This is a genomic window from Pseudomonas sp. Nvir (assembly GCF_963778085.1).
In the GTDB taxonomy this organism is placed as follows: Bacteria; Pseudomonadota; Gammaproteobacteria; order Pseudomonadales; family Pseudomonadaceae; genus Aquipseudomonas; species Aquipseudomonas juntendi.
Window position 1 is genome coordinate 4,093,536 of record NZ_OY970405.1, and the last position, 115,343, is coordinate 4,208,878.

General features: G+C 64.3%; 95 protein-coding genes, 11 tRNA genes and 3 pseudogenes (1 of these 109 only partly in view). 26 read left to right on the forward strand and 83 right to left on the reverse strand.

All coding sequences use genetic code 11. From position 1 onward, the window contains the following. Positions 1–1,256, reverse strand: partial view of a phospholipase effector Tle1 domain-containing protein gene (locus AACG97_RS19740; protein WP_115294499.1) — the 5' portion only. The gene continues 43 nt to the left of window position 1, outside the view; only the first 1,256 of its 1,299 coding nucleotides appear in the window; it begins with the start codon at positions 1,254–1,256; its stop codon lies beyond the left edge, outside the window. A 229-nt stretch (positions 1,257–1,485) separates the two neighbouring features. Here AACG97_RS19740 and AACG97_RS19745 point away from each other — a divergent pair, with 229 nt between their 5' ends. The 9 genes from AACG97_RS19745 (at position 1,486) to AACG97_RS19785 (ending at position 14,012) form a co-directional block, all read left to right on the forward strand. Continuing rightward, positions 1,486–2,445 (forward strand): AAA family ATPase, encoded by a 960-nt coding sequence (locus AACG97_RS19745; RefSeq protein WP_009683481.1) that lies wholly within the window; start codon positions 1,486–1,488, stop codon positions 2,443–2,445. A gap of 4 nt (positions 2,446–2,449) precedes the next feature. After that, the gene (locus tag AACG97_RS19750; protein WP_009683482.1) at positions 2,450–3,394 is read left to right on the forward strand and encodes a DUF58 domain-containing protein; all 945 of its coding nucleotides are present in this window, start codon (positions 2,450–2,452) and stop codon (positions 3,392–3,394) included. Then, a complete protein-coding gene (locus tag AACG97_RS19755) occupies positions 3,391–3,885 on the forward strand; it encodes a DUF4381 domain-containing protein (RefSeq protein ID WP_009683483.1) in 495 nt (164 codons plus the stop codon). The genes AACG97_RS19750 and AACG97_RS19755 overlap by 4 nt, the downstream gene beginning before the upstream one ends. After that, complete coding sequence (locus AACG97_RS19760) at positions 3,878–4,954, forward strand: vWA domain-containing protein (RefSeq protein WP_225786014.1); 1,077 nt, start codon at positions 3,878–3,880, stop codon at positions 4,952–4,954. Before AACG97_RS19755 ends, AACG97_RS19760 begins: the two co-directional genes overlap by 8 nt. Then, positions 4,951–6,669: a tetratricopeptide repeat protein gene (locus AACG97_RS19765; protein ID WP_009683485.1), complete on the forward strand. Its 1,719-nt coding sequence runs from the start codon at positions 4,951–4,953 to the stop codon at positions 6,667–6,669. Before AACG97_RS19760 ends, AACG97_RS19765 begins: the two co-directional genes overlap by 4 nt. Next, the gene (locus tag AACG97_RS19770) at positions 6,666–8,297 is read left to right on the forward strand and encodes a BatD family protein (RefSeq protein ID WP_047149560.1); all 1,632 of its coding nucleotides are present in this window, start codon (positions 6,666–6,668) and stop codon (positions 8,295–8,297) included. Before AACG97_RS19765 ends, AACG97_RS19770 begins: the two co-directional genes overlap by 4 nt. Before the next feature lie 245 nt (positions 8,298–8,542). Then, on the forward strand, positions 8,543–9,781 hold the full coding sequence (locus AACG97_RS19775; RefSeq protein WP_125854871.1) for an exonuclease SbcCD subunit D C-terminal domain-containing protein: 1,239 nt from the start codon (positions 8,543–8,545) through the stop codon (positions 9,779–9,781). Continuing rightward, positions 9,778–13,422, forward strand: a complete 3,645-nt coding sequence (locus AACG97_RS19780; RefSeq protein ID WP_225786012.1) for an AAA family ATPase — start codon at positions 9,778–9,780, stop codon at positions 13,420–13,422. The genes AACG97_RS19775 and AACG97_RS19780 overlap by 4 nt, the downstream gene beginning before the upstream one ends. Then, on the forward strand, positions 13,419–14,012 hold the full coding sequence (locus tag AACG97_RS19785; protein ID WP_009683738.1) for a glutathione S-transferase: 594 nt from the start codon (positions 13,419–13,421) through the stop codon (positions 14,010–14,012). The genes AACG97_RS19780 and AACG97_RS19785 overlap by 4 nt, the downstream gene beginning before the upstream one ends. A 147-nt stretch (positions 14,013–14,159) precedes the next feature. On the opposite strand, the gene AACG97_RS19790 is transcribed toward AACG97_RS19785, so the two are convergent. The 10 genes from AACG97_RS19790 to AACG97_RS19835 form a co-directional block, all read right to left on the reverse strand. Beyond that, positions 14,160–15,278: a lactonase family protein gene (locus tag AACG97_RS19790; RefSeq protein ID WP_197886641.1), complete on the reverse strand. Its 1,119-nt coding sequence runs from the start codon at positions 15,276–15,278 to the stop codon at positions 14,160–14,162. Then, complete coding sequence (locus AACG97_RS19795) at positions 15,244–15,534, reverse strand: DUF5629 family protein (RefSeq protein WP_054882247.1); 291 nt, start codon at positions 15,532–15,534, stop codon at positions 15,244–15,246. Before AACG97_RS19795 ends, AACG97_RS19790 begins: the two co-directional genes overlap by 35 nt. Before the next feature lie 253 nt (positions 15,535–15,787). Beyond that, the gene (locus tag AACG97_RS19800; protein ID WP_033690558.1) at positions 15,788–18,163 is read right to left on the reverse strand and encodes an efflux RND transporter permease subunit; all 2,376 of its coding nucleotides are present in this window, start codon (positions 18,161–18,163) and stop codon (positions 15,788–15,790) included. A 20-nt stretch (positions 18,164–18,183) separates the two neighbouring features. Next, positions 18,184–19,206 (reverse strand): WD40/YVTN/BNR-like repeat-containing protein, encoded by a 1,023-nt coding sequence (locus AACG97_RS19805; RefSeq protein ID WP_009683742.1) that lies wholly within the window; start codon positions 19,204–19,206, stop codon positions 18,184–18,186. Positions 19,207–19,473: 267 nt separating this feature from the next. Next, entirely contained in the window at positions 19,474–22,143 is a 2,670-nt protein-coding gene (gene pepN / locus AACG97_RS19810; protein WP_110679557.1) for an aminopeptidase N, read from the reverse strand. A 13-nt stretch (positions 22,144–22,156) separates the two neighbouring features. After that, a complete protein-coding gene (locus AACG97_RS19815) occupies positions 22,157–22,987 on the reverse strand; it encodes a DUF2797 domain-containing protein (protein WP_144188964.1) in 831 nt (276 codons plus the stop codon). Further along, positions 22,984–23,244, reverse strand: a complete 261-nt coding sequence (locus AACG97_RS19820; RefSeq protein ID WP_003260154.1) for a YeaC family protein — start codon at positions 23,242–23,244, stop codon at positions 22,984–22,986. The genes AACG97_RS19815 and AACG97_RS19820 overlap by 4 nt, the downstream gene beginning before the upstream one ends. A gap of 13 nt (positions 23,245–23,257) precedes the next feature. Beyond that, on the reverse strand, positions 23,258–24,136 hold the full coding sequence (locus AACG97_RS19825) for a rhomboid family intramembrane serine protease (RefSeq protein WP_009683747.1): 879 nt from the start codon (positions 24,134–24,136) through the stop codon (positions 23,258–23,260). Next, positions 24,133–25,104, reverse strand: a complete 972-nt coding sequence (locus AACG97_RS19830; RefSeq protein ID WP_009683748.1) for a metallophosphoesterase — start codon at positions 25,102–25,104, stop codon at positions 24,133–24,135. The genes AACG97_RS19825 and AACG97_RS19830 overlap by 4 nt, the downstream gene beginning before the upstream one ends. Further along, complete coding sequence (locus tag AACG97_RS19835; protein WP_009683749.1) at positions 25,104–25,994, reverse strand: NAD(+) kinase; 891 nt, start codon at positions 25,992–25,994, stop codon at positions 25,104–25,106. Before AACG97_RS19835 ends, AACG97_RS19830 begins: the two co-directional genes overlap by 1 nt. On the opposite strand from AACG97_RS19835, the gene AACG97_RS19840 reads away from it, so the two are divergent. Then, positions 25,993–27,015, forward strand: a complete 1,023-nt coding sequence (locus AACG97_RS19840; protein WP_125854877.1) for a DUF1853 family protein — start codon at positions 25,993–25,995, stop codon at positions 27,013–27,015. The two genes, AACG97_RS19835 and AACG97_RS19840, sit on opposite strands and share 2 nt — an antisense overlap. Positions 27,016–27,172: 157 nt before the next feature. Beyond that, positions 27,173–27,718, forward strand: a complete 546-nt coding sequence (locus AACG97_RS19845) for a cytochrome b (RefSeq protein WP_009683752.1) — start codon at positions 27,173–27,175, stop codon at positions 27,716–27,718. Here the strand turns inward: AACG97_RS19845 and AACG97_RS19850 are convergent. Both AACG97_RS19850 and AACG97_RS19855 read right to left on the reverse strand, forming a co-directional pair. Continuing rightward, positions 27,709–28,607, reverse strand: a pseudogene (locus tag AACG97_RS19850) (1-aminocyclopropane-1-carboxylate deaminase/D-cysteine desulfhydrase). The gene AACG97_RS19845 and the pseudogene AACG97_RS19850 sit on opposite strands and share 10 nt — an antisense overlap. Positions 28,608–28,665: 58 nt before the next feature. Then, positions 28,666–30,702, reverse strand: coding sequence for an NADPH-dependent 2,4-dienoyl-CoA reductase (locus AACG97_RS19855; RefSeq protein WP_225786010.1), 2,037 nt, complete (start codon positions 30,700–30,702; stop codon positions 28,666–28,668). Between the two features lie 194 nt (positions 30,703–30,896). Between AACG97_RS19855 and AACG97_RS19860 the strand changes: the two genes are divergently transcribed. Both AACG97_RS19860 and AACG97_RS19865 read left to right on the forward strand, forming a co-directional pair. Next, positions 30,897–32,015 (forward strand): carbon-nitrogen hydrolase family protein, encoded by a 1,119-nt coding sequence (locus tag AACG97_RS19860; protein WP_110679551.1) that lies wholly within the window; start codon positions 30,897–30,899, stop codon positions 32,013–32,015. A 4-nt stretch (positions 32,016–32,019) separates the two neighbouring features. Continuing rightward, positions 32,020–33,105 (forward strand): AraC family transcriptional regulator, encoded by a 1,086-nt coding sequence (locus tag AACG97_RS19865; protein WP_029886340.1) that lies wholly within the window; start codon positions 32,020–32,022, stop codon positions 33,103–33,105. Between the two features lie 211 nt (positions 33,106–33,316). Here AACG97_RS19865 and AACG97_RS19870 read toward each other — a convergent pair whose 3' ends face one another. Next, the gene (locus AACG97_RS19870; RefSeq protein ID WP_009683758.1) at positions 33,317–33,709 is read right to left on the reverse strand and encodes a MerR family transcriptional regulator; all 393 of its coding nucleotides are present in this window, start codon (positions 33,707–33,709) and stop codon (positions 33,317–33,319) included. Between the two features lie 74 nt (positions 33,710–33,783). On the opposite strand from AACG97_RS19870, the gene AACG97_RS19875 reads away from it, so the two are divergent. Next, on the forward strand, positions 33,784–34,884 hold the full coding sequence (locus AACG97_RS19875; RefSeq protein ID WP_197885324.1) for an SDR family oxidoreductase: 1,101 nt from the start codon (positions 33,784–33,786) through the stop codon (positions 34,882–34,884). Positions 34,885–34,976: 92 nt separating this feature from the next. Here AACG97_RS19875 and AACG97_RS19880 read toward each other — a convergent pair whose 3' ends face one another. The 4 genes from AACG97_RS19880 to AACG97_RS19895 all read right to left on the reverse strand — a co-directional run bounded on the left by AACG97_RS19880 (position 34,977) and on the right by AACG97_RS19895 (position 40,182). Continuing rightward, the gene (locus tag AACG97_RS19880) at positions 34,977–36,230 is read right to left on the reverse strand and encodes an OprD family porin (RefSeq protein WP_225786009.1); all 1,254 of its coding nucleotides are present in this window, start codon (positions 36,228–36,230) and stop codon (positions 34,977–34,979) included. A 59-nt stretch (positions 36,231–36,289) separates the two neighbouring features. Then, positions 36,290–37,594, reverse strand: coding sequence for a CitMHS family transporter (locus tag AACG97_RS19885; protein ID WP_197885326.1), 1,305 nt, complete (start codon positions 37,592–37,594; stop codon positions 36,290–36,292). 122 nt (positions 37,595–37,716) lie between these two features. Then, positions 37,717–39,030: a dicarboxylate/amino acid:cation symporter gene (locus AACG97_RS19890; RefSeq protein WP_029886337.1), complete on the reverse strand. Its 1,314-nt coding sequence runs from the start codon at positions 39,028–39,030 to the stop codon at positions 37,717–37,719. Positions 39,031–39,102: 72 nt separating this feature from the next. After that, on the reverse strand, positions 39,103–40,182 hold the full coding sequence (locus AACG97_RS19895; RefSeq protein ID WP_197885327.1) for a 4-oxalomesaconate tautomerase: 1,080 nt from the start codon (positions 40,180–40,182) through the stop codon (positions 39,103–39,105). 147 nt (positions 40,183–40,329) lie between these two features. On the opposite strand from AACG97_RS19895, the gene AACG97_RS19900 reads away from it, so the two are divergent. Beyond that, positions 40,330–41,223: a LysR family transcriptional regulator gene (locus AACG97_RS19900; protein ID WP_009683764.1), complete on the forward strand. Its 894-nt coding sequence runs from the start codon at positions 40,330–40,332 to the stop codon at positions 41,221–41,223. A gap of 59 nt (positions 41,224–41,282) precedes the next feature. Here the strand turns inward: AACG97_RS19900 and tcuB are convergent, their stop codons facing one another. The 4 genes from tcuB to AACG97_RS19920 form a co-directional block, all read right to left on the reverse strand. After that, positions 41,283–42,464, reverse strand: a complete 1,182-nt coding sequence (gene tcuB, locus AACG97_RS19905; protein WP_009683765.1) for a tricarballylate utilization 4Fe-4S protein TcuB — start codon at positions 42,462–42,464, stop codon at positions 41,283–41,285. Further along, on the reverse strand, positions 42,445–43,899 hold the full coding sequence (gene tcuA / locus AACG97_RS19910; RefSeq protein WP_009683766.1) for an FAD-dependent tricarballylate dehydrogenase TcuA: 1,455 nt from the start codon (positions 43,897–43,899) through the stop codon (positions 42,445–42,447). The genes tcuB and tcuA overlap by 20 nt, the downstream gene beginning before the upstream one ends. A gap of 142 nt (positions 43,900–44,041) precedes the next feature. After that, on the reverse strand, positions 44,042–44,962 hold the full coding sequence (locus AACG97_RS19915; RefSeq protein WP_054905328.1) for a LysR family transcriptional regulator: 921 nt from the start codon (positions 44,960–44,962) through the stop codon (positions 44,042–44,044). Positions 44,963–45,040: 78 nt separating this feature from the next. Continuing rightward, positions 45,041–45,835 (reverse strand): substrate-binding domain-containing protein, encoded by a 795-nt coding sequence (locus tag AACG97_RS19920; RefSeq protein WP_033690564.1) that lies wholly within the window; start codon positions 45,833–45,835, stop codon positions 45,041–45,043. Between the two features lie 232 nt (positions 45,836–46,067). On the opposite strand from AACG97_RS19920, the gene AACG97_RS19925 reads away from it, so the two are divergent. Both AACG97_RS19925 and AACG97_RS19930 read left to right on the forward strand, forming a co-directional pair. Then, positions 46,068–47,312: an MFS transporter gene (locus tag AACG97_RS19925; RefSeq protein WP_125854886.1), complete on the forward strand. Its 1,245-nt coding sequence runs from the start codon at positions 46,068–46,070 to the stop codon at positions 47,310–47,312. Between the two features lie 7 nt (positions 47,313–47,319). Continuing rightward, positions 47,320–48,573, forward strand: coding sequence for an arsenic transporter (locus AACG97_RS19930; RefSeq protein WP_144188978.1), 1,254 nt, complete (start codon positions 47,320–47,322; stop codon positions 48,571–48,573). Positions 48,574–48,606: 33 nt separating this feature from the next. Here AACG97_RS19930 and AACG97_RS19935 read toward each other — a convergent pair whose 3' ends face one another. The 21 genes and pseudogenes from AACG97_RS19935 to leuC all read right to left on the reverse strand — a co-directional run bounded on the left by AACG97_RS19935 (position 48,607) and on the right by leuC (position 69,151). Then, a complete protein-coding gene (locus tag AACG97_RS19935; protein ID WP_009683772.1) occupies positions 48,607–49,470 on the reverse strand; it encodes a DUF2242 domain-containing protein in 864 nt (287 codons plus the stop codon). 200 nt (positions 49,471–49,670) lie between these two features. Continuing rightward, positions 49,671–49,747, reverse strand: a tRNA-Asp gene (locus AACG97_RS19940). A 139-nt stretch (positions 49,748–49,886) separates the two neighbouring features. Further along, positions 49,887–49,963, reverse strand: a tRNA-Asp gene (locus tag AACG97_RS19945). A gap of 99 nt (positions 49,964–50,062) precedes the next feature. Continuing rightward, positions 50,063–50,139 (reverse strand) — tRNA-Asp (locus AACG97_RS19950). 66 nt (positions 50,140–50,205) lie between these two features. Continuing rightward, positions 50,206–50,281, reverse strand: a tRNA-Val gene (locus AACG97_RS19955). Positions 50,282–50,580: 299 nt separating this feature from the next. Next, positions 50,581–51,351: an SDR family oxidoreductase gene (locus AACG97_RS19960; RefSeq protein WP_161893395.1), complete on the reverse strand. Its 771-nt coding sequence runs from the start codon at positions 51,349–51,351 to the stop codon at positions 50,581–50,583. After that, positions 51,351–52,562, reverse strand: a complete 1,212-nt coding sequence (locus AACG97_RS19965) for an O-succinylhomoserine sulfhydrylase (protein ID WP_009683774.1) — start codon at positions 52,560–52,562, stop codon at positions 51,351–51,353. The genes AACG97_RS19960 and AACG97_RS19965 overlap by 1 nt, the downstream gene beginning before the upstream one ends. A 16-nt stretch (positions 52,563–52,578) precedes the next feature. Next, a complete protein-coding gene (gene purF / locus AACG97_RS19970; RefSeq protein ID WP_009683775.1) occupies positions 52,579–54,084 on the reverse strand; it encodes an amidophosphoribosyltransferase in 1,506 nt (501 codons plus the stop codon). Positions 54,085–54,126: 42 nt separating this feature from the next. After that, complete coding sequence (locus AACG97_RS19975; RefSeq protein ID WP_029886425.1) at positions 54,127–54,684, reverse strand: CvpA family protein; 558 nt, start codon at positions 54,682–54,684, stop codon at positions 54,127–54,129. A 496-nt stretch (positions 54,685–55,180) separates the two neighbouring features. Next, positions 55,181–55,831: an SPOR domain-containing protein gene (locus AACG97_RS19980; RefSeq protein WP_009686027.1), complete on the reverse strand. Its 651-nt coding sequence runs from the start codon at positions 55,829–55,831 to the stop codon at positions 55,181–55,183. A gap of 4 nt (positions 55,832–55,835) precedes the next feature. Continuing rightward, positions 55,836–57,122: a bifunctional tetrahydrofolate synthase/dihydrofolate synthase gene (gene folC / locus AACG97_RS19985; protein ID WP_225786008.1), complete on the reverse strand. Its 1,287-nt coding sequence runs from the start codon at positions 57,120–57,122 to the stop codon at positions 55,836–55,838. Then, positions 57,122–58,015, reverse strand: a complete 894-nt coding sequence (accD, locus tag AACG97_RS19990) for an acetyl-CoA carboxylase, carboxyltransferase subunit beta (protein WP_009686024.1) — start codon at positions 58,013–58,015, stop codon at positions 57,122–57,124. Before accD ends, folC begins: the two co-directional genes overlap by 1 nt. Positions 58,016–58,234: 219 nt before the next feature. Beyond that, positions 58,235–58,855, reverse strand: a complete 621-nt coding sequence (locus tag AACG97_RS19995; RefSeq protein WP_029887583.1) for a phosphoribosylanthranilate isomerase — start codon at positions 58,853–58,855, stop codon at positions 58,235–58,237. 61 nt (positions 58,856–58,916) lie between these two features. Continuing rightward, positions 58,917–59,777 carry a tRNA pseudouridine(38-40) synthase TruA gene (truA, locus tag AACG97_RS20000; protein WP_009686022.1) on the reverse strand — a complete coding sequence of 287 codons (861 nt, stop codon included), beginning with the start codon at positions 59,775–59,777 and terminating at the stop codon, positions 58,917–58,919. Between the two features lie 103 nt (positions 59,778–59,880). Then, a pseudogene (locus AACG97_RS20005) lies at positions 59,881–62,650 on the reverse strand (FimV/HubP family polar landmark protein). A gap of 71 nt (positions 62,651–62,721) precedes the next feature. After that, entirely contained in the window at positions 62,722–63,726 is a 1,005-nt protein-coding gene (locus tag AACG97_RS20010; protein ID WP_225786006.1) for an aspartate-semialdehyde dehydrogenase, read from the reverse strand. 207 nt (positions 63,727–63,933) lie between these two features. Then, a complete protein-coding gene (gene asd / locus AACG97_RS20015; RefSeq protein WP_029887368.1) occupies positions 63,934–65,046 on the reverse strand; it encodes an aspartate-semialdehyde dehydrogenase in 1,113 nt (370 codons plus the stop codon). A 63-nt stretch (positions 65,047–65,109) separates the two neighbouring features. Further along, positions 65,110–66,192 (reverse strand): 3-isopropylmalate dehydrogenase, encoded by a 1,083-nt coding sequence (gene leuB / locus AACG97_RS20020; protein ID WP_009681662.1) that lies wholly within the window; start codon positions 66,190–66,192, stop codon positions 65,110–65,112. Positions 66,193–66,246: 54 nt separating this feature from the next. Beyond that, positions 66,247–67,011 (reverse strand): class I SAM-dependent methyltransferase, encoded by a 765-nt coding sequence (locus AACG97_RS20025; RefSeq protein WP_009681663.1) that lies wholly within the window; start codon positions 67,009–67,011, stop codon positions 66,247–66,249. 65 nt (positions 67,012–67,076) lie between these two features. Then, complete coding sequence (gene leuD, locus AACG97_RS20030; RefSeq protein ID WP_009681664.1) at positions 67,077–67,721, reverse strand: 3-isopropylmalate dehydratase small subunit; 645 nt, start codon at positions 67,719–67,721, stop codon at positions 67,077–67,079. Next, positions 67,718–69,151, reverse strand: coding sequence for a 3-isopropylmalate dehydratase large subunit (leuC, locus tag AACG97_RS20035; protein WP_009681665.1), 1,434 nt, complete (start codon positions 69,149–69,151; stop codon positions 67,718–67,720). The genes leuD and leuC overlap by 4 nt, the downstream gene beginning before the upstream one ends. Positions 69,152–69,282: 131 nt before the next feature. Here leuC and AACG97_RS20040 point away from each other — a divergent pair, with 131 nt between their 5' ends. Both AACG97_RS20040 and AACG97_RS20045 read left to right on the forward strand, forming a co-directional pair. Further along, complete coding sequence (locus tag AACG97_RS20040) at positions 69,283–70,161, forward strand: LysR family transcriptional regulator (RefSeq protein WP_125855449.1); 879 nt, start codon at positions 69,283–69,285, stop codon at positions 70,159–70,161. A gap of 62 nt (positions 70,162–70,223) precedes the next feature. Then, positions 70,224–73,520, forward strand: a complete 3,297-nt coding sequence (locus tag AACG97_RS20045) for a sensor domain-containing protein (RefSeq protein WP_225786005.1) — start codon at positions 70,224–70,226, stop codon at positions 73,518–73,520. A gap of 235 nt (positions 73,521–73,755) precedes the next feature. Here the strand turns inward: AACG97_RS20045 and AACG97_RS20050 are convergent, their stop codons facing one another. The 10 genes from AACG97_RS20050 to gltX all read right to left on the reverse strand — a co-directional run bounded on the left by AACG97_RS20050 (position 73,756) and on the right by gltX (position 78,522). Beyond that, the gene (locus tag AACG97_RS20050; protein WP_009685045.1) at positions 73,756–74,199 is read right to left on the reverse strand and encodes an Hsp20 family protein; all 444 of its coding nucleotides are present in this window, start codon (positions 74,197–74,199) and stop codon (positions 73,756–73,758) included. A gap of 142 nt (positions 74,200–74,341) precedes the next feature. Next, the gene (locus AACG97_RS20055) at positions 74,342–75,310 is read right to left on the reverse strand and encodes a tRNA dihydrouridine synthase (RefSeq protein WP_197886036.1); all 969 of its coding nucleotides are present in this window, start codon (positions 75,308–75,310) and stop codon (positions 74,342–74,344) included. Between the two features lie 51 nt (positions 75,311–75,361). Next, on the reverse strand, positions 75,362–75,796 hold the full coding sequence (locus AACG97_RS20060) for an acyl-CoA thioesterase (RefSeq protein WP_197886035.1): 435 nt from the start codon (positions 75,794–75,796) through the stop codon (positions 75,362–75,364). A 239-nt stretch (positions 75,797–76,035) separates the two neighbouring features. Continuing rightward, positions 76,036–76,111: transfer RNA gene (locus tag AACG97_RS20065), tRNA-Glu, on the reverse strand. A gap of 42 nt (positions 76,112–76,153) precedes the next feature. Then, a tRNA-Ala gene (locus tag AACG97_RS20070) sits at positions 76,154–76,229 on the reverse strand. Between the two features lie 61 nt (positions 76,230–76,290). Then, a tRNA-Glu gene (locus AACG97_RS20075) sits at positions 76,291–76,366 on the reverse strand. A 42-nt stretch (positions 76,367–76,408) separates the two neighbouring features. Next, positions 76,409–76,484: transfer RNA gene (locus AACG97_RS20080), tRNA-Ala, on the reverse strand. A gap of 52 nt (positions 76,485–76,536) precedes the next feature. Next, positions 76,537–76,612, reverse strand: a tRNA-Glu gene (locus tag AACG97_RS20085). 72 nt (positions 76,613–76,684) lie between these two features. Beyond that, positions 76,685–76,760, reverse strand: a tRNA-Ala gene (locus tag AACG97_RS20090). Positions 76,761–77,040: 280 nt separating this feature from the next. Then, complete coding sequence (gene gltX / locus AACG97_RS20095) at positions 77,041–78,522, reverse strand: glutamate--tRNA ligase (RefSeq protein ID WP_029887104.1); 1,482 nt, start codon at positions 78,520–78,522, stop codon at positions 77,041–77,043. Positions 78,523–78,666: 144 nt separating this feature from the next. On the opposite strand from gltX, the gene AACG97_RS20100 reads away from it, so the two are divergent. Together AACG97_RS20100 and AACG97_RS20105 are read left to right on the forward strand one after the other, a co-directional pair. After that, a complete protein-coding gene (locus AACG97_RS20100; RefSeq protein ID WP_009685049.1) occupies positions 78,667–79,722 on the forward strand; it encodes an HlyD family secretion protein in 1,056 nt (351 codons plus the stop codon). A gap of 49 nt (positions 79,723–79,771) precedes the next feature. Then, a complete protein-coding gene (locus AACG97_RS20105) occupies positions 79,772–81,262 on the forward strand; it encodes an MDR family MFS transporter (RefSeq protein WP_172828417.1) in 1,491 nt (496 codons plus the stop codon). Positions 81,263–81,299: 37 nt separating this feature from the next. Here the strand turns inward: AACG97_RS20105 and uvrB are convergent, their stop codons facing one another. Then, a complete protein-coding gene (uvrB, locus tag AACG97_RS20110; RefSeq protein WP_197886034.1) occupies positions 81,300–83,315 on the reverse strand; it encodes an excinuclease ABC subunit UvrB in 2,016 nt (671 codons plus the stop codon). A gap of 287 nt (positions 83,316–83,602) precedes the next feature. Here uvrB and AACG97_RS20115 point away from each other — a divergent pair, with 287 nt between their 5' ends. After that, positions 83,603–84,799, forward strand: coding sequence for an amino acid aminotransferase (locus AACG97_RS20115; protein ID WP_029887102.1), 1,197 nt, complete (start codon positions 83,603–83,605; stop codon positions 84,797–84,799). Between the two features lie 62 nt (positions 84,800–84,861). After that, positions 84,862–84,937: transfer RNA gene (locus AACG97_RS20120), tRNA-Asn, on the forward strand. Positions 84,938–85,019: 82 nt separating this feature from the next. Here the strand turns inward: AACG97_RS20120 and AACG97_RS20125 are convergent. From AACG97_RS20125 to AACG97_RS20200, 16 genes are all read right to left on the reverse strand, one after another. Next, on the reverse strand, positions 85,020–85,580 hold the full coding sequence (locus tag AACG97_RS20125; protein ID WP_115294523.1) for a DUF1285 domain-containing protein: 561 nt from the start codon (positions 85,578–85,580) through the stop codon (positions 85,020–85,022). 10 nt (positions 85,581–85,590) lie between these two features. Continuing rightward, the gene (locus AACG97_RS20130; RefSeq protein WP_225786004.1) at positions 85,591–86,196 is read right to left on the reverse strand and encodes a DUF4823 domain-containing protein; all 606 of its coding nucleotides are present in this window, start codon (positions 86,194–86,196) and stop codon (positions 85,591–85,593) included. A gap of 66 nt (positions 86,197–86,262) precedes the next feature. Next, positions 86,263–87,231 (reverse strand): GTP 3',8-cyclase MoaA, encoded by a 969-nt coding sequence (locus tag AACG97_RS20135; protein ID WP_054913556.1) that lies wholly within the window; start codon positions 87,229–87,231, stop codon positions 86,263–86,265. 92 nt (positions 87,232–87,323) lie between these two features. Then, a complete protein-coding gene (locus AACG97_RS20140; protein ID WP_144188990.1) occupies positions 87,324–87,959 on the reverse strand; it encodes a TetR/AcrR family transcriptional regulator in 636 nt (211 codons plus the stop codon). A 455-nt stretch (positions 87,960–88,414) separates the two neighbouring features. Next, positions 88,415–89,197, reverse strand: a complete 783-nt coding sequence (locus AACG97_RS20145) for a TatD family hydrolase (protein WP_009685057.1) — start codon at positions 89,195–89,197, stop codon at positions 88,415–88,417. A gap of 30 nt (positions 89,198–89,227) precedes the next feature. Next, the gene (locus tag AACG97_RS20150; protein WP_029887100.1) at positions 89,228–90,214 is read right to left on the reverse strand and encodes a DNA polymerase III subunit delta'; all 987 of its coding nucleotides are present in this window, start codon (positions 90,212–90,214) and stop codon (positions 89,228–89,230) included. After that, the gene (gene tmk, locus AACG97_RS20155; RefSeq protein WP_009685060.1) at positions 90,207–90,839 is read right to left on the reverse strand and encodes a dTMP kinase; all 633 of its coding nucleotides are present in this window, start codon (positions 90,837–90,839) and stop codon (positions 90,207–90,209) included. The genes AACG97_RS20150 and tmk overlap by 8 nt, the downstream gene beginning before the upstream one ends. Before the next feature lie 9 nt (positions 90,840–90,848). Beyond that, complete coding sequence (gene mltG / locus AACG97_RS20160; protein ID WP_047149967.1) at positions 90,849–92,033, reverse strand: endolytic transglycosylase MltG; 1,185 nt, start codon at positions 92,031–92,033, stop codon at positions 90,849–90,851. A gap of 4 nt (positions 92,034–92,037) precedes the next feature. Then, complete coding sequence (gene pabC, locus AACG97_RS20165) at positions 92,038–92,853, reverse strand: aminodeoxychorismate lyase (RefSeq protein ID WP_115294527.1); 816 nt, start codon at positions 92,851–92,853, stop codon at positions 92,038–92,040. After that, positions 92,853–94,097: a beta-ketoacyl-ACP synthase II gene (gene fabF / locus AACG97_RS20170; RefSeq protein WP_009685064.1), complete on the reverse strand. Its 1,245-nt coding sequence runs from the start codon at positions 94,095–94,097 to the stop codon at positions 92,853–92,855. Before fabF ends, pabC begins: the two co-directional genes overlap by 1 nt. Positions 94,098–94,284: 187 nt before the next feature. Further along, positions 94,285–94,521, reverse strand: coding sequence for an acyl carrier protein (gene acpP, locus AACG97_RS20175; RefSeq protein WP_009685065.1), 237 nt, complete (start codon positions 94,519–94,521; stop codon positions 94,285–94,287). 202 nt (positions 94,522–94,723) lie between these two features. Further along, complete coding sequence (gene fabG / locus AACG97_RS20180) at positions 94,724–95,464, reverse strand: 3-oxoacyl-ACP reductase FabG (protein WP_009685066.1); 741 nt, start codon at positions 95,462–95,464, stop codon at positions 94,724–94,726. A 15-nt stretch (positions 95,465–95,479) separates the two neighbouring features. Then, positions 95,480–96,418, reverse strand: coding sequence for an ACP S-malonyltransferase (fabD, locus tag AACG97_RS20185; protein ID WP_029887081.1), 939 nt, complete (start codon positions 96,416–96,418; stop codon positions 95,480–95,482). 165 nt (positions 96,419–96,583) lie between these two features. Beyond that, on the reverse strand, positions 96,584–97,594 hold the full coding sequence (plsX, locus tag AACG97_RS20190) for a phosphate acyltransferase PlsX (RefSeq protein ID WP_082416259.1): 1,011 nt from the start codon (positions 97,592–97,594) through the stop codon (positions 96,584–96,586). 3 nt (positions 97,595–97,597) lie between these two features. Next, positions 97,598–97,780 (reverse strand): 50S ribosomal protein L32, encoded by a 183-nt coding sequence (gene rpmF, locus AACG97_RS20195; protein ID WP_029887079.1) that lies wholly within the window; start codon positions 97,778–97,780, stop codon positions 97,598–97,600. Positions 97,781–97,793: 13 nt separating this feature from the next. Beyond that, positions 97,794–98,321 (reverse strand): YceD family protein, encoded by a 528-nt coding sequence (locus AACG97_RS20200; protein WP_080709253.1) that lies wholly within the window; start codon positions 98,319–98,321, stop codon positions 97,794–97,796. A 96-nt stretch (positions 98,322–98,417) separates the two neighbouring features. On the opposite strand from AACG97_RS20200, the gene AACG97_RS20205 reads away from it, so the two are divergent. Further along, the gene (locus AACG97_RS20205; protein WP_009685072.1) at positions 98,418–98,996 is read left to right on the forward strand and encodes a Maf family protein; all 579 of its coding nucleotides are present in this window, start codon (positions 98,418–98,420) and stop codon (positions 98,994–98,996) included. Between the two features lie 61 nt (positions 98,997–99,057). On the opposite strand, the gene AACG97_RS20210 is transcribed toward AACG97_RS20205, so the two are convergent. Genes AACG97_RS20210 through rluC form a run of 3 tightly spaced genes read right to left on the reverse strand, consistent with a single transcriptional unit; the run spans position 99,058 to position 101,688 of the window. Beyond that, on the reverse strand, positions 99,058–100,047 hold the full coding sequence (locus AACG97_RS20210) for a S49 family peptidase (protein ID WP_009685073.1): 990 nt from the start codon (positions 100,045–100,047) through the stop codon (positions 99,058–99,060). Positions 100,048–100,053: 6 nt separating this feature from the next. After that, positions 100,054–100,728, reverse strand: coding sequence for an HAD family hydrolase (locus AACG97_RS20215; RefSeq protein ID WP_115294529.1), 675 nt, complete (start codon positions 100,726–100,728; stop codon positions 100,054–100,056). A 3-nt stretch (positions 100,729–100,731) separates the two neighbouring features. Then, positions 100,732–101,688 carry a 23S rRNA pseudouridine(955/2504/2580) synthase RluC gene (rluC, locus tag AACG97_RS20220; protein WP_009685075.1) on the reverse strand — a complete coding sequence of 319 codons (957 nt, stop codon included), beginning with the start codon at positions 101,686–101,688 and terminating at the stop codon, positions 100,732–100,734. Positions 101,689–102,487: 799 nt separating this feature from the next. Between rluC and rne the strand changes: the two genes are divergently transcribed. Then, the gene (gene rne / locus AACG97_RS20225; protein ID WP_177433806.1) at positions 102,488–105,733 is read left to right on the forward strand and encodes a ribonuclease E; all 3,246 of its coding nucleotides are present in this window, start codon (positions 102,488–102,490) and stop codon (positions 105,731–105,733) included. A 226-nt stretch (positions 105,734–105,959) separates the two neighbouring features. On the opposite strand, the gene murB is transcribed toward rne, so the two are convergent. The 8 genes from murB to AACG97_RS20265 all read right to left on the reverse strand — a co-directional run bounded on the left by murB (position 105,960) and on the right by AACG97_RS20265 (position 112,904). After that, positions 105,960–106,979, reverse strand: a complete 1,020-nt coding sequence (murB, locus tag AACG97_RS20230) for a UDP-N-acetylmuramate dehydrogenase (protein ID WP_197885125.1) — start codon at positions 106,977–106,979, stop codon at positions 105,960–105,962. Continuing rightward, positions 106,976–107,440 (reverse strand): low molecular weight protein-tyrosine-phosphatase, encoded by a 465-nt coding sequence (locus AACG97_RS20235; RefSeq protein ID WP_009685205.1) that lies wholly within the window; start codon positions 107,438–107,440, stop codon positions 106,976–106,978. The genes murB and AACG97_RS20235 overlap by 4 nt, the downstream gene beginning before the upstream one ends. Beyond that, a complete protein-coding gene (kdsB, locus tag AACG97_RS20240) occupies positions 107,440–108,204 on the reverse strand; it encodes a 3-deoxy-manno-octulosonate cytidylyltransferase (RefSeq protein ID WP_009685206.1) in 765 nt (254 codons plus the stop codon). Before kdsB ends, AACG97_RS20235 begins: the two co-directional genes overlap by 1 nt. Then, complete coding sequence (locus tag AACG97_RS20245; protein WP_003247142.1) at positions 108,201–108,386, reverse strand: Trm112 family protein; 186 nt, start codon at positions 108,384–108,386, stop codon at positions 108,201–108,203. Before AACG97_RS20245 ends, kdsB begins: the two co-directional genes overlap by 4 nt. Before the next feature lie 43 nt (positions 108,387–108,429). Continuing rightward, a complete protein-coding gene (lpxK, locus tag AACG97_RS20250) occupies positions 108,430–109,431 on the reverse strand; it encodes a tetraacyldisaccharide 4'-kinase (RefSeq protein ID WP_125855469.1) in 1,002 nt (333 codons plus the stop codon). Further along, positions 109,431–109,865, reverse strand: a complete 435-nt coding sequence (locus tag AACG97_RS20255) for an ExbD/TolR family protein (RefSeq protein WP_012271149.1) — start codon at positions 109,863–109,865, stop codon at positions 109,431–109,433. Before AACG97_RS20255 ends, lpxK begins: the two co-directional genes overlap by 1 nt. Then, a complete protein-coding gene (locus AACG97_RS20260) occupies positions 109,862–110,497 on the reverse strand; it encodes a MotA/TolQ/ExbB proton channel family protein (RefSeq protein WP_009685211.1) in 636 nt (211 codons plus the stop codon). The genes AACG97_RS20255 and AACG97_RS20260 overlap by 4 nt, the downstream gene beginning before the upstream one ends. Before the next feature lie 193 nt (positions 110,498–110,690). Beyond that, positions 110,691–112,904, reverse strand: a complete 2,214-nt coding sequence (locus tag AACG97_RS20265; protein WP_197885124.1) for a DNA internalization-related competence protein ComEC/Rec2 — start codon at positions 112,902–112,904, stop codon at positions 110,691–110,693. A gap of 142 nt (positions 112,905–113,046) precedes the next feature. Between AACG97_RS20265 and AACG97_RS20270 the strand changes: the two are divergent. Next, positions 113,047–113,553: pseudogene (locus AACG97_RS20270) on the forward strand (DUF2062 domain-containing protein); the annotation flags it as partial. Between the two features lie 9 nt (positions 113,554–113,562). Here AACG97_RS20270 and AACG97_RS20275 read toward each other — a convergent pair. Next, positions 113,563–114,342, reverse strand: coding sequence for an ABC transporter permease (locus AACG97_RS20275; RefSeq protein ID WP_009681883.1), 780 nt, complete (start codon positions 114,340–114,342; stop codon positions 113,563–113,565). Beyond that, a complete protein-coding gene (locus AACG97_RS20280) occupies positions 114,339–115,271 on the reverse strand; it encodes an ABC transporter ATP-binding protein (RefSeq protein ID WP_009681882.1) in 933 nt (310 codons plus the stop codon). Before AACG97_RS20280 ends, AACG97_RS20275 begins: the two co-directional genes overlap by 4 nt. Between the last annotated feature and the right edge of the window lie 72 nt (positions 115,272–115,343).

A 115,343-nucleotide genomic window follows, 5' to 3' on the forward strand; every position in this document is an offset into this window, starting at 1 on the left:
GGCCGGTTGACAAACAACACATCCAGCACGCTGTTACGCAACCCTTTCAGCGCGTTCCAGTTCGCCGAAGCGTGCACATACTTGTCGCGCAATAAGCGCTGCTCTTGCTCGCTCAGCGCCAATTGCCCGGTTTCGCCCAAGGCGAAGCCATGCAATTTTGCGCTGATCACCTGCAATTCAGCAGGCAAACGGTGCTCCGCCTGGCCGCCCAACGGCGCAAACGGCACACCAGCCCGTACCGCCAGCTCGCGCATCACGCTCAGGTAGACACGCGACAGGTGCCCGGCCACCTCCCGCTCGCGGGCTACCGCTGCGTAGACTTGCTTCTCTGCTTCACGCGGGTGGCCGCCAGCGATCGGCTCCTCCCAGGTGATCACCCGTGGCCGGGGTTCCCCCATGTCGGCAAAATCCGTCGCCAGCAGGCCCTGCATCACGGCATGCACGCGGCACTGCCCGGCAGGGGTCGCCACCGGCACGCGCTGGGATTGCGGTTTGCACAACAGCACCTGTTCCCATGTGGTTTCCGGGTAGCCGCCACCGATATTCGAGTGCACACCCGGCAGCACTATGTCGTGCCCACTGCTCACCAGCGGGAAGTTATGCCGCCGCTCATCCCGCGCGACCAGTTGTACCACCTGCCGGGCAATACCCGCCTCCAGGCCCAGGCGCAAGCCACCGTGGCGCTCATCGGCGGGGTCGAAGTCGCCCTGCAACGGCGCGATGATCGCGGCCACCGTGTCGAACAAGCCCATGAAGTTGATCGCGATGTCACACGCCACCGGCAACAATCCCCCGGCACCGTCGTGCAACAGGTTGGCCAGGTGGCGTACCGCCGCCGCGCCACGGCTGAAGCCGAACAAGTCGAACTCCAGGCGTGCCGGCACCCACTGCGGGTGCGCCTGGCACCAACCCTGCAGTTGCCCGGCAATCGCCTGCAACGCCTCGGCCACCCGGGCTTCCACGCCCGTGCGGCCACGCCCGGTGGCAGAGGCATACACCGGGTCGGTTTCACCGGCCAAGGTGCCGATGCCTTCCATGTAGCATTTGAAAAAGACCTGGCGCGCCTCGCCATCGGCCGCTTGCGCCGGGTACAACGCATGCAGCAGGGCTACGTTGCTCAGCGCATTGGCATAACTGCCGCCGTGCCCCGCCAATGCCGTGGCGTTGTGCTGATTGTTACCGGTGCCATCGAAGAACACCCCAAAACGCAGGGTTACCCGTCGAGGGGTCGGCGTACCGCCGTTGCTCGCTACCATCTTCGTGCCTTGTGCTTGACCCAAAAGCACAAGCAGGCGCCAGTACGCCGTCAGGCAACATCAGGCAATCGCCAAGCCTTCGTGAGAGTTTTCCATACCCAGGCCCGCTGCAGCGATAAATTTAACCCCGTGCCATTAGTCGCCGCCCCCCCGGATGGATTAAAGTATCAGCCCTTGCCAGGGCAGCTGCCGTCAGCCGCCTCCGGCCCCCTACCAGGAACCGTCGCCGATGGAACACCGTGAAGCGCTGATCGCGCTGCGCACCTTTCTTTCAACCCAGATCCTAGGCCAGGAGAAACTGGTCGAGCGGCTGTTGATCGTGCTGCTGGCAGACGGCCACATGTTGGTCGAAGGGGCGCCCGGGCTGGCCAAGACCAAGGCCATCAAGGAGTTGGCCGAGGGCATCGAAGCGCAGTTCCACCGCATCCAGTTCACCCCCGACCTGCTTCCGGCCGACATCACCGGCACGGAAATCTACCGCCCGGAAACCGGCAGTTTCGTGTTCCAGCAGGGGCCGATCTTCCATAACCTGGTGCTGGCCGACGAAATCAACCGTGCACCGGCCAAGGTCCAGTCGGCACTGCTCGAGGCCATGGCCGAACGCCAGGTCAGTGTGGGCCGCAGCACCTACGACCTGTCGCCCCTGTTCCTGGTCATGGCCACGCAGAACCCGATCGAGCAGGAAGGCACCTACCCGCTGCCCGAAGCCCAGCTCGACCGCTTCCTGATGCACGTGAAAATCGGCTTCCCGGACGCCGCGGTCGAGCGGCGTATCCTGGCACAGGCCCGCGGCGAAGCGCTGGGCGGCGAAGTGAAACCCGAACGGCGGGTCAGCCAGCAGGCGATCTTTGCCGCGCGCAAGGAAATCCTCAACCTGTACATGGCCGATGCCGTCGAGGAGTACCTGGTGCAGCTGGTCATGGCCACCCGCACCCCGGCCAAATTCGATACCGAGCTGGCCGACTGGATCGCCTACGGCGCCAGCCCGCGCGGTTCCATTTCGCTGGACCGCTGCGCACGTGCCCACGCCTGGCTGGCCGGGCGCGACTTCGTCAGCCCCGAAGACATCCAGGCGGTGCTGTTCGACGTACTGCGCCACCGCATCATCCTCTCCTTCGAAGCCGAGGCCGCGGGGATCGACCAGGACCGCGTGGTCCAGCGCATCCTCGACGTCGTCGCCGTTGCCTGACCCCATGCCCAATGCGCACCTGGCCGAACCTGGCATCCGCATCGGCCTCGCCGAGCTGATCGACATGCGCCACCGCGTGCGCGAAATCCAGCTGTTTTCCAAGCCCGGCCAACGCAGCCCGCTGGTCGGCCTGCACCATTCCAAGCTGCGCGGGCGCGGTGTGGACTTCGACCAGGTGCGCGTGTACCAGGCCGGCGACGACGTGCGCAACATCGACTGGCGGGTGACCGCACGCACCCAGGAGCCCCACACCAAGCTGTTCCACGAAGAACGCGAACGGCCTATCTTCATCCTGGTCGAGCAGAGCCAGCGGCTGTTCTTCGGCTCGGGCCTGATGTTCAAGTCGGTGCTCGCGGCCCAGGCCGCCGCCTTGTTCGGCTGGGCCGCGCTGGCCCATAACGACCGCATCGGCGGCCTGGTGTTCGGCGACAACGAGCACCACGAAATCAAGCCCCGGCGCAGCAAACAGAGCCTGCTGCAGTTGCTCAACCGCATGGCCAAGGTCAACCAGGCACTGCACACCGAGGCGGTTGCCGGGGCCGACAGCCTTGGCCTGGCCCTGCGCCGCGCCCGCGAAGTGCTGCGCCCGGGCAGCCTGGCCATCGTGATCTGCGACGAGCGTTCGCTCAGCGCACAAGTGGAGCAGCACCTGGCCATGCTGTCACGGCATTGCGACCTGCTGCTGCTGCCGGTGTCCGACCCGCTCGACCATGCCCTGCCGGCCGCTGGCCTGCTGCGTTTTGCCCAACGCAGCGCGCAGCTGGAGCTCGACACCCTCGACGCCAACCTGCGCCAGGCCTACCGCCAGCAGGCCGAAGCCCGCATCGAGCGGTGGGAGCTGCTGGCGCAAAAGCTGCGGGTGCTGCTGATGCCGCTGAGCACGCAAAGTGAAATGATCGAGCAATTGCGCGAATACCTGAGCGCACAGCGCCCGCGGAGCGCGTCATGAACCCGCTCGATCAGTTGCAACCGCTGATCGAACCGGCGCCCATCGGCCTGTGGCCGCCAGCACCCGGCTGGTGGGCATTGCTGGTCATCCTGCCAGTGCTGGGCTGGGGCCTGTGGCGGCTGCGGCACTGGCGCCCGCGCAAGCGCCGTGTCGTACGCGCCGAGCAACCGCTGGACCCGGTGCGGGTAGAAGCGCTGGCCGAGCTGGCACGCCTGCCACGCCCCTACGACGGCGCCCCCGCCGGCGCCTGGCTGCAACAGATCAACGCCCTGCTCAAGCGCCTGTGCCGCAGCCACTACCCGGGCGCCAACAGCCATACCCTCAACGGCCGCCAGTGGCTGGCATTTCTCGACAACCGCTGCCCCGCAGCCGGCCTCACACGCTGGATGGTGCTGGTCGAAGGCGCCTATAAACCCGAGTGCAAACTCGACGACAAGGCCATCGCCGGGCTGAGCCAAGCCGTCGAAACCTGGATCCGCAAGCATGTTTGAACTGGCCTGGCCGTGGGTCTTTGCCCTGTTGCCGCTGCCGTGGCTGGCGCGCCTGCTGCTGCCCGCCGCCGACAGCGGCGAACCGGTACTCAAGGTTGGCTTCCTCAACGAACTGGAAGGCCTGGCCGGGCGGCGCGCGCGGCTGAACCTGCCCACCTGGCGCCAGCAAGGGCCATTCGTGGTCATCTGGCTGTTGCTGCTGTGCGCTGCCGCGCGCCCGCAATGGCTCGGTGACCCGGTGCCGGTGGCGGCCAGCGGCCGCGACCTGCTGGTGGCGGTGGACGTGTCCGGGTCGATGGACTTCCCGGACATGCAGTGGAAAAACGAAGACATCAGCCGCCTCGACCTGATCAAGGCCCTGCTCGGCGATTTCCTGCAGGACCGAGAAGGCGATCGCGTGGGCCTGATCCTGTTCGGCAGCCAGGCCTACCTGCAGGCCCCGCTCACGTTCGACCGGCGTACCGTGCGCACCTTCCTCGACGAAGCGCAAATCGGCATCGCCGGCAAGAACACGGCCATCGGCGACGCCATTGGCCTGGCGGTGAAACGCCTGCGCCAGCGCCCGGCGCAAAGCCGGGTACTGGTGCTGATTACCGACGGTGCCAACAACGGCGGGCAGATCCACCCGCTGACGGCAGCCCGCCTGGCAGCCCAGGAAGGCGTGCGCATCTACACCATCGGCATTGGCGCGAACCCCGAAGCCAGTGGCACCCCAGGCCTGCTCGGCCTCAACCCGAGCCTGGACCTGGACGAAGCCGCACTCAGGGAAATCGGCGAAATCACCCACGGTGCCTACTTCCGCGCGCATGACGGTGCCGAACTGGACGCTATTGGCGACACCCTCGACCAACTCGAACCGGTGGCCCAGCAACCGACCCAGGCCCGCACCGCCCAAGCCCTGTACGCCTGGCCGTTGGCCCTGGCGCTGCTGCTGAGCGTGCTGCTGGTGGTGGCCGTGCAATGGCCCGACAACCTGATGCAGCGCCTGCTGCGCAAGCCGCGCTTCTTGCAGCCACACCCGGAATGGCGCCAACGCCTGAAGCGCTTGCGCTTGAGGAGGCGGCGATGATCGACCTGTGGCCGCAATGGTTGCGCCCGCTGTGGCTGCTGGCCGTGCCCTTGCTTGGCTGGCTGCTGTACAAGCTGTGGCATCGGCGCAAACGCGCCGGGCGCTGGCAGCTGATCCTGCCGCCGGCATTCCACGCTGTGCTGCTGGGCGGCGGCAACGGCAACACCAGCAAACTGCCGTGGGTGGCGCTGGGGTTGGCCTGGCTATTGGTGATCCTGGCCCTGCTCGGGCCCAGTTGGCAGCGGGTGGAAGAAAACCGCCAGCGCCCGGCCGACCCGCTGGTGATATTGCTGGAGCTGACCCCGCAGATGCTCGCCGAGGACAGCCCGCCCAATCGCCTGGAACAGGCCCGGCGCAAAATCCTCGACCTGCTGGAGCACCGCCGCGACAGCCAGACGGCGCTGGTGGTCTATGCCGGCTCCGCACACACCCTGGTGCCGCTGTCCGATGACCTGGCCACCACGCGCAACCTGCTGGAGGCCATCGACCCGTCGATCATGCCCAAGCCCGGCCAGCGCGCCGACCTGGCCGTGCAGAAGGGCCTGGCCCTGCTGGCCCAGAGCGGGCTCGGCCAGGGCCGCCTGCTGCTGATCGGGTCGTCGCTCAGCGCCCCGGAGCGCCAGGGCATCGCCCAGGCCCTTGGCCGGCAGGGCCCAAGCCTGCTGATGCTGGGTATCGGTAGCCGTGACGGTGCCCCGGTGCGCCAGGCCAATGGCGAATACCTCAAGGATGACCAAGGCGGCATTCTGGTGCCCCGCCTGGACAACGCCAGCCTCAAGGGTTTCATCAACGGCACCGGCGGGCGCTACCGGCATGCGCGTATCGACGACCTGGACCTGCGCGGCCTGGGCCTGTTCGACCAGCCGCGGGCCGGGCGCAACGACGGCCAGACCCTGCAGCTGGACAGCTGGGCCGACCAGGGCTACTGGTTGCTGATTCCGCTGCTGCTGCTGGCCGCGTGTGCCGGCCGGCGCGGTTGGCTGTTCTGCCTGCCGTTGCTGCTGGCCCTGCCCCAGCCCAGCCAGGCTTTCGAGCTCGATGACCTGTGGCTGCGCCCCGACCAGCAAGGCCAACGCCTGCTCGAGCTGAACCGCCCAGCCAGCGCGGCTCGGCACTTCCAGGACACGCAGTGGCGCGGCCTGGCGCTGTACCAGGCGGGCGACTACGCGGGTGCGGCCGAGGCATTTTCCCAAGGCGACACGGCCGCCGACCACTACAATCGAGGCAATGCACTGGCCCGTGCCGGTGAGCTGGAAGCGGCCCTGGACGCCTACGAGCAGGCGCTGGAGCGCCAACCCGATCTGCAAGTGGCACTGGACAACCAGGCATTGGTGCAACAGCTGCTGCAACAGCGCCAGGCCAAGGCCGAGGAACAACCGCCCGGTAACGATGCCCAAGGCACGCCCGGCAGCGACACCGAAGGCAACAGCAGTTCGGCCAGCAGCGCCGCCCAGGGCACCCCCAGCGGTGATGAACAAGCCAGCGCCGAGCAGCCAGGCGAAAGCAGCAGCAACAGCCAGGGCGCACCGGGTAACCAGCCGGGTGCCGATGAGGGCGTCATCCAGCCGCCCCAGCGCCCGGTGTCGACCAGCCTCGACGCCGAACAGCGCCAAGCCCTGGAACAATGGCTGCGGGAGATCCCCGATAACCCGGCGGAGCTGCTGCGGCGCAAATTCTGGTACGAACAGCAACTGCAACAGGAAACCCCACGATGAGTCGCTTCGGCGTCTTGCTCCTCTCCCTGCTGTGGGCCACCCTGGCCCAGGCTGAACCCCTGCTGCAGGCCAGCGTCGACCGCACCCGCCTGCAGGCTGGCGAAAGCCTGGAACTGACCCTGGAAAGCCAGGACGTCACCCAGTTCGGCAAGCCCGACCTGCGCGCCCTGGAAGGCGACTTCGAGGTGCGCGGCACGCGCCAGCTGAACAGCCTGCATACCCTCGACGGTGAAACCCGCGCCAGCACCCGCTGGATCATCACCTTGCTGCCGCGGCGCAGCGGCAGCCTGCGTATCCCCGAGCTGCAGCTGGGTCAGTCACGCAGTCAGGCCATCGACCTGCAAGTGCTGCAGGCCGATGCCAGCCGCCAGGACACTTCACAGGTGTTCATCGAGGCCACCCTCGACAGCCCCGACGTCTACGTGCAGGCGCAGGCTGTGCTCACCTTGCGCATCTATCACTCGGTGGCGCTCTATGACGACAGCAGCCTGAGCCCGCTGCAGCTGGAAGGCGCCAAGGTCGAACCGCTCGGCGAATCGCGCACCTATGAAAAGGAAATCAATGGCGTGCGCCACGGCGTGATCGAAACCCGCTATGCCGTGTACCCCCAGCAAAGTGGCACGCTCGAGATCCCGCCACTGACGTTCAGCGCCACCGCCGCAGCCAGCAGCGACGAAACCCCGCAAGCCAATGGCACGGCCCGTGCCGGGCACCAGGTACAGGTCAGCTCGCTGCCGCTGCGGCTGGCGGTACGCCCGATTCCCGCCGCCTGGCCTGCGGGTGTGCCGTGGTTGCCGGCGCGTAGCCTGACACTGGAAGAGCACTGGAACCCCGACCCCGGCAACCAGCAGGTACAGATTGGCGACTCGCTGACGCGCAACATCACCTTGCGCGCCGAAGGCCTTTCCAGCACCCAGTTGCCGCCGTTACCCGCCACCGAGATCACCGGCCTGCGCCGCTACCCCGACCAGCCGCTGCTGCGCAACGAAATCAACGAACGCGGCATGACCGCCAACCGCGAGGAACGCGAAGCACTGGTGCCCACACATGCCGGCACGTTGGCCCTGCCGGCGCTGGAAGTGGCGTGGTGGAACACCCGTGAAGATCACCTGGAGCACAGCAGCCTGCCGGCGCGTACGCTGAACGTGCAAGACAACCCGGCATTGAGTGCCGACAGCCCGGTGGGCGATAACAGCAGCGCCAGCAGCGCGCTGTGGCCTTGGCAATTGGCGACTCTGCTGTTCGCCCTTTCCACCGTACTGGGCTTCGCCCTGTGGTGGCGCGCCCGCTCGCAACCGGCGGTGCTGCGTGCGGCGCAGAACGGGCCGAGCCCGCGCACCTTGCTGGATGACCTCAAGCGCGCTTGCCTGGCGAACGACCCCCAGGCCACCCGCCAGGCGCTGGACGCCTGGGCCCGGCAGCAACCGGAGACCCTGGCCGAGATGGCGGCGCGCTTCGTGCCGTTGTCGGATGCGCTGGATGGGTTGAATGGCGCGTTGTACAGCGAGAGTGGGCAGTATTGGCAGGGTGAGGATTTGTGGCGGGCGATCGGCACGATACCGCCGGCCGAGCAGGTGTTGTTGCCGGCTGGGGAGAACGGCAGCTTGCCGCCGCTTTATCCCAAGTAGCCGGCTGCCTGCCAGGGCCTCTTCGCGGGCATGCCCGCTCCCACAGGTACGACGTATGCCTGAGCGTTACGCGGTACCTGTAGGAGCGGGCGCGCCCGCGAACACCGGCGCAGCCGGTGCCAGCCCTCCCCCATTCCCCGCCCTGCCCCCCACCCCCCTGCTTGGGTTACCATACCGCCCTCGCGCAACGCCCATCCCCAAAGCCAAGCCCTCTGGCTTGCTCGACTCGACACCACAGGTCATCCATGCGTCTGTTTCATACCTCCGACTGGCACCTGGGCCAAAGCCTGCACGGCCAGGAACGCGATTTCGAACACGCCTGCTTCCTCGACTGGCTGCTCGGCCAGCTTCGCCTGCGCCAGCCGGATGCGCTGCTGATCGCCGGCGATATCTTCGACACGGTCAACCCCCCGGTCAAAGCCCAGGAGCGTCTGTACGACTTCATCGTCCAGGCGCATGAGCAGCAGCCCAAGCTGGACATCGTGATGATCGCCGGCAACCACGATTCCGGCTCGCGCATCGAGCTGCCTGCCGCACTCATGCGCCGCCTGCGCACCCACGCCCTGGGCCGTGTGCACTGGCTGGACGAGGGCCAACTGGATGCCGAGCGGCTGCTGATTCCGCTGACCAATGGCCGTGGCAAGGTCGCAGCCTGGTGCCTGGCGCTGCCGTTCCTGCGGCCGGCCGAAGTCACCGGCCCCCACCTGGGCGACGACTACCTGCAAGGCATCACCCAGGTGCACCAGCAACTGATCGCCGCAGCACTGCAAAAACGCAAGAAAGACCAGGCGCTGATTGCCATCAGCCATGCGCACATGGCCGGGGGCGCAGTGTCGGAAGACTCCGAGCGCAGCCTGATCATCGGCAACGCCGAGGCGCTGCCGGCCAAGCTGTTCGACAAGGCCATCAGCTATGTCGCCCTCGGCCACCTGCACAAACCACAGAAGGTCAACCGCGAAGAACGCATCCGCTACAGCGGCTCACCGATCCCACTGTCGTTCGCCGAAATCAACTACCCGCACCAGGTGCTGGAGGTGGAACTGGACGGCAGCGGCCTGGTCAGCGTCGAGCCGCGCCCGGTACCGCGCGCCGTGGCCCTGCAACGCATCGGCCCGGCACCGCTGGGTGAGCTGTTACAGCAAATGGCAGACCTGCCGGTAATCGACCTGCTGGAAGACCCCAATCGCCAACCCTGGCTGGAGGTGCGGGTCATTCTCGACGAGCCGCAACCGGACCTGCGCCAGCAGATCGAGACCGCGCTGGCGGGCAAGGCAGTGCGGCTGGTGCGCATCAGTGCCGAGTATGCTGGGCGCAACAGTACCGAAGAGGATGACCTGGCCTTTGTCGAACTGGCCCAGATGACCCCGCAAGACCTGTTCAGCCGGGCCTGGGAGCAAACCTACGGCAGCGCTGTCGACGAGCAGGCGCTGGCCGACTTTGCCCTGCTGTTGCAGGACTTGCAGCAGGATGAGGAGCAGCCATGAAGATTCTTGCCATCCGCCTGAAGAACCTGGCATCGCTGGCCGGCCCCGTCGACATCGACTTCACTGCCGAGCCCCTGGCCAGCGCCGGCCTGTTCGCCATTACCGGGCCCACCGGCGCCGGCAAGAGTACCCTGCTCGACGCCCTGTGCCTGGCCCTGTTCGGCACCGTTCCGCGGCTCAATGACATCGGTCGGGAAGCCAAGGTGCCGGATGCCGACGGCGACATCCCCACATCCGACCCGCGCAACCTGCTACGCCGTGGCACCGGCAGCGGCTTTGCCGAAGTCGATTTCGTCGGCGTCGACGGCCGCCGCTACCGTGCCCGCTGGGTATCCAACCGCGCCCGCGACAAGGCCAACGGCAAGTTGCAGCACAGCCGCCAGAGCTTTTACGACCTGGACAGCGAGCAGGTCCTGGCCAGCGGCAAGAACGAATACAAACAGTTGGTCGAAGCCCGCCTGGGCCTGAACTTCGAGCAGTTCACCCGCGCGGTGATGCTGGCCCAGAGCGAGTTTGGCGCGTTTCTCAAGGCCGACGACAGAGAGCGCAGCGAGCTGCTGGAAAAACTGACCAACACCGCCATCTACACCCGCTTGGGCCAGCGTGCGTTCAGCAAGGCCCGCGAGGCCGGTGAGGTGCACAACGACCTGCTCGCGCGCGCCAGCCACCTGCTGCCGATGGATGCCGAAGCCCGCGCCCAGCTCGACCAGCAACTGGAGCAGGCGCAGCAGCACCTGAAGGCTGACCAGGCCGGTGAGCGCCAGCTGGAACAGCAACGCAACTGGCTGCACGAGCAAAACCGGCTGCAAGCCCAGCACGCCGAGGCGGCCCGCGCGCTGCAGGCCGCCGAGCAGGACTGGCAGCAGTTGGCCGAACCGCGCCTGGACCTGCTGCGCCTGGAGCGCCTGGCACCTCAGCGCCACCAGTTCCACCGCCAGCAGGCGCTGAACGCACAACTGGCCCCACTGGCGGCAAGAATTGCGCAGCAGCAACAGCGGCAGGACGAACTCCAGGCACGCGCAAATACCCTGGAGCAAGCACTGAACGCCGCACGCCAGGCGCTCGCCGACAGCCAGGCGCAACACGGCGAGAATGCCCCACGCCTGCGCCAGGCCTTCGCCGCCCAGGACAACCTGGCGCGCCTGGACGAAGCGCTGGCCGCGCAACGCAGCAGCAGCCAACAGGCTGAACAACACGTCGCCGATGGCCAGCAGCAGTTGCAACAGCTGGAGGCCAACCAGCAGCGCAGCCTGCAGCAATTGGCGCAGATCGACAGTGCCCTTGCCGACAGCGAGCACCTGGCAGGCCTGGCCAGTGCGTGGCACGCCTACCTGCCGCAACTCAAACAGGTGATGCTGATTGGCGGCCGCCTGGCCAAGGGCCGCGAAGAGCTGCCCGGCCTGCAGGCCCAGGCCAGCCAGGCCAATGTGCAGCTGCAGGCCGAGCGCGATGCCTACGAGCTGCTGTTCCGCGAAGCCAAGGCCGAACCCCAGGCCCTGGCCGAGCAGATCGACCTGCTCGGTGGCATGCTGCAGGACAACCGCAAGCAGCAGCGCGCCGTTGAAGAAATGTCGCGCCTGCACGGCCGCGAACTGGAACTGCGCCAGCAACTGGACAGCGTTCGTGAACGCCAGCAACAGGCCATGCAGCAACGCCAGCAGTTGATCAGCGAAGGCACCGCGGCGAAGGCCGAGCTGGAGGCGGCCGAACAGGCGCTCAACCTCACCCGCCAGTTGCTGGAGCGGCAACGCCTGGCGCGCACCACCAGCGTGGAGGCACTGCGCGACCAATTGCGCGATGGCGAACCTTGCCCAGTCTGCGGCAGTGCCGAACACCCGTTCCACCAGCCTGACGCACTGCTGCACAGCCTGGGCCGGCATGACCAGGCTGAAGAAGCTGCCGCGCAGCGACAGGTCGACACCCTCAACGCCAAGCTGGTCGAGCTGCGCACCCAATTGGGCGTGGTCAACGCCCAGCTCAAGGACTTCCAGCAGCAACAGCAGCAACTGGGCGATCAGTTGCAACCGCTGGTGGCGCAAGTGCAGGCGCACAGCCTGTGGCCGGCCCTGGCCCCGCAGGATGACAAGGCCCGTAGCACCTGGCTGGCCAGCCAGCTGCAGCGCCTGGAGGCGGAAATTGCGCAGGACGAGAAGCGCCAGAGCGCGCTGCTCACGCTGCAACGCGATGCTGCCCGCCTCAACCAGCAACTGCAGGCCGCCCAAGACGCCCAACAGCAGGCCCAGCGCCACCTCGAACAACAGCACCAGGCCCTGGCCAATGACGAGCAGCAGTTGCAGCAAGGCTTGCACGACCTGGCCGGGGTGCTGCCCGAGCAGGCCCTGAAGGCACTCGACGAAGACCCGGCCAATGCTTTCCTGGCCCTGGACCAGCAGATCGCCCAGCGCTTGCAGCAACTGGAACAGCGCAAGGACGAACTGGAAGAACAGCAGGCCCGGCAAACCCAACTCGACAAGCTGCGCGACCAGCACCAGGCCCGCGTGCAAGGCCTGCAGCAGTTGCAGCAACAACTTGCCGCCCTGAACGAGCAGCGCCAGCAGGCCCAGGCCGCCCTCGGCGAACTGCTCGGTGAACACGCCACTGCCGAAGCCTGGCAACAGCACATGGACGCCGCGCTGGACCAAGCCCGCGCCCTGGACGCCGACACCGCCCAGCGCCTGCAGGAACTGCGCACGCAAGCCGTGCAACTGGCCAGCGAGCTGAAGGCCGACGGCCAGCAGCAACAGGCGCTGGTTGCCGAATGCCAGCAGTTGCAGGGCCAGATCGCGCAGTGGCGCAGCCAGCACCCGGAGCTGGATGACGCCGGGCTGGATCGCCTGCTGGCCATGGAGGATGCGCAGGTCACAGCATTGCGCCAGCGCTTGCAAGGCGCGGAAAAAGCCATCGAACAAAGCCGCGTGTTGCTGCAGGAACGCGAACAGCGCCTGCAACAGCACGTGGCCGACATGACCGTGGACACCCCGGCCGAAGCCCTCGAGCAAGCTCTGCTGGAACTGCGCGAGCGCATGGCCAGCCACGAGCAGCAATGCGCCGAACTGCGGGCGCAGCAGGCCGATGACCAGCGTCGCCAGCAGGCGCATCAGGCACTGGCAGCCGAGATTGAGCAAGCCCGCCAGCAGTGGCAGCGCTGGGCCCGCCTGAATGCTCTGATCGGCTCGGCCTCGGGCGATGTGTTCCGCAAGATCGCCCAGGGTTACAACCTTGACCTGCTGTTGCACCATGCCAACAGCCAACTGCGCCAACTGGCCCGCCGCTACCGCCTCAAGCGGGGCGGCAGTGCCCTGGGCCTGTTGGTCCTGGACACCGAAATGGGCGACGAGCTGCGCTCGGTGCACTCGCTGTCCGGCGGCGAAACCTTCCTGGTGTCGCTGGCGTTGGCCCTTGGCCTGGCCTCGATGGCTTCCAGCACCCTGCGCATCGAATCGCTGTTCATCGACGAAGGTTTCGGCAGTCTGGACCCCGAGTCGCTGCAGCTGGCCATGGATGCCCTTGACGGCTTGCAGGCCCAGGGGCGCAAGGTGGCAGTGATTTCCCACGTGCAGGAAATGCACGAGCGCATCCCGGTGCAAATTCAGGTGCGCCGCCAAGGCAATGGCCTGAGCGAAGTGCAGGTGTGCGGGTGATCCTGTACTCGTTCCGTCGCTGCCCCTGGGCCATGCGCGCGCGCCTGGCCCTGCGCTATGCCGGCTGTGAGGTCGAGGTGTGCGAAGTGGCGCTGAAGAACAAGCCGGCAGAACTGCTGGCCTTGTCCCCCAAGGGCACGGTGCCGGTGCTGGACACCGGCAGCCAGGTGCTGGAAGAGAGCCTGGATATCATGCGCTGGGCGCTGGCGCAGAACGACCCGCAGGATTGGCAACTGCGCGCGAATCCCGCGGCGGCGCAGCAGGCGCATGCCCTGATCGCGCGTAATGACAGCACGTTCAAGGCGCAGGTGAACCTGTACAAGTATGCCGAGCGCTACCCGCAGCACCCTCGCGCCTACTACCGCCAGCAGGCCGAGGCCTGGCTGGCGGAGCTCGAAGGGTTGCTGGAGAGCCGGCCGTACCTGTTGGCTGACCAGCCGAGCATCGCCGACGCCGCCTTGCTGCCCCTGATGCGCCAGTTTGCCGGGGTGGAACCGCAGTGGTTCGCCGAGGCCGCTTATCCGCGGCTGCGGAGCTGGCTAGAGGGGTGGTTGGCATCAGACCTGTTCCGCTCGATCATGGCCAGGTAGCTTCACCCGGCTCCCTGTAGGAGCGGCCTTGTGTCGCGAAAGGGTCGCGCAGCGGCCCCGGGTTCTTGCGTTACCGCCGACATTGCCGGGGCCGCGCTGCGGCCCTTTCGCGACACAAGGCCGCTCCTACAAGGCCTGGTGTTGATATCAGTCGATGAACTTCAAGTCCGAGGGTGCGTCCTGGGCCAGGACCTGCACCGTCTCGCCCAGCTTGCCAGTCTTGGCGTCACGGCGCATGACCACGATCTGGTTGCTCTTCTGGTTCGCCACCAGCAGGAAGCGGTTGCTGGGGTCCAGGGCAAACTCGCGGGGGTGGTCGCCTTCCACGGCGCGGCGCTGCACAAACGTCAGCTGGCCGTCGCCCTCAACCGCGAACACCACGATTTCATTCGCTGTACCGCGGTTGCTCACGTACAGGAAGTGCCCGTCGGCCGACAGGTGCAACCCGCCCGCCGCCTTGGCCGTCGACGCCGAGGCTTCGGTCAGTGCCAGGCGCTGGCCCACGCGCAGGTCCGCACCGCTCACATTGAACATCACCACTTCCCCGCTCATTTCCAACGTGAGGTAGGCATGCTGCCCCGTGGCATCGAACAGCAGGTGGCGTGGTCCGCTGCCTGGCGGCAACGCCACCGACGGCGGCGTGGCAGGGCTCAACGGCTGGTCCGGGCTGGCGCCGTCGTAGCGGTAGATGAATACCTTGTCGGCGCCGAGGTCGCTGGCGTACAGATATTGCCCATTGGGTGACGACACCAGTGAATGCACATGCCCCCCCGCCTGGCGCTCGCGGTTGACGCCACTGGGCCGGTGTCGCAATTGCTGCACGACCGGCTTGAGCTGACCGTCCCTGGCTATCGGCATCACTGCCAGGCTGCCGCCGGGGTCAGGGTTGACCGCGTAGTTGGCCACGAACAGGTAGCGCTGGTCATGGCTGAGGCTGGCGTGGGTTGGCTCGTCGCCTTGGCTGGCCACCTGGTTAAGCGGCTTGATGTCGCCCTTTGCACTGACACTGAAACTGCTGGCATTGCCGCCCGGGGTTTCATTGACAGCGAACAGCAGGCGGCGGTCGGCCGACAGCACCAGCCACGACGGGCTGACACTTTTCACCACTTGCTGCGGGGTAGGGTCGATGTGGCCCCGTTGTTCGTCGAACTGGTAGCGGTAGATACCCTGGCTGGCACCATCGGTATAGCTGCCCACCAGCAGGGTCGCGGCGTGGCTCGGGATAGTCAGGCTAGCGGTCAGCAGGGTCGTCCAGGTGCGGTTCATCTTGGGCTTCATCCGGGGCGCGAAAGGCACTCATGCAGACTAGCCGATGCGCGCCGTTGGCATCGTCCAGTTGCCACTCGTCACCCATGGCGGTCGCCGCCGCGACCTGCTCGGGAGTAAACGACCAGCGGCGCAGTTGGCGGCCGTCCATGCACTCGACGCGCAGGCCAGTGGTATCGGCGGTGAACTCGAAGGCGTGCAGGCCGTCGATCAGGAGCATGTCGCAGGACTGCAGGGCGTGGCTGAGGGAGGACATTGGGTTACCTGTCAGGGAAGTGCTGCCAGTATAACCCTGTGACATCCCTGTGGGAGATTCTATGGTTCCTGGCAAGGGTAGCCAGAGCATCTTCAGCGCCTGTGAGATCGAGCGCCGCCCGCGCGGCGCAATCGCGAGCTGCGCTCGCTCTAACAGGCGCTGCCATACCTTGTGGCAAACACCTGTCAGCCCTAAGGCGATCCCTGTGGGAGCTGGCTTGCCGGCGATTGGGCCGCAACGCGGCCCCCTGCCTTCAATGGGCGAAAATCGACCCCCCTTGCTTGCCCACCATTTTCTCCGGCTTGATCAGGAACCGCGCCAGGGCCGGCAGCAGCCACAACGCCCCGAACATGTTCCAGAGCAACATGAAGGTCAGCATCAGGCCCATGTCGGCCTGGAATTTGATCGCCGAGAAGATCCAGGTGCACACACCAATGGCCAGGCACAGCCCGGTGAACAGCACTGCCTTGCCGGTCGAGCGCAGGGTCTGGTAATACGCCTCCTGCAACGGCAACCCGGCGCGCAGGAAACTTTCCAGGCGGCTGTAGATGTAGATGCCGTAGTCAACGCCAATGCCCACGCCCAGCGCCACCACCGGCAAGGTGGCCACCTTCACACCGATGCCCATGTAGGCCATCAGCGCGTTACCCAGCACCGAGGTCAGCACCAGCGGCAGAACGATGCACAGGGTGGCGGCCAACGAGCGGAAGGTGATCAGGCACATTACTGCCACACAGATGTACACCAGGATCAGGATGGTCAGTTCGGCCGACTTGATCACCTCGTTGGTCGCGGCCTCGATCCCGGCATTGCCTGCTGCCAGCAGGAACTGCAGGCCCTCCTTGTTGTGGCTGTCGGCAAACGCCTGGGCTACCGCCGTGACCCGCTCCAGGGTTTCGGCCTTGTGGTCGTTGAGGAACACCAGTACCGGCGCCAGCGAGCAGTCACCGTTGTACAGCCCATCGGCACGGGCGATGGAGTTGTTGAGGATGTCGGGGTTGCGCGACAGGGTTTCCCATTTCAGGCTGCCCTCGTTCATGCCCTTGATCACCTGCTTGGACACAGTGACGAGGGAGATCGCCGACTGGACCCCCGGGGTGTTTTCCATGGTCCACATCAGCTCGTCGATCGGGGTCATGGTCGAGTGGATGGAACACTGCTCGGCCGGCGTCTTGACCATGATCACCAGCACATCGGAACTGGTCGAGTAGTTGCTGATGACGAAGTTGTTGTCCTGGTTGTAGCGCGAGTCGGGGCGCAGTTCCGGCGCGCCCTGGTCGAGGTCGCCGATTTTCAGGTTCTGGCTGTACCACAGCCCCCCGCCGAAGGCGAGCAGCGCCAGCGCCACCGACACCGGCGCCACCCTGGCGCTGGCAAAGTTCGACAGCAGGCGCCAGAACGGGTGTTCGCGGGTGGCGTCCTTCTTGCTGCGTTCGATGGCCTTCTTGCTGATACCGACATAGGAGATGGCGACCGGCAGCAGGATCAGGTTGGTGAACACGATCACCGCCACCCCGATGGACGCGCCGATGGCCAGCTCGCGAATCACCCCGATGTCGATGATCAGCAGGGTGATGAAGCCCACCGCATCGGCCAGGATGGCGATCATGCCCGGCAGGAACAACTGCCGGAACGTTCGCCGTGCAGCGGTGAGCGCATTGTCGGCGTCACTCGACTGCAAGGCGATGCCGTTGATTTTCTGCACCCCGTGGGAAATGCCAATGGCGAAGATCAGGAACGGCACCAGCATCGAGTATGGGTCCAGGCCGAAACCCACCGCGTGCATCAGCCCCAGTTGCCAGACCACCGCCACCAGGGTGGTGATAAGCACGGCGATGGTGCTGCGGATACACCAGGTGAACCAGTACAACAGCACCCAGGTGATCACCAGGGCGACGCCGAAGAACATCGCCACCATCACCAGGCCGTCGATCAGGTCACCGACCTTCTTGGCAAAGCCGACAATGTGCACTTTCACATTGGGGTTCTGCGCCTGGAACTTGTCACGCACCTTCTCTTCCAGCAGGTGCGAGAACTGCTGGTAATCCAGTTTCAGCAGCCGGCTGGGGTCCTGCGGGTCAGGGTAGCTTTCCAGCAGTGGCACATCGATGATACTGGACTTGAAGTTGTTGCCGACCAGCCGCCCGACCTGGCCGGACTTGAGCACATTGTCGCGCAGGGTATCGAGGCTGTCCTGGGAGCCGTTGTAGGTGTTGGGGATCACCTCGCCACCGGAAAAGCCCTCTTCCGTGACCTCGCTCCAGCGCACGCTGGGGCTCCACAGCGACTTCAGCCCGGCACGGTCGACGCCAGGCAGGTAAAACACCTCGTCATGGATCTGGCGCAGGGTCTCCATGTAATCCTTGTCGAAAATGTCACCCTTGACCGCCTCCACCGAGATGCGCACGGTGTTGCCGAGGTTGGCCAGGTCGTTGCGGTGCTCCATCATCTGCTCGATGAACGGGTGCTGCAGCGGGATCATCTTCTCGAAACTGGTGGAGGGGCGAATCTGCGTCGCCTGCCAGAACAGGAAAATACTGATCAGCACGCACAGGGCGATGACCACGGGGCGGTTGTTGAAGATCAGCCGTTCGAGCAGCGTAGGCTTGTCCTGGTGATGCGGATGCATGGTGATGCTCTCCCGGCTGTTCATTGGCGCGGCTCCTCGGCAATGCGATCGGCACCTTGCGCGGTTGCCAGGTGCACACCGCCCTGGCCCACCAGCAGCAGGCCGCCATCGGCCAGACCACTGACGCCGGCCAGGGCGATGCGGTCGCCACGGTTGTACACGCTGAAGGTCTGGCCATCGTCGGTACTGCGCAGCACGCTGCCGCCGTTGCCGACCAGCACCAGGGCGCCATCAGCCAGCAGCGCAGCGCCAGCCAGGCCGAATTCCAGGCTGCCGCGCGCAGCCTCCAGTTCGACCTGCTGCCAACTGTCACCGAAGTCGGCTGAACGGAACAGGTTGCCGCGCAGGCCGTAGGCCAGCAGGGTGCGGGGTGAACGGGTGCCGATCACGCCAAACAGCGAGCCCTCGTAGGGGCCTTGCAGCTTGGCCCAGGTCTGGCCGTTGTCTGCAGAGCGGAACATGCCGCCCTGCTCGCCAACGATGAACAGGCCGGCATCGCGCACCTGGGTGATGCCGTTGAGGTGCAACTGGTCGGGGTTGTCCAGGCGCTCGGCCACGTCCTGCCAGTGCTGGCCGCCGTCAGTGGTTTCCAGGAAGGCCCCGTAGGCGCCCACGGCAAAGCCATGCCGGGCATCCAGGAAGGTGACATCCAGCAACGGCGCTTCACGGGCAAGGTCTTCGAACTGCTTGGTCCAGGTGGCGCCGCCGTCGCTGCTGGTGAGCACCTGGGCGTCATGGCCGACGGCCCAGCCGCGCTTGTCGTCGATGAAGAACACCGCCGTGAGCAACTGCCGGGTAGGTACCCGGGCCTGGGTCCAGGTGTTGCCCTGGTCGTCGGAGAACAGGATATGGCCGCGATCACCGACCACCACCAGGCGCTTGCCGGCGTGGGTGGCGCCGATCAACAGGCTCTGGCTGGCCTTGGCCGATTCGGTGGAGTACTGGTCGGCACTGGCGGCTTGCACGCTGCCGGCCCACGCGCCCAGTGCCAGCGCCAATGCCGCTGCCAATGGCCAGGCGCGGCGCCTGTTGTGTTCCCTCATGACTGTCCCCTTGGTGTTTTTATTCGGCGGGTCAATGCATTGCAGGCACTGCGAAAAGCCTGATCTAGAGGCCTGCAACAGCTTGAAGGGATCGTAGCGGGGATGTTCGCGGGATTACAACGGGCGGGGTGTTATGTTTTGTTGTCGGCCTGAAAAAGCCAAGGCCGCGGTGCGGCCCATCGCGACACAAGGCCGCTCCTACAATCGCACCTCACCCTGTAGGAGCGGCCTTGTGTCGCGATGGGCTGCAAAGCAGCCCGATTGCCCTCAAGCCAGGCTCTTGCTCACCACTTCATACACATCACTGGACAGCTCACCCGAAGCCAGAATCCGTTCGAGCTCGCCCTTCATCAGCGCCTGGCGCGCCTCGTCATACTTGCGCCAGCGGGTCAGCGGCGCCAGCTGACGCGAAGCGATCTGCGGGTTCAGCGCATTCAGTTCGATCACAAGGTCAGCCAGGAAACGGTAGCCAGAACCATCGGCGGCATGGAAGTTGACCAGGTTCTGCCCGGCAAACGCACCGATCAGCGCACGCACCTTGTTGGGGTTCTTCAGGGTGAACGCCGGGTGCTGCATCAACGCCTTGACCCGCGCCAGCCCGCCCGGCAAGGTGCTGGCCGCCTGCACGCTGAACCACTGGTCCATCACCAGCGGGTTGTCCTTGAAGTGCTCGGCGAACGCCTCCAGCGCTTTCGCCCGCTCGGCCTGGAATGGCGAGTTGACCAGCACCGCCAGCGCGGTCAGGCGCTCGGTCATGTTGTCGCAGTGCTCGAACTGCTCCAGGGTCGCTTCCAGCACGTGCGGCTTGCCGCTCAGCATCAGGTACGACAGGGCGATGTTCTGCAGGCTGCGGCGGGCGAAGTGCTCGGCCGAGGCCACATAGGCAGTGCTGCGCGACGCTTCGCGGTGGGCCTGGTAGCGCGCCCACAACGCGTCGAACAGTTGCTCGGCGATCTGCTGGCGGGCGAACTCGCGGGCGGCATGGATGGCGTCCACGTCGGCCACCTGGCTGATTTCGGTGAGGTAGGCCTCACCCGGCAGCGAGAGCATTTCGGCAACCATGGCCGGGTCCAGCGACGGGTTGCCCAGTACCGTGCCCAAGGCCGTGATCAGGCGCTGGTCCAGTTTCAGGGCTTCGCCACGCTGGTGCTGGCCGATCAGTTCCTGCAATACCTGGACCGCCAGCTGCTGGCCCGCTTCCCAGCGGTTGAAACCATCGCTGTCATGTTGCATCAGGAACATCAACTGGTCGCGGTCGTACGGGAAACTGAGCTTGACCGGGGCGCTGAAGCCACGCAGCAGCGACGGCAGCGGCTTGGCCTGGATACCCTGGAAGGTGAAGGTCTGCTCGGCCTCGGTCACCGACAGCACCCGACTGGTGGCTGGTTCGGCCGCCGTGGCGGCGCCTTCACCTGCCAGTTGCAGCGGCAGGTCGTTGCCGGCAGCATCCAGCAGGCCCAACTCCACCGGGATCACGAACGGCAGCTTCTCGGCCTTGTCCGGGGTGGGCGGGCAGCTTTGGCGGAACGTCAGGCTGTAGGTCTGGGCGGCGGCGTCGTACGCTTCGCTGACTTCCAGGCGCGGGGTGCCTGCCTGACTGTACCAGCGCTTGAACTGGGTAAAGTCCACGCCGTTGGCGTCTTCCATGGCCTTGATGAAGTCGTCGGTGGTCACCGCCTGGCCATCGTGGCGCTCGAAATACAGGTCGCTGCCTTTGCGGAAACCATCGGCACCCAGCAAGGTGCGGACCATGCGCACCACTTCGGCGCCCTTCTCGTACACTGTCAGGGTGTAGAAGTTGGAAATCTCGATGAAGCTGTCCGGGCGCACGGGGTGGGCCATGGGGCCGGCATCTTCGGCAAACTGGTGAGTACGCAGGTAGGCCACGTCCTCGATGCGTTTGACCGTGCGCGAGTTCATGTCGGCACTGAACTCGGCATCGCGGAACACCGTGAACCCTTCCTTCAGCGACAGCTGGAACCAGTCGCGGCACGTGACGCGGTTGCCCGACCAGTTGTGGAAATACTCGTGGGCGACCACACCTTCGACACGCTGGTGCGCGGCATCGGTGGCCGTTTCGGCGCGGGCAAGCACACAGCTGGAGTTGAAGATGTTCAGGCCCTTGTTTTCCATGGCGCCCATGTTGAAGTCGTTGACGGCAACGATCATGAAGATGTCCAGGTCGTATTCACGGCCGTAGACTTCCTCGTCCCAACGCATCGACTTCTTCAGGCTGACCATGGCGTGGTCGCACTTGTCCAGGTTCTCGGGCTCGACATAGATGCGCAGCAGCACATCACGGCCCGACTGGCGCGTGAAGGTGTCTTCGACGCACCACAGGTCACCGGCCACCAAGGCGAACAGGTAGGCTGGCTTCTTGAACGGGTCTTCCCAGGTGGCCCAGTGGCGGCCGTCCTCGGCCGGCCCGCTGCCGGTGGGGTTACCGTTGGACAGCAGCACCGGGTAGCGATGCTGCTCGGCGATCACCGTGGTGGTGAAACTGCTCATCACGTCCGGGCGGTCGAGGTAGTAGGTGATCTTGCGGAACCCCTCGGCCTCGCACTGGGTGCAGAACATCTTGCCGGATTTGTACAAACCTTCGAGCGCAGTGTTGCTTTCCGGGTGGATCTTCACGCTGGTGTCGAGGGTGAAGTGCTCGGCTTGCGGCTGCACGGTCAGGCTGTCACCGTCCAGCTGGTAATCGGCGGCCTGCAATTCCCGGTCATCCAGCGCGGCACGCAGCAACTCCAGCTGCTGGCCATCGAGCACCAGCGGCGGCAAGCCGGCACCGCGTGCCGGGTTGCGACGCATCACCAGCTGCGCGTGAACCAGGGTGTGGTCCTCGAACAGCTCGAAGGTCAGGTGCGTCTCGTCAATCAGGTACTCGGGCGCCTGGTAATCCTTCAGGTAGATCACTTGCGGTTGTTCGGTGCGCATGTGCAGGTCCTTTTTACTGGAGCACGGCCAACTGGTAGGCCGTGTACTTGCGAATATTGATCACACCGGTGTCGAAGATCAGGTACTGGCCCTTGATGCCCAGCAGCGTGCCTTCGGCGACCGGGTCCTTGTCCAGGTTGAAGCTGACGATCTTTTGCGGGTAGGCCTGGACCGGGTAGTTGATCTGCACCACTTCGGCGTCCGGCAGCGGCTGGATCGCCTGCAGCCCGAAACGCCCCTGCAGCTCGTCCAGGCGCTCGGCGCACGCGTCGAATACCTGCTCACGAATGGCCGCCAGGTCGAGCACCTCGGCATCGCCCTTGAGCAGTGCACGCCAGTTGGTGCGGTCGGGCACCTGGCTGCGCAGCACGTCTTCGACCAGGCCAGACTGCTGACGGGTAGCCACGCGCATGATCGGCAGGGCCTGGCTGGCCCCTTGGTCGAGCCACCGGGTGGGCAGTTGGCTGGCGCGGGTGATGCCGACCTTGATCCCTGACGAGTTGGCCAGGTAGACCACGTGGTCGGTCATGCAGAACTGTTCGCCCCAGGCCGGTTCACGGCAGGTGCCGGCCTCGTAATGGCATTTTTCCGGGGCCATGATGCACACATCGCACTGGGCCAGCCGGGTCATGCACGGGTAGCAGTAACCTTGGCTGAAGCTGGTCTTGGTGCGCTTGCCGCAATGGCTGCAGTGAATGGCGCCAAGGTATTCCAGGCGCAGGCGCTGGCCGATCAGCGGGTTGACCGGCACCTGCGTGTCACCCAGGCGGAAGCTGTACTGCACCACCGGCGCCTGCAGGCTTACCGCCATTTTGCTCAACGAGCCACGAGCGAGTTCGATCAATGTACCGAGTCCGACTTGAACAGAATGTTGGCGATCGGCGCGGACTTCGACGCGCATTCCTGCGGGCCCATGTAACCGGTGCGCTGGTCTTCTGGCAGGTTTTTCATCTCCCAGGCGATCACGGCCTGCAGCGACAGCTCTTTCTGCTCGGCGGTGAGCTTGCGGCCATCCGACCATTTGCCGATTTCCACGGCCAGTTTCAGGCTTTCGTAGATTTCCGGGGTGATGTTTTCAATCATTTGCGCGAAAGTGGACATACAGTCTCCTGATTCAAGCCGACAGTTTACGCCGGGCCAGCGCCCCACCCAAGAGCCCGGTCAGGCATCCGATGAGCAGCCCGCCAACGTGGGCGGCGTTGGCGATCTGGCCAAGGCCGAGGCTGCCGACCACACCGGTCAGGCACACCACCAGCCAGATCAGCATCATCACCAGCACACCCTTGGGCAGGTTGAAGTAACGGTTCGGTGCCAGCCACTGGAACAGCCATACATGCCCCAGCAGGCCGTACAGTACGCCAGACAGCCCGCCGAACAGGCTCGGCCCGCTGGTGTAGTGCTGCGCCAGGTTGGAGACCAGGCTGTACAGCAGGGTCAGGCCCAGCAGCATCCAGGGGCCCTGGCGCAGCTCGATGCGCTTGCCCAGCTCCCAGTACCACAGGCTGTTCATGGCCAGATGCAGCACGCCGAAGTGCAGCAGCATGGGTGATACCAACCGCCACCATTGCCCTTGGTCGAGGGTTTCTGCCAGCGGGGTGAAATACAGGTAGTCGCCCTGCACCCGGAAGTCGAGGAAGGTAAACCAGCTGATGGTGGTGAAGTTGTCGCCCAGGCTGGTCAGGCCGGCGACGATGAAGCACGCCAGCAGGGTGAGCGTGGTGACCTTGCAGGCCCGGGCCTGTTCTGCCAGGGACGGCACTTTCGCGGCCATGCCCGCTGCCACCGGCTCGGGGGCAGCCGACAGCTCGGCGTTGCCTTGCGGGTAGCGCTGGTAAAGTTCGCGGACGTCTTCGGCCAGGGTGTCGGGCGCCCAGAGTACCTGCACGTCCCCCTCTTCGCTGACCCGGTGCGGCACCTGCAGGCGCTGCAGCATGTGAATGAAGCCGCTGAGGTCGACCGACAGCGGCAGGCGCATCACTTCGATTATGTTCATTGGTTGGCCTGTGGGCGGTCTACGTCGACCCACACGAACTTGTGCGGGTCGATGCGGGTTTCGTCATCCAGCCGGTAGGCCGCCAGCTTGCCGTACAGCACCGCGCTGTAGTCCAGGCAGGCCAGGTTGGGGCGAATCGGCGCGGGGTGGCCGCTGCGCCAGTAGTGGCCGACGAACAGCATCGGCTCGTCTTCGGCATAACGCAGCAAGGCATTTTTCTGGCTGTGGCTGAGCGGCGCATTGGCCACCTCGGCCGGCAGGGCATCAGGCTGGAACACGATGTCGCCGTAGGTTTGCGGGTCTTCCTCCCAGAACTTGGTGCGGAAGAAGGCGCGCGTCAGGCCGTCGCCGCCGGTCAAGGTCAGGCCGTCGGGCAGGCGCATGTCGGTACCGCGCAACAGGCGGTTGCACACGGTGGCGGCGAAGCTGTTGCTCACGGCTGAAGCCTGGATGAAGTGCTCATCGATGCGCCCGTCGGGGTACTGCTGGCGCAGCGGCTCGATCAGTTGCCGGTCCCAGCAGGCGTGTACCAGGCGGAAACGCCCGGCATCGATGAACAACGGCAGTTGGTAGAACCAGTTGACGAAGTCGTGCCAGTCAGCGGGGTGCTGGGCGAACTGGGCCAGGGTTTCGTCGATCAGCCGGGCGTGCCGCGGGGTGTGCTCGCGGACGAAGGCCTTGCCGCTGCCGGGCAGCGCCGGCGTGACCCAGCCCAAGGCGTTGTACTCGTGGTTGCCCATGATGCAGAACGCCTGGCCAGCCTCGACCATGTCGTGGACGATGTGCAGGGCCTCGCGGATGCGTGGCCCACGGTCGACGATGTCGCCGAGGAACAGCGCCTGGCGCCGCGGGTGGCGCCACACGCCGGCCACGCGCTTGTAGCCGAGGGTATCGAGCAGGCGTTCAAGGGTATGCGCACAACCGTGCACGTCGCCGATGATGTCGAAACTGCGCGCCGGGTCGAGCATCAGTCGTCACTGCTCCCCAGGCGGCTGCCCCAACCAAGCTTGGTGCGGCAGACCTCGTAGTAATTGTGGTCGAGCGGGTGGATCAGGCGCAGCTTCTGCGGTTTTTTGCTGACCGTGATGGTGTCGCCGGGGGCGCAGGTGAAGTGGTTCTGGCCATCACAGGAAACCTGCGGGTAGATCTGCAGGTCCTTGGACACCACGATCTTCAGCTCGCTGTTGCCGTCGACCACGATCGGCCGCCCCGACAGGGTGTGCGGGTACATCGGCACGATGACGATGGCGTCCAGCTTGGGGTGCATGATCGGGCCGCCAGCCGACAACGCGTAGGCGGTGGAGCCGGTGGGGGTGGCAACGATCAGGCCGTCGGCCTTCTGGCTGCAGACGAACTGGCCGTCGATATAGATTTCGAACTCGATCATGCGCGTGGACTTGCCTGGGTGCAGCACCACGTCGTTCAGCGCATCGCCCTGGCCAATGGCTTCGTGATGGCGGCGGACCTCGGCCTGCAGCAGGAAGCGGTTTTCCACCAGGTAGTGGCCGTCGAGCACCTCGGCGACCTTCTCTTCCAGCTCGTCGGGGCGGATGTCGGTGAGAAAGCCCAGGTTGCCCCGGTTGATGCCCAGCACCGGAATGTTGTGACGGGCCAGGGCCCGGGCGGCGCCGAGCAGGCTGCCGTCGCCGCCCACCACGATGACCAGGTCGCAGACTTCGCCCAGCAGCTTGCGCGTGGAGGTCTGCAAGCCATGCCCGGGCAGCACTTCGGCAATGGTGTCCTCGAGAATCACGTGCAGGTGGCGGTCGAGGAGGAATTTTTTCAGTCGGCGGATGGTGTCGAGCACCTGCGAGCTACCGAGGCGACCGATGATACCGATATTGCGAAATTGCTCCATGGGGCTCCTGCAAGGCTCTGCGGCGGGTGACGATGCGCCGATTATGGGCGAAACCACCGGGCAGCGGCAAACCGGCTATGCTCGCAGGATGACACCCTTCAGCCAACTCCACGATCTGCCCCGGCAACTGCAGCGCCCGGCCGTACGCGACCTGGCCTGGGCAGTGCTGTCGCCGCCCTTGCTCGCTGGCACGCCCTGCCCTCAGCGCCACCCGCTGGCGGGCAGCCTGTGGGCACAGCAGCCGCACCGCCTGGAGCAGTGGCTGCGGGCGCTGGATAAGGATGACCATCCGCTGCGCGACTGGCTGGCGAAACTGGGCAGCCGGCGCCTGGGGCTTTACTACGAACGCCTGTGGCAATTCGCCCTGCGCCACGCACCGGGCATTGAACTGCTGGCCGCCAACCTGGCCATTCGCGAGGGCGGCCTGACCTTGGGCGAGCTGGATGTACTGCTGCGTGATGCAGACGGGGTCCACCACCTGGAATTGGCGATCAAGCTGTACCTGGGCCCGCCCGGTGGCGGGCACGATACCCAGGCCTGGCTGGGGCCAGGCTGTCATGACCGGCTAGGGGCCAAGCTGGCCCACCTGGCGCAGCACCAGTTGCCGATGTCGCGGGGGGCGCACAGCCAGCAGGCGCTGGCCCGGCTTGGGGCGCAGCAGGTGCAGGCGCATATGTGGCTGGGGGGCTATCTGTTCTATCCGCGGCCTGGGCATGCCGAGGAACCGGAAGGCGCCAACCCGCAGCACCTGCGCGGGCGCTGGGTCAGGCGGCGGGATTGGGCCATGGCGGTTGGCGAGCGCTGGCAACCGCTGCCGCGCAGCGCGTGGCTGGCGCCAGCGCGGGTCGAAGCGGCGCAATGCTGGCAGGCAGAGCAGTTTGCAGCGTGGCTGCATGTGCTGGACCCGCAGGCCCCGGCGCAACTGCTGGTAAGGCTTGAGCAGGAGGCCGATGGCGCCTGGCAGGAAGCCGAACGGGTGTTTCTGGTGGCTGACAATTGGCCGCAGCTACGCAGTGATTGATGCAGGCCTGACGCAGGTCAAGGCTGGTCCGCACAAAAGCCCGTGCAGGCAACACAATTTTCACAGGCCTGGCGCAACTATCTGCTGCCGGTAGCCATTAAAGTGACACCTGAGCGCCAACAAGAGCGCTATTCAAACCTGATGACGAGGACTGATCATGGTTTCATCCACCCCAGCACCGCATTACGCACGCCTGTCCATCGCCCTGCACTGGCTGATGCTAGTGCTGCTGGCCGCTGTCTACGCCCTTATCGAACTGCGTGGCCTGTTCCCCAAGGACAGCGCCGAGCGCAACCTGATGAAAGACCTGCACTTCATGCTTGGCCTCAGTGTCTTCGTGCTGGTCTGGTTGCGCCTGGCGATGCGCCTGAGCCGGCCTACCCCGCCGATCCTGCCCAAGCCGCCCGCCTGGCAGACCGGCCTTGCCCACCTGATGCACCTGGCACTGTACCTGCTGATGATCGGCATGCCGCTGGCCGGCTGGCTGATCCTCAGCGCCGCCGACAAACCGGTACCGTTCTTCGGCCTGGAGCTGCCGCACCTGATCGGCCCGAACCCGGACCAGGCCAAGTTCATCAAGGGCTGGCATGAGCGCGTCGGCAGTTGGGGCTACTGGCTGATCGGCCTGCATGCGCTGGCCGGGCTTTACCACCACTATGTGGTGCGCGACAACACGCTGTTGCGCATGCTGCCCTACAAATAACCACGTCGGCCTTGCAGGCCGCCGGTATGCACGAAGATCATGCGGCTGCCGGGCGCCAACAGCCCGGCGGCGACATGATCGCGCAGGGCCAACAGGGCCTTGCCGGTGTAGAGCGCTTCCAGCGGCACCCCCGTGTGCTGCTCGCAGTCGGCGATGAAGGCCAGCAGTTCGTCGTCGAACCGGGCAAACCCACCTCGGCAGGCCTCGTGTAGCTGGTAGCCATGTGCGCCCGCCAGTGCTGCCACCCCTTGCGCCACACCGTGGTCTGCAGGTACCGCCAAGGCGCCATGCACGGTACGCGCACCCGCCTCGGCCATGGCCAGGCCAGGCCAGCCACGGTAGTGCCTGTTCCGGCAGCCAACCACCAGCCATCGTAGTCCGGCCAGCCCAGGGCCGAGATCTGCGCCTGCGCCTGCTGCACGATCAGCGCGCAGCCCTGCGCGCCAGCCAGCCCACCGCCGCCTTCGGGAATGCACTGCCAGCCCGGATAGCGCGCTTGCCAAGGTTTCCAGAAGCCGGGCTGGTGGCGTGCGCGGTAGCCGCCATAACCCAGCCAGTGCAGGTGCATGCCCATCGCTTGCAGGTCACGTACGGTGGGCGTGTCCTGGGCATGGCCGCGTAGCAGGCCGGCAGTGGCGAAGCCAAACCGCTTGCCGGCCGCAGCCAGCGCATGCAGGTGGTTGGAGTGGTTGCCACCCAGGCTGATCAGCCCAGGGGCATTGCCTGTGGCGGCCTGCTGCAGGTGGTGGCGGAGCTTGAACCACTTGTTGCCGCTGATCAGCGGATCGATCAGGTCCAGGCGCAGAATGGCAACCTGCACCTGGGCGTGTTGCAACCACGGCAGGTTCAAGCGTTGCAGTGGGGCTTGAGGAAGGTCGAATGCATGCATGGATCGCAGTTTACAGGCAAAGCCCGGGGCAGCGCCCGTGGGCTGCCCCGGGCCGATCTCAGAGCTGCGCCGCCAGCCGCGACCCTTGGTTGATCGCCCGCTTGGCATCCAGCTCGGCCGCCACGTCGGCGCCGCCGATCAAATGCACCGATTGCCCCGCAGCCACCAACCCATCCTGCAGTTCGCGCAGCGGCTCCTGCCCGGCGCAGATCACGACGTTGTCCACGGCCAACACCTGCGGCTCACCGCCCGCCACGCGAATGTGCAAACCGGCATCGTCTATGCCCAGGTACTCGACACTGTTGAGCATCTGCACGCGCTTGTTCTTCAAGCCGGTGCGATGGATCCAGCCGGTGGTCTTGCCCAACCCGTCCCCCACCTTCGATGCCTTGCGCTGCAGCAGGAACACCTGACGCGCCGGCGCATGCGGCTCGGCCTTGATGCCGGCAACGCCGCCGCGTGCCTCAAGCCGGGTATCGATGCCCCACTCCTTCCAGAACGCATCACGGTCCAGGCTGCTGGCCCGCCCTTCCTGCACCAGGTATTCGGATACATCAAAACCGATACCGCCGGCCCCGATCACGGCGACCGCCTTGCCCACCGGCTTGCGCTCAAGCAGTACATCCAGGTAGCTGAGCACCTTGGCATGCTCGACCCCGGGGATGGCCGGGGTACGCGGGGCAATGCCGGTGGCCAGGATGATCTCGTCATAGCCGCCCTGCACCAGCGCCTGCACATCCACGCGGGTATTGAGGTGCAGGTCGACGCCAGTGCTTTGCAACTTGTTGCGGAAGTAGCGCAGCGTTTCGAAGAACTCTTCCTTGCCCGGGACGCGCTTGGCGACATTGAACTGGCCGCCAATTTCGCTGGCAGCGTCGAACAGCGTCACGTGATGCCCGCGCTCGGCGGCAACGGTGGCGGCGGCCAGGCCCGCCGGGCCGGCGCCGACCACGGCAATGCGCTTCGGCGCTGGCGCAGGCAGGTAGTTGAGCTCGGTTTCGTGGCAGGCCCGCGGGTTGACCAGGCAACTGGTCAGCTTGCCGCCGAAGGTGTGGTCCAGGCAGGCCTGGTTGCAACCGATGCAGGTATTGATTTCGTCGGCACGACCGGCAGCAGCCTTGTTGACGAAATCCGGGTCGGCCAGGAACGGCCGAGCCATCGAAACCATGTCGGCATCACCTTCGGCCAGCACCGCCTCGGCCACTTCCGGGGTGTTGATGCGGTTGGTGGTAATCAGCGGAATGCTCACCACACCCCGCAGCTTGGCCGTGACCTTGCTGAACGCCGCACGCGGGACCTTGGTGGCGATGGTCGGGATCCGCGCCTCATGCCAGCCGATCCCGGTGTTGATCAGGGTAGCGCCGGCCTGCTCGATGGCCTTGGCCAACTGCTCGATTTCCGCCCAGTCGCTGCCGCCCTCGACCAGGTCAAGCATCGACAGGCGGAAGATGATGATGAAGTTCGGCCCTACTGCCGCGCGTACCCGGCTGACGATTTCCACCGCCAGGCGCATGCGGTTTTCGTAGCTGCCGCCCCAACGGTCGGTGCGCTGGTTGGTGTGGGCGGCGAGAAACTGGTTGATGAAGTAACCTTCCGAACCCATGATTTCGACGCCGTCGTAACCGGCACGCTGGGCCAGCACCGCGCAATTGACGAAGTCGGCGATCTGCTTCTCGATGCCTTGCTCGTCCAGCTCCTTGGGCTTGAACGGGTTGATCGGCGCCTGTATCGCGCTGGGTGCCACCTGCCGTGGGCTATAGGCATAGCGCCCGGCATGCAGGATTTGCAGGCAGATCTTGCCACCGGCGGCGTGCACCGCCTCGGTGACGATGCGGTGCTGGTCGGCCTCCGCCTCGGTGCTGAGTTTGGCCGCGCCGGCATACACCCCGCCTTCATCATTGGGCGCAATACCGCCCGTGACCATCAGGCCGACGCCGCCCCGGGCACGCTCGGCAAAGTAGGCCGCCATGCGCTCGAAACCCCCGGGGCGCTCCTCGAGGCCGGTGTGCATCGAGCCCATCAGGGTGCGGTTGCGCAAGGTGGTGAAGCCAAGGTCCAGCGGGGCAAGCAGGTGCGGGTAACGTTCGGCGGCCATGGAAAGGTCCCCAGGTGGCGTGATTCACGGTATGCGGGCGCCTCACCGAATGGCGGGCCTCCGTCGTTTGTCTGTCAGCGACATTAAACAGCCGTTTGAATTGGCTCAATGATCGAAACTGACAAGTTATTGATCCTGGCAAACAGGGCGCTTACCCTAGAGAGCCTTCGTCAGCCAATGTGCCGTCCTGTTTCATGCGAAAACTTCTGGCAAGCGCCCTGGCGCTGGTAATGATCGCCGCGCTCTGCGGCTACGGTTTCTGGAGCCAGCAGCGCCCGGAAGGCCACTACCTGTCCGACCTGCGCATCGAACTGGCGCTGAACCATGGCGTGCCGGGGGACCGCGGCAACCTGCTGGGTATCGAGCCGTTGCTGTTCCCCAGCGACTACCAGAACCTGCAACGCCTGCACCGCAAGCTGGCCGCCTACCTGGAGCAGGCGCGCGCCCAAGGCCTGGTCGGCCCGCGCACCGTGGTTGTGCTGCCGGAACACATCGGTACCTGGCTGTGGGCACGCGGCGAAAAGAACGAGCTGTACCAGGTCACCCAGAGCCGCGAGGCCCAGCAATGGCTGGAACTGAGCAACCCGCTGCGCTACGCGCTGGCCATGGTAGCGGCCGAGGGCGACGACCGGCGTGCCGACGCCCACCTGCGCATGAAGGCCGAGCAGATGGCTGCCGACTATCAACAGCTGTTCGGTGGCCTGGCCAAGGAATTTGGCGTGACCCTGGTGGCCGGCTCCATCGTGCTGCCCGCCCCCTATGTGCAACAAGGCGTGCTGCATGCCGGGCGTGGCGCACTGTTCAACAGCAGCGTGGTGTTCGCCGGTGACGGTTCCCTGCTCGGCCAACCGCAACGCCAGCAATACCCCGACAGTGACATGCGCCGTTATGTGCAGGAGGGCCGCGATTATCCGCTGCAGGTCGTGCAAACCCCCGCCGGGCGCCTGGGCGTGCTGGTGGGCAGTGACAGCTGGTACCCGCAGAACCATCAGCAACTGGCCAGCCAGGGCGTGCAGCTGGTAGCCAACCCGGTGTTTCTCAGCGGCAAAGGCAGCTGGCAAGCCCCCTGGCGTGGCAACCGCCACCAGGCGGCCAGTGCCGGGCTGGCCGTGCAGCGCGGCCAGGTCAGTGAACAAACGGCCTGGCAACGCCTGACCGAGGCGGCCGGGGCCAGGGTCAGCAGCATGAGCGTATTCATGCGGGGGCAGTTCTGGGAACACGGCAGTGACGGCCAAGGCTTCGCCCGCCAGGCCGGTGAGTTGCTGGCAGGCACGCCGAGCCCCGGCGCCCGCTTGCTGAACCTGTGGTTGTAAGGCCATGGCCCGCCCCCGCGTACGCCTGGGCGAGCTGTCGGTCGGCTTTGTTCAGCCGCTGACCGAAGCCCTGCGCGAACTGGGCCACGCCCCCGAACCGCTGCTGCGCCGCTATGGGCTGGAGGCACCGCGCCTGAGCGAAGCCAATGCGCGCCTTTCAATCCCGCGCTACATGCACCTGGGCCATGCGGCCATCGAGCAATGTGGCGAAGCCGCGCTGGGCTTGCACATGGGCCGCCTGAGCCGACTGGCCCAGGCGGGCCTGGCGGGAGTCACTGCGGCCCAGGCGCCTACCGTGGGGGAAGCCGCGCGCACCTTGCTGCGCTTCGAACCGCTGTACGCCGCCAACTACCGCGGCCAGTCCAGCTTTCATGAAGACGCCGAAGGTGCCTGGCTGCGTTTCTACTCCATCAGCCCCTACAACGCCTACAACCGCTTTGTGGTGGACTCGGTGCTGGCAGGCTGGCTGGCTCAACTGGCCGACCTGGCGGGCGTTGCGCTGCAGGCCGAGCGCCTCGAAATCGAATTTGCCGCACCCGCCTACGCCGCGCAGTACCAGGCGCTGTGCAGCACCCCGGTGCAGTTCGCTGCCGACGGTAATCAATTGCGCCTGAGCCGCGCCACCTTGCAGTTGGCCAACCCCAGGCACTGCCCCAGCACCTGGCAGCACCTGCTGCAGTTGTGTGAAGCAGACATGCTGCAGCGCACGCGGGTGCGCAGCCTGGGTGAGCGCATCACCCACCTGCTTGGCCCATTACTCAACGGTGGCCGCGAACCGGACCTGGTCGAGGTAGCCCTGCACTTGCAGTTGCCCACCTGGACACTGCGGCGCAAGCTGGCCGAAGAAGGCACGCGGTTTCGTGACCTGCTCAATGAAACACGACGCGACCTGGCCGAGACCTACATCCGTGATACGGAACTGGCGTTCGGCGAGATTGCTTATTTATTGGGGTTCGCTTCGGCCGAGGCCTTCCAGCGCGCGTTCAAGCGCTGGACGGGCCTTACGCCGGGAGAGTTTCGCCGCAGCCAGCGGCGGGCAGGTCAAAGCTCGGTGGCGTCGTCGGCCGGTTCCGGGGTGTCCAGCTCGTAGGCTTGGGATTCGAGTAGTTCTTCCTGGTATTCATCCATGGTCCTGCTCCCTCTTTACTCATTTCATCTTCGTAGTTATCGCCGTCATGCTAAGCCAGTGGCATGACGCAATGATGACAAGCTTATGATCGGGCAACGCGGCCATCGTTCCAGTGAAAACGCGATGCAACACCGATCGAGTACCACAAGGTCCTTTTTAGGAGAACAGGCGTTCAGGCGCCAGCGGAAATGTTTTCAGGAATTGTCAGCCCAGTCGCAACAGCACTGGCGACGAGCTTGGCACGCTCGCTATCAAGCACCTCATATGCGGCCTGCAGCGTCTGAATCTTGGCCTGGATTTCAGCCATTTTGCCACTGACCAGCAGTGCTCCCTGCACGCAATCGAGGGTATTGCCGCGCCTGGCAGCCAGTATCTCCCCTATTTCGGCAAGCGTGAAACCGCCCCGCTGGGCAGTTTGCACGAAGTTCAGGTCAGCGACGGCCTGCTCGCTGTAGCTGCGATAATTGTTGGCTTGCCGCTGGGCCACGATCAGCCCGAGCTGCTCGTAATAGCGCAACGCATGGCGGCCGACGCCGCTGCGGCGCTCCAGCTCCCCGATGTTCATGGCACAAAATCCCTTGACCTTAGAGTGCGCTCTACACCCTAACCTGCGCCCATCTTGCAGACAAGGAAACTGACATGAGCGTGGAATGCTTCGTTACCGGCGGCAGTGGTTTTATCGGCCAGCATCTCCTGGCGCGCCTCACCGCCACCGGGCACACCGTGCGGGTGCTGATGCGCCACCCGGAAAACCTCGCCCGGCTCCGTGAACAGGTAGGCCGCCTGGGGGGCAAGCCTAAATGCGTACAGGCAGTTGCCGGCGATATCGGCACAGAAGGCCTTGGGCTCAGCGAAGCCGACCGCCAACGCGTGTCGGCTGCCGCAGTGGTGTTCCACCTCGCGGCGCACTTCACCTGGGGGCTTTCCCTGGAACATGCCCGTGCCGTGAACGTGCAAGGTGCGCTGCGGGTCGCGCAGCTGGCGGCTAGCCAGGGCACCCGCCTGCTGATGGTGGGCGGCTACATGCTGCAGAATTTCAGCCACCTGGCCAGCATCGGGGTGGATCACGAGCACCCGGAACATACCGACTGGCCCGCGGTTTACCGCCGCGTAGGCGGTTATGAGGCGAGCAAGCTGGAAGCGCATTTCGCCGTCATCCGCTACATGCAAGGTGCGGGCGCAGCGTACTCGATCGTTCACCCTGCCACGGTCTGCGGCGACAGTGAGCGCGGGCACATCCTCGACGGGCAGCCGTTGGCAGCATTGATTAGCGGCCTGGCGTTGGGCCGGTTCAAGGCCATTCCGGGTTCGCCCAGCCATTGGCTGCCACTGGTCAGCGTCGACTACTTGGTTACCCTGATGGCTTGCGTGGCATTCGACCCTTCAATGGCCAACCGCCAGGTGCTTGCACTCGACCCGCACACCCCTAGCCTGCAAGGCTTGCTGGAGGACATCGCCGCCACCCTGCAGGTAAAAGCCCCGCGCCACCATGTGCCGATAGGCGTGCTGAAGTGGTTGTTGGCAATTCCCGGAGTAGCGACCCGCCTGGCAATCAGCCCCGAGTCGCTGAACTTCATCCAGCCGCAGCGCTTCGACCTGAGTTTCAGCGAACAACTGGAACGCAGGTATCAGCTCACTCACCCGGACATCAAACACACATTGGCAAAAACCGTGCGCCACGTCGAACGCAACCTGGGCCACGGCAGCATGCCTGGGGCAAACATACCGACCAACACCTGAACCCACATGGCCGCCCGCAAGCGCCTGCACGTCGCCCCGGCGCGGCCGGCCACTCAGGCTGAGCCGCCAGGGCTGACTGCGGCGCTCAGCCCTTACCAGAGGGCGATGTCGTAGGTCAGGTAGATGCGGTTGCTGTCACGCCCGCGGGAGAAGTCGGAGCGGTACACGTAGTTGCGCAGCTTCACCCCAAGGCCCTTGACCGGCCCGGATTGCACCACGTAGGCAAGCTCCATGTCGCGCTCCCACTCGCTCAGCCCGGCGTCAGCCGAGCGCCCGTTATCCCCGCTGAGGTAGCGGGTCATGAAGGTAAGCCCTGGGATGCCCGCCGCAGCGAAGTTGTAGGCATAGCTGGCCATCCAGGTTTTCTCTTCTTCCTCGATGAACTTGCCGATACCCACGTTACTGAACGAGTACACCGTGGCGCCGCTGATGTAGGGCAGCCCGGCCTTGCCGTCGAGCACCTGGTAGCCACCCCCGAATGTGTGCCCGGAATGGGTGTACGACAGTTGCCCGCTGAACATGTCATTGTCGATTTCGCCGCCCCGGGCAGCGCCGCTGTCGCGGCTGTTGAAATAGCGCAAGTCGGTGGTGAGCACGCCGCCGGCCAAAGGCAGGTCGTAAATCAGGCCGGCAAAGTCCTGGCGGTAGAAGTGTTCCAGCTGGCCGTGGAAATAGCTCAACTTCAACTGCTTGTTGACGGCGTAATCGGCGCCGGCAAAGTTGAAATCGCCAGACTCGTCACCGCTGTAGCCGTCCATGTACAGGCCCGTGCTGTCAGAGGAATCGCGCAGCTTGAAGCGGTTCAGGTGCCCGGCAGTCAGGGTCAGGTTGTCGATGTCGGTGCTGGTCAGCTGGGTGCCCTGGTAGGTTTGCGGCAACAAGCGTGCATCGTTGTAGATCAGCACCGGGGTTTTCGGCAGCAAGGTGCCATGCTTGACCACGGTCTGCCCCAGGCGCGCCTTGGCCGTCACGCCGGCACTGGCAAACTCGTCAGCGGCGCGGCCATCGTCATGCGTCGGCAGCAAACCGGTACCGCTGCGGCCGCGGCCCGAATCGAGCCGCACGCCGAGCAGCCCCATGGCGTCGAGCCCCAGCCCCAGCGGGCCCTGGGTGAAGCCGGACTGATAGTCGAGCAGGAAGCCCTGCGCCCATTCCACCCGCTCGCTCTTGGCGGTGGCGGCGGCGCGCGGGCTCATGCCCTGTTCGTCGCGGAAGTTTTCGTTGAAGTACACATTGCGCAGTTGCAGCTTCAGCTTGCTATCGTCGACGAAACCGGCGGCGCCGGCCACAGGCAGCCAGCCGCACAGCAGGCCACAGGTGGCCCCACGGAAAACAGCTCGGGACATGATTGATACTCTATTGTTGTTTTTGGGTGAGCGGGGCGCCGCTCGGCGCCCGAAGCAGTTCAGACGAAGAAGGACAAGGCACCGGTGGCCAGCGCCAGCGCAGTGATCACCAACGATGTGAGCACCGCCCATTTCACCGTGGCTTTCTGGAAATCACCGATGTCGCGGTCGACCATCCCCACCAACAGCAGGGTCGAGGCCACCAGTGGGCTCATCAGGTGCACCGGCTGGCCCAGCACCGAGGCGCGGGCGATTTCAATCGGGTCGATGCCATAGGCGGTCGCGGCATTGGCCAGGATCGGTACCACGCCAAAGTAGTAGGCGTCGTTCGACAGCACGAAGGTCAATGGCATGCTGGTCAGGGCCACCACCAGTGGGAACCAGTGGCTCCAGGCGGCAGGAATCCAGTCGACCAGGGTCTGCGCCAGGGCGTCGACCATCTTGGTGCCCGAGAAGATACCGGCGAAGATGCCCGCGGCAAATACCAGCAATACCACGGTCATGGCATTGCCCGAATGGGCGAGGATGCGTTCTTTCTGCAAGTCGAGTTGCGGGTAGTTGATCATCAGCGCGGCGACGAAGCCGATCATGAAGAGGATCGCCGCGTGCATTACCCCGAAGACCAACGCGGTCATCACGGCGATCACCAGGGCCAGGTTTACATAGGCCAGGCGTGGGCGCTTGTAGGGAGCGTCGCCAAGGATTTCCTTGATGTAGCAATTGCCACCACCCGACTCCAGGGCGGTGTTCCCGATGCGGCGACGCTCGGCACGGCCCAGCAGGAAGGCGGTGAATACCACCCAGGCAGCGCCACCGATCACGGTCGGCAACATCGGGATGAAGTATTCGGTGGCGTCCAGGCCCAACGCGGCGATGGCTCGGGTCGCCGGCCCGCCCCAGGGGCTCATGCCACTCATGATGCTCAGCGACAGCATCGACACCGTGGCCAGGATCATCGGGTTCATGCCGATGCGCTTGTACAACGGCAGCATGGCCGCGCAGGTGATCATGTACGTGGTGGTGCCGTCACCGTCCAGCGCTACCACCAGCGACAGCAGCGCGGTGCCGATGGCGATCTTGACCGGGTCGCCATTGACGCGCTTGAGGATCTTGCGGATCAGCGGGTCGAACAGGCCGGCATCGATCATCAGGCCGAAGAACAGGATGGCGAACAACAGCAGTGCGGCTGACGGTGCCACCATTTTCAAGCCATCGAGCATCATCTTGCCCAGGTCGGGGGCAAAGCCACCGATCACTGCGAAGACAATCGGTACGGCGGTGAGCGCCACGATGGGGGACAGGCGTTTACTCATGATCAGGTAGGTGAAGGTCACCACCATGATCAGGCCCAGGAGTGCGAGCATGGTTTTTTCTCTTGTTTTTATTGTGTTGCGGCCGCCAGCAGGGCAGACGGCCCCCTACCCCACCCGCACCGTCAGGGTGCTGGGTGGGATTTCAAGTCAGCGAGGACAGATGGAAAAGGTGTTCAGCCGTGGTGCCGAGGCTCCGCAGCCCAGTCGGCCTGTGCCGTATCGGCTTCGTCTGCAGCGGCCGGGATTCCGTTCAGGCGGCGCAGCAGCGTTTTCCGGTCACAGGCATTCTCCGACAAGGAGATGACCACGGTCGCGACGGCGTTGCTGGCCAGGCTGGTCAGGGCGCGCGCTTCGGACATGAAGCGATCGATACCGATCAGCAAGGCAAGCCCGGCCAGCGGGATGTCGTGGATCACGGTGAGGGTCGAGGCCAGGGCCACGAAACCACTGCCGGTCACGCCTGCTGCCCCTTTGGACGACAGCAGCATGATCGCCAGCATGGTCACCGTCTGGCCGAGGGTCAGGTCGATGTTGCAGGCCTGGGCGATGAACACCGCGGCCAGCGACAGGTAGATGGCCGTGCCGTCGAGGTTGAAGGAATAGCCAGTCGGCAGCACCAGCCCGACCACGCCCTTCTTGCAGCCCAGTTTCTCCAGCTTCTCCAGCATGCGCGGCAGCACCGGCTCGGTGGAGGACGTGCCGAGTACTACCAGGAATTCCTCGCGGAAGTAGCGCAGCAGCTTCCACAGGCTGAAGCCATACGCACGGCAGATGCCGCCGAGCACCACCAGCACGAAGAACGCACAGGCGATGTACAGCGTACCGACCAGCTTGGCCAAGGCACCCAGCGAGGTCACGCCGTACTGGCCGACCGTGAACGCCAGTGCACCGAAGGCGCCGATGGGGGCGAAGCGCATCAGGTAGCCGAAGATGCGGAACACCATGGTCGAGGCCGATTCCAGCACATTCAGTACCGGCTTGCCCTTCTCGCCCATGGACGACAGGGCAAAACCGCTGAGCACGGCGATGAACAGCACCGGCAGCACCTCACCCTTGTTGAACGCACCGATGAAGGTGTCCGGGATGATGTGCATGAAGAAGTCGACCACGCTGAGCTTGGCCGCCGACGCAGCGTACTGGCTCAGCCCGGCAGTGCTGAGGGTCGCAGGGTCGATGTTCATGCCGACGCCCGGGCGGAACAGGTACACCGCCGCCAGGCCGATCATCAGGCTGACCACGGTCAGGCCCAGGAACAACAGCAATGTCTTGCTCATCAAGCGCCCCAGGGAGCGCTTGTCGGTCATGCCGGCGATGCCGGTGACGATGGTGCAGAACACCACGGGGGCAATCATCATCTTGATCAGCTTGATGAAAGCATCACCCAGCGGCTTGAGCGCAACAGCCTGTTGCGCCCAGAAGTGGCCGACCACTACGCCCAGCAGGACGGCGCAGAGGATCTGAAAGTACAGCGATTTGGCGAGTCTCATGAGGCATCACCCATTGTTGAAATTGTGCGGATGCGCTTGTTGCAATTGTTTGGAGCTGAACGGCTGCCAGAGCTACCCGGCCAATCTGCGGAATGTAGGGGCGTAAACGAAACCTGAGAACAACCGTCGGGCAGTTCGCACCACCGAGGCCTGGATGGTCTTGCCATCGGCGCCGGTGCGCGACAATGCCACATCGATGCCACCGCTTGGGTGTTCCAGGCGCACTTCGGTCAATTGCTCGGCGCCCTCGCCCAGCACTTCACCGATCACGGTGCCAGGGCTGACACAGGCAGTGGCCAACCCGATCGAACCTGTAATGGCCAGCGCGCGGTGGCAGCTGTGCGGCATGAAGTAGCGAACCTGCAGGGTGCCGTCATAGCGCGGTTTGGAAACCAACACCGGCTTGGGGATGACCATCCCGCTGACATCGCCCAGGCCCATGGCCTTGCCGGCCTTCAGGCGCAGCGCTTCCAGGCGCTTGAGCAGGTCTTCGTTGGCATCGAGTTCGGCAGGCGTTTCCGAACCGGTGACACCGAGCTGGCTGGCCTCGACCACCATCATCGGCATGGCCATGTCGATGCAGGTGACCGGTACGCCGTCGATCACGTCGGTGGCCTGGCCGGTCGGGAACAGCTTGCCGGTCTTGCTGCCAACCGCATCGAGGAACGTCAGCTGCACCGGGGCGGCAGTGCCCGGAACGCCATCGATCGCCGTGCGGCCTTCGTAACGCACGATCCCGCCGGGGGTTTCCACCAGCGAGTTGACGAACGTTCCGGTGTTGAGGTTGCGGATGCGCACCAGGGTCTTGCCTTCCTGGCCCTTGACCAACCCTTGCTCGATGGCGAACGGGCCAACGGCGCACAGCATGTTGCCGCAGTTAGGGGCGGTGTCGACCCTGCGCTGCGCGACCATGACCTGCACGAACAGGTAATCTACGTCAGCGTCGGCATGCAGCGAAGGGCTTACAATCGCCACCTTGCTGGTCTGCGGGCTACCGCCACCGATCCCGTCGATCTCCAGTTCATGCCCGGAGCCCATCAGGTTGATCAGTAATTCGTCGCGCTCGACCACGTTGGCAGGCAGGTCCCAGGCGTGGAAAAACGGCCCCTTGGAGGTGCCACCGCGCATGAGTACGCAAGGAATTCGTTGCATGATTTCGCACTCTTGTTGATCAATGGACATCATTGATGTTGTGGACACAAGATTGACAGGGATGGATAAATCAATCCAATGCAAATATCGTAGTTATTATTCCGATCCAGGCATCAATTAAACACCGGGGCCAGAGAGCGATTCGAGATGGAATATGAACTCCAAGACATCCGATCTTTCGTGAAAATCGCCGAACTCGGCAGTTTCCACGAGGCTGCGGAAGCGCTGCATTTGTCCCAGCCGGCGCTCAGCCGGCGGATCAAGAAGCTGGAAGAAGGGTTGGGGACGTCCCTGCTTGAGCGCACCACCCGTCGCGTCAGCCTGACCAGTGTCGGGCGCGACTTCCTGCCCAAGGCCAGGCGCCTGCTGGATGACTTCGAAGACTCGATCCTGAGCATTCGCGAGCTGGCCGAGCGCCAGACCGGCCAGGTGACCCTGGCCTGCATCCCCACCGCCGCGTTCTATTTCCTGCCGTCGGTGATTCGCGACTACAACGAGCAATACCCGAAGATCCGTATCCGCCTGCTTGACCTCAGTGCCAACGACGGGCTTGAAGCCGTGCTGCGCGGTGAAGCCGACTTCGGCATCAACATGATGAGCGGCCAGCACCCGGACATCGAGTTCGTCTCGCTGGTACAGGAGCATTTCGTGCTGGCTTGCCGTCGCGACCACAAGCTGGCAAACCGGGAATGCGTGACCTGGACGGAACTGGCCGACTACCGCCTGATTGGCGTGGGCCGGCTGAGCGGCAACCGAATGCTGCTGGACCACGCCCTGTCCGGGCTCAACCTGCGGCCCAAGTGGTTTTATGAAGTGCAGCACCTGTCCACCTCGCTGGGCATGGTCGAAGCCGGGCTGGGCGTGTCGGCCATGCCCAGCCTGGCCATGCCCAACGCCGACCACCCGACGCTGGTCAGCGTGCCGCTGACCGAACCCGAGGTCACGCGCACCCTGGGCCTGGTCTACCGGCGTGGCGCCTCGCTGTCGCCGGCGGCGGAAAAATTCGTCTCGATCCTGCTGGAGAAGTGGCCCAACCGCTGACCGGTCAGCCTCTCGTTGGCCTGGGTGCAGCGAGGGGTGCAGGGCGGCAGCACTCATCGTCATTCCCCGCCCAGGCCGAGGGTGTTGGGGCGGCGCTTCTCGATGGCGAACTTGAGCAGGGCCGCCGAGCGGAACAGCCCATGGGCGAACTTGCCATAGGGCAACGTGATGAACAGCGCCATGACCGTACCCAGGTGCAGCGCCAGCACGATCGCCATTGCTGCGGTATCACGCAGGCCCAGCAAGGCAAGGCCACTGGCGCTGACCAGCAGCAGGAGCAGAATGAAGGCACGGTCCATGGGGCGCTGGGCGACGTCGCCCTGCTCCGGGGCCCGGCGCAGGTTCAGCGCCAGCAACCCGAGCGGGCCGACGATCAGGCCGATACCCCCCAAGGTACCAAGCAGCACCGGCGCGCTGAGCAGCGGGTATGGCGCCTGCTGGCCCAGCAGGTAGTGGTAACCGGTAGCGACGACCGTGGCGGCAAAGCACAGCATGAAGCCGTAGAAGGTCATGTGATGGAAGCGCCGGCGCCACAGCGTGTAGCGGTCATCGGCATTGTTGCAGCCCTGGCCGTGGCCACCGTCCAGGTACTTCAAGGTCAACACCGCGCTGGTTGCCTCCAGCACAGCGCCTTGGGCGGGTTGCGCCTGGGCGTTTGCAGGCGTTACAGCACGCCAGAAGCGACGTACCGCCACCCCAAGCGCCAGGCCCGCCGCCGCGAATACCCCACCGAACATCAATGCCAGGGTATTGTGCGGGAAAACCGCGTAGAAGTTTCCGGCCAGCCGCCCCGGCAACAACGTGCCGTTGAGCCACAAGGTCAGCAGCAGGAACAGCGATAGGGCCAGCGACAGGGCAACGGCGACGTAGGTGCCGTTGTGCTGATACAGCCGGCCGAAGCGGGCCGGCCAGGCATACTCGGCGTAGGTCTGGCCACGCACCTTGGCCATGGCCTGGGGCACGTTCACGGCAAATTCGTGGGGGTCGGCGTACTGGCAGGCATGCAGGCAGGCCCCACAGTTGTGGCACAGGTTGGCCAGGTAGTGGATGTCGGCCTTGCCGAACTCAAGCCGACGGGTCATTGCCGGGAATACGGCACAAAAGCCCTCGCAGTAGCGGCAGGCATTGCAGATACGCATTTGCCGGTCGACTTCCTGCTCTTCCAGGTTCAGCGCAGGTATCAGTTCGAGTGCTGCGGGTTGGGCGACGGGCTGGCGTGCTTCAGGCAGTTGCGCGGTCATGGTCGTTCTCGTGTTCTGGATGGTCGTGGCCGGTTGCGGCAGCGGCGCTGGTGCCGGCGATGCGGCCGAAGGCAGTGCCGATGGACATGCCGACACCTGCCGTGTAGCCCTTGCCCAGCACATTGCCCGCCATCATTTCGCCGGCGACGAACAGGTTGGGACTGGGCCGACCGGCAAAATGCACGGCCGCCGTTTCATCGGTGCGCAGCCCCAGGTAGGTGAAGGTCACGCCGGGGCGCAGCGGGTAGCCGTAGTAAGGCGGCGTGTCGAGCGGCCGAGCCCAGTGGCTTTTCACCGGTTGCAGGCCTTGGGTGTGGCAGTCGTCCAGGCGGGTGTGATCGAAGCTGCCGACCCGGCAGGCGCGGTTGTAGGCCTGCACCGTCTCGACGAAGGCCGGCACGGGCAAACCGAGCAACGCCGCCAGCCCCTCCAGGGTGTCGGCGCGCGCGCCCGGGAACACTGGCGGCATGAAACGACCTAGGGCTTTCTGGTCAATGATCGAGAAGCCCACCTGCCCTGGCTGCTGAGCCACCAGCCGGCCCCAGATGGCATAGCGCTTGGGCCAGAAATCCTCGCCTTCATCGTAAAAGCGCTGGCCGTCGCGGTTGACCACCACCCCCAGCGACACACAGTCGATACGCGTGCAGATGCCGCCGTCGTAAAGCGGCGCCCGGGCGTCGATCGCCACCATGTGCGCTTGCGTGGGGTCGCCGATGGTGTCGGCACCCTGTTCGATCATGCGGCGCAACAGCACCCCTTCGTTGAACCGCGTACCACGAATCAGGAAGTTGTCCGCAGGCCATTCACCCCGCTCGTTCTGCCCCCAGGCATCGCGCAACCACTGGCGGTTGGACTCGAAGCCACCGGCCGCCAACACACAACTGCGCGCCTCGATACGTTCGCCCGGCAAGGTGCGCCCCTGAACCTGGCGCGCCGGCACATGGGCGGCAACGAAGCGGCCGTTGTCCAGCTCGATGTCGGCCACAGGCGTGTCGTAGCGTATCTGCACGCCCAGCGCTTCGGCGCTGCGGAAATAGGCATTGACCAGCGCCTTGCCACCCCCCATGAAAAACGCGTTGGTGCGGGCAGTGTGCAGCGCACCGGACAAGGAAGGCTGAAAATGCACGCCATGCCGGCGCATCCAGCCCCGGCAACTGGCAGAGGCACGGATCACCAGGCGCGCGAGCTTTTCGTCGGTCTGGCCCCCGGTGACCTTGAGCAGGTCCTGCCAGAACTCCTCTTCCGGGTATGCCTCGACCAGCACATCCTGCGGGGCGTCATGCATGCAGCGCAGGTTGCGCGTGTGTTGGGAATTGCCACCACGCCAGGCGCGGGGTGCGGCTTCGAGCAGCAGCACGCTGGCTCCGGCCTCGCGCGCCATCAGCGCGGCACAGAGGGCGGCATTACCCCCTCCGATGACTAGCACATCGATCATTTCGCCTCCAGATCACGAAGCGCCGAATGGTCGGCTGCTCCTCGTGGCCAGGGACTTTAATCAGTGCCCGGGCGGGGCGAAACGCGATGACACCGGGGGGGCCTTCAGTTTTTCTAAAGGGTGGGCAAGCGGCGTGCCGCCGTCAGAGCAGCCGGGCGCCAGGCCACCGCCCCTGCTCCACCAGCGCCCGCGCCACTTCCTGCAGCACGATCCGGGTCGCCAGTGCAGCCGGTGACAGTTCGTCGTCGGCCAGGCTGACCATGACGTTGCGGCGCTGCGCCTGGGCATCATCAATAGCATAGACCCGCAACCCCGCCTGGTGCGCCCGAGCCACCGTGGCGCCCGGCTGCAGGGTGGCAGCATGGCCCGCACAAACGCAATCCATCAGCAGCGACAGGCCATCGACTTCCATGACAATGTTGGCCTCCAGCCCGGCACGCTCGAAGATCGCGCGCAGGGTCGCGCGCAAGCCGTGCTGTGTGCTGGGCATCACCAAGGGCAGCGTGGCGATCTGCTGCAACGTCAGCGATTCACCCCATTCGGGGCGCACCAGCGCGGCGGGGATGAGTGCAAACAGCCGCTCGGTCAGCAGCGGCCGCACATCCAGCCGCGGCCCCGCTTCTGCCTGGAACAACACCGCAAGGTCAAGGTGCCTGGCGTTGAGCTGGTTCACCAGGTAGCCCGACAGCATCTCCACCAGGTGCAGGCGGATGTCGGGGTAGCGTTCACGCATCTTGTCGATCAGCGCCAGGCCCAGCACCGACGCTGTAGTCGGCGCCAGGCCCACGCTGACATAGCCGCTCATGCGGCCGCTTTGCGCGGCCAACACTGCGTGCTCTGCCTGGCGCAGGGCCAGGCGCGCGTGGTACTCGAAGGCCAGGCCCGCAGCAGTCGGCGACACGCCGGTGCTCGAGCGCGTCAGCAACCGGGTACAGACCTCGCTTTCCAGCTTTGACAATTGCTGGCTCAGTGCCGAAGCACCGACGCCAAGCTCGACCGCAGCCCTGCCAAGGCTGCCGTGCTCCAGGACACTCAGGAAATAGCGAAGTTGACGTAACTCCATACAGCTCTCTTTCAACGATAGGGGGCTATCCTTGCGCATCTTAGCCTTTAGCAGGCCCGATGGCGCCGCCCCCTGCCGCTAACCGCGCGAATGGGGCAGTGGCTTCAGGCCGCTGTCCTCGATCGCTGCGTCGGCTTGTGGCGATGCCAGGTAGTCGAGCAGCGCCTGCGCGGCGGCATGGTGCTGGCTGTTGCTGACCACCGCGCCCGAATACAGGGTCATTTTCTGGGCTTCGGCCGGGATCAGGCCAACGATATCGATGCCCTTGACGGGTTTGAGCTCGCTCAACTGCTGGAAGCCGATTTCAGCCTGGCCGCGAGCGATCACAGCGCCTACCGGCTCGGCAGGAATCATGTGGGCCTTGGCCGCGAAGCCAGCACCCAGGTGCATGCCGGGGAATAGGGTCTTGGACAGGTAGACGCCGCTGGCGCTGTCGGAGTACGCCACGGATTTGCTGTTGAGCAGTACGGCGCGCAAGCCCTGCAAGGTGCTGATATCCGGCTTGGGCTGGCCTTGGCGCACGGCCATGGCGATGAATGATTGGCCCAGGTCGACCCGGCTGCTCTTGTCAGCCTGGCCACCCGCCACCAGCTTGTCCAGGGCAGCACCCACCATCAGCACAACGTCCGCCGGCTCGGCACGGGCAAGCCTGTTGGGAATGGCCTGTGGCGTTTCGCCCATGGAAGGCGCGGCCAGCACCTGCAGCTTGACCCCGAATTTCTTCTCGTAGGCAGGCGCCACTTCCCGGATTGCGCCCATGATGCCACCGGAGCTCAGGACCGTGAGGGTTGGCGGTTCGGCAGGCGCAGCCTGGGCGAGCGAGCAGGCCAATGAAGACGCTAATACAGCAGCACAGGACAACATTCGAAACACTGGAGTTTTCTCCGCAGTAAAAGCACGGCATGCTAGCGAAGCGGGAAGCGCCTGCGGCGTGAAGCAGCCATTAAGAATGTTTCACGTTCGGTATTCGGAGCGCTTTTCAACACCCAGTTGTCAATTGAATAACGACCACCGAGCATGGCCTGGGCAAAGCCGTGTGCCTGTCCGTTACGGCCGGCGCACACCGCGGGTGCGCTCCCCCCATGATCCCTTTCGAGATTGCATCTTGGCCAAACCACGCTCTCCCGCTTCCCCCGACGGCGCCCTCGACTGGCTGAACTTCTTTTTGGCAGATGTGCGCGACGGGCTTGGGCCATACCTGGCCATCTATCTGCTGGCGGTGCATCAATGGCAACCGGCAAGCATCGGCCTGGTAATGAGCCTGGCAGGCATTGCTGCACTGTTGGCGCAAACCCCGGCAGGGGCATTGATCGACCGTACCAAAGCCAAGCGTGCCGTGGTGGTGATCGCTGCGCTGCTGGTGACTGGCAGCTGCCTGCTGTTGCCGTGGATTTCCTCGTTCAGCGGGGTAGCCCTGACCCAGACCATCAGTGCCCTGGCGGGCTCGATCTTTGCGCCAGCGATTGCCGCCATATCCTTGGGCATCAGCGGCCCCAAGGCCTTTACCCGCCGGGTAGGCCGCAACGAAACCTTCAACCATGCTGGCAACGCCTGTTCGGCGCTGCTGGCCGGCGGCCTGGCCTACCTGTTCGGCCCGGTGGTGGTGTTCTACCTTATGGCCGTCTTGACCGTGGCCAGTGTGGTGGCGGTGAGCTGCGTGCCTGCCACGGCCATCGATCACCAAGTGGCTCGCGGCCTGGCGCATGGCCCTGGCGGTGATGACGCCCCTGCAGGGCTACGGGTACTGCTGCACAACCGGACCCTGCTGGTATTCGCCGCATGTTGCGCGCTGTTTCACCTGGCCAACGCGGCCATGCTGCCACTGGTCAGCCAGAAGCTCTCGCAGGTCGACCTGCAGCTGGCCACCCCGCTGACCTCCGCCTGCATCGTTGCCGCGCAACTGGTGATGGTGCCCATGGCGCTGCTGGTAGGCGCCAAGGCCGAACACTGGGGCCGCAAGCCGTTCCTGCTGATCGGTTTCCTGATACTGCCGCTTCGCGGGGCGCTCTATGTGGTGTCTGACAACCCGTTCTGGCTGGTGGGCGTGCAACTGCTCGATGGCATCGGCGCCGGAATCTTCGGTGCGCTGTTCCCGATTGTGGTCAAGGACCTGACCGAAGGTACCGGCCGATTCAATGTGAGCCTTGGCGCGCTGACCGCGGTGTTCGGGCTGGGCGCCGCGCTCAGCCCTGGCATCGCCGGGCTGGTGGTGCAGGCTGCAGGCTACGATGCGGCGTTCCTGACCCTGGCCGGTATCGCCGGGGTCGCCTTCATCCTGGTAGTGCTGGCGCTGCCAGAAACGCACCCGCGCAGCCTGCCAGCGCCACTGCCCACCCCGGTCGGAAACTGAGCGCCTTATGCCTGTCAGTGAAAGTGCATTGATCATCTGGGCGGTCGCCGCACTGGCGACCTGCGGCGTCATTTTGCGCCCATGGCGCGTTCCGGAGTACGTCTGGGCCATGGGCGGGGCGGTGCTGCTGGTCGGCCTTGGCCTGATGACGCCTCGGCGGGCCCTGGCCGCGGTGGCCGAAGGCGGTGACGTCTACCTGTTTCTGGTCGGCATGATGGTACTGGCCGAACTCGCTCGTCAGGAAGGCCTGTTCGACTGGCTGGCACGGTATGCCGTGCAGCATGCGCGGGGTTCCGGGCAACGGCTGTTCGACCTGGTATTCCTGGTGGGCACGCTGGTTACGGTGTTCCTGTCCAACGACGCCACGGCCGTGGTCCTGACCCCGGCAGTCTATGCCGCGTGCAAGGCCGCCAAGGCCGACCCACTGCCCTACCTGTTCATCTGCGCCTTCATCGCCAACGCCGCGAGTTTCGTACTGCCTATCTCCAACCCTGCCAACCTGGTGGTATTCGGCAGCCATATGCCGCCACTGCTGGACTGGCTACGCCAGTTCAGCCTGCCTTCCCTGGCCGCAATCTGCCTGACCTATGGGGTGCTGCGGGTGACTCAGCGCCGGCAGATCCGCCAACCGCTGGCGCTGAGCGTGAGCGGCGCGCCCCTGACGACTGGCGCCCGCCTGTGTGCAATGGGCATCGTGGTCACCGGCGCGTTGCTGCTGGGCGCCTCGGCACTGGACCGGGCGCTGGGGCTGCCAACATTCTGTGCCGGGGTGGCGACCACGGCACTGATCCACCTGTGGCAGCGGCGCAGCCCACTGCCGGTGCTGCGCCACGTGGCCTGGGGCGTGCTGCCCTTGGTGGCAGGCCTGTTCATACTGGTCGAAGCCGTTGCACAGACCGGGCTGATCGAACGCCTCGCCCAGGCACTGGCCAGCCTGTCCGCACAAACACCGGTTACCGCCAGCTGGGTCGGCGGCGTGGGTGTAGCGATCGCCAGCAACCTGATGAACAACCTGCCCACCGGGTTGATCGCCGGGTCCATGGGCTCGCTGATGGCGCTGCCCCAGCAAACCACTGCAGCCTTGCTGATCGGCGTCGACCTGGGGCCGAACCTGTCGATTACCGGCTCCCTGGCCACTCTGTTGTGGCTGGTGGCGATCCGCAGGGAGGGGGAGCATGTCAGCGCATGGCGTTTTCTGTGCCTGGGTGCGCTGGTGATGCCACCTGCGTTGGCCGCCGCGCTGCTGGCCTTGTGGGTATGACAGGGCCCGCCAGCGGCCAGCACTGCTAAAGCATCAAGGCGTGGCCGTGGCTGCCTCGGCCGGCTGCGCTTCCTGCTGCACCTGAATCGGCGCTGCTTCGGGCGGCGGTGCCAGCGGCTGCGAACCTTGGCTGTCATCCACCACGGGTGCCACTGGCGCCTCCGTGGCTGGGGCAGCCGCTGCTGGCGCGGGCTGCGTTTCGGTGACAGGCGCGGCCTGCGCGGCGGGCGTAGTTTCAGCAGCGGGTGCCGGCGCTGCTGCCGCCGGGGTCGGTGCCAGCGGGTTCGCCGCCGCTTGCTCCGGCAGCCCCAGGGTAACCGCCGGCTTTTCCACTTTTGGCGCTTCGACCTTGGCTTTGCTGACCTTCTTCGGCTTGGGCAGGTAACTTTCCACCAAGGCAAAATAGCGATCGTAGAATTGCGCCGCCGTTACCGTCTCGCTCGCGACCTTGACCATCGAGTCGTCGCTGGAGCCAATCGGCATCGACACCGACCCCAGCACACCCACGCCCAGGCTGGCCGAGGTGTTGGATTTTTTCAGCGCGTAGCGGTCCTGCAGGGCGTTGGCGAACATGGTCGAGTGCTGGTCGTCACTCGCGTCTGGCGCGCAGGTAACGTTGAAGCTGATCTGCAGGTGGTTTTCGCTGTTCTGCTGGAAGCTCTTGTTGCCCACTACCTGGTTGGCACCGCTGCTGGTGATGATGTAGCCCTGGCTGAGCAAGGCGCGCCGCGCCGCCTCGCAAGAGCCGGCATCGCTTACCGGGAAACTGCGCGAGAACGTACCCGAGTCAGCGAAGTTCTCGTGCTCGTAGACGGCCGCTTTTTTCGAAGAACAACCGCTCACGCCCGCCAGCACCAGGGCCAGCCCGAGCGCACCAAAGACGGAAGATCTGGTCATTGCGTATTCCGGGTATGTCGAGAGGGTGCCTATTGTGCAACACAGCAGGCAAGCACACCAACCACTGGTCGGTGAAGAACCTGTAAGGTTGGTGTAAATGTGGGCCCAGGCCAATAACAGCCAGGTACCAGAACGAAAAAAGCGACCCGAAGGTCGCTTTGACGTTGCCTCAAGGCGTTCATGGGGCCTTGGGGCGAAGATGGCGCAGCGGACGGGACTCGAACCCGCGACCCCCGGCGTGACAGGCCGGTATTCTAACCGACTGAACTACCGCTGCGTATCATTCAGGCTTGCGCCCGATTGAAACTGGGTCTGACCTTGGGCACGAGGGCCGCGAGGCAGGCACAAAAAAAGCGATTGGATCATCGCTTCTCTCGTGTTTGTTTCAAGGCGTTCTAGGGACCTTGAAACGAAGATGGCGCAGCGGACGGGACTCGAACCCGCGACCCCCGGCGTGACAGGCCGGTATTCTAACCGACTGAACTACCGCTGCGTATCGTTCAGGCTTGCGCCCGATTGAAACTGGGATCAGCCCAAGGCGTTGGCCTTGTGGCTTCAGACCGGTGCCAGGCACCCATCTGTTACTGAAAAATGGCGCAGCGGACGGGACTCGAACCCGCGACCCCCGGCGTGACAGGCCGGTATTCTAACCGACTGAACTACCGCTGCGCAGTGCGTTCCTCTCTGGCTTTGGGCTTCTTGCGAAACCTGAAGCGGCAGGAACATCTCAGGAAGTGGTGGGTGATGACGGGATCGAACCGCCGACCCTCTGCTTGTAAGGCAGATGCTCTCCCGGCTGAGCTAATCACCCTCGCGATGTTACTTGTTGCGTTTGCTTCGCTGAGGCCGCGAAATTTACGCAGGTGGCGAAGCTAAGTCAATAGCCCCGTTGGATTTTTTTCGAAGAAGTGGCAAGTGGCAAGTGGCAAGTGGCAAGTGGCAAGTGGCAAGTGGCAAGTGGCAAGTGGCAAGAAGAAGCATGGGGTCGCTTGATGAATTTCTGAACCCTACAAATGACGAAGGAACCTTGCGGTCCCCTCTTGCAGCTTGAAGCTTGAAGCTTGAAGCTTGAAGCTTGCAGCTTGCAGCTTGCAGCTTGCAGCTTGCAGCTCAGGTATAGATCATCTTGCGTGTCATGCCGCCATCGACCACGAACTCCTGGCCAGTGACGAACGCCGCCTGCCGTGACAGCAACCAGGCAACCATGGCAGCCACATCCTCCACGGTCCCTACCCTGCCCGTCGGGTGCTGGGCGTGGTCGGCTTCGCTCAATGGCTCGGCACGGCGCTGCGCCGGGTCACGGGCATCGATCCAGCCAGGGCTCACCGCGTTGACGCGGATCTCCGGGCCCAAACTTATCGCCAGCGCATGGGTCAAGGCCACCAGGCCGCCCTTGCTCGCCGCGTAGGCCTCGGTATCAGGCTCGGACTGCCGCGCCCGGGTGGAGGTGAGGTTGACGATCGCCCCGTTGTGCGCACGCAGGTACGGCGCACAATGCTTGGCCAGCAGCATCGGGCCATTCAGGTTCACCGCCAGCACCCGGTTCCACTGCGCCAGGCTCAGGCTTTCCAGGGTCTGGTTGTGCGGGTTGGCGATCGCTGCATTGCACACCAGTGCATCCAGGCGGCCAAATTGCCCGAGCACCTCGGACACCCCGGCACTGACCTGGGCTTCGTCGGCAACGTCCATGGTGATGAACCAGGCATTGTCACCCAGGGCCTTGGCCACCTTGGCCCCCCGCTGCCGGTCTAGGTCGCTGAGCACCACCTGCCAACCCTCGCAGATCAACCAGGCGGCAATGCCCAGGCCGATGCCGCGCGCGGCACCGGTCACCAGTGCTACCCGGCCGTTGTGGCCCGGGGTGCTGCCGCCAATCTGCATCACAGCGCGGCCAACCCACGCGCCAGGTCGGCCTGCAGGTCTGCCACGTCTTCCAGGCCCACCGCAACGCGGATCAGGCTGTCGCGAATACCTGCAGCCTCACGCTCCTGCGGCGACAGGCGGCCGTGGGACGTGGTGGCCGGGTGGGCGATGGTGGTCTTGCTGTCGCCCAGGTTGGTGGTGATGGAAATCACCCGAGTGGCGTCGATGAAGCGCCAGGCGCCCTCTTTGCCGCCCTTGACCTCGAAGCTGACCACTGCACCAAAGCCACTCATCTGGCGCTTGGCCAGGGCGTGCTGGGGGTGGCTTGGCAAGCCGGCGTAATGCACCTTCTCCACGCCGTCCTGTCGCTCCAGCCACTCAGCCAGGGCCTGGGCACTTTCGCAATGCGCACGCATGCGCAACCGCAAGGTTTCCAGGCCCTTGGTGAAGATCCAGGCATTGAACGGGCTGAGGGTCGGGCCTGCGGTACGCAGGAAGCCCACCACCTCTTTCATCTGCTCGGCTCGGCCGGCCACTGCGCCGCCCATGCAACGCCCCTGGCCGTCGATGAACTTGGTCGCCGAGTGGAACACGATATCGGCACCCAGCTTCAACGGTTGCTGCAGTGCCGGGGTGCTGAAGCAGTTGTCGACGACCAGCATGGCGCCATGGGCATGGGCGATTTCACTGAGGGCAGTGATATCGACCAGTTCGGCCAGCGGGTTGGACGGCGATTCGACGATCAGCAGCTTGGTATTGGCCTTGATGGCCTTTTCCCAGCCCGCGAGGTCGGCCAGCGGCACGTAGTCCACCTGCAGGCCGAAGCGCTTGAAGTACTTCTCGAACAGGCTGATGGTCGAGCCAAATACGCTCTGCGACACCAGCACATGGTCACCGCCACTGCACAACGACATGACCACCGCAAGCAGCGCCGCCATGCCGGTGGAGGTGCCCACGGCCTGCTCGGCGCCTTCCATCGCTGCCAGCCGCTCTTCGAAGACACGCACCGACGGGTTGGTGTAACGCGAATAGACGTTGCCTGGCGTTTCGCCGGCGAAACGCGCAGCGGCGTCTGCCGCCGTGCGGAACACATAGCTGGAGGTCAGGAACAGCGCTTCGCTGTGCTCGCCTTCCGGTGTACGGCTTTGGCCAGCGCGCACCGCCAGGGTGTCGAAACCGACACCCTCGAGGTCGCTGTCCAGTCGCCCGGCATCCCATTGATCCGTCATGCCGTCGCTCCCTGAATCAGTTGTTGTAGAGGTCGATGATCGCGCTGACCGCCTGGTTCTTGACCTTGGCCAGGTCGTTACGGGCCTGCTCGATGCGGTCGAGGTAGGCTTCGTCGATATCGCCGGTGACATACTCACCGTTGAACACCGCGCAGTCGAAGTGCTCGATCTTGATCTTGCCGCCGCCGACCGAGTCGATCAGGTCCGGCAGGTCCTGATAGACCAGCCAGTCGGCGCCAATCAACTCACCCACCTGTTCGGTGGTGCGGTTGTGGGCGATCAGTTCGTGCACGCTCGGCATGTCGATGCCGTAGACGTTGGGGAAGCGCACTGCCGGGGCTGCCGAGCAGAAGTAGACATTCTTGGCGCCGGCTTCGCGGGCCATCTGGATGATCTGCTTGCACGTGGTACCGCGCACGATCGAATCGTCCACCAGCATCACGTTCTTGCCACGGAATTCCAGTTCGATGGCGTTGAGCTTCTGGCGCACCGACTTCTTGCGCGCCGCCTGGCCAGGCATGATGAAGGTACGGCCGATGTAACGGTTCTTGACGAAGCCTTCGCGGAACTTGACACCCAGGCGGTTGGCCAGCTCCAGGGCGGCGGTGCGGCTGGTGTCCGGAATCGGGATGACCACGTCGATGTCGTGATCGGGGCGCTCGCGCATGATCTTGTCGGCGAGCTTTTCACCCATGCGCAGGCGCGCCTTGTACACCGACACACCGTCGATGATCGAGTCTGGGCGGGCCAGGTAGACATGCTCGAAGATGCATGGCTGCAGCTTCGGCGCTTCGGCGCACTGCTTGGTGAACAGCTGGCCTTCTTCGGTGATGTACACCGCTTCGCCAGGTGCCAGGTCGCGGATCAGGGTGAAACCGAGCACGTCCAGGGCGACGCTTTCGGAGGCGATCATGTATTCCACGCCTTCGTCGGTGTGACGCTGGCCGAACACCACCGGGCGAATGCCGTGCGGGTCACGGAAGCCGACGATACCGTAGCCGGTGATCATTGCCACCACGGCGTAGCCACCCACACAGCGGCTGTGCACATGGGAAACGGCAGCGAACACGTCTTCTTCGGTCGGCTGCAGCTTGCCGCGCACCGCCAGCTCGTGGGCGAACACGTTGAGCAGCACTTCCGAGTCGGAGTTGGTGTTGACGTGGCGCAGGTCGGACTCGTAGATCTCCTTGGCCAACTGTTCTACGTTGGTCAGGTTGCCGTTATGCGCCAGGGTGATGCCATACGGGGAGTTGACGTAGAACGGCTGGGCCTCGGCCGAGGTCGAGCTGCCCGCGGTCGGGTAGCGCACATGGCCGATGCCGATGTTGCCCACCAGGCGCTGCATGTGGCGCTGCTGGAACACGTCGCGCACCAGGCCATTATCCTTGCGCAGGAACAACCGGCCGTCATGGCTGGTCACGATACCGGCAGCGTCCTGGCCGCGGTGCTGGAGGACCGTAAGCGCGTCATACAGCGCCTGATTGACGTTCGACTTACCGACGATACCGACGATGCCACACATGCGACGCAACCCCTACTTTGATGAAACTTGAGTGAATAGCGCTCAGGGCTTAGCTGGCCCGAGCAACTGTTCCTTGAACGGAAGATCAGCCGGAGCGCTGATCAGACCACCGGGCGACCACTGGCCGGCGAAACCCAGAATCAGGTTTTTCGACCAGTCGGCGACCAGAAGAAATTGTGGTATCAGGCGCGATTCCTGCCACCAGGTGTCCTGTTGAACCGGCCCCAGGCTGATCAGGCCGATGGCCACCACTACCAGCAAGGCCCCGCGCGCGGCGCCGAAGGCCATGCCCAGGAAGCGATCGGTGCCGGACAGCCCGGTCACGCGGATCAGCTCGCCGACCAGGAAGTTGACCATGGCCCCCACCAGCAAGGTGGCGACGAAAAGAATGGCGCAGCCTGCGATGACGCGCATCGATGGCGTCTGGATGTAGCTTTCAAGATACACCGAGAGCGAACCGCCGAACATCCAGGCAACCGCACCGGCAATGATCCAGATGAGCAAGGACAAGGCTTCCTTGACGAAGCCGCGCTTGAGACTGATCAGTGTGGAGACGGCGATGATCGCGATGATCGCCCAATCAACCAGGGTAAATGCCACGGTGCTGCCTGCAGACGTTTGAGGCGGCGCATTTTACCAGAGCGGTGGGGGCTTGGGTAAGCGGAATGTCAGGTGGATTGGTGTTTGCTTCATCGCCAGCGAGCCAGCTCCCACAGGGATCGCCTTTAGGGCTGACAGGTGTTTGCCGCAAGGTATGGCAGCGCCTGTTAGAGCGAGCGCCGCCCGCGCGGCGCAATCGCGAGCTGCGCTCGCTCCTACGTTTGTTTCGGGCCAATTATTCCTGTGCGATTCGCGCGCGAACCCCTTGGTGCATGCCTCAATATCGCGCCGTACAAACAAGGCGGCCGCGCGCGCCTGTCACAGGCGTTACTGGCCCTAAACAAACGTAGGAGCGAGCGCAGCTCGCGATTGCGCCGCGCGGGCGGCGCTCGATCTCACAGGCGCTGCATATCTTCTGACAAACACCTGCCAGCCCTGATGCGATCTCTGTGTGTGTGGCTTGCCGGCGATGGGCGGCAAAGCCGCCCCGGCGATATCAGCCGCGCTCAGGCTGGAAGCGCACCACAAAGCCCTTCAGGCTGTTCTGGCGGTTGACCGCATCGCGCACGCGCTCGGCCTCGGCGCGCTCGATCAATGGACCCACATACACCCGGTTCATGCCGCCGGCCGAACGGATATAGGCGTTGTAACCCTGGCTACGCAAGGTTTGCTGCAGCTTCTCGGCACCGGCGCGGTTGGACAGGCTGGCCAGCTGGATCGACCAGCTGACCGGCAGCCCGTTGACGTCGATCTTCGATGGCGCAGCCTGGGCCGGCGTCGCTGCAGGTTTGGTTTCGACCTTGGCCGCCGGTGCGGCGGCCTGCGGCTTGGCCGGCTGGGCCTGTGCCTGGGTCTGTGGCGAGGCCGTGATCGGCTGGCTGGGCGTGCTGGCAGGGGCAGTCGACTCGTCGACCACCACCGGCGCCGACTGCGGTGCTTCAGGAACTTCCTGCGGCTGCGGCACGGTCACCGGGTCTACCTTCACTTCCGGCAGGCTGGGCATGGCAGGTGCCTGCGGGGCTTCGACGCGCACCTGGCGCATCTCGTCCTCGCGGGTGAACAGCATCGGCAGGAAGATCACCGCCAGTGCCACCAGCACCAGCGCACCGACCATGCGCTGTTTCATCCCTTTATCCAGCACTGCCATCTACTCAACCCTCCTGGGCATGCCGCTCCAGCCACGCCAGGGCCTGGGCGACACAGAAAAACGAACCGAACAGCACGATCTGGTCATCTGCCGTTGCCTGCGCGCATTGCCCTTCGAGGGCCGCGTCGACTCCGGCATAAGACTTCACCGCCGCGCCAAGGTTCGCCAAGGCGTCGGCCAACTCGGCAGCCGGCCGGCTGCGCGGGGTGTCCAGCGGGGCCACGGCCCAGTCATCGATCAGCCCGTGCAGCGGCGCGACCACGCCTGCCAAGTCCTTGTCGGCGAGCAGGCCGAATACCGCCAGCCGGCGCCCCTTCAGCGGCCGGCTCGCCAGGCGACGGGCCAGGTACTGCGCCGCATGCGGGTTGTGCCCGACATCCAGCAGCAGCTCCACCGGCCGGCCCTGCCAGACCAGCTGGCGACGGTCTAGACGCCCGGTAATCCGGGTATCCAGCAACGCCTGGCGCACCTGCGCGGCATCCCACGGCAGGCCCATCAACAGGTACGCCTGCAGGGCCAGCGCGGCGTTTTCCATCGGCAGGTCGAGCAACGGCAGGCCGTTCAGCTCAACGGGCGCGCCATCGGCTGCAGTGCCACGCCAGTTCCAGCCGTTTTCGGCGCTTGCCAGGTCAAAGTCACGGCCGCGCAGGAACAATGGCGCTGCCAGTTCGGCGGCTTTGTCCAGCAGCGGTTGTGGCGGGTCGAGATCGCCGCACAGGGCCGGTTTGCCAGGGCGGAAGATACCGGCCTTTTCAAAGGCCACCTGCTCGCGGGTGTCGCCCAGGTAATCGACATGGTCGACGCCGATACTGGTCACCAGGGCCAGGTCGGCGTCCACCACGTTCACGGTGTCCAGGCGCCCGCCAAGACCCACTTCCAGCACCACGGCATCGAGCTGCGACTGGTGGAACAACCAGAACGCAGCCAGCGTGCCCATCTCGAAGTAGGTCAGGGAAGTATCGCCCCGCGCCGCCTCCACGGCGGCGAAGGCTTCGCACAGGCGCTCATCGCTGGCCTCTAGGCCATCGATCAGCACCCGCTCGTTGTAGCGCAACAGGTGCGGCGAGCTGTACACGCCGACCTTGAGCCCCTGGGCGCGCAGCAACGAGGCCACGAAGGCGCAGGTCGAACCCTTGCCGTTGGTGCCGGTCACGGTCACCACGCGTGGCGCCAGCTTACCCAGCGCCAGCCGGGCAAGTACCTGCTGCGACCGCTCCAGGCCCATGTCGATGGCCGAGGGGTGCAACTGCTCGAGGTAGGCGAGCCATTCGCCCAGGGATCGTTGTTTCATCACGCGACGGCAGCCGCCTCACGCGCTTGCTCGGGGGTTTCCTGGCCAGTCATCTGCGCCAGCAGGCGAGCCAGGCGCGGGCGCAGTTCGCCACGGGAGATGATCAGGTCGATGGCGCCGTGCTCCAGCAGGAACTCGCTACGCTGGAAGCCTTCCGGCAGCTTTTCGCGTACGGTCTGTTCGATCACGCGCGGGCCGGCGAAGCCGATCAGCGCCTTCGGTTCGCCGACGATGACGTCGCCGAGCATGGCCAGGCTGGCGGACACACCGCCGTAGACCGGGTCGGTCAGCACCGAGATGAACGGAATGCCTTCTTCGCGCAGGCGCGCCAGCACCGCCGAGGTCTTGGCCATCTGCATCAGCGAGATCAGCGCCTCTTGCATGCGCGCACCGCCGGAAGCGGAGAAGCAGACCATTGGGCAACGGTGCTCCAGGGCGTAGTTGGCAGCGCGGACGAAGCGCTCACCGACGATGGCGCCCATGGAACCGCCCATGAACGAGAACTCGAAGGCACTGACCACGATCGGCATGCCCATCAGGGTACCGCTCATGGAGATCAGCGCGTCTTTTTCGCCGGTCTGCTTCTGCGCGCCGGTGAGGCGGTCCTTGTACTTCTTGCCATCGCGGAATTTCAGGCGGTCGACCGGCTCGAGGTCGGCACCCAGTTCGGCACGGCCTTCGGCGTCGAGGAAGATGTCGATGCGCGCGCGTGCGCCGATGCGCATGTGATGGTTGCACTTGGGGCAGACATCGAGGGTTTTTTCCAGCTCCGGGCGATACAGCACGGCCTCGCAGGACGGGCACTTGTGCCACAGGCCTTCAGGCACCGAGCTCTTTTTCACCTCGGAACGCATGATCGAAGGGATCAGTTTGTCGACTAACCAGTTGCTCATGCTTTTTTTCTCCAGTATTGGCAGGCGCGGCCGTTATCATCGGCCTGCCCTGCCCTTGAGCTCAAAATCTGTTACGAAACGATGATGGACCGGCCGCCGGGGCTTCCAGCGCGCCACTCCACCGCTAATGCGTTGTGTTGCCGCCACCATGGGTGCGGCTGCCCGGCAGGGCTGCGAATGCTATGGACGATGGCGCGCAGCCAGCCGTCACATCTGCCATCACGCCTGCCTCACCGCCTGCATGAAGGCTTCGATCTTCGCGGCGTCCTTGATGCCCTTGGCCTGCTCCACCCCACCGCTGACATCCACCGCATAGGGCCGTACCTGGGCGATGGCCTGGCCGACGTTGGCCGCCGAAAGCCCACCGGCAAGAATGATCGGTTTGCTCAGCCGCGCCGGTACCAGGGACCAGTCGAACGCCTCGCCGGTTCCCCCAGGCACACCCGCCACATAGGTATCGAGCAGGATGCCGCGAGCGCCTGCATAGCGCTGGCAGGCTGCCTCGAGGTCATCGCCCGGGCGCACCCGCAGGGCTTTGATCCAGGGGCGGTGGTAGCCCTCGCAGTCCTCCGGGGCTTCATCGCCGTGGAACTGTAGCAGGTCCAGTGGAACCACTTCGAGGATCTCGTTCAATTCGCACCGCGAGGCATTGACGAACAGCCCTACCGTGGTCACGAACGGCGGCAGTTCAGCAATGATTGCCCGCGCCTGGCGCACGTCCACTGCGCGTGGGCTTTTGGCATAAAAGACGAAACCGATGGCATCGGCCCCGGCCTCGACAGCAGCCAACGCGTCTTCGATGCGGGTAATCCCGCAGATCTTGCTGCGAACATAGCTCATGAAACGCGAACCCTGATGATAACGGTCAAAGGCCGGATGTTAGCAAATGGCTTTTCGCCCGTCAGTCCGCCAACCCTTCATAACCGCTTAAAAAGTGTGGGCCAATGTAACGCCTGGGTAGGGTGAACGTGTCGGGGTACTCCACCTGCACCAGGTACAGCCCATAGGGATGGGCGGTTACCCCGCCTTCGCGGCGGTCACGCCCTTCCAGCACCTCACGCGCCCAGCTCACCGGGCGTTCGCCGCTACCGATGGCCATCAACACGCCGGCAATGTTGCGCACCATGTGGTGCAGGAAGGCGGTGGCGCGCACGTCCAGCACGATCATCTGGCCATGGCGGGTAACCCGCAGGTGGTAGATATGCTTGATCGGCGACTTGGCCTGGCACTGGCTGGCGCGGAAGGCGCTGAAATCGTGCGTGCCGAGCAGCGACTGTGCCGCCTGGGCCATTCGCTCGACGTCGAGCGGGCGGTGGTTCCAGGTCACCTCCTCGGCCAGGTGCGCCGGGCGGATCGGGTCGTTGTAGATGACATAGCGGTAGCGCCGGGCGCATGCCTTGAAGCGAGCATGGAAATCAGCCGGCATCGGCTGCGACCAGACCACACTGATGTCGTGCGGCAGGTTGAAGTTGGTGCCCATGGTCCAGGCACGTTCGTCGCGCACGGCACGGGTGTCGAAATGCACAACCTGCCCACAGCCATGAACACCGGCATCGGTGCGGCCGGCGCAAACCACGGCGATCGGCTCGTTGGCGACCTTGGACAGCGCTTGCTCCAAGGCTTGCTGGACACTGGGCACGCCGCTGGCCTGGCGCTGCCAGCCGCGGTAGCGTGCGCCCTTGTATTCCACACCCAGGGCGATGCGGGAGTAGCCTTCGGCCGCAGATTCGGTGGCGGCGGTGTCGATGATGTCCAAGAGCATGAAACCTGTGGGGTGTACGAAATGGCGGGGATTATAACGACAACGGCAGCCGCGTAGGGCTGCCGTTGCTTGTCCACTGTAACCGATGGCCGCCTCGCCGGCGTCAGACCAACCGGGACAGCATGTCCTTGGCTTCCTGGCGCTGAGTGTCGTCGCCGTCCTTGACCACTTCGTCGAGGATATCGCGTGCGCCCTGGCTGTCGCCCATGTCGATATAGGCGCGAGCCAGGTCCAGCTTGGTGGCCACTTCATCACTGCCGGAGAAGAAGTCAAAGTCGAGATCGTCCAGCGGCTCCGGCTCTGGCTGCGCGGCTGCATCTTCGCTGGTGAAGTGCGGTTCCAGCGAGGGCGCCTCCAGGCTCTGCGACAGCTTGTCCAGCTCGGCGTTCACGTCATCGAGTTCCGAGGCAAAGCTTTTGTCTGCCGGCGAATCGTCTTCCAGCGACAGTGACAGGTCGAAGTCCGAGGGCAGATCGAACTCGGAGACAGGATCGAACTCTGGCACGCTGTCGAAGGCCGCCAGCTCGGCAGCCACATCGCCCGCGGCGGTGTCGGCTGCTGGCGCAGCAGCGGGGGTGACGGGTTCGGTGACATCGAGGTCGAAATCCGACAGGTCGACCGCGGGTTGCGGCTCGGCCTGGGCCAGCATGGCTTCGAAATCCGCATCGGCGTCGGCTTGCAGGTCCTCATCCAGAGCGAACGGCTGTTCTTCTGGCGGCGCACCTGGCTGCACCGGCTCGTCCAGCACCGGTTCGGCGATCACCAGCTCATCAGGCACTGGCGCCTGCGCCGCGGGCTCGTCGAGCATCGCCGCGGCCAGCGGATTGTCCTCGGGCAGGTCTTCCCCAAGGCCAAGGTCAAAGGCATGGTCCAGGTCCGGCTCGCCCAGCCCCTGATCCTCCAGGCCGGCGACGTCCAGGATAGGCACTTCATCGAGAGGGTCCAGCCCGGCATCAGGCTCAGCGCCAACCTCCGGCTCAGCCACTGCCTGCGGTTCGAGCTCTGGCACCTGCTCAGGCACCCCATCGGCAACCACCGGCGCCGCGGCGTCATCGTGCAACAACTCCTGCACGTACTGCTCGTCCATTTCGGCAGCCAAAGCTGCCGCGCCCAGGCCGGCAGCTGCCAGGCCCAGCATGGCTGGGTAGCGTTCTTTCAACTCGGCCACAGCGGCGCCATTGTGCTCGCCGTCTTGCAGCTGGCGCTCCTGTTCGGCGAAGGCCGTCTGATCACCCTGGCGCGCATACACGTCCATCAGCTTCAGGCGCAGGTCATCACGGGCCGGGGCAGCGGCCACGGCAGGCTCCAGCAAATCGGCGGCACGGTTCAGGCGCCCCTCGGCCAGGCACTGGTCGACCTCCGCCAGCAGCGCGGCGTGAGGGTCTGCCGGTGGCTCTGCGGCAGCCGGTTCGGCCACTTTTTCCGCAGCCACGGCAGCGGCGGCCGATGCGGCGACCACTGCAGGCGACAAGGTGACGCTCGGCTCGGCCACTTCGACGCCGTCGAAGCTTTCGGTGTCGGTATCGAAACCGGTGCCCTGCTCTTCTTCCAGCGCCCGCGCCATGCGCAGGTGCTTTTCCGCCTCTTGTTGAGCCTTGCGCTTGCGCGCCAGCAACCACAACAGCAGTGCCAGGACAAGAATGGCAGACCCGGCGATCAGCCACAGCAGCCAAGGGTTACCGAGAATCTGCTCGAGCGCGCCGTTCGCCTGGCTGGCCGGCGCCGGGGCAGGCTCTGCCGCCGGCTTGCTGGCAGGTGCAGCCTGGGGGGGGGGCTGGCTCGCCGCTCGCCTCGGCACCTGCCGCAGGCGCTGACGCGGCTTGCGGCGCGGGCGCCGGGGCGACGCCTGCCGGGGACGGCGTGGCGGCACCCTGCGCCTGAAGACGCGCCAACTGGTCGTTTTTCAGGTCGATCAGACGCTGCAGCTTGTCCAGCTGGCTCTGCAGGTCACTCATGCGGCTCTTGAGTTCGGCGTTGTCGCGGCGGCTGGTATCGAGACTTTCCTGCGCCACCGCCAGCTTGTCGCTTAGCGCTTTGGCCTGGTCGGCCCCCGCCTGGTTGCCCGGGCTGACCAGGCGCAGGTTGTCGCCCTGGGCAACACGCGCCGGGGCGGCGTCGGCGGCACCACGGCGAGTGGCGTCCAGCTGACGGGCCCGCGGGCCCAACCGACGGCCCTCACGCCAGGCCGCGTACTGCTCGGCCACCTCACGGTTGGCCTCGGCCTGGGCGATGCTCTGAACCTGCTGCTGGTCGGGCAGGCGCAGCACCTGGCCAATCTTCAGCTGGTTGATGTTATTGCCGATGAAGGCATCCGGGTTCAGGGCCTGGATGGCGATCATGGTCTGCTGGATCGAACCGCCCTGGGTGTTGCGAGCAGCAATTTGCCACAACGTGTCGCGACGCTGGGTGGTGTAGCTGCTGGCAGCGGTACTGGCCGGGTTGAGATTGCCAGCAGCCGGTTTATCGCCCTGGGCCTGGGCCTGGTCGAGCAACACGCTGTAGTCACGCAGCAGGCGGCCCTGCGGCCACATCACCTGGACCAGGAACTTGACCACTGGCCCAGGCAGCGGCTGGCTGGAGGTCACCCGCAGCACGCTTTTGCCGTTGGGGTTGATGACCGGCGTGAAGGTGAGGTCTTCGAGGTAGGCCGCGAATGGCACCCCGGCCTTGCTGAACTCTTGCGCAGGCGCCAGGCTGGGTGCCACTTCGGCGGCCTTGAGGTCGCGCACGTCGAGCAATTCGATCTCGGCGTCCAGCGGCTGATTCTGTGCCGACTTCAGGGTCAGCTCCCCCAGGCCCAGCGCATTCGCCATGCCAGACGACAGCGCTGAAGCTGCAGCCATGGCCAGAACCAGTTTGCGAATTCGAAGCATGACCTCTTCCCTTGTATGAATCGTCCCGAAACCTGCATGCGGAGCAGGACAAAAGTGCTCGCCAGTATCTTTTACAGCCTGTGTTTAATCAACAATTGCGCCACTTGCACAGCGTTGAGCGCGGCACCTTTGCGCACGTTGTCGGTGGTCAGCCAGAGGTTGAGCTGCTGCTGTTCATCAATACCGTGCCGTACACGACCAACATAGACCACGTCTTGCCCGACTGCGTCACCAACCGGGGTTGGATAGTCATCATTTTCCACCCGTTCGATACTGTCGGCAGCCTCCAGGGCCTGGTTGACCGCGGCCAGATCGACCGGGTGACGGCTTTGCACGGCCACACTGAAGCTATCGCCGAAAAACACCGGTACTTGAATGCAGCTCACGGAAATCTTCAACTCAGGCAGGCCCAGCAGCACGCGCAGCTCAGTGACCAGGCGGCGCTCCAGCGCGGTATGGCCCTCATCGTCGGCGGCACCGACCTGGGCCAACAGGTTGAACGCTACCTGGCGGTCGAAGAAGCGTGGCTCCAGCGGCCGGGCATTGAGCAGTTCGGCAGTTTGCCTGGCCAGTTCGCTGACGCCCTCGCGGCCTTGCGCCGAAACGGCCAGTGCGGCCATCACCTGGATACGCTCGATTTCCAGCAGGCCCTTGAGCGGCGCCAGGGCGACGGCCAAGGCGACAGCGGCCGAGCACGGGCTGACAATTCGCGCGGGCAGCGCCAGGCTGGCGATGCGCTCGGCGTTGGCTTCGGGCACCAGCGCCAGGGCGTCGTCCAGGCCACCGGACAGGTCGATCACCGTGCAACCGGCTTGCAGCGCCTTGCCGGCAAAGCTGCGGGTGACCGCAGCGCCAGTGGCGAAGAACGCCAGCTTGACCTGGCCGAAATCGAAGCTGTCGACTTCGCGAACCTTCAGTTTCTTCCCGGCGAACATCACGCTGCTGCCGGCCGACTCCATGCTGGCCAGCAGGTGCAGGGTTGCCACGGGGAAATCCAGTTCTTCGAGGATCTGTACCAAGGCTTCACCGACGCTGCCGGTGGCGCCGACGACGGCGATGTCCAATGGGTGTGTCATGGTAGGGATCCTCTTGCAGAAAACGGCGGGGGCGGCACTTTACTCGGATTGCAGGGTTTTGTCTGTGATGGCTTCAGCTTGGTTGGGCCAGCTGCGGTAGCAGACTGCTTGACGGGGCCAGCGGTGGTTCGCGGAGGCTGCAGCAGCTGGCGCCAAACAAAAAACCCGTGCTGTTGCCAGCACGGGTTTTCGGACGAACCAGAACGATCAACGCTCCAGCAGAATCCGCAGCATGCGGCGCAGCGGCTCGGCAGCGCCCCACAGCAGCTGGTCACCCACGGTGAATGCGCCCAGGTACTGCGAGCCCATGTTCAGCTTGCGCAGGCGGCCAACCGGAATGTTCAGGGTGCCGGTGACCTTGGTCGGCGACAACTCCTGCATGCTGATTTCACGCTGGTTAGGCACCAGTTTCACCCAAGGGTTGTGCTGGCTGATCATGCCTTCGATATCGGCAATCGGCACATCCTTGTTCAGCTTGATGGTCAACGCCTGGCTGTGGCAACGCATGGCGCCGATGCGCACGCAGATACCATCGACCGGGATCGGGCTCTTGAAGCGGCCGAGGATCTTGTTGGTTTCGGCCTGGGCCTTCCACTCTTCACGGCTTTGGCCGTTCGGCAGTTCCTTGTCGATCCACGGGATCAGGCTGCCAGCCAGCGGTACGCCGAAGTTCTCGGTCGGGAACGCTTCGCTGCGCATGGCCTCGGCGACCTTGCGGTCAATGTCGAGAATGGCGCTGGCCGGGTTGGCCAGGTCGTCGGCGACGGCCGCGTGGGTAGCGCCCATCTGCTTGATCAGCTCACGCATGTTCTGTGCGCCAGCGCCCGAGGCTGCCTGGTAGGTCATGGCACTCATCCACTCGACCAGGCCAGCTTCGAACAGGCCACCCAGGCCCATCAGCATCAGGCTGACAGTGCAGTTGCCGCCGATGTAGTTCTTGGTACCGGCGTCCAGTTGCTGGTCGATGACCTTGCGGTTGACCGGGTCGAGGATGATGACCGCGTCATCCTGCATGCGCAGGGACGAGGCGGCGTCGATCCAGTAACCCTGCCAGCCGGCTTCGCGCAGCTTGGGGAAGACCTCGTTGGTGTAGTCGCCGCCCTGGCAGGTCAGGATAACGTCGAGGGTCTTGAGTTCTTCAATCGAGTAAGCGTCCTTGAGCGGCGCTGTATCCTTGCCCACGTTCGGGCCTTGGCCACCCACGTTGGAGGTGGTGAAGAACACCGGCTCGATAAGGTCGAAGTCCTGCTCCTCCAGCATCCGCTGCATGAGCACGGAACCGACCATACCGCGCCAACCGATCAGACCTACACGTTTCATCGCAACTACACCTTTGCTAAAAGTGGGCCGCCACCAGGAATGTGGGGTGGCGGGCCAGAGAGATTACAGATTCCGCAGGGCTGCGACTACTGCGTCGCCCATTTCCTGCGTACCAACTTTGGTGCAGCCTTCCGAGAAGATGTCGCCCGTGCGCAGCCCCTGGTCCAGAACCAGGCTCACGGCCTTCTCGATCGCCTCGGCGGCGGCCGACTGATTGAAGCTGTAGCGCAGCATCATCGACACCGACAGAATGGTCGCCAATGGGTTGGCGATACCCAGGCCGGCGATGTCCGGGGCCGAGCCGTGGCAAGGCTCGTACATGCCCTTGTTGTCGGCATCCAGCGAGGCCGAAGGCAGCATGCCGATGGACCCGGTCAGCATGGAAGCTTCGTCCGACAGAATGTCACCAAACATGTTGTCGGTCACCATCACGTCGAACTGCTTGGGGGCGCGCACCAGTTGCATGGCGGCGTTGTCCACGTACATGTGGCTCAGTTCCACATCCGGGTAGTCCTTGGCCACGTCTTCGACCACTTCGCGCCACAGCTGGCTGGAAGCGAGCACGTTGGCCTTGTCCACCGAGCACAGTTTCTTGCCGCGCACGCGGGCCATGTCGAAACCGACACGGGCAATGCGGCGCACTTCGCTTTCGCTGTACGGCAGGGTGTCGTAGGCCTGGCGCTCGCCACCTTCCAGTTCACGCTGGCCGCGTGGGGCGCCGAAGTAGATACCGCCGGTCAGCTCACGAACGATGAGAATGTCCAGGCCGGAAACGATCTCGGGCTTGAGCGAAGACGCGTCGGCCAGTTGCGGGTAGAGGATGGCCGGGCGCAGGTTGGCGAACAGGCCCAGTTGCGAACGGATTTTCAGCAGGCCGCGCTCCGGGCGGATATCACGCTCGATCTTGTCCCACTTCGGCCCGCCCACCGCGCCCAGCAAGACCGCGTCGGCCTTGCGCGCACGCTCCAGGGTTTCGTCGGCCAGGGGCACGCCGTGCTTGTCGATGGCAGCGCCACCGATCACATCGTGGGCCAGGCTGAAACCGAGCTGGAACTTGTCGTTGGCCAGCTCCAGCACCTTGACCGCTTCGGCCATGATTTCCGGCCCGATACCGTCACCTGGGAGAATCAGAATCTGCTTGCTCATGCTTTCCTCTATCCATTCACACGGCGTGGCCAAGCGGGCCCCACCGAAAAAAACTTATCGCTCTGCCCACAGCACCAGTACATCGCTGCTGAACGAGCCATCGCTGTCGATCTGATAATACTGCCGTACTTCTTCGCCCATGGCTTGCTGCAATTGGCGGATAGCCACGCGCATCGGCTCGGGGGTACGCATGCGCTCGACCCAGCTGGAAAACTCCAGGCGCAGCGGCTGGCGGGTGTGGCTGCGCACGTGCAAACCGGCTTCGCTAACCTGGCGCTGCCATTCGGCGGCGGAATAATCGCGCACGTGGCTGGTGTCGCGCAGCACTTCGACCGTTTGCAGGTAGGTGTCGAGCAGCGGGCTGCCCGGTGACATCACATCGATGAACGCCGCCACGCCGCCTGGCTTGAGCACCCGGCGCACTTCGCGCAAGGCCAGGCCCAGGTCGCTCCAGTGGTGGGCCGAGTAGCGGCTGAAAACGAAATCGAACGATGCATCGGCGAACGGCAGGCGTTCGGCCGCGCCGCGTTCGGTGATGATATTGCCCAGGCCGCGCTCGGCAGCGGCGCTGGCGACCACATCGAGCATGGCCTGCGACAGGTCGTAGGCGACCACTTCGGCGACCAGCGGCGCAACGTGGAAGCTGACATGCCCGGCACCGCAGCCCAGGTCCAGCACACGGGCGGCGCCCTGCCCTGCCAGTTCGGCCTGGAGCAAGGCAAATTCACTGCCCTGGGCGTGTACGGCGCTGCTGAGGTAGGCACTGGCTTGTTCGCCGAACTGGCGTTGGACCACGTCGGTGTGTTGGCTGCTGGTCATGTCTCGATCCTTTTGGTTCTGGGTTGGCTTGCCGGCGATGAGGCCAGCGAACCCGGCTACATCATTCAGGCATCCCGGAACAGCCAAGGCTGCGCAGCACGGTGCTTGCCCTCGAAGGCCTTGATCGCATCGCTGTCCTGCAGGGTCAGGCCGATATCGTCCAGGCCGTTGAGCAGGCAGTGCTTGCGGAAGGCATCGATCTCGAAGTGCAGCACCTTGCCGTCTGGGCGGGTCACCGCCTGGGCCTGCAAGTCGATGGTCAGCTGGTAGCCCGGGTTGGCTTCCACCTGCTTGAACAACTCGTCCACTTCCTCATCGCTGAGGATGATTGGCAGCAAGCCGTTCTTGAAGCTGTTGTTGAAGAAGATGTCAGCGAAGCTCGGCGCAATGATGCTGCGGAAGCCATACTCGTCCAGCGCCCAGGGGGCGTGCTCGCGGCTGGAGCCGCAACCGAAGTTTTCCCGCGCCAGCAACACACTGGCACCCTGGTAGCGTGGGTAGTTGAGCACGAACTCCTGGTTGACCGGGCGCTTGCTGTTGTCCTGGTAAGGCTGGCCCACGTCCAGGTAACGCCACTCGTCGAACAGGTTCGGACCAAAGCCGGTGCGCTTGATCGACTTGAGGAACTGCTTGGGGATGATCTGGTCGGTGTCGACGTTGGCACGGTCCAACGGCGCGACGAGGCCAGTGTGCTGGGTAAAGGCTTTCATGCTGCGCTCCCTTGGATCAACTCGCGAACATCGATGAAATGACCGGCTACCGCGGCAGCGGCGGCCATGGCCGGGCTGACCAGGTGGGTACGCCCACCGGCACCCTGACGGCCTTCGAAGTTGCGGTTGGAGGTGGACGCGCAATGCTCGCCGCTCTCCAGGCGGTCCGGGTTCATCGCCAGGCACATCGAGCAGCCTGGTTCACGCCATTCGAAACCGGCTTCGAGGAAGATCTTGTCCAGGCCTTCACGTTCGGCCTGCGCTTTGACCAGGCCCGAACCCGGCACGACGATGGCTTGCTTGACGCTGGCGGCCACCTTGCGGCCCTTGGCGATTTCCGCCGCCGCGCGCAGGTCTTCGATGCGCGAGTTGGTGCACGAGCCGATGAATACGCGGTCCAGCTTGATGTCGGTGATGGCCTGGTTGGCCGTCAGCCCCATGTACTTCAAGGCACGCTCGATCGAGCCACGCTTGACCAGGTCGGCTTCGGCGGCCGGGTCCGGTACGCGCTGGTCGACGGCCAGGACCATCTCGGGCGAAGTGCCCCAGCTGACCTGCGGCTTGATCTGGCTGGCATCCAGCTCGACCACGGTGTCGAACACCGCATCGTCATCCGACACCAGGTCTTTCCACGCCTCGACCGCCTGCTTCCACTGCTCGCCCTTCGGCGCGTAGGGGCGCCCTTCGACGTAGGCAACGGTAGTGGCGTCGGTGGCCACCAGGCCCACGCGGGCACCGGCTTCGATGGACATGTTGCAGATGGTCATGCGGCCTTCCATCGACAGCGCACGAATGGCGCTGCCGGCGAATTCCATGGCGTGGCCGTTGCCACCGGCGGTGCCGATCTTGCCGATCACGGCCAGGACGATGTCCTTGGCGGTGACGCCGGCCGGCAGCTCGCCTTCCACCCGGACCAGCATGTTCTTCATTTTCTTGGCGACCAGGCACTGGGTGGCGAGCACGTGCTCGACCTCGGAGGTGCCGATACCGTGGGCAAGGGCCCCGAACGCGCCGTGGGTCGAGGTGTGCGAGTCGCCGCAGACCACGGTCATGCCCGGCAAGGTGGCGCCTTGCTCCGGGCTGATGACGTGGACGATGCCCTGGCGCTCGTCGTTCATCTTGAATTCGACGATGCCGTATTCGTCGCAGTTCTCGTCGAGGGTCTGCACCTGCAGGCGCGACACCTGGTCGACGATGGCCTCGATGCCGCCCTTGCGCTCTGGCGTGGTTGGCACGTTGTGATCCGGCGTCGCGATGTTGGCGTCGATGCGCCACGGTTTGCGGTTGGCCAGGCGCAGGCCTTCGAAGGCCTGGGGCGATGTCACTTCGTGGATGATGTGGCGATCGATGTAGATCAGGGACGAGCCGTCATCACGGCGCTTGACCTCATGGGCTTCCCAGAGTTTGTCGTAGAGCGTTTTGCCAGCCATCAGACTGTTCCTCATCAGCGTCTTTCTGTGCCAAAAACCCCTTGGCTTGTATGGACGATGCTATGGGGTTAGATTGAATAACTCAAATTCATAATTTTTATGCTTTGGATAGCCAAAAGGAATACCAAACCATGGACCTGGCCAACCTTAGTGCCTTTATCGCCATTGCGGAAAGCGGCAGCTTTTCCGGGGCAGCGGAGCGCCTGTTCCTGACCCAGCCCGCCATCAGCAAGCGCATCGCGGGCCTGGAGCAGCAGCTGGACGTACGCCTGTTCGACCGTTTGGGGCGCGAAGTGACGTTGACCGAGGCCGGGCGGGCACTGCTGCCCCGCGCTTACCAGATCCTCAACGTCCTTGATGATACCCGACGGGCGCTGACCAACCTGAACGGGGCAGTGAGTGGTCGGCTGACCCTGGCCACCAGCCACCATATCGGTCTGCACCGCCTGCCCCCGCTTTTACGGGCGTTCACCCGCGAATACCCAGCGGTAGCACTGGATATTCAGTTCATGGATTCAGAACAGGCCTACGACGAGATTCTGCATGGCCGCGCCGAAATTGCCGTGATCACCCTGGCGCCCGAACCGCACCACCTGGTCAAGGCGGTACCAGTATGGGACGACGCCCTGGATTTCGTCGCGGCGCCCGAGCACCCGCTGGCCAACAACCAGGCAGTGAGCCTGGCCGATGTCGCCCGCCACCCGGCGGTGTTCCCCGGTGGCAACACGTTTACCCACCATATCGTCCAGCGCCTGTTCGAAAGCCAGGGCCTGACGCCGAACATCGCCATGAGCACCAACTACCTGGAAACCATCAAGATGATGGTATCGATCGGCCTGGCCTGGAGCGTGCTGCCGCGCACCATGCTCGATGAACAGGTTGCACCCATCGCCTTGCCCGGCATACAGCTGTCGCGCCAGCTAGGCTACATTTTGCACACGGAGCGTACGCTGTCGAACGCGGCCAGGGCGTTCATGGCGTTGCTCGACAGCCACGCGGGGTCCGCCTGACCGGCCGTCAGCCCGGCATTTCCAACTCCAAGGACGCGTCTTACGCCAAAGGTCTGGTACCGATGCCCAAAACAGTGAACCGCTTTTTGCGCCTGCCGCGAATACCTGCGGCCGACCCGCAGGAATCCGAGCAGGCCTGGCAGAACGCCCCACAACTGCTGGCCGCGCTCAACGGCGCTCGCCTGGGTGCCTGGCTATGGGATATCGAAAGCGGCCGGGTCAGCTGGTCACGCGGCACCCAGGCGCTGTTCGGCTTCGACCCCCAGCGCCCGCTGCCCGCCGATGCCGACTACCTCGACCTGCTGCCCGAAGAGGACCGCGCCCGTACCCGCCAGGTGTTCCAGGCGATTTTCAACGGCGAGCCGGTGGAGCGCGCCATGCGCCACCGCATCCGCTGGCCGGACGGCAGCCTGCACTGGCTGGAGATCAACGGCAGCCTGACCCACGACCAGCATGGCCGGCCACAGATGATCGGGGTGGTGCGTGAAATCACCCGCCAGCGCGAGCGGGAAGCGGCATTGATCAACTCGGAGAAGCGCTTCGCCACGCTGTTCCACCTCAGCCCCAACGCCATTTTGCTCTCCCGCCGCCACGACGGCATGATCTTCGAGGTCAACCAGCATTTCGAAGACATGTTCGGCTGGCCTGGCAGCCAGGTCATCGGCAAGACCAGCCTGGAGCTGGGCCTGTGGGTCAACCCCGAGCAGCGTCAGCAGGTGATCGAATCGACCCGTGCCAACGGCGACCCGCAGATCATGGAGGTCCAGTTCCGGGCCATCAGCGGCAAGGTGCACGACGGCATTCTCTGCACCCAGGGCATCGAACTGGAAGGCGTGACCTCCCTGATCAGCACCTTCGTCGATACCAGCGAGCGCAAGCGCGCCGAGCAGGCCCTGAAAGACAGCCAGGAGCGCCTGGACCTGGCCCTGGACTCGGCGCAGCTGGGCACCTGGGACTGGCATATCCCCAGCGGCATGCTCTATGGCTCGGCCCGCGCCGCGCAGTTGCACGGCCTGCCGCCGATTCCTTTCCACGAGTCGTTCGACGCCTTCTTCGAGGGTGTACCGGAACAAGAGCGCAACTCGATGCGCCAGGCCTACCGAAGCCTGCGCGAAGGCCCTGCCGGCAACTACCAGATCACCTACCGGGTGCAGCTGGAAAACGGCGTTTCGCGCTACATCGAGAGCCGCGCCCGGCTTTACCGGGACGACCAGGGCAACCCGCTGCGCATGGCCGGCACGTTGCTCGACATTACCGACCAGGTCGAACGCGAGCAGCGCCTGAGCGCCTCCGAGGAGAAGTTCGCCAGCCTGTTCCAGGTCAGCCCCGACCCCATCTGCGTTACCCGCCAGGACACTGGCCAGTTCATCGAGATCAACCCGGCCTTCACCCAGAACTTCGGCTGGAGCAGCGAGCAAGTGCTTGGCCGCACTGCCGAGGAGATCGGCTTGTGGGCCGAATCCATCGAGCGTGCGCAACGCATCGAACGGGTAATTCGCGAACAGGCGCTGAGCAATGTCGCCGTGGTCGTCAACCACCGCAGTGGGGCGCCCCTGACGTGCGTGATCTCCAGCCGCCTGATTACTGTCGACGACCAGCCCTGCAGCGTGACCACCCTGCGCGACATCACCCAACAGCAACGCGCCGAAGCGGCCCTGAAATCCAGCGAGGAAAAGTTCGCCAAGGCCTTCCACTCCAGCCCTGACGCCATCACCATCACCGAATGCAACAGTGGCCGTTACCTGGAAATCAACGATGGCTTCTGCCGCCTGACCGGCTATAGCGCTGCGGAAGTAGTGGGCCAGACGGTGTACGAAATCGGCATCTGGGCCGATGACAAGCAACGCGGCGCCTTGCTCGCCGAGCTACGCGAGCGCGGCCGGGTTCATCACCGCGAGATGCTCGGGCGCAACAAGCGCGGCGATATCCTGACCGTGGAGGTGTCGGTCGAGCGGATCACCCTCAATGAAGTGGACTGCCTGTTGCTGACCGCCCGCGACGTCAGCCAGCTGAAGAACGCCCAGGCGCAGATCCGGCACCTGGCCTACCACGACCCGCTGACCAACCTGCCCAACCGCGCCCTGCTGATGGACCGCCTCAGCCAGCAGATCGCCCTGCTCAAGCGCCACAACCTGCGCGGCGCGCTGCTGTTCCTCGACCTTGACCACTTCAAGCACATCAACGACTCGTTGGGCCACCCGGTGGGCGATGCGGTGCTGAAGATCATTACCGCGCGCCTGGAAGCCAGCGTGCGCCTGGAAGACACCGTGGCGCGCCTGGGCGGCGACGAGTTCGTGGTGCTGCTCAGTGGCCTGGAAGGCAGCCGAGAATTGGTGGAAGCACAAGTGCGCGAACTGGCCGACACCCTACGCGAGCTGCTGGCCGAGCCCATGTCGCTGGATGGCCAGCGCCTGCAGGTCACGCCAAGCATCGGCGTGGCGCTGATCCCCGACCATGGTGCCACCCCGGCCGACCTGCTCAAACGTGCCGATATCGCCCTGTACCGGGCCAAGGATTCCGGTCGCAACACTACCCAGCTGTTTCACACCACCATGCAAAAGGCCGCCAGCGAACGCCTGCGCATGGAGAACGACCTGCGCCTGGCCCTGGCCCGCGGCGAACTGGCGTTGCACTTCCAACCGCAGGTGGATGCCCGTGACAACCGCATCGTCGGTGCCGAGGTGCTGCTGCGCTGGCACCACCCGCAACTTGGCCAGCAGCCACCCGCGCAGTTCATCCAGGTACTGGAGGAAAGCGGGCTAATTCTGGAAGTGGGGAGCTGGATCCTGGACGAGGCCTGCGACGCCTGCGCGCGCATGCTGACGGACGGCCTGATCGACGCCGACGACTTCAGCCTGTGCGTGAACATCAGCCCGCGGCAGTTCCGCCAGGCCGACTTCGTGGGGCGGGTATTGCGCAGCCTCGACGACTACCGTCTGCCCCGCAAGATGCTGAAGCTGGAAATCACCGAGGGCATCGTCATCCAGAACCTGGAGGACACCATCAGCAAGATGCGCGAGCTCAAGCGCTATGGGGTGAGTTTCGCCATGGATGACTTCGGCACGGGCTACTCGTCGCTGACGTACCTGAAGCGCTTACCGGTCGATGCACTGAAGATCGACCAGAGCTTCGTGCGCGATGCGACGGTCGACCCGAACGATGCGGAAATCGTCCGTGCCATCGTCGCCATGGCCCGCAGCCTGGACCTGGCGGTGATTGCCGAAGGGGTAGAACTGACAGAGCAGCTGGAGTTTCTCGAGCAGCTGGGGTGCTACCTGTACCAGGGCTACCTGCATAGCCGGCCGTTGCCGTTGGCGGAGTTCCGGCAGATGCTGCTGGAAGCACCGGCGGATTACTGACTGGAACCCCGGTGTGGCCGCTTTCGCAGGGCCAGGCATAAAAAGGGCACCCGTAGGTCAATGCCAGTCAGTTAAGTCATTTGGGGCCGCTTTGCGACCCTTCGCGGGCACGCCCGCTCCCACATCTTGAGTTCAGCGCTAGACCTGTGGGAGCGGGCGTGCCCGCGAAGGGCTGCAAAGCAGCCCCAGTAACGCAGGCATTAACCCATAGATGCCCTTGTTTACAACGATCCCATCAATTCAGCGCTGGCTTGTCGCCGTTGATCGGGATGCGCTTGGCCTTGGCTTCTTCAGGCACGATGCGCAGCAGGTCGATGCTGAGCAGACCATTGGCCAGGCCGGCAGCCTTGACTTCAATGTGGTCGGCCAAGCGGAACGACAGCTTGAAGGCGCGCTGCGCGATACCCTGGTGCAGGTAGGTCACTTCAGCATCGCCATTGTCACGCTTGCCACCGATAACGGTCAGGACACCCTTTTCGACCTGCAGGTCGAGGTCCTGCTCCTGGAAACCGGCTGCGGCAACCACGATACGATATTGGTCATCGCCATGCTTTTCCACGTTGTAGGGCGGGTAGCTGCTACCAGCCTCATTACGGGCCGCGGATTCGAACAGGTCATTGAAGCGGTCGAAGCCAACGGAATGACGGAACAGTGGAGCAAGAGAGAAAGCGGTAGTCATGGTCATAAACTCCTGAGTATCAGCAAGTAAATCATTGCGCGACCCGAATTCGGCATCGCGTACTCAAGAGATAGGGACGAGACAAAGGCTTTCAAGGGGGTAAATTGAAAAAATCTGCAGAGGTTGAACGGGCGATGGCCGATCAGGCAACACAGGCCTCGGCCACCGCCTCACAGCCCAGCAACCGGCTGATCCGCGCACAATCATCCTCGCGGCGCAACTCGGCAAACAGCAGCACCGCCTCCGGGTAGCTACGGGTCAGCATGGCCAGCCACTGCTTCAGTCGGCCGGGCGCATAACGCGGTGACAGCTTGGCCTGGGCCTGGCGCCAGAACTCGCGCAGCAGCGGCTGCAGGTCCTGCCAGCCCAGCGGCTGGTAATCACGCCCATCCCGCGCCGCGGCTATCTGCAGGCCAAGGTCAGGGCGCGAAACCAGCCCACGGCCAAGCATGATGTCCTCGGCACCACTGACCTCACGGCAACGCCGCCAGTCGTCCACGGTCCAGATCTCGCCATTGGCAAACACGGGCACCTTGACCACATCCTGCACCCGCGCCACCCACTCCCAATGGGCGGGTGGCTTGTAGCCCTCGACCTTGGTCCGCGCATGCACCACGAGGTGCGCCGAGCCACCGTCAGCCAGCGCCATGGCACAATCCAGCGCGCCGGCCGGGCTATCGAAGCCCAGGCGCATCTTCGCGGTTACCGGGATATGCGCAGGCACCGCGCGGCGCACGGCATGCACGATGGTATTGAGCAACTCCGGCTCCTTGAGCAGCACGGCGCCACCGCGGGACTTGTTCACTGTCTTGGCCGGGCAGCCAAAGTTCAGGTCGATGACCGGCGCGCCCAGTTCACAGGCCAGTGCGGCGTTTTCCGCCAGGCATAGCGGGTCCGACCCCAGCAGTTGCACGCGCATGGGCACCCCGGCAGCCGTCAGCGCCCCCTGGCGCAGCTCGGGCGCCAGCTTGTGGAACGAAGCCGGCGGCAACAGGCGGTCGCACACCCGAATGAACTCGGTGACGCACCAGTCTATGCCGCCCACACGGGTCAGCACGTCGCGCAGGATGTTGTCGACCAGCCCCTCCATGGGGGCCAGAGCAATTTGCATGTCGGGGTCTCGGCGGAAAAAGGCGGCAGTCTAACAAAAAAACCCGGCGTTTCAGGCACCGATCAGCGCCGGCCCGTAACCGTCGAGAAATTCTGCCGGCATGCGCCTGGGCTTGCCGCTGGAAAGCTCGATGCAGGCGAAGGTGGTCCGCGCTCGCAGCAGGGTCACACCGTCACGCGGGCGTTGGAGTTGGAAACGCCGGGTCATGCGCAGGCGCTGATCCCAGTCGATGATCCAGGTGGCCAGTTGCAATTCGTCGTCTTCGTAGGCGGCCGCCAGGTAATCGATTTCGTGGCGCACCACAGCCATTGCACGGTCCAGCCGGCGATACGCGGCAAGGTCCAGGCCCAGGCGCTGGGAGTGACGCCAGGCACAGCGCTCCAGCCAGGTGACGTAGACGGCATTGTTGGCGTGGCCGAGGCCATCGATGTCCTCGCTGCCGACGCGCAGGTCGATGACGAAGGGTGTTGGCAGGTCCCAACTCATGTTCGCTTCCTTGGCGCAAAAGCCGATTTAGCAGCGGCGAGCGGGTCAATGTCCAGCGACATCGCCATGCTCCAGAGTCAATGCACCCTGCGCAGCCTGCAGAATGCGTTAGCCAGGCAAAAGCCATGGCCCTAGTCCAGAGCAGGTATGACAGGGAAAACGGGGGAAGGGGAAAAACAAAAGGCTCATTCAATAATCGAATGAGCCTTCAAAGTCCCGCAAAACGCGGGTAAAAAAATTGGCGTCCCCTAGGGGACTCGAACCCCTGTTACCGCCGTGAAAGGGCGGTGTCCTAGGCCACTAGACGAAGGGGACATAACCTTCGCAAAGATTCATTTGCATGAACCCTGGCATAAATGGTGGAGCTAAGCGGGATCGAACCGCTGACCTCCTGCATGCCATGCAGGCGCTCTCCCAGCTGAGCTATAGCCCCGAAACAAAAGGCTCATCAATAATCGACGAGCCTTTTTAAGCCCTGCAAAACGCAGGAAAAGTGGCGTCCCCTAGGGGACTCGAACCCCTGTTACCGCCGTGAAAGGGCGGTGTCCTAGGCCACTAGACGAAGGGGACGTAACCTTCGCAAAGATTCACTCGCGTGAACCCTGGCAGAATTGGTGGAGCTAAGCGGGATCGAACCGCTGACCTCCTGCATGCCATGCAGGCGCTCTCCCAGCTGAGCTATAGCCCCGGATTTTTAGCCTCGCGGCCCAGCGACATCTACAACATCGCTTGTGCAAAACTGGCGTCCCCTAGGGGACTCGAACCCCTGTTACCGCCGTGAAAGGGCGGTGTCCTAGGCCACTAGACGAAGGGGACGAACCTTCTTACCTTCAAGACCCGGTTGCTGGACCCGGTCTTGCTTACCAGCCTGGGCTGTTAAGCGGAATTTGGTGGAGCTAAGCGGGATCGAACCGCTGACCTCCTGCATGCCATGCAGGCGCTCTCCCAGCTGAGCTATAGCCCCACAATGTCGCTTTGAACCGAACCGCTGGCTGGGTGCCTGGCGCTTCGTTTACGTTCATCGCTGTGGACGGGGCGCATATTAAGATCGGATTGCAGGGCTGTCAAACGAATTTTCAAAAATAATCAAAAATTTTTTCACAGATAACAATCACTTACCGCCCTGCCCCGGTTTTTTGGCTTCAGCTGGGCCTGTGGGAGCGGGCGTGCCCGCGAATGCGATCGTAGATCAAACACCGCATTCGCGGGCGCGCCCGCTCCCACAGGTTAGGTGTAATACTGAATCAGGCGATGGAAGCCAGCAGCTTTTCCCACTCTTTGTTTTCCTTCTTCGACACACCACCCAGCAGGTCCAGGGCCTGGCGCAGGCGGTAGCGGGTCAGGTCCGGGCCAAGGATTTCCATGGCGTCCAGCACCGACACCGAGCTGGCCTGGCCGGTGATGGCCGCGAACATCAGCGGCATGGCATCGCGCAGTTTCAGCTCCAGCGCCTCGACCACAGCCTGGATACAGCCGGTGATACGCTCTTTTTCCCACTGGCGCAGGCTTTCGAGCTTCCACAGGATCAGCTGGATGACCTGGCGCACCTGGTCGGCCGACAACTTCTTGCTTTCGAACAGTTTGGCGTCCAGCTTCAACGCGCCTTCGAAGAAGAAACCGCCCAGCGGGGCGACCTGACTGAAAGTTTCCACCCGGCCCTGCACATGCGGGGCGATCTTCATCATGTAATCGCTGTTGAACGCCCACTTCTGCAGGCGCGCCGCGAACTCCTCGACCGGCAGCTCGCGCAACCACTGGCCGTTGAGCCAGGACAGCTTCTCGATATCGAAGATCGGGCCGCCCAGCGAGATGCGCGACAGGTCGAAGTGCTCGACCATCTCGGCCAGCGAGAACTTCTCGCGCTCGTCCGGCATCGACCAGCCCATGCGGCCCAGGTAGTTGAGCATGGCTTCGGGCATGAAGCCCATGCGCTCGTAGAAGGTGACCGAAGTCGGGTTCTTGCGCTTGGACAACTTGGACTTGTCGGGGTTACGCAGCAGCGGCATGTAGCACAGCTTGGGCTGCTCCCAGCCGAAATACTCGTACAGTTTGATCAGCTTGGGTGCCGATGGCAGCCATTCTTCGCCGCGCAGCACGTGGGTAATGCCCATCAGGTGGTCGTCCACCACGTTGGCCAGGAAGTACGTGGGCAGGCCGTCGTTCTTCATCAGCACCTGCATGTCCATGCGATCCCACGGGATTTCGACATCGCCACGCAGCATGTCCGGCACCACGCACACGCCTTCGCTGGGCACCTTCATGCGGATCACGTGCGGTTCGCCAGCGGCCAGGCGGCGCTGCACTTCCTCGTCGCTCAGCAGCAAGGCACGGCCGTCATAGCGCGGGGTTTCGCCGCGGGCTTGCTGTTCGGCACGCATCTGTTCCAGCTCTTCGGCGGTGCAGAAGCAGTAGAAAGCGTGGCCGGCGTCGACCAGTTGCTTGGCGTACTGGGCGTAGATCTCGCCACGCTCGCTCTGCCGGTACGGGCCGTGCGGGCCGCCAACGTCCGGGCCTTCGTTCCATTCGATGCCGAGCCAGCGCAGGGCATCGAAGATCTGCTGCTCCGACTCGCGCGTGGAGCGCAACTGGTCGGTGTCTTCGATGCGCAGGATGAACTCACCGCCGTGCTGCTTGGCGAAGCAGTAGTTGAACAGGGCGATGTAGGCAGTGCCAACATGAGGGTCGCCGGTAGGCGATGGCGCGATACGCGTGCGTACGGTGGTCATGGAGAGTCTCGAACGAAAGATGAAACAAAGGCGGGATGTTAGCAGGTGGCGGGCACCGGGCTCCAGCAATGGCGCGAACGTCACTTGCCGAGTGGCCATCTGCCGCTGTTAAATTTATTTACATTTCTGCAACGACAATCCCCCATGCCTGCCCAACTCAAACGCCGCCTGGCGATATTCTTCACCCTGGTGGCCATCATTGCCCTGGCTTTCCTGGCCCATTGGTATTTCAAGGGGCGCTTCTACGAAAGCACCGACAACGCCTACGTACAGGGCGAGATCACCCGTGTCTCCAGCCAGTTGGGCGCGCGCATCGACAGCGTGCCGGTCGAAGACAACCAGCATGTCAACCAGGGCGACCTGCTGGTGCGCCTGGAGGCGGCTGATTTCGAGCTGGCCCTTGAGCGCGCCCGTGCGGCCCTGGCCACCCGCGAAGCCGAGTACGCCCAGGCGCAAAGCCGCCTTACCCAGCAAAGCAGCCTGATTGCCGCCGGCCAGGCCCAGGTGGCCGCCAACCAGGCCACGTTCGACCGCTCGCGGCTGGACCTGAGCCGCGCCGAGAAGCTGCGCAAGCCAGGGTTTGTGTCGGAAGAACGGGTCACCACGCTGTCGGCCGACAGCCATGTTGCCGGGTCGCAAGTGGACAAGGCCCGTGCCGACCTGCAAAGCCAGCGCCAGCAGGTCAGCGCACTGAATGCCGAGCTCAAGCGCCTCGATGCGCAGATCGCCAATGCCCGCGCCGACTTGGCCCAGGCCGAGTTGAACCTCACCCGCTGCGAGATCCGCGCGCCCATCAGCGGCACCATCGGCCAGCGCAGTGCCCGTAATGGCCAGGTGGTGCAGGCCGGTGCTTACTTGCTGTCGATCGTGCCTGACGAAGACATCTGGGTGCAGGCCAACTTCAAGGAGACCCAGATCGGCCATATGCAGCCAGGCCAGCGCGCCGAACTGCTGTTCGACAGCTACCCCGATACGCCGATCGAAGGCCGGGTCGACAGCCTGTTCGCAGCCTCGGGTGCGCAATTCAGCCTGCTGCCACCGGACAACGCCACCGGCAACTTCACCAAGGTGGTCCAGCGCATCCCGGTAAAACTCACCTTCCGCGCCGACAACCCTCTGCACGGGCGTATTCGCCCGGGCATGTCGGTCACTGCCACCGTGGACCTGCGCAACGAAGACGAAGGCCACGATGGCCGCTGAACAACTGCTGCGCCCAACGGCGGAACCCAGCCGCCGCGACTGGATCGCCGTGATGAGCGTGATGCTCGGCGCCTTCATGGCGGTGCTGGACATCCAGATCACCAACTCTTCGCTCAAGGACATCCAGGGCGCGCTGTCGGCCACCCTGGAAGAAGGCTCGTGGATTTCCACCTCGTACCTGGTCGCGGAAATCATCATGATCCCGCTGACGGCCTGGCTGGTGCAGCTGCTGTCGGCGCGGCGCCTGGCGGTGTGGGTTTCGGCCGGGTTCCTGCTGTCTTCGTTGCTGTGCTCGATGGCCTGGAACCTGGAAAGCATGATCCTGTTCCGCGCCCTGCAAGGCTTTACCGGCGGCGCGCTGATCCCGCTGGCATTCACCCTGACCTTGACCAAACTGCCGGAGCACCACCGTGCCAAGGGCATGGCCATGTTCGCCATGACCGCCACCTTCGCGCCGTCGATCGGCCCCACCCTGGGCGGCTGGCTGACCGAGAACTGGGGCTGGGAATACATCTTCTACATCAACATCCCGCCGGGCCTGGTGATGATCGCTGGCCTGCTGTACGGGTTGGAGAAAAAGGAGGCGCACTGGGACCTGCTGAAAAGCACCGACTATGCCGGCATCCTCACACTCGGCCTGGGCCTGGGCTGCCTGCAGGTATTTCTCGAAGAAGGCCACCGCAAGGACTGGCTGGAATCGCACTTGATCGTGGCCCTGGGCAGCGTCGCCTTGGTCAGCCTCATCACCTTCGTCATCCTGCAGTTTTCCAGGCCGCACCCACTGATCAACCTGCGCATACTCGGCAACCGTAACTTCGGCCTGTCGAGTATCGCCAGCCTGGGCATGGGGGTCGGGTTGTACGGCTCGATCTACCTGCTGCCGCTGTACCTGACCCAGGTGCAGGGCTACAACGCCCTGCAGATTGGCGAAGTGATCATGTGGATGGGTATTCCGCAGCTGTTCCTGATTCCGCTGGTGCCGCAGCTGATGAAGGTGGTATCGCCCAAGGTGCTGTGTGCGCTGGGCTTCTGCCTGTTCGGCGCTGCCAGTTTCGGCTCGGGGGTCCTGAACCCTGACTTTGCCGGGCCGCAGTTCAACCATGTGCAGATCATTCGCGCACTGGGCCAGCCGATGATCATGGTCACCATCTCGCTGATCGCCACCGCCTATATTCAGCCGCAGGACGCAGGGTCTGCGTCGAGCCTGTTCAATATCCTGCGCAACCTCGGCGGCGCCATTGGCATTGCCTTGCTGGCTACACTGCTGGACGCACGCACCAAGGTGTATTTCGATTACCTGCGTGAGGCCGTGGTGCCCACCAACCCCCAAGTGGCCGAGCGCCTGGCGCAACTGACGGAGCGCCTGGGGAGTGACAACGCGGCGCTGGGCAAGCTGAGCGAGATCACCCACCAGCAGGCGCTGATCATGGCTTACAACGACGCCTTCCACTTCGTCGGGATTGGTTTGGCGGTAAGCATGGTGGCGGTGCTGCTGACCCGCAAATTGCCCCAGGGCTTGAAAGCTGGCGAGGCCCATTGAGCTTGTTACGATGCACCCACAGGGCCGGCGCCAGCCTTCAGCTGGTGATCAACCGCTCGCGCAGCTTGGTGATCTCGTCACGCAACTGCGCCGCGGCTTCGAACTCCAGGTCGCGGGCGAACTGCATCATTTTCTCCTCCAACTGCTTGATACGCTTGGTGATCTCCCCAGGCGTGCGCAGTTCGGCCTCGTAACGGGCGCTTTCCTCCGCGGCCTTGGCCATGCCCTTGCGCTTCTTGCTGCGCGCACCCGGGACGGTGGCGCCCTCCATGATGTCGGTAATCTCCTTGATCACGCCCTTGGGCACGATGCCGTTGGCTTCGTTGAAGGCGATCTGCTTCTCGCGGCGGCGCTCGGTTTCATCGATCGCCCGCTGCATCGAGCCGGTGATGTTGTCGGCGTACAGGATGGCCCGGCCATTGAGGTTACGCGCCGCACGGCCAATGGTCTGGATCAGCGACCGCTCCGAGCGCAGGAAGCCTTCCTTGTCGGCATCGAGGATCGCCACCAGGGACACCTCGGGCATGTCCAGGCCCTCACGCAGCAGGTTGATCCCTACCAGCACGTCAAAGGTACCCAGGCGCAAGTCACGGATGATCTCCACCCGCTCCACCGTGTCGATATCCGAGTGCAGGTAGCGCACCCGCACATCGTGATCGGCCAGGTAGTCGCTGAGGTCTTCTGCCATGCGCTTGGTCAAGGTGGTGGCCAGCACCCGTTCGCCGGCAGCCACCCGCTTGCGGATCTCCGACAGCAGGTCGTCGACCTGGGTCAGCGCCGGGCGAATTTCGACCTGCGGGTCGACCAGCCCGGTGGGGCGCACCACCTGCTCCACCACCCGCCCGGCATGCTCGGCCTCATAAGGCCCCGGGGTGGCGGAAACGAAGATGGTCTGTGGGCTGACACTCTCCCATTCATCGAAGCGCATGGGCCGGTTGTCCAGTGCCGACGGCAGGCGGAAGCCATACTCGACCAGGGTTTCCTTGCGCGAACGGTCGCCTTTGTACATGGCCCCCACCTGCGGCACGCTGACGTGGGATTCGTCGATCACCAGCAGCGCATCGGGCGGCAGGTAGTCGTACAGCGTTGGCGGCGGTGCACCCGCCGGGCGGCCAGACAAGTAACGCGAGTAGTTTTCGATGCCATTGCAGTAGCCCAGCTCCAGGATCATCTCCAGGTCGAACCGGGTGCGCTGCTCCAGGCGCTGGGCTTCGACCAGCTTGTTGGCCTTGTGCAGGTACTCCAGGCGGTCGTTGAGCTCCGCCTTGATGCCCTCCACGGCGTCCAGCAGGGTTTCCCGCGGGGTGACGTAGTGGCTTTTGGGGTAGAAGGTGAACCGCGGCAGCTTGCGGAAGACCTCGCCGGTCAGCGGGTCGAACGCCGCGATGTTCTCCACCTCGTCGTCGAACAGCTCGACGCGGATGGCCTCCAGGTCCGATTCTGCGGGGAAAATGTCGATCACATCCCCCCTTACACGGAAGGTGGCGCGGGCAAAGTCCATCTCGTTGCGGGTGTACTGCAGGTCGGCCAGGCGGCGCAGCAGCGCGCGCTGGTCGAGCTTGTCGCCGCGGTCCACGTGCAGGACCATTTTCAGGTAGGTCTCGGGGCTGCCCAGGCCGTAGATGCACGACACGGTGGTGACGATGATCGCATCGCGGCGCTCCAGCAGCGCCTTGGTCGCCGAGAGACGCATCTGCTCGATATGGTCGTTGATCGATGCATCCTTCTCGATGAAGGTGTCCGACGACGGTACATAGGCTTCCGGCTGGTAATAGTCGTAGTAGGAGACGAAGTACTCCACCGCGTTATTGGGGAAAAACGCCTTGAACTCACCGTACAGCTGCGCGGCCAGGGTCTTGTTCGGCGCCAGCACCAGGGTCGGGCGCTGAACCTGCTGAATCACGTTGGCAATGCTGAACGTCTTGCCCGAACCGGTCACCCCCAGCAGCGTCTGGTGCGACAGCCCGGCCTCGATGCCCTCGACCATCTGGCGGATCGCCTCGGGCTGGTCGCCGGCAGGCTGGAAACGGGTAACGAGCTGGAACTCGGACATGACGGACCTCGCGGTGCTGCAGCAACTGTAAATTTAGCCAGTAGTCTATACCCAAATGCGCCCGCAAGGGGCGGCTTTCAAGGCACAGCCACAACCAGGTATTACGGTTGACCGGGCAATCAGACCGATGGTCAAAAAATATTTGCGCAAATACCCGGAAAAGCCGCGCCAGAGTGTCGCGGTCACCGGTCGGTATCACTATACTGACTCCCCGTTTGTGCACCGCTTCAGTGCATTCGGCTGGAGCGTGTACGCCCTATCACTCTCCAATCAGAGCCGAAGTAACAATGAGCCTGTTTTCCGCTGTCGAGCTGGCACCCCGCGACCCTATCCTGGGCCTCAACGAAGCATTCAATGCCGACCCACGTACCGACAAGGTCAACCTGGGTGTTGGCGTGTACTGCAATGAGGAAGGCCGCATTCCGCTGCTGCGCGCCGTGATCGAAGCCGAGACCCAGCGTGCAGCCCAGCATGCCTCGCGCGGCTACCTGCCGATCGATGGTATCGCCACCTACGACCAGGCCGTGCAAAAGCTGCTGTTCGGTGCCGAATCGCCACTGCTGGCCGCCGGCCGCGTGGTCACCGTGCAGGCTGTCGGTGGTACTGGCGCACTGAAAATCGGTGCCGACTTCCTCAAGCGGATTTCCCCAAACGCCGTGGTGGCCATCAGCGACCCGAGCTGGGAAAACCACCGCGCCCTGTTCGAGTCGGCCGGTTTCCCGGTGCAGACCTACCGCTACTACGACGCCCCGAGCAACGACGTCAACCGTGCCGGCATGCTCGAAGACCTCAACGCCCTGCCCTCCGGCTCGATCGTGGTGCTGCACGCCTGCTGCCACAACCCGACGGGCGTCGACCTGAGCCTGGACGACTGGAAAAACGTGCTGGAAGTGGTCAAGGCCAAAGGCCACGTGCCGTTCCTCGACATGGCTTACCAAGGCTTTGGCGACGGCATTGCCGAAGACGCCTTCGCGGTCCGCCTGTTCGCCGAGTCGGGGCTGGAGTTCTTCGTATCCAGCTCATTCTCCAAGTCGTTCTCGCTGTACGGCGAGCGCGTGGGTGCGCTGTCGGTGGTTACCGCCTCCAAAGACGAAAGCACCCGCGTGCTGTCGCAGGTCAAGCGCGTGATCCGCACCACCTATTCCAACCCGCCCACCCACGGCGCAACCATCGTCGCTACCGTGCTGAACAGCGCCGAGCTGCGCCAGATGTGGGAAACCGAACTGGCCGAAATGCGCGAACGCATCCACGGCATGCGCAAGCAGATGGTCGCGCTGTTGGCCGAATACGGTGCCAACCGCGATTTCAGCTTCGTCGGTCGCCAGGTCGGCATGTTCTCCTATTCGGGCCTGAGCGTAGAGCAGGTCGCCCGGTTGAAGAACGACTTTGGCATCTACGCGCTGGACACTGGCCGCATCGCTGTGGCTGCGCTGAACCAGAGCAACATCCATGTCGTCACCAAGGCGATCGTGCAAGTGCTGTAACTGCTTGATTTGGCAGGGGGTGGCTTGACTTCCCCCTGGCGATCGGTATGATGTGCGCAGATTCCGCGATAGCTCAGTCGGTAGAGCAAATGACTGTTAATCATTGGGTCCCTGGTTCGAGTCCAGGTCGCGGAGCCAAACATTGAAAAAGCCCCCGGCTGTCAAAGCAGCCGGGGGCTTTTTCGTTTGCTGCGAAGCCGGCGACGCACGCACGATGCAATCAGCTGCTGCGCCCAATCGGGTAGAACTCGCCACCGCTCCAAACGCCCAGCCATTGCTCACCGTCGATCTCGCGCGGTACCGCCAACTCCACCATCTGGTAGAACACATTGCGGTGTATCAATGCCTCGAGGTTGCTGCGCATCAGCACGTACGGCGACGGCTCTTGCGTCACCGGATCGGTGACTACCCGTAGCGGATTCGCCGGGCCGGCCTCGACCTGATCCTCGACATTGCTGGTAAAGCGCAGCACCTGCTGCTCGCCCTGCCCTTGAACCTCCAGCGCCACTGCCACGAACGGCGCATCGTCTACCTGGATGCCCACCTTTTCCACCGGGGTAATCAGGAAGTAATCGTCACCATCGCGGCGCAGGATGGTCGAGAACAGCCGCACCATCGGTTTGCGGCCGATGGGCGTGCCCAGGTAATACCAGGTGCCATCGCGGGCGATACGCATGTCGATGTCACCGCAGAAATCGGGGTTCCACAGGTGGACCGGTGGCAGGCCCTTGGCCTTGGGGATCTGCGCCAGCAGGTCGTTGGCCTTACCGGTGTCGCTCATCACACTCGCCTCACTCACTCATGCCCAGAAGGCTACGAGCGTACTCGCGCATCGGTGCGGCAAGCAAATCCTCGGGGGTTTTGTCGTGGAACGTCAACAAACCGCCACGGCTCTTGATGCGAGCGGTATCGATCAGGTAACGGGTATTGGTTTCGATCAGCATCATCTGCACCACGCCGCTGTCCCAGCCCAGGCGGTCGACGGCTTGCTCGTCGTACCACTCGTCACCATTGCCGATGCGGTCGTCGGTGCGGGCGAAGCGGGTATACAGCACATAGTCGGCACCGACCGAACGGGCCTGCGCAATGGCCTCTTCCAGGCCCAGCGGGCCTTGGGCGCGGCGCACCAGCGGGAAATACTCGACGAAACTCGTGAACGCCTGCTCGGCCACTGCATTCTGCCGGGGTACCGGGCCCTTGCCAGGCGGCACGAATGCGCCCTGCCCTATGAAGATGAACGAGTCGGGCTGCAGGCGAATCGACAGCGTGCGCCGGGTTTCGCTATGGTCCAGCAGCCCTGCGTCGCTCATGTGATAGCGGACGCCCTCGCCCATATCGCTGACATTCATGCAACCGCCCAACGCCATCAGCGCCAGCAGCAAGACCAGGCTACGCATCTTTCCTCCAGTGACCGGCGACGAAAAACCGGCGAATAGCCGGCGGATGCAGCTTTTGCGCCAGCTTCAGCCGCCGATTACCTTCATCACCGTCACGCCGCCGGAAAACGCCAATGCCTGTTTGTCCGCCAAGGCCTTGACCAGTAACCGTTGCAGCGCGGGCAAGGCTTGGTGGCGTGGCTTTTCCAGAAGGTCGCCAACGAAATGACGATTACCCGACGACAGACAGCCATGCAGCCAACCTGTGGATGACAGCCGCAGCCGCGAGCACGTCCGGCAGAACGGCACGCTCTCATTGGCGATGACGCCGAAGTGCCCCTTGCCGGGGATCTGATAGCGCATGGCGGTGGCGTCCACCGGCGCAGCGACACGGGCGAAGGCGTGCTGACCGCCGATCAGCGTGAGCAGGTCATCGAGGCTGACAAATTGCCGCAGGAAAGCAGAGTGATCACGCGCCAGGTGGCCCATGCGCATCAGTTCGATGAAACGCAACTCAAAGCCACGCGCCATGCAGTAATCCAGCAACGGCAGCACCTGGTCGAGGTTTTGCCCGCGCATCGGCACCATGTTCACTTTGATCTGCATGCCCATGGCGCGGGCCCGCTCCATCGCCGCCAGCACCGTGGCCAGGTCGCCGCCGCGGGCGATCTGGCGAAACGCCAACGGGTCCAGGGTGTCGAGCGAAACATTCAGCCGGCGAATTCCGGCTGCCTGCAATTGCGGCAACTTACGGCCCAGCAGCTGACCATTGGTGGTCAGCGAAATATCCTCGAGGCCGAGTTTGGCCACCGCGGCGAGAAAGGCCTCCAGGCGCGGACTGACCAGCGGTTCACCACCGGTGATACGCAAGCGCTCGATGCCGGCTGCTTCAATCAGGTAGGCCACGCCACGCGCCAGTGCGTCTGCCGAAAGCTCATCCTGCGCCGCCACCAGGCGCTTGCCGTCGGGCACGCAATAGGTACAGGCGTAATTGCAGGCAGCCGTCAGGCTGACACGCAGGTTGCGAAACCGCCTGCCTTGACGATCGACGATCATGGATGACTCCGGCATGGGTAAAGGGGCCGGCAAAAGCTGACTCATAAATCAGGTTTTTGCAAGCCCTGTACACATAGCCGGTGGGGCGTAGCTCAGTGGGACGGTTCCGGGTCGCGCTTGCGCTTGTTGCCCATGCGCACGCCGATGTCCATCAGGAACTGGAAGAAGCCTTCCTGATCTTCCAGCACATTGCTCCAGAACGGTGAGTGGTACAGCGCAACAGCGCCATGCACCAGTGCCCAGGCGGCGCAGTAATGGTAGTAAGGAGGCACGTCTTCGAGCTTGCCTTCGCTGATGCGGCCCTTGATCAGCTGGGTGAGGCGGTCGAAGTTGGAGGCACGGATGCTGTGCAACTGTTCGACCATTTCCGGCACCTGGTTGCCCTTGACCACCTTCTCTTCCAGGCGGTCGAACAGCCGGTAACGCTGAGGGTCACGCATGCGGAATTCGAAATAGGCACGCGACAGGGCCTCTTTGTCACGGTCGACGTCGGCCGAGTGCAGCAACCCGTTCAGGTCGCGCTCGTAGTCGAGCATCAGGCGCAGGTAGATCTCGGCCTTGGACTTGAAGTGCTTGTAGATCGTGCCTTTGCCGATGCCCACGGCGTCGGCGATCATCTCGACGGTTACGCTGTCTTCACCTTGCTCGAGAAACAGCTTGAGCGCGGTATCGAGGATTTCCTGTTCGCGACGGCGAAACTCACGGACCTTACGAGGTTCTTTCTGCATGGGAAGGACTGGATGACAATCGAAGCGGTTTATTATGCCTAACTTGCGGGAAATTGCACGGATCTTCCGAGCATGGCTGTGTTTCAGGATGCTCTCGACCATACGCTGCGGGAGGAACCAGACGCGGGCGTATTCCAAATCTGTTTAAAAAACGACCAATAGCCACTGGCAGGCCGCCAAACCTGGCCAATACTAGAAGTGTTGGCGCGGCGCATCCCCCCTAGCGGCGCGCCGATAAAGGTGCTCAGGGACCGCGTACCTTTGTTTTACTCCTAATGGTCTTAACCCGGATTCCTCCCCCAGAACCCGGGTTTTTTTTGCGTGTTTGCGGGGGATATGCGTTGGAGGTGGGGTTTTGGGGATGGTATGAGGGGCGAAGGTGCTCGAGCTCACAGGCGCTGAATTTGTTGTGGCAGGCACCTCATGGCCCTCACACAACCTTCAACTCCAATGAATCAACCCACCCGCGCTAACGGAAACAACCGCTTGAAGTTAGCCGTTGTCTGCTCAGCCAATTGCCCATAACTGGCCCCGCGCAGCGAAGCCACATACTCCGCCACTTCCCGCACATATTGCGGCAAGTTCGGCTTGCCGCGATACGGAATCGGCGCCAGGTACGGCGAATCGGTTTCCACCAACAAGCGGTCGACCGGCACTTGCCGCGCCACTTCCCGCAGGGCATCGGCATTGCGGAAGGTAACGATGCCAGACAGCGATATGTAATAGCCCAGGTCCAGCGCCGCCTTGGCCATGTCCCAGTCTTCGGTAAAGCAGTGCAGCACGCCAGCCTGCGGCAGATTGGCCTCGCGCAGCAGTGCCAGGGTATCGGCACGCGCCGCCCGGGTATGCACGATCACTGGCTTGCCGGTCTGCCGCGAAGCCTCCAGGTGCAGGCGGAACGAGGCCTGCTGCAATTCAGCGGCTTCCGGCTCGTAGTGGTAATCCAGCCCGGTTTCGCCAATGGCCACCACATGCGGGTGGGCCAGTTCGCGCAGTAGCCATTCCAGCGCCGGGGTTTCGCCCGGCGCCAGGTCCAGCGGGTGTACACCGACCGAGCAGTCGACATCCGCGTACTGCTCGCTCAACGCCTTTACCGCGCCGGCGTTTTCGGCACTGACGCCGATGCACAGGAAATGCCCCACCCCGCGATCACGCGCCGCCTGCAGCGCAGCATCGAGCGAGCCCTGATGGGCACTGAGGTCAAGACGGTCAAGGTGGCAATGGGAGTCTACGAGCATGGGATAGCGGCACACATGGAAAATGGGAAATCAGCGGGCGCCCGGCAGTTGCAGCCAATGAGCCAGCAGCGATTCGAGCAACAGGGTTTGATTGAGGTTGGCCTTACCCAGCACCTTCTGGCGCTGTTCGAGGATCCACGCCTGCACCTCCAGCACCTTGGCCTGGCGGCTTTTCTGCGCCAGGTACTGCACCACCTTGCGCATATCGGCCAAGCCTAACCCCTCCTCGTCCTGGGTCAACTGGTAGCGCAGAATGAGGTGCGCCCAATCGCAGAACCAGTCGAATACCCTCAACATCGGCACAGCCTTCCAGGCTTCGGCCAGCTGGCTGGGCGATTGCTGTTGCTTGAGCAACTTCTTCACCCCGTCAGTAACCAGCGCACGCTGCTCGCGCACACCCTGCGCCTGCAGGCTGATCGCCATCAGCGGCGAGCCGGCGGCCAAACTCAGCAATTCGTCGCGCTCGGCCTCGTCCATATCAGGCAACGCCGCGGCCAACCAGGCCTGGCTCTGGGCCAGGTTTGGCTGGGGGCAGGCTACCTGCTGACAACGGCTCTTGATGGTCGGCAGCAGCCGGCTGGGCTGGTGCGTGACCAGCAGCAACACGGTGTCGCCGGAAGGCTCCTCAAGGCTTTTCAACAGTGCGTTGGAAGCATTGACGTTCATGGCTTCGACCGGCTCGATCAACACCACCTTGCGCCCACCCAGCTGCGCCGTCTGCACCACGAAGGCCACCAGCTCACGGACCTGGTCGACCTTGATCGGCTTATCGGCCTCTTCGGGCTCAAGGATGTAGTTGTCAGGGTGGCTACCGGCCTTCAGCAGCAGGCAGGACTTGCAGGTGCCGCAGGCATCGAGGCCTTGCGGCTGCTGGCACAACAGGCGGGCCATCAGGCGCTCGGCCATGGCCCGCTTGCCAATGCCCTGCGGCCCGTGCAGCAGGTAGGCATGGGCATGCTGACTGCGCCCGGCCAATTGCTGCCAGAGCGCCTGCTGCCATGGGTAGGCCTCAGCCACGGCAACGCTCCACGATGGCCGGCAACAGCGCATCGATAGCACGCTGCACGGCCGGGAGCGGCTGTGCGGCATCCAGCAGGCTGTAACGCTGCGGTTCGCGCTGGGCGCGCTGCAGGTAGGCCTGGCGCACAGCCTGGAAAAACGCCTGGCCTTCCTGCTCGAAGCGGTCGAGGCGGCCGCGCGCAGCGGCACGGGCCAAACCGACTTCGACCGGCAGGTCGAACACCAGGGTCAGCTGCGGGCGAAGGTCGCCCTGGACGAATTGCTCCAGGGTGGCGATACGCTCGACCGACAGGCCGCGGCCGCCGCCCTGGTAGGCATATGTGGCATCGGTAAACCGGTCGCACAACACCACAGCGCCACGGGCCAGCGCCGGGCGGATCACCTGGGCCAGGTGCTGGGCGCGGGCAGCGAACACCAGCAGCAGTTCGGTGTCGGCGGCCATGGGTTCATCGCTGGGGGCCAGTAGCAGCTCACGCACCTTCTCGGCCAGCGGCGTGCCACCAGGCTCACGGGTCAGCACCACATCCAGGCCATGCTCGCGCAAGCGCGCCGCCAGGTAGTCGCGGTTGGTGCTTTTGCCCGCGCCTTCGGGGCCTTCCAAAGTAATAAACAAGCCGCTCACAGGCAGTCCTTAATGTTGTTCGTCAGGCGTTGCCGGCTCGGCCGCCTGGGCATCACCGGCGGGAGCGGCCGGCGCCGGCTGCGCAGCCGGCTCATCGGGTACCGGCTGCTCTTCGCCGGCGGCTGGCGCAGCGTCATCGGCGCCCGGCTTTGCCGGCTGCTGCGGCGCGGGGCTGGAGCGATAGTCTGCCCGCCGCTTGAGCTGAAACTCCCGCACCGCCGAGTTGTGATCGTTGAGGTCGTCGGAGAACACATGGCTGCCGTCGCCACGGGCGACGAAGTACAGGCTGGTGCCATCGGCCGGGTTAAGCGCCGCGTGAATCGCCTCGCGGCCGACCATGGCAATCGGCGTGGGCGGCAGGCCAGTGATGGTGTAGGTATTGTAGGGCGTAGGCTCACGCAGGTCGGCACGGGTGATCTTGCCGTTATAGCGCTCACCCATCCCGTAGATAACCGTCGGATCGGTCTGCAGCATCATGCCCAGGCGCAAACGCCGCACGAACACCCCGGCGATCTGACCGCGCTCTTGGGGGATGCCGGTTTCCTTCTCCACCAGCGAAGCCATGATCAGCGCCTGGTAGGGATCGCGGTACGGCAGGTCGGTGGCGCGCTCGGCCCATTCCTTGGCCAGCACTTCTTCCAGACGCATGTAGGCCTGCTGCAGCAATTCGACGTCGCTCATGCCGCGCACGAAGCGGTAGGTATCGGGGAAGAACCTGCCCTCAGGGAACACACCGGTATGGCCGAGTTTGTCCATGACCTCGGCGTCCGACAGGCCATCCAGGGTGTGCTTGAGCTTTTCATGCTTGGCCACGGCCGCGCGCAGCTGGCGGAAGGTCCAGCCCTCGACCAGGGTCAGGTTGTATTGAACTACGTCGCCCCGGCGCCAGGCGTCGAACAGCTGCTCGACGGTCATGCCAGGGGTGAGGCGATATTCGCCGGTGTGCAACGGGGTACCGGCCATGTTGAAGCGCCAGTACAGGCGCAACCAGACGGCGTCGTCAAGCAGCCCTTCGGTTTGCATGCGGTAGAACATGCGGTTGGGGGTGGTGCCATTGGGCACGTCGAGCAGGCGTTCCTGCGTGACATGCAGTGGCTGCTCCAGAACCGAGTTGATTTTCCAGGCCGACCAGCCTAGCGCCAGACCGGCGAGGATCAGACCCATTTCCAGCAGCAGCAGGAATTTACGTCTCACGAATTCAGGTTTCCAGTAACGTACGGGCAACGGCCTGCAGTTTTCGGGTAAGCGGGCCCGGCGACCAGTTTAACGCGGCCAGGCCGCGCACGGGCCAGACGCCATAGACGCTGTTGCAAACAAATACTTCATCGGCCTGCTCCAGCGCACCATACGGCAGGTCGCAGACGTTGGCCGTAATACCCTGCAAGCGCGCCTGTTCGAGCAAGGCACCGCGCATGACCCCGGCCACGCCACAACGGCTGAGGTCGGCAGTAAAAAGCACGCCGTCGCGCACCAGGAACAGATTGCTGTATACCCCTTCGATCACCCGGCCTTGCCCGTCACACATCAGGCCCTCGGCATGGTCACTGTCCTGCCATTCGGCACGGGCCAGCACCTGCTCCAGACGGTTGAGGTGTTTGAGCCCGGCCAGCAACGGTTGTTCCCCAAGCCGTGTCTGGCAGGGGAACAAGCGTACGCCCTGCTCGACATGGGCAACAGGATAGCTGGGTAATGGGCCGCCCTGCAGGATACGCCGGGGCACGGCATCGGCAACCGGCGCGTAACCACGCTGGCTGTCGCCACGGGTGAGGATGAGTTTGGCTACCCCGTCGCCGAGCTGGCTGGCGTAGCGCAGCAATTCCTCACGCACCTGCGCCAGGTCGGCGCCAATCGCCAGCCGCTGGCAACCCAGCGCCAGGCGAGCGAGATGGCCATCCAGGAGGCTGGGCCGGCCATGCCGAACGGCGATGGTTTCGAAAAGACCATCGCCGTAAGCCAGCCCGCGGTTCTGCAGATTGAGCGCAGTCGCGGGCTGGCCGTCGATCCAGCTGAGCATCAACCGGCGAACCGGCGGAACACCAGCGAGCCGTTGGTGCCACCAAAGCCGAACGAGTTGGACAACACCACATCGATCGGCATGCTGCGCGCCTGGTGCGGCACGAAGTCCAGGTCGCAACCTTCGTCCGGTTCGTCCAGGTTGATGGTCGGGGGCGCCATCTGGCTGTTGATCGCCAGCACACTGAAGATCGCTTCTACCGCGCCAGCCGCCCCCAGCAGGTGGCCGGTCATCGACTTGGTCGAGCTGACTGCCAGCTTGTAGGCGTGGTCGCCGAATACGCGCTTGATCGCCGCCACCTCGGCAATGTCGCCCGCGGGGGTCGAAGTGCCATGGGCGTTGATGTAGCTCACGTGTTCCGGCTGGATGCCAGCATCGCGCAGGGCGTTGGCCATGCAGCGCGCAGCGCCTTCACCGGAGTCTGGTGGCGAGGTCATGTGGTAGGCGTCGCCGCTCATGCCAAAACCGATCAACTCGGCATAGATGGTCGCCCCACGGGCCTGGGCATGCTCCAGTTCTTCGAGCACCAAGGCACCGGCACCGTCGGACAGCACGAAACCGTCGCGACCTTTGTCCCAAGGGCGGCTGGCGCGGGCAGGCTCGTCGTTGCGGGTGGACAGCGCGCGCGATGCACCGAAGCCACCCATGCCCAGCCCGCACGCGGCCATTTCGGCGCCGCCGGCAATCATTACGTCGGCTTCACCGTAGGCGATATTGCGCGCGGCCATGCCGATGCAATGGGTGCCCGTGGTGCAGGCAGTGGCAATGGCGTAGTTGGGGCCCTGCAGGCCCAGGTGGATCGACAGGAAACCCGAGATCATGTTGATGATCGAGCCCGGCACGAAGAATGGCGAAATGCGACGCGGCCCCGAGTCATGCAGGGTGCGGCTGGTTTCTTCGATGTTGGTCAGGCCACCGATCCCCGACCCCATGGCCACGCCGATGCGCTCGCGGTTGGCGTCGGTGACCTCCAGGCCGGCATTACGCACCGCCTGGAACCCGGCCGCCAGGCCGTACTGGATGAACAGGTCGAGCTTGCGGGCCTCTTTGGCCGACAGGTACTGCTCCACCTCGAAGCCTTTCACCGAGCCGCCAAAACGGGTGGAGTAGGCAGACAGGTCCGTGTGTTCGATCGGACCAATGCCACTGCGGCCAGCCAGAATGCCCTGCCAGGTGCTCGGTACATCGGTACCCAGTGGCGACAGCATACCCATACCGGTGACCACGACGCGTCTACGCGACACAGTACTCTCCTTTTCTAATAACAGAGTCTCTTGGCATTGCATTCAAGCGCTGGAATGAAATGGCAACAGGCTCTTGGTGCGCGGTGAACGAGGCGGCCCGGGCAATACGCGGCGCTCGCAAAGAAAAAACCGCACGCCAGCGAAGGCAGTGCGGTTTTCCCCGACAAGTAGCGTCGACTGTAACGTCTTAAGCCTGGTGGTTCTTGACGTAGTCGATAGCAGCTTGAACGGTAGTGATCTTCTCGGCTTCTTCGTCAGGGATTTCGGTCTCGAATTCCTCTTCCAGAGCCATCACCAGTTCAACGGTGTCAAGCGAATCGGCACCCAGGTCATCGACGAAGGACTTCTCAGCAGTCACTTCTTCTTCCTTGACGCCCAGTTGCTCGGCGACGATTTTCTTGACGCGTTCTTCGATGGTGCTCATACCTAGTTTTCACTCCTAATGGATATATGCAGGCAGCTGGCCGGTGGCTAATTTTATAGAAAGACGTTCGCTTTTCAAGCTGAACCTGCCTTCAGGCTAGTCATCGCACCCGCTGTCTGGAATCTGATTGCAGCTTTATAACGGATTTTAGGCTCGCAGTATGACTCTTTTTTTACGAAATCCGTCACATTGAGTTGCAGGGTTACATGTACATCCCGCCGTTGACCGGCACGGTTGCGCCGGTTACATAGGCTGCACCGTCCGAAGCCAGGAACGAAACCACCTTGGCAATTTCGTCGGCCTGCCCCAGGCGGCCCAGTGGAATCTGGGTTTGCAGGGCTTCGCGCTGCGCTTCAGGCAGTTCGCGGGTCATGTCGGTATCGATGAAACCAGGGGTCACCGAGTTGACGGTAATGCCACGCGAACCGACTTCACGCGCCAGGGCGCGGCTGAAGCCTTCCAGCCCGGCCTTGGCAGCCGCATAGTTGGCCTGGCCAGCGTTACCCATGGCACCGACGACCGAGCCGATGCTGATGATACGACCCCAACGAGCCTTGGTCATGCCACGCAGCACACCCTTGGACAGACGGTAGAGGCTGTTCAGGTTGGTGTCGATCACGTCGAACCATTCGTCGTCTTTCATGCGCAGCATGAGGTTGTCCCGGGTGATGCCGGCGTTGTTGACCAGAATGGCCGGGGCGCCGAACTGCTCACCAATGGCAGCCAGTACCGCGTCAACCGACTCGGCGCTGGTCACGTTCAGTTCCATGCCGGTGCCGGTGATACCGTGCTCTTTGAGGGTGGCGGCGATACGCTCGGCGCCGGAGGCCGAAGTGGCGGTACCAATCACGGTTGCGCCCTGGCGGCCCAGTTCCAGGGCGATGGCCTGGCCAATGCCACGGCTGGCGCCAGTGACCAGTGCAACTTTACCTTGCAGGCTCATGCAAGCTTCTCCAATTCAGGCCAGTGCCGCGCGAGTGGCGGCAACGGCGTCAGGGGTATTGAGGTTGTAAGTGGTCACGCCATCGGCGCAACGCTTGTTCAGGCCAGCCAGGACTTTGCCCGGGCCGCACTCGACCAGATTGACTGCACCATTGGCCGCCAGGGCCTGCACGCACTCAACCCAGCGTACCGGCTGGTACAGCTGCGCCAGCAGGTCCTGCTTGAGGGCATCGAGGTCGGCCGCGATGGCGGCGGTGACGTTCTGCACCACCGGGATCTGCGGGGCCTTCCACTCGATGGCGTTGACCGCATCGGCAAAGCGCTCGGCAGCCGGCTTCATCAGGGCGCAGTGCGAAGGCACGCTGACGGCCAGCGGCAGGGCGCGCTTGGCGCCTTTGGCCTTGCACAGCTCCATGGCGCGGTCGACCGCCGCCTTGTTGCCGGCGATGACCACCTGCCCTGGCGAGTTGAAGTTGACGGCACTGACCACTTCATCTTCAGCCGCTTCGGCGCAGAGCTCCACGACCACAGCGTCGTCCAGGCCGAGAATGGCGGCCATGGCCCCGTGCCCGGCAGGTACCGCTTCCTGCATCAGCTGGCCACGGCGCTCGACCAGGCGCACAGCGTCTTTCAGGCTGATGCTGCCGGCAGCGACCAGGGCGCTGTATTCACCCAGGCTATGACCGGACACGAAAGCTGGCGTGGCACCGCCCTCTTCCAGCCACAGACGCCACAACGCGATGGACGCGGTGAGGATCGCCGGCTGCGTCTTGTCAGTCTGGTTGAGTTGCTCTTCCGGACCTTCCTGAACCAGCTTCCACAGGTCGTAACCGAGTGCTGCAGAAGCTTCCTTGAAGGTTTCGATGATCACTGGCTTCTCGGCGCCGAGCTCGGCGAGCATGCCCAGCGACTGGGAACCTTGACCGGGAAAGACGAATGCGAGAGATGCAGACATTGAACAAGCCCTTATGATCTTGTCGTCGGATAGGGTACGCCAGGCCTTGGGCCAGGCGCGGAATCTGAAAGCTTGGATGAAGACGCAGACCAAGCGGTCACATTTAAGCACTTCATCGGGGATATGCCTAAGGTCTTTGTTTGCCTGCCCGGGCCCCGTCGCAGGCTAAAGCAGCAGGTCCTCCAAACGCCCGTGCAAACGCTGCGGCAGATTCTCCTGAATCTCGATCAACGCCCGCTGGATGGCACTCTGGAACCCCTGAACGCCCGCGGAGCCATGGCTCTTGATGACGATACCCTGCAAACCCAGGAAACTCGCGCCATTGTGCCGCGCCGGCGCCAGGTCGGCCTGCAGACGCTTGAGCAGGGGCATGGCCACCGCTCCAGCAGCCCGCGCCAGCAAACCGCCCTTGAACAATTGCTCGATCCGCGCACCGATCATGGTGGCCAGCCCCTCGCTGGACTTGAGCAGGATATTGCCAACAAAGCCGTCGCACACCACCACATCCGCCTCGCCACGGTACAGCCCGTCACCTTCGACAAAGCCCACATAGTTGAGCCCGCGGGCATTGTGCAACAGGCTTGCCGCCAGCTTGACCTGCTGGTTGCCCTTGATGTCCTCGGTACCGATGTTCAGCAACGCCACGCGCGGGCGGTGAACACCCAGGGCCTGGGCGGCCACCGACCCCATCACGGCGAACTGGTACAGGTTTTCGGCACTGCAATCGACATTGGCACCCAGGTCGAGCAACTGGCAGTAACCGGCCTGGGTCGGGATCGCCGCCACCATGGCCGGGCGGTCGATACCCGGCAGGGTCTTGAGCACGAAGCGTGACAACGCCATCAGCGCGCCGGTGTTGCCGGCACTGACGCAGGCCTGGGCCTTGCCATCACGCACCAGTTCCAGGGCGATGCGCATGGACGAGTCCGGCTTGCCACGCAGCACCTGGGATGGCCGCTCGTCCATGCCGACCACTTCACTGGCGGCGACGATTTGCAGGCGCGCGCGATCCGCAGCCGCAAGGCCGCTGACAAGATCTTCCAGGAGGGAGGGTTGACCGACGAGGGTCAGGTGCAACGAGGGGGTAGCGGAAAGGCAGGCAATGCTAGCCTGAACAATGCTGCGGGGACCGAAGTCCCCGCCCATTGCGTCGATCGCGATGACCTGAGCGGACAAGGATTACTCGTCAGCGCCCTTGTCGACCACTTTGCGACCACGGTATACGCCTTCTGGCGAAACGTGGTGGCGCAGGTGGACTTCACCGGTGGACTTGTCTACCGACAGCGCGTTTTCCGACAGAGCGTCGTGCGAACGGCGCATGTCACGGGCAGAGCGGGATTTTTTGTTCTGCTGAACAGCCATAATTGATTAACTCCTAAACGTTTGGGTCACGCTTTAACTGCGCCAAAACACTGAACGGGTTGGACCGCGATACCTCGTCCTTGCTCGATTCGGGCTCGTCTGCGCCCGCCGGCTGCTGGCATTCTTCCGGATGATGAGCAGGCACGATTGGCAGGGCGAGCAGAAGCTCCTCCTCGATCAATGCCTGCAGATCCAAAGGATCTTCGCCCAGTTCCAGCACGTCATAGCCTTTCGGCAACGACTGGGTATTCGCACCCTCCTTCACCACAGCGTAAGTGCATTCGCTATGGATCGGCAGGGTGACCAGCTCAAGACAACGCTGGCAAACCATTTTGACTTCGACGTCCAGCTCGCTGTGGATAACCACCACGTGCTGTTCATCTCGTTCAAAATCGAACTTCGCCTGCACCGTACCGACATTGTCGGAAAGCGGGTCGCAGAGTCTTTCCAAATCAGCGAGCGGCAGCGAACCGTTAAGGGTTACGCCACGATCGGCTAATTTGCGCGGGTCAACGTGAGGTGGAATCGGGTCATTCAACATAGGCGCAGCATAATAGGGATGCCCCCCGCCCCTGTCAAAGGAAATTAGGCGGCATCGTGCGTGATAGAATTTGTTCAACTGAATCAGGAGTCTACCATGCTTCCTCTGTTACTGGCTTCCAGCTCTGCCTATCGCCGCGAACTGCTCGCCCGCCTGCAACTGCCTTTCACCTGGGCAAGCCCCGACATAGACGAGCAGCGCCAGGCCGGCGAGCCAGCGCCAGAGCTGGTGCAGCGCCTGGCCAGGCAGAAGGCCGAGGCACTGGCGGGCAACCACCCCGGGCACCTGATCATCGGCTCGGACCAGGTGGCGGTGCTGGGCGAACAGGTGCTGGGCAAGCCGAAGACCTTCGAGCGCGCCTGCGAACAACTGCTGGCGTGCAGCGGGCAGCAGGTGTGCTTCCTGACCGGGCTGGCGCTGCTCAACAGCGCTACCGGGCAATGCCAGGTCGATTGCATACCGTTTACCGTGACCTTGCGCGAACTGAGCCGCGAGCAGGTGGAGCGCTATGTCGCGGCGGAGCAGCCGCTGGACTGCGCTGGCAGCTTCAAGGCGGAGGGGTTGGGGGTGAGTTTGTTTCAGAGCACCCATGGCTGCGACGCCACCAGCCTGATCGGGCTACCGTTGATTCGGCTGGTGGACATGCTGACCAAGGAAGGGGTGGTGATTCCTTGAGGGCCTGGGGCCGCTTTGCGGCCCATCGCCGGCAAGCCGGCGATGGGGCCAGAACAGGCTATCAGCGCAGCTGTGGCCCCTGGAAGCCCATCCACATGGCCAGGTGCTCAGCCACACTGGCCCCGACCCGCTTGGAGAAGCGGTCAAACGGCGATTCCTGCACGGTGAAGTCCACCAACTCCTTCTCACCCACGATCTCACGCGCCACATAGCTGGCACTGCCCAGCCCATCCACCAGCCCCAGCGCCTTGGCTTGTTCACCCGACCACACCAGGCCACTGAACAGCTCCGGGTGCTCCTTGTCTTTCAGGCGCTCGCCGCGGCCCTGCTTGACCATGGCGATGAACTGGTTGTGCGTGGTGTCCAGCACCCCTTGCCAGAACCGCGTCTCCTCGGGCTTTTCCGGCGAGAACGGGTCAAGGAACGCCTTGTGCTCACCCGAGGTGTAGGCGCGGCGCTCGACACCCAGCTTTTCCATGGTGCCGACGAAGCCATAGCCGGCCGCCGTTACCCCGATGGACCCCACCAGGCTGGCCTTGTCGGCGTAGATCTCGTCTGCCGCACTGGCAATGTAGTAGGCACCGGACGCCCCCAGGTCGGCAATTACCGCGTACAGCTTGATGGCCGGGTATTCGGCACGCAGGCGGCGGATTTCGTCGTACACGTAACCGGCCTGCACCGGGCTGCCACCCGGGCTGTTGATGCGCATTACTACCGCCTTGGTCTTGCTGTCTTTGAAGGCCTCACGCAGGCTCTTGACGATATTGTCTGCGCTCGCCGCCTCCTGGTCGGCAATCACGCCACGCACCTCGACCAGTGCGGTATGGCTGGCACCGCGCGAGGCCGCCTTGTCCATATCCATCAGCGGCGAGAACAGCGCCAGGATGCCGAACAGGTAAACGAAGGTCAGCAGCTTGAAAAAAATACCCCAGCGCCGTGAGCGGCGCTGCTCCTGCACACTGGCCAACAGGGTCTTTTCCAGCAGTTGCCAGCTCTTGCGCTCTTCGCGCTCCCCGGGCTCGGCCTCGGGGGCTTTCCATTCGTCTGCCATGCTCACCTACCTTGGAAGTGGAATTGCGGCCCCAGCCAACCACTCGCGCAGCTGGGAAAAATGCTCGATGCACACCTGCGGGCCGAACTCGGCCAGCGCCTGTAACGACATGGCACCATAGCCCACGGCCACCGAATGCATGCCGGCATTGCTGGCCATTTGCAGGTCGAATGCCGAATCTCCGACCATCAGCGCACGCTGCGGTTCTACACCACAATGGCCGAGAATTTCCTCGAGCATCAGCGGGTGTGGCTTGCCACGGGTTTCATCAGCGGCGCGGGTAATGTCGAAAAACGCCTGCCAGCCGTTGGCCTTGAGCACCCGATCGAGGCCGCGACGGGCCTTGCCGGTGGCCACCGCCAGGCGGTAACCCTCGGCGCGGAAGGCGTCCAGCGACTCGCTCACCCCCTCGAACAGCGGCGAAGGCTGCTGATCCAGGGCGGTGTAGATATCAGCGTAGTGCTGACGGAAGCTTTCGACCTGAACGGGCTCCAGGTGCGGGTACAGGGTATGGATGGCCTCGTCCAGGGCCAGGCCGATGATGCCCTTGATCGCATCATCACTGCTTTGCGCCTCACCGGCACGCACGGCAGCCGCGTTCATGGACTCGACGATGCGCCCTACGGAGTCGGCCAGCGTGCCGTCCCAGTCGAAGATCAGCAGTTCATAAGCTTTTTTCATAGGTCACGGCGCACTCAGCCGCTCCACAGTCTTGGCCCAGACTTCGTCCACCGGCGCTTCAAGCTTGAGCTCGCCACCGTCCGGCAGCGGCACGGTCAGCGCGTAGGCGTGCAGGAACAGGCGCTTGCCACCCAACTCGCGAATTTCGCGGCTGAAATCTTCGTCGCCGTATTTGTTGTCGCCGGCGATCATGTGCCCGGCATGCAGGGTATGCACGCGAATCTGGTGGGTACGCCCGGTGATCGGCCGCGCCTCGACAATGGTGGCGAAATCGCCGAAGCGACGCAGCACGCGGAACAGGGTCAGCGCCTCCTTGCCCTCATCGTTCACCTCGACCATACGCTCGCCCGAGCGCAGGTTGCTTTTGAGCAGGGGCGCGTTGACCTGTTTCTTGGCCGTGGGCCAGTGGCCCCGCACCAATGCCATGTAGCGCTTGTCCACGCCATCACCGCGCAGCGCCGCATGCAGGTGGCGCAACATGCTGCGCTTCTTGGCGATCATCAGCAGGCCGGAGGTGTCGCGGTCCAGGCGGTGCACCAGCTCCAGCTCCTTGGCGTCAGGGCGCAGCTGGCGCAGCGCCTCGATCACGCCGAAGCTCAGGCCACTACCGCCATGCACGGCGATGCCGGCCGGCTTGTTCATCACGATCAGCGCCTTGTCTTCATAGACGATGGCCGCCTCCAGGCGCTGCAACAGCCCCTGGGCGACCGGTGCCGGCTCGTCGCGCTCCGGCAGGCGGACGGGCGGCACCCGCACGATATCGCCGGCCTGGATCTTGTACTCGGGTTTCACGCGGCCCTTGTTGACCCGCACCTCACCCTTGCGCAGGATGCGGTAGACCAGGGTCTTGGGCACGCCCTTGAGCGCCGTGATGAGGAAATTGTCGATGCGTTGGCCGGCAAGCTCCGGCGCGACTTCGATCAGCTGTACGCCGGAAGTCGGAGGGGTATTGGTCGTCATGGCGGGAATCATAACAATTTTTTATGGAATTGAAGCACTTAATCATTGCTGCTATAGTCGCGAACGCCGCCAAAAGTGGCAGGCCAGCAAAACCAGGCCCTGAGCCGGTTGCTGACCTACGCAATTCTCCAGGACGCGAGGCCGTCCTACGGGGTTTTCGCCAGTTTACCGAATTGCCTGGAATCGCCACCAGCGCTGTGTAGAGAAGACCGAAAAAAACGACAAGTGTGGTTGTTCACCTGCTTACCCGATTCTTTTCGTTGTAGCTCTGCCCGCCCCGTCGCTTCCACGCAACGCAAGGCGAATGCTCCGGAAACAACAGCCTTGGACATGTAATGGCGTCAGCTTCCCATTCGAAGCTGGCGAAAAATGCAACCCGTTGCGGATTCAGCGCGCGGCAGCACCCGAATTATCAGGGATACGTGCAGGGTGGAGATGCACAGCCCTCGGACCGTGTAGCACCGCGTCCGGCCAGCAGCCGATTGAAGGCTGGTGAGCGGATAAGGTCCTGAACAGATGCCCCCGGGCGTCCACGGCTGACGGTTGATTCCTCCTCCTGACTGAGTGCACAAGGCCCGCTTGGTTGATTCGGATACCCATTCGAAGCCACCGGGGCCTTGTTGGCACCGCAGCAAACAGGACGCGTCGTCGCGACAACGGCAGGCTGGGCAACCGGCTGGTGCCGAACGTTGCTCGACACGGGGGTGGCCCGGCCACCCTTTGCGCACCTTGGCACCGACCATGAGACGTCGTGTGTGCCGAACGCCGTTTCCGGCAGCCCGGAAACCGACGGTACAACATGAAAAGAATGCTGATTAACGCAACTCAACCCGAAGAGTTGCGTGTAGCCCTGGTGGACGGCCAACGTCTCTACGACCTGGACATCGAGTCCGGCGCGCGTGAGCAGAAAAAGGCCAACATCTACAAAGGCAAGATCACCCGCATCGAACCCAGCCTCGAAGCCGCTTTCGTCGACTTCGGTTCCGAACGTCACGGCTTCCTGCCGCTGAAAGAAATCTCCCGCGAATACTTCAAGAAAACCCCGGAAGGCCGGGTGAACATCAAGGAAGTGCTCAGCGAAGGGCAGGAAGTCATCGTTCAGGTCGAGAAGGAAGAGCGTGGCAACAAAGGTGCCGCCCTCACCACCTTCATCAGCCTGGCCGGCCGCTACCTGGTACTGATGCCCAACAACCCGCGCGCCGGTGGCATCTCGCGCCGCATCGAAGGCGAAGAGCGCAACGAACTGCGCGAAGCCCTGAACGGCCTGACCGTACCGGGCGACATGGGCCTGATCGTGCGCACCGCCGGCCTGGGCCGCAGCAGCGAAGAAATGCAGTGGGACCTGGACTACCTGCTGCAATTGTGGACCGCCATCAAGGAAGCGTCCCTGGACCGCGCCGCGCCGTTCCTGATCTACCAGGAAAGCAACGTCATCATCCGCGCCATCCGCGACTACCTGCGCCAGGACATCGGCGAAGTATTGATCGACAGCATCGACGCCCAGGAAGAAGCCCTGACCTTCATCCGCCAGGTGATGCCGCAGTACGCCAGCAAGGTCAAGCTCTACGAAGACAGCGTGCCGCTGTTCAACCGCTTCCAGATCGAAAGCCAGATCGAAACCGCCTTCCAGCGCGTGGTCGACCTGCCGTCCGGTGGCTCGATCGTGATCGACCCGACCGAAGCCCTGGTGTCCATCGACATCAACTCGGCGCGCGCCACCAAAGGCAGCGACATCGAAGAAACCGCCCTGCAGACCAACCTGGAAGCGGCCGAGGAAATCGCCCGCCAGTTGCGCCTGCGTGACATCGGCGGCCTGATCGTCATCGACTTCATCGACATGACCCCGGCCAAGAACCAGCGCGCCGTCGAAGAGCGCGTGCGTGAGTGCCTGGAAGCCGACCGCGCCCGCGTGCAGGTTGGGCGCATCTCGCGCTTTGGCCTGCTGGAAATGTCCCGTCAGCGCCTGCGCCCATCGCTGGGTGAAAGCAGCGGCATCGTCTGCCCACGTTGCTCCGGCACCGGCATCATCCGTGACGTCGAGTCGCTGTCGCTGGCCATCCTGCGCCTGATCGAAGAAGAAGCCCTGAAAGACCGCACCGCCGAAGTGCGTGCCCAGGTGCCAATCCCGGTAGCAGCGTTCCTGCTCAACGAAAAGCGTAATTCCATCACCAAGATCGAGCTGCGCACCCGTGCGCGCATCATCATCCTGCCGAACGATCACCTGGAAACCCCGCACTTCGAAGTCCAGCGCCTGCGCGACGACAACCCGGAAGTGCTGAACAACCAGTCCAGCTACGAAATCGCCGCCAGCGAAACCGAAGAAGCACCACAACCGACTGCCACCCGTACGCTGGTTCGCCAGGAAGCGGCCGTGAAAACTGCCCCGGCCCGCGCCAATGCACCGGTACCGGCCGCCGCCGAAGAGCACCAGCCTGCACCGGCCGCCGCCGCGCCGAGCGCGCCGGAGCCAAGCCTGTTCAAGGGCCTGGTCAAGTCGCTGGTCAGCCTGTTCGCCGGCAAAGACGAGCCTGCCGCTGCCCCGGTCGCCCCTGCCGCCGAGAAACCGGCCGCCGAGCGCAGCCCACGCAACGAAGAACGCCGCAACGGCCGCCAGCAAAGCCGCAACCGCAATGGCCGCCGCGACGAAGAGCGCAAGCCGCGTGAAGAGCGTGCCGAGCGCCAGCCACGCGAAGAACGTGCACCACGTGAAGAACGTGCCCCACGCGAAGAGCGGGCACCGCGGGAAGAACGCGCACCACGCCAGCCACGCGAAGACCGCCGCGGCAACCGTGGCGAAGAGCGCGTACGCGAACTGCGCGAGCCGCTGGACGCTACCCCACCGGCCGAACGCGAAGAGCGCCAGCCACGTGAAGAACGTGTAGCCCGTGAAGAACGCGCCCCACGTGAAGAGCGTGCACCGCGTGAAGAGCGGGCCCCTCGCGAAGAGCGTGCCCCACGTGAAGAACGCGCCCCTCGTGAAGAGCGTGCACCACGTGAAGAACGCGCCCCGCGTGAAGAGCGTGCACCACGTGAAGAACGCGCCCCGCGTGAAGAGCGTGCACCACGTGAAGAACGTGCTCCGCGTGAAGAGCGCGCCCCGCGCCCACCCCGTGAAGAGCGTCAGCCACGCGCGGCCGAAGAAGCGGCCGAACAGGCTGCCGAGCTGGCCGAAGAGCAACTGCCGAATGAAGAACAACTGCAAGACGAGCAGGAAGGCACCGATGGCGAGCGTCCGCGCCGCCGCTCGCGTGGCCAGCGTCGCCGCAGCAATCGTCGTGAACGTCAGCGCAATGCCAATGGCGAGCTGATCGACGGCGAAGAAGAAGGCAGCGACGAACAGCCACAGCAGCACCAGGCCACCGAGCTGGGTGCTGAACTGGCGGCCGGCCTGGCTGTAACTGCAGCGGTTGCTACCAGCAACATCAGCAGCGACGCCGAAGCCCAGGCCAACCAGCAGGCCGAGCGCGCCACCGCTGACGTCGTTGCCGCTGCAGCAACCGACAACAGCGAAGCCGCCCAGCCGGTTGAGCAGGCTGAAAAGCTCGAGCAAGTCGAAGTTGTCACCAAGGTTGAAGAAGTGGCCGTGGCCCCAGTGGTCGAGCAGCCGGTCAGCGAGCCTGTGGCCGTGGTCGAGGCAACTGCCGAGCCAGTGGTCGAAGTCGCGCCACAACCGGTCGTCGAAGAAGCGCCTGTTGCCGAGCCGGCCGTGGCTGTCGAAGCCCCGGTAGAAGCGCCAGCTGTCGAAGCCGGTGAAATCGAGCAGGCCCCGACCGTGGTCGAGGCTGCGCCGGCTGCCGAAGCCCAGCCAGAAGTAGTGGCCGAGCCTGCACCTGTGGTTGTCGAGCCTGCGCCGGTCGCGGCCCCAGCCGTGGTAGAGCCTGCCACTGTCATGCTGGCCAACGGCCGTGCGCCGAACGACCCGCGTGAAGTTCGCCGCCGCAAACGTGAGGCCGAGGCTGCTGCCAAAGCCGCGCAGGAAGCTGCTGCAGCCGCCGGAGAGCCAGCCCTGGAAACCGCCGATGAGCAAAAGCCTCATCATGGTTGATAGCCAAGGCTGAATGAAAAAGCCCCGCCAGTGCGAACTGGCGGGGCTTTTTCTTGGCCTATCACTTTATGTCAGCGCCGGCGCTGCCCTTTGTAGGAGCGGCCTTGTGTCGCGATGGGGCGCAAAGCGGCCCCAGGAATATTTGCATTGACGCTGAAATCTGGAGCCGCTACGCGCCCCATCGCGACACAAGGCCGCTCCTACAGGTTCTGCACCGACCTCTAATTCAGTACAGGTTAGGCTCCATCTCCAGCTCAACCCCGAACCGTTCGAGGATATCGGCCTGGATCCGTCGCGCCAGCGCATGCATCTGCGCCCCGCTCGCCTGGCCATAGTTGACCAGCACCAGCGACTGCAAGCGATGCACCCCGGCATCACCCTCGCGATAGCCCTTCCAGCCTGCCTGCTCGATCAACCAGCCTGCGGCCAGCTTTACCTGACCGTCAGCCTGCGGATAGGCGACCACGCCGGGGTACTGCGCACGGATGCGCGCCACGCATTCGGCCGAAACTACCGGGTTCTTGAAGAAGCTTCCGGCATTACCCAGCTCGGCCGGGTCTGGCAGCTTTTCGCGGCGAATGCTGCAGATCGCATCGCTGATCGCCTGCGCCGTCGGTTCGGTCACGCCCTGCTCTGCCAGGCGCTGGCGGACCGGGCCGTAGTCCAGGTGCGCGTGCAGGGTACGGCTCAAGGCAAACCGCACCCGCAGGATCAACCACCGGCCTGGGTTACGCTTGAATACGCTGTCGCGGTAACCGAAGGCACAGTCCGCCAGCGCGAAGTCGCGCAGCTCGCCCGTCTCGCGGTCCAGGGCCGTAAGGCCGACGAACACGTCCTTGATCTCCACCCCGTAGGCACCCACGTTCTGCATGGGTGCAGCGCCCACGGTGCCAGGGATCAGGCTGAGGTTCTCCAAGCCGCAAAAACCCTGCGCCAGGGTCCACTGCACGAACGGGTGCCAGGGCTCGCCGGCCTCGGCTTCGACCACCACATGCTCGCCGTCATCACTGAGCACCCGGCGGCCCTGGCTGGCCATGTGCAAGACCAGCGCATCGATATCGCGCGTCAGCAGCAGGTTGCTGCCGCCCCCGATCACCAGCACTGGCAACGCCAGGCGCTGAGCCTGGCTCAGCGCCTGGCGCACATGCAGGTCATTGCGGGCCTGGCTGAAATAACGCGCCTTCACGTCGATGCCGAAGGTGTTGTAAGGATTGAGCGATACCTGCTCCTGCCATTGCCCGGTCATAACCGCCCCTTGATTTCCAGCACCAGCGCCTGGCAGGCCGATTCGATCAGGTCGAGTACCTGCTCAAAGCCATCGGCGCCGCCGTAGTACGGGTCAGGCACTTCATCCAATGCCGCACCATAGCGGCGCAGGAACAGGTCAAGCTCGCCCGTCGCCGTTGGCGGGCGCAGGGCACGCAGGTCGCGAAGGTTGCTCTCGTCCATGGCCAGCACCAGATCGTATTCGGCGAAGTGCCGCTGCTTGACCTGCTGCGCGCGTTGCCTGGACAAGTCATAGCCACGCGCCAGCGCCGCCTTGCAGGTGCGGCTGTCGGGTGGTTTGCCAACGTGCCAGTCGCCCGTACCCGCGGAGGCCACCTGCACGCGGTCGGCGAGCCCGGCAGCCTGTAGCTGGTGGCGCAGCACGCCTTCGGCAGTGGGCGAGCGGCAAATGTTGCCCAGGCACACGAACAGTACGCGCATCAGGCCTCCAGCAAGCGCCGTACGCGCTCCAGGTCTTCTGGGGTGTCTACACCCACGGCAGGCGCCTCAATCGCGTCCTCGACGTGGATGCGCACACCGTGCCACAGGGCACGCAACTGCTCCAGGGCTTCGGTCTGCTCCAGCCAGCAGGGGCCCCAGCTGACGAAGTCGTGGAGGAAGCCCACGCGGTAGGCGTACATGCCGATATGGCGGCGGTAAGGCACGCCGGCTGGCAACTGGTCCTGGCCTTTGGCGAAGGTGTCACGCGCCCACGGCAGCGGCGCCCGGCTGAAGCTCAGGGCAAGGCCGTGCTTGTCGCTGACCACCTTCACCGCATTGGGGTTGAACACGGTTTCCGGCTCATGGATCTGCTCGGCCAGGGTGGCGATGGCCGCTTGCGGGTGGGCAGCCAGGTTGGCAGCTACCTGGTCGATGATCACCGGCGGGATCAGCGGCTCGTCACCCTGCACGTTGACCACGATGGCATCGGCCGCCAGGCCCAGTTGGGTCGCCACTTCAGCCAGGCGGTCGGTACCCGACTCATGGTCGACACGGGTCATCAGCACTTCAGCGCCAAAGGCCTGGCAAGCTTCGAAGATGCTGGCATCGTCGGTAGCGATGACCACGCGGCTGGCCGCGCTCTTGCGCGCCTGCTCCCATACATGTTGCACCATCGGCTTGCCGGCGATGGCCAGCAGCGGCTTGCCTGGCAAGCGCGTGGAACGCAGGCGGGCAGGAATCACCACGGTGTAGTCAAGGCTCATTTGTCCAGGCGCTCGTCGTCGGTCAGGGTACGTGCCTCGCTCTCCAGCATGACCGGGATACCGTCGCGAATCGGGTAGGCCAGGCCGGCACCCTTGCTGATCAGCTCGGTCTTGTCGGCGCTGAGCTTGAGCGGGCCCTTGGTGATCGGGCAGGCGAGGATATCGAGCAGTTTGGTGTCCATTGAAGGCTTCCTTTAGGCCAGATGGCCAGAAATGAAAACGGGCTCAGGGCTTGTGCAGCAAACGCTGCAGCTGGCTGTCGAACCAGGCGCTGAATGCCGGCGTGGGCTGTGCTTCGACAGCCAGGTACCACCAGTCGTCGGCGGCGAAGGCGCGGCATTTCACGGCGTCTTTCTCGGTCATGACCAGCGGCAGCGGTGGGCTGAAGGCCAGGCTCCGGGCGCTGAATTGTGCATGGTCGGCAAAAGGGTGCGGCAGCGGCTGCCAGTTTAGCCCCAGCAGGGTATTGAAGAAACGTTGCGGGTTGCCGATACCGGCCACCGCGTGCAGGCGCTGGCCGGCGGGAAAATGGTCGAGTGCGCGGCGCTCGCCACTGCGCAGGTTGACCAGTGCGGATGGCTGCAGGCGCAGGCCAAAGCCACCGGCACGGTCTTCGCCGGCACCATTGAACAGCACCGCATCGGCGCTCTGGAGACGTTCGGCAGGCTCGCGCAGGGGGCCGGCCGGCAGGCAGCGGCCGTTGCCCAGGCCACGCGCGGCATCGATCAGGACCAGCTCCAGGTCACGTGCCAGGCGGTAGTGTTGCATGCCGTCATCACACAGGATCAGGTCCAGCGATTCACTGGCCAGCAGGGCCTGCACGGCGCGGGCGCGATCTGGGTCGATCATCAGCGGTACCCCGCTGCGCTGCACGATCAGCAGCGGTTCGTCCCCAGCCTGTTCGGCAGACTGGTCGGCCAACACCCGCCACGGCAACTGCGGCGGTTTGGCGCCATAGCCACGGCTGACCACGCCGACGTTCAGCCCCTGCTGGCGGCAATGCTCGATCAGCCAGAGAATCATCGGTGTCTTGCCGGTGCCACCCACGGTGATATTGCCCACCACGATGACCGGCACCGGTGCGCGGTAGCTGGCACTTTCACCCTTTAGAAAGCGCGCGCGCTTGCGCGTGACCACGCGGCGGTACAACGCCTCCAGCGGGCGCAGCAGCGCCAGCGCCGGGTGCCCGGCGTACCAGGCGGCGAGCAGGCGGCCGGCGATAGCCATCAGGGCGTGCCCTGGGCCGCCTCGACGGTGGTCATGCGCAATTGGCTGAAGCCGAGCTTGCCGGCAGCATCCATCGCAGTGACCACAGCCTGGTGCGGGGTCTTGCCATCGGCACTGATGGCCAGCGGCAGCTTGTTGTCACCACCCGACTCACGCTCGATGGCCTCGCTCAGGGTGGCCAGGTCGCTCTTGGGCAGCAGGTGGTTGTTCACCGAGTACACGCCTTCGGCGCTGATGGTGATTTCCACCAGCTTGCCCTGGTCGGCCGGCGCCTGCTCGGCACTGGCGGCCTCCGGCAGCTCGACCCGCAGCTGCGTTTCACGGGTGAAGGTGGTGGTGACCACGAAGAACAGCAGCAGCACGAACACCACGTCGATCAGCGACGCCAGGTTGATGTCGACGTTCTCCCGCTGGCGATTGCGCCGGAACTTCACGCCTTGCCTCCGGCCACTTCCACTTCGCGGTCGCCCTGCAGCACTTCCACCAGCTTGATCGCCTCCTGCTCCATGCCCACCACCAGTTCATCGATGCGGCGCAGCAGGAAACGGTGGAAGAACACCGCCGGAATACCGACCATCAGGCCCGCCGCCGTGGTGACCAGGGCCTTGGAAATACCACCGGCCAGTACCGCGGCGTTGGCCGTCATCTGCGTGCCCATGAAGGCACTGAAGATGTCGATCATGCCCAGCACGGTGCCCAGCAGGCCCAGCAGCGGGGCCATGGCGGCGATGGTGCCGAGGGTGCTGATGTAGCGCTCCAGCTCGTGAATGACGCGCGAAGCTGCCTCTTCGATGCACTCTTTCATGATTTCGCGGCCATGGCGCGAATTGGCCAGGCCCGCAGCGAGGATCTCACCCAGTGGCGAATCGGCGCGCAGCGCCTTGAGCTTGTCACTGGTGAGTTGCTTGTCCTTGATCCATATCCAGACCTGGCCCAGCAAGTGTGGCGGGGTGACGCGGCTGGCGCGCAGGGTCCACAGGCGCTCGATGACGATAGCCATGGCAGCGATGGAGCTCAGAATGATCGGCAGCATCATCCAACCACCGGACTTGACCAATTCCCACACAGTAAACGCCCCTTCGGATAAAGGCCGCCACTCTACCATAGGCACGGCGGAGGCTCATCTGCCGGAGATCAGGGAGCATGCCTTGGATGGGTATCGGGGCTGACAGGGGCATGCCTTGGGTTTTCCAGCGCCTGTCATGGCGAACCCCTGGGGCATAGAAAATGTCATGGCAAGCACCTGCAAGCCCCTCCCCTCACTCCCCCCGAGCCCGCCAGAACCGCCTCTGCCCCCGCATACCCTCAACCTCCCCCCACCCGCCCAGCACCAACCGCAAAGCCCCCTGCACCGCCGTGTCATGCACCACCACCCCATGCCGCCGGTACCGCTCCACCACCTGCGCATGCGGGTGTCCAAAGCTATTATTGCGCCCCCGCGATATCAGCACCCCACGCGGCGCCGTGGCACGCATGAACCCCTCGCTGGAGGAACTGCGGCTGCCATGGTGCGGCGACTGCAGCCAGTCAATGCGTGGCGCGTCGGTCGCCGCCAGCCAGGCACGCTCCGCCCCTGCCTCCATGTCGCCGGCCAGCAGCAACCGCTCACCCTGCGCCTCGACCAGCAACACACAGGAGCGGTCATTACTGCTGCGACCATCCGCCCAGCGCCACAGCGAAAAACCCACGCCATCCCATTCCCATTGCTCGCCACTGGCACAGGGTTGCAACTGAACATCATCCAGCGCTTCCCCACCGATAACCCGCTCGACCGGCAAACCCCGCTGTATCGCCCCAGCACCGCCGGCATGATCGGCGTGGGCATGGCTGATCAGCATCACGTCCAGGTGACTCACCCCCAACTTGCGCAAGGTCGGCAACACCACCCGCTCCCCCAGGTCGCTGTCGCCCCTCGCCGGCCCGGCGTCATACAGCAGGTTGTGATGCCGAGTGCGCAACAGCACCGCCAAGCCTTGGCCAACGTCCAGTTGCCAGACCTCCACCTGCCCGAAAGGCACCGGCTCGCGCGGCACCCAGAGGGCCAACAGCATCACCCCGCCCAACCCTCTCAGCGGCACGCCACGGGGCAGCAGCACCAGCAAAGCCCCCAGGCAGACCAGCAGCCAGGCCCATAGCGGCAGGGCTGGCGGCACCCATGCCGGGCGTTGCTGCGCAACCAGCGCCAGCACCCTAAACAGCACATCCAGCAAGCCACCTGCCAGCCACAACAAGGCCTCCCCAGCCCCACCCAACGGCAACAACAAGGTACCCAGCAAGGCCAACGGCAGTACCGCCAGGCTCACCCATGGCACCGCCACCAGGTTGGCCAGCGGCGCACTCAGGCTCACCGGCAAGCCCACGGCCAGCAGCACCGGCAACAAACCGATGGCAATCACCCACTGCGCCCGCGTCCAGGCCTGCCATGGCCGCCATGCCCCCAGGCGGGCGCTGAAGCAAAACACCAGCGTGGCCACGGCGCCGAACGACAGCCAGAAGCCCGGAAGCAGCGCCGCCAGCGGCTCGACCAGCAACACGACCACCAGCGCCAGCAACAGTGGCAGGAACGCCCCCAGGTGCCGAAAACGCAGCCGCCAGAGCAACACCACGGCCAGCATCAGGCAGGCACGCTGTACCGGCACCCCCGCGCCGGCCAGCCAGCCGTAGGCCAGTGCCGCACCCATGGCCAGCGCGCACGCCGAGGGCAGCCACGGCAGCCGTGCGGGCCACAGCCCCCAGCGGGCCAACCCGGCGACCAGGCCATAGAGCAAACCGGCAACCAGGCCAATGTGCTGGCCGGAAATGACCAACAAGTGCACCGTGCCGGTGGCCTGCAACGTCTGCCAATCTTCCCGCGCCAGGCCGGCCCCGTCGCCGAGCACCAGGGCCACCAGCGCGGCCTGCCGGCCGTTGGCATCGACCGCCAGCAAGCGCTGGCGCAGCGAGTCCCGCCACCCATAGCTGGCCGGCGCCAGCAGCTGCCCCGCCTTCACCGTACCGGTAGCGCCGACCCGCCGGGCCAGTAACTGCGCTTCACGGTCCGGCCCATGCGGGTTCAACAACCCGGCGGGGCGCTGCAAGGTCACCGCCAGCCGCCACTGCTCGCCGGCCCGTACCGGCGGCCCGTCGAACCAGCTGACTTGCAGGCGTTGTGGCAGTTCGGCACGGCGCGAACGGGCGGCCTCCAGCTCGAAACGCACACCGTGCGCAGTGCGCGCCGGCAAGCCGACCACCCGCCCCTCCAGCCACAAGGTGCGGCCATCCAAAGCGGCCGCTAGCCGGTCATCCAGGGCCTGCTGGGCAGACCAGCTGGCCCAGCACAGCCCCAACAGAAAACAGCCCAATGGCCAACCGCGGGTGAACAGGCAGACGCCAGCGCAAGCCGCCAGCACCCACAACCACCGGTCCGGTAGCAATGCAGGAAGAAAGCCCAGGCACAGCAGCCCGAGCGCAAGCGCCAACATCCCTGTGCGCATGAGGTAGAGCTCCAGAAGCCAAATCACCTTCTGAGGCATAGCCCAATTGCCGGCACGGCTTGCTCAACAATTGTCACAAACTCTGAACGAGGCTGAGCGGGAATAAGGGCATACTGCCCGGGTCAACGCTCCGGGAGCCTACATGCCGCGCCGACTTTTCAAACGCTACATGCCGGACCCGACCAGTATTCGGGAACACAAGTCCTTACGCTTTTTCGGCAAGTTGCTGCACGACCCGAACCTCTGGCACCTGAACCGCCATTCGGTGGCGCGGGCCATGGGCGTTGGCCTGTTCGCGGCACTGATCCCGATGCCGGCGCAGATGCTGCTGGCCGCCGCGCTGGCCATTCCGGTACGCGGCAACCTGCCGATCGCGGTAAGCCTGGTGTGGTTGACCAACCCACTGACGATGCCGCCGGTGTTCTTCGTCACCTACATGACCGGCGCCTGGCTGATGCAGGTACCACCGCGCACATTGCCTGACGAACTGACCTTCGAGTGGATCACCGACCAGCTGTCGACACTGTGGCAACCCTTCCTGCTCGGCTCGGTGGTGTGCGGCGTGGTGCTGGGCATTCTTGGCTACTTCGGCACCATGCTGTACTGGCGCTGGTGGGTGGGCCGGCAGTGGCGGCGGCGCCAATGCCGGTGCAAGGCCTCAGGCGCGCATGCCGCGGCCACTGACCAGCAGGCGCACACACAGCAGGTAGAGCACCGCGGTGGCCACCAGCATGAAGGTGATCGCCGTACCGATGCTGATATCCGACACCCCTAGGATGCCGTAGCGGAACGAGTTGACCATGTGCAGCACCGGGTTGGCCAGCGACACGGTCTGCCAGAATGGCGGCAGCAGGTTGATCGAATAGAACACCCCGCCCAGGTAAGTCAGTGGCGTCAGCACGAAGGTCGGGATGATCGAAATGTCATCGAAGTTGCGCGCGAACACCGCGTTGACGAAGCCCAACAGCGAGAAGATGGTCGCGGTCAGCAGCACCACGGCCACGGTCACGCCCAGGTGGTGCACCTGCAGGTCGGTGAAGAACATCGACAGGATGGTCACGATCACCCCCACCGCCAGGCCACGCAACACGCCGCCCAGCACATAGCCGACGAGAATGATGTGCGGCGATACCGGCGACACCATCAGTTCTTCGATCGAGCGCTGGAACTTGCTGCCGAAGAAGCTCGACACCACGTTGCCATAAGAGTTGGTGATCACCGACATCATGATCAGCCCGGGCACGATGTACTGCATGTAGGTGAAACCACCCATGTCACCGATCTGCCGGCCGATCAGGTTACCGAAAATCACGAAGTACAGGACCATGGTGATCGCGGGCGGCAGCAGGGTCTGCGGCCAGATGCGCAGAAAACGCCGCACTTCACGGTAGACGATGGTGTTCAGGGCGACCCAGTTGGTACGCAGTTCCACACTCATACGGCCACCTTCGACAGGTTTTTTTCCACCAGGGACACGAACAGCTCCTCGAGTCGGTTGGTCTTGTTGCGCAGGCTTTGCACTTCGATGTTCTGCAGGGCCAGCTGGCCGAACAGCGCGGTAATGCCGATGTCCTTGTCCACCTGCACTTCCAGCGTGTGAGGGGTCAGCAGCCGGCAAGGGTAGCCTTGCAACACCGGCGCCGTGGCCAGGTCCTGCTTGAGGTCGAGGACGAAGGTTTCGACATGCAGCTTGCCCAGCAACTGGCGCATGCTGGTGTTCTCGACGATGGTGCCGTGGTCGATGATCCCGATGTTACGGCACAGCTGCTCAGCCTCTTCCAGGTAATGGGTGGTGAGGATGATGGTGATGCCCTTCTGGTTCAGCTCGGTGAGAAAGCTCCACATCGACCGGCGCAGCTCGATGTCCACCCCGGCGGTAGGTTCGTCCAGGATCAGCAGGCGCGGCTCGTGAATCAGCGCGCGGGCAATCATCAGGCGGCGCTTCATGCCACCAGACAACGAACGCGACTGCACGTCGCGCTTGTCCCACAGGCCCAGCTGGGTCAGGTATTGCTCGGCGCGCTCCTTGGCCAGTTTGGGCGGGATACCGTAGTAGCCGGCCTGGGTCACCACGATATCGAAGGTTTTCTCGAACTGGTTGAAGTTGAATTCCTGCGGCACCACGCCCAGGCAGCGCTTGAGCGCGGCGGGCTCGCGGTCCAGGTCATGGCCGAACACGTTGACCGTGCCGCTGGTCTTGTTCACCAGCGTGGACAGGATGCCGATGGTGGTGGACTTGCCGGCGCCGTTGGGGCCGAGCAAGGCGAAGAAATCACCTTCGGCAACGTCCAGGTCGATGCCCTTGAGGGCCTGGAAGCCGTTGCCGTAGGTTTTGGTGAGCTGTCGGATGGACAGGGCAGAACTCATAGCGGGTCACTTACCGAAGAATAAGGTGCAGGACACGCCAGATAACGTCACTGGCGCAGTGAGTGCGGCCAA

Coding starts and splice junctions, on each gene's coding strand:
- AACG97_RS19745 (WP_009683481.1), top strand. CDS start 1,486: ATGGAACACCGTGAAGCGCTGATCGCGCTGCGCACCTTTCTTTCAACC.
- AACG97_RS19750 (WP_009683482.1), top strand. CDS start 2,450: ATGCCCAATGCGCACCTGGCCGAACCTGGCATCCGCATCGGCCTCGCC.
- AACG97_RS19755 (WP_009683483.1), top strand. CDS start 3,391: ATGAACCCGCTCGATCAGTTGCAACCGCTGATCGAACCGGCGCCCATC.
- AACG97_RS19760 (WP_225786014.1), top strand. CDS start 3,878: ATGTTTGAACTGGCCTGGCCGTGGGTCTTTGCCCTGTTGCCGCTGCCG.
- AACG97_RS19765 (WP_009683485.1), top strand. CDS start 4,951: ATGATCGACCTGTGGCCGCAATGGTTGCGCCCGCTGTGGCTGCTGGCC.
- AACG97_RS19770 (WP_047149560.1), top strand. CDS start 6,666: ATGAGTCGCTTCGGCGTCTTGCTCCTCTCCCTGCTGTGGGCCACCCTG.
- AACG97_RS19775 (WP_125854871.1), top strand. CDS start 8,543: ATGCGTCTGTTTCATACCTCCGACTGGCACCTGGGCCAAAGCCTGCAC.
- AACG97_RS19780 (WP_225786012.1), top strand. CDS start 9,778: ATGAAGATTCTTGCCATCCGCCTGAAGAACCTGGCATCGCTGGCCGGC.
- AACG97_RS19790 (WP_197886641.1), bottom strand. CDS start 15,278: ATGAACCGCACCTGGACGACCCTGCTGACCGCTAGCCTGACTATCCCG.
- AACG97_RS19795 (WP_054882247.1), bottom strand. CDS start 15,534: ATGTCCTCCCTCAGCCACGCCCTGCAGTCCTGCGACATGCTCCTGATC.
- AACG97_RS19800 (WP_033690558.1), bottom strand. CDS start 18,163: ATGCATCCGCATCACCAGGACAAGCCTACGCTGCTCGAACGGCTGATC.
- AACG97_RS19805 (WP_009683742.1), bottom strand. CDS start 19,206: ATGAGGGAACACAACAGGCGCCGCGCCTGGCCATTGGCAGCGGCATTG.
- pepN (WP_110679557.1), bottom strand. CDS start 22,143: ATGCGCACCGAACAACCGCAAGTGATCTACCTGAAGGATTACCAGGCG.
- AACG97_RS19820 (WP_003260154.1), bottom strand. CDS start 23,244: ATGTCCACTTTCGCGCAAATGATTGAAAACATCACCCCGGAAATCTAC.
- AACG97_RS19825 (WP_009683747.1), bottom strand. CDS start 24,136: ATGAACATAATCGAAGTGATGCGCCTGCCGCTGTCGGTCGACCTCAGC.
- AACG97_RS19830 (WP_009683748.1), bottom strand. CDS start 25,104: ATGCTCGACCCGGCGCGCAGTTTCGACATCATCGGCGACGTGCACGGT.
- AACG97_RS19840 (WP_125854877.1), top strand. CDS start 25,993: ATGGGGCTCCTGCAAGGCTCTGCGGCGGGTGACGATGCGCCGATTATG.
- AACG97_RS19835 (WP_009683749.1), bottom strand. CDS start 25,994: ATGGAGCAATTTCGCAATATCGGTATCATCGGTCGCCTCGGTAGCTCG.
- AACG97_RS19845 (WP_009683752.1), top strand. CDS start 27,173: ATGGTTTCATCCACCCCAGCACCGCATTACGCACGCCTGTCCATCGCC.
- AACG97_RS19855 (WP_225786010.1), bottom strand. CDS start 30,702: ATGGCCGCCGAACGTTACCCGCACCTGCTTGCCCCGCTGGACCTTGGC.
- AACG97_RS19860 (WP_110679551.1), top strand. CDS start 30,897: ATGCGAAAACTTCTGGCAAGCGCCCTGGCGCTGGTAATGATCGCCGCG.
- AACG97_RS19865 (WP_029886340.1), top strand. CDS start 32,020: ATGGCCCGCCCCCGCGTACGCCTGGGCGAGCTGTCGGTCGGCTTTGTT.
- AACG97_RS19870 (WP_009683758.1), bottom strand. CDS start 33,709: ATGAACATCGGGGAGCTGGAGCGCCGCAGCGGCGTCGGCCGCCATGCG.
- AACG97_RS19875 (WP_197885324.1), top strand. CDS start 33,784: ATGAGCGTGGAATGCTTCGTTACCGGCGGCAGTGGTTTTATCGGCCAG.
- AACG97_RS19880 (WP_225786009.1), bottom strand. CDS start 36,230: ATGTCCCGAGCTGTTTTCCGTGGGGCCACCTGTGGCCTGCTGTGCGGC.
- AACG97_RS19885 (WP_197885326.1), bottom strand. CDS start 37,594: ATGCTCGCACTCCTGGGCCTGATCATGGTGGTGACCTTCACCTACCTG.
- AACG97_RS19890 (WP_029886337.1), bottom strand. CDS start 39,030: ATGAGACTCGCCAAATCGCTGTACTTTCAGATCCTCTGCGCCGTCCTG.
- AACG97_RS19895 (WP_197885327.1), bottom strand. CDS start 40,182: ATGCAACGAATTCCTTGCGTACTCATGCGCGGTGGCACCTCCAAGGGG.
- AACG97_RS19900 (WP_009683764.1), top strand. CDS start 40,330: ATGGAATATGAACTCCAAGACATCCGATCTTTCGTGAAAATCGCCGAA.
- tcuB (WP_009683765.1), bottom strand. CDS start 42,464: ATGACCGCGCAACTGCCTGAAGCACGCCAGCCCGTCGCCCAACCCGCA.
- tcuA (WP_009683766.1), bottom strand. CDS start 43,899: ATGATCGATGTGCTAGTCATCGGAGGGGGTAATGCCGCCCTCTGTGCC.
- AACG97_RS19915 (WP_054905328.1), bottom strand. CDS start 44,962: ATGGAGTTACGTCAACTTCGCTATTTCCTGAGTGTCCTGGAGCACGGC.
- AACG97_RS19930 (WP_144188978.1), top strand. CDS start 47,320: ATGCCTGTCAGTGAAAGTGCATTGATCATCTGGGCGGTCGCCGCACTG.
- AACG97_RS19935 (WP_009683772.1), bottom strand. CDS start 49,470: ATGACCAGATCTTCCGTCTTTGGTGCGCTCGGGCTGGCCCTGGTGCTG.
- AACG97_RS19960 (WP_161893395.1), bottom strand. CDS start 51,351: ATGCAGATTGGCGGCAGCACCCCGGGCCACAACGGCCGGGTAGCACTG.
- AACG97_RS19965 (WP_009683774.1), bottom strand. CDS start 52,562: ATGACGGATCAATGGGATGCCGGGCGACTGGACAGCGACCTCGAGGGT.
- purF (WP_009683775.1), bottom strand. CDS start 54,084: ATGTGTGGCATCGTCGGTATCGTCGGTAAGTCGAACGTCAATCAGGCG.
- AACG97_RS19980 (WP_009686027.1), bottom strand. CDS start 55,831: ATGGCAGTGCTGGATAAAGGGATGAAACAGCGCATGGTCGGTGCGCTG.
- folC (WP_225786008.1), bottom strand. CDS start 57,122: ATGAAACAACGATCCCTGGGCGAATGGCTCGCCTACCTCGAGCAGTTG.
- accD (WP_009686024.1), bottom strand. CDS start 58,015: ATGAGCAACTGGTTAGTCGACAAACTGATCCCTTCGATCATGCGTTCC.
- AACG97_RS19995 (WP_029887583.1), bottom strand. CDS start 58,855: ATGAGCTATGTTCGCAGCAAGATCTGCGGGATTACCCGCATCGAAGAC.
- truA (WP_009686022.1), bottom strand. CDS start 59,777: ATGCTCTTGGACATCATCGACACCGCCGCCACCGAATCTGCGGCCGAA.
- AACG97_RS20010 (WP_225786006.1), bottom strand. CDS start 63,726: ATGACACACCCATTGGACATCGCCGTCGTCGGCGCCACCGGCAGCGTC.
- asd (WP_029887368.1), bottom strand. CDS start 65,046: ATGAAACGTGTAGGTCTGATCGGTTGGCGCGGTATGGTCGGTTCCGTG.
- leuB (WP_009681662.1), bottom strand. CDS start 66,192: ATGAGCAAGCAGATTCTGATTCTCCCAGGTGACGGTATCGGGCCGGAA.
- AACG97_RS20025 (WP_009681663.1), bottom strand. CDS start 67,011: ATGACCAGCAGCCAACACACCGACGTGGTCCAACGCCAGTTCGGCGAA.
- leuD (WP_009681664.1), bottom strand. CDS start 67,721: ATGAAAGCCTTTACCCAGCACACTGGCCTCGTCGCGCCGTTGGACCGT.
- leuC (WP_009681665.1), bottom strand. CDS start 69,151: ATGGCTGGCAAAACGCTCTACGACAAACTCTGGGAAGCCCATGAGGTC.
- AACG97_RS20040 (WP_125855449.1), top strand. CDS start 69,283: ATGGACCTGGCCAACCTTAGTGCCTTTATCGCCATTGCGGAAAGCGGC.
- AACG97_RS20045 (WP_225786005.1), top strand. CDS start 70,224: ATGCCCAAAACAGTGAACCGCTTTTTGCGCCTGCCGCGAATACCTGCG.
- AACG97_RS20050 (WP_009685045.1), bottom strand. CDS start 74,199: ATGACTACCGCTTTCTCTCTTGCTCCACTGTTCCGTCATTCCGTTGGC.
- AACG97_RS20055 (WP_197886036.1), bottom strand. CDS start 75,310: ATGCAAATTGCTCTGGCCCCCATGGAGGGGCTGGTCGACAACATCCTG.
- AACG97_RS20060 (WP_197886035.1), bottom strand. CDS start 75,796: ATGAGTTGGGACCTGCCAACACCCTTCGTCATCGACCTGCGCGTCGGC.
- gltX (WP_029887104.1), bottom strand. CDS start 78,522: ATGACCACCGTACGCACGCGTATCGCGCCATCGCCTACCGGCGACCCT.
- AACG97_RS20100 (WP_009685049.1), top strand. CDS start 78,667: ATGCCTGCCCAACTCAAACGCCGCCTGGCGATATTCTTCACCCTGGTG.
- uvrB (WP_197886034.1), bottom strand. CDS start 83,315: ATGTCCGAGTTCCAGCTCGTTACCCGTTTCCAGCCTGCCGGCGACCAG.
- AACG97_RS20115 (WP_029887102.1), top strand. CDS start 83,603: ATGAGCCTGTTTTCCGCTGTCGAGCTGGCACCCCGCGACCCTATCCTG.
- AACG97_RS20125 (WP_115294523.1), bottom strand. CDS start 85,580: ATGAGCGACACCGGTAAGGCCAACGACCTGCTGGCGCAGATCCCCAAG.
- AACG97_RS20130 (WP_225786004.1), bottom strand. CDS start 86,196: ATGCGTAGCCTGGTCTTGCTGCTGGCGCTGATGGCGTTGGGCGGTTGC.
- AACG97_RS20135 (WP_054913556.1), bottom strand. CDS start 87,231: ATGATCGTCGATCGTCAAGGCAGGCGGTTTCGCAACCTGCGTGTCAGC.
- AACG97_RS20140 (WP_144188990.1), bottom strand. CDS start 87,959: ATGCAGAAAGAACCTCGTAAGGTCCGTGAGTTTCGCCGTCGCGAACAG.
- AACG97_RS20145 (WP_009685057.1), bottom strand. CDS start 89,197: ATGCTCGTAGACTCCCATTGCCACCTTGACCGTCTTGACCTCAGTGCC.
- pabC (WP_115294527.1), bottom strand. CDS start 92,853: ATGCTCAGCTGGATCGACGGCCAGCCCGCGACTGCGCTCAATCTGCAG.
- acpP (WP_009685065.1), bottom strand. CDS start 94,521: ATGAGCACCATCGAAGAACGCGTCAAGAAAATCGTCGCCGAGCAACTG.
- fabG (WP_009685066.1), bottom strand. CDS start 95,464: ATGAGCCTGCAAGGTAAAGTTGCACTGGTCACTGGCGCCAGCCGTGGC.
- fabD (WP_029887081.1), bottom strand. CDS start 96,418: ATGTCTGCATCTCTCGCATTCGTCTTTCCCGGTCAAGGTTCCCAGTCG.
- rpmF (WP_029887079.1), bottom strand. CDS start 97,780: ATGGCTGTTCAGCAGAACAAAAAATCCCGCTCTGCCCGTGACATGCGC.
- AACG97_RS20200 (WP_080709253.1), bottom strand. CDS start 98,321: ATGTTGAATGACCCGATTCCACCTCACGTTGACCCGCGCAAATTAGCC.
- AACG97_RS20205 (WP_009685072.1), top strand. CDS start 98,418: ATGCTTCCTCTGTTACTGGCTTCCAGCTCTGCCTATCGCCGCGAACTG.
- AACG97_RS20210 (WP_009685073.1), bottom strand. CDS start 100,047: ATGGCAGACGAATGGAAAGCCCCCGAGGCCGAGCCCGGGGAGCGCGAA.
- AACG97_RS20215 (WP_115294529.1), bottom strand. CDS start 100,728: ATGAAAAAAGCTTATGAACTGCTGATCTTCGACTGGGACGGCACGCTG.
- rluC (WP_009685075.1), bottom strand. CDS start 101,688: ATGACGACCAATACCCCTCCGACTTCCGGCGTACAGCTGATCGAAGTC.
- rne (WP_177433806.1), top strand. CDS start 102,488: ATGAAAAGAATGCTGATTAACGCAACTCAACCCGAAGAGTTGCGTGTA.
- murB (WP_197885125.1), bottom strand. CDS start 106,979: ATGACCGGGCAATGGCAGGAGCAGGTATCGCTCAATCCTTACAACACC.
- AACG97_RS20235 (WP_009685205.1), bottom strand. CDS start 107,440: ATGCGCGTACTGTTCGTGTGCCTGGGCAACATTTGCCGCTCGCCCACT.
- kdsB (WP_009685206.1), bottom strand. CDS start 108,204: ATGAGCCTTGACTACACCGTGGTGATTCCTGCCCGCCTGCGTTCCACG.
- AACG97_RS20245 (WP_003247142.1), bottom strand. CDS start 108,386: ATGGACACCAAACTGCTCGATATCCTCGCCTGCCCGATCACCAAGGGC.
- lpxK (WP_125855469.1), bottom strand. CDS start 109,431: ATGGCTATCGCCGGCCGCCTGCTCGCCGCCTGGTACGCCGGGCACCCG.
- AACG97_RS20265 (WP_197885124.1), bottom strand. CDS start 112,904: ATGCGCACAGGGATGTTGGCGCTTGCGCTCGGGCTGCTGTGCCTGGGC.
- AACG97_RS20275 (WP_009681883.1), bottom strand. CDS start 114,342: ATGAGTGTGGAACTGCGTACCAACTGGGTCGCCCTGAACACCATCGTC.
- AACG97_RS20280 (WP_009681882.1), bottom strand. CDS start 115,271: ATGAGTTCTGCCCTGTCCATCCGACAGCTCACCAAAACCTACGGCAAC.